This is a genomic window from Pseudomonas sp. I2 (genome assembly GCF_040984075.1).
In the GTDB taxonomy this organism is placed as follows: Bacteria; Pseudomonadota; Gammaproteobacteria; order Pseudomonadales; family Pseudomonadaceae; genus Aquipseudomonas; species Aquipseudomonas guariconensis_B.
The window spans coordinates 1-111,219 of the sequence record NZ_JBCGFQ010000009.1 but is presented as its reverse complement, the minus strand read 5'-3'; the positions used below and the strand labels follow the sequence as shown (position 1 = coordinate 111,219).

Below are 111,219 nucleotides of genomic sequence, written 5' to 3'. Positions count from 1 at the left end.
TTTTTTTAACGATTTATGACGGCTTGGTCCGATCATGACTGATTGTTCGGAGAAGGGCTAGCGGCGAATGGGGGAGGGGAAGGTTGCCGTTGGCCTTGCAGGAGCGGTCAGGCGCCCCGGCAAGGCCGCTCCTGCAAGTGCCTCCGTGCTTCAGGCCGCAATCAGCTGGCGCAGCACATAGTGCAGGATCCCTCCGGCCTTGAAGTACTCCACTTCATTGAGGGTATCGATCCGGCATAGCACCTCGATCTGTTGCTGCTGGCCATCCTCGCGGGTGATGCGCAGCGGCAGGCTCATGCCTGGGCGTAGCTGCGCGCCGGACAGCCCCAGCACATCGATGCGCTCCTTGCCGGTCAGGCCCAGGGTCTTGCGGCTTTCCCCGGCCTTGAACTGCAGCGCCAGCACGCCCATGCCCACCAGGTTGGAGCGGTGGATACGCTCGAAGCTCTCGGCCAGCACTGCCTTGACCCCCAGCAGGTTGGTACCTTTGGCCGCCCAGTCACGGCTGGAGCCGGTGCCGTACTCCTGGCCGGCGATCACCACCAGCGGTGTGCCTTCGTCCTGGTAGCGCATGGCCGCGTCGTAGATCGACAGCTTCTCGCCACTGGGCACGTGCAGGGTGTTGCCGCCTTCCTCGCCACCGAGCATCTCGTTGCGGATGCGGATGTTGGCGAAGGTGCCGCGCATCATCACTTGGTGGTTGCCGCGGCGCGAGCCGTAGGAGTTGAAGTCGCGTGGCTCCACGCCCTGGCTGCGCAGGTAGCGGCCGGCAGGGCTGTCGGCCTTGATGTTGCCAGCCGGGGAGATGTGGTCGGTGGTCACCGAATCGCCGAGCAGGGCGAGGATGCGGGCCCCCTGGATATCGTCGATCTGCGGCAAGGGGCCGGCGATGTCGTCGAAGAACGGCGGGTGCTGGATGTAGGTGGAATCGTCCTGCCACACATAGGTGGCCGCCTGCGGCACTTCGATGGCCTGCCATTGGGCATCGCCAGCGAAGACCTCGGCGTATTCCTTGTGGAACATGGCGGTATCGACCTTGGCCACGGCATCGGCGATTTCCTGCTGGCTGGGCCAGATGTCGCGCAGGTAGACCGGCTGGCCATCGGTACCGGTCCCCAAGGGATCGCAGGTCAGGTCCAGGCGCACGCTGCCGGCCAGGGCATAGGCCACCACCAAGGGCGGCGAGGCCAGCCAGTTGGTCTTGACCAACGGGTGCACGCGGCCTTCGAAGTTGCGGTTGCCCGAGAGCACCGAGGCGACGGTCAGGTCGGCGCTGCCGATGGCTTTCTCGATGGCTTCGTCCAGCGGGCCGGAGTTGCCGATGCAGGTGGTGCAGCCATAGCCGACCAGGTCGAAACCGAGCTGGTCGAGGTAGGGCGTGAGGCCGGCGGCCTTGAAGTAGTCGGTGACCACCTTGGAGCCTGGCGCCAGCGAGCTCTTCACCCAGGGCTTGCGCTTGAGGCCCTTTTCCAGGGCTTTCTTCGCCACCAGGCCGGCCGCCATCATCACGCTGGGGTTGGAGGTATTGGTACAGGAGGTGATGGCGGCGATCACCACGGCGCCGTCGCGCAGGGTGTGGGTCTGGCCGTCATGGGTGTAGTCGACCTCGCCGGCCTGGTCGGCATTGCCTACCGCCACGCCGCCGCCACCTTCGCTTTCCAGCCGGCTGACTTCCTTGGCCAAGGGCCTGGGTTGCAGTTCGATGAAGCCGTCGAAGGCCTGGCGCACCTGGGACAGGGCGACCCGGTCCTGCGGGCGCTTGGGCCCGGCCAGGCTGGCCTCGACGTCGTGCATGTCCAGCGCCAGGGTGTCGCTGAACAGCGGCTCCTGGCCTGGCAGGCGCCAGAGGCCCTGCGCCTTGCAGTAGGCCTCGACCAGTTGCACCGTCTCCTCGGCCCGGCCCGACAAGCGCAGGTAGTCGAGGGTCACCTGGTCGACCGGGAAGAAACCGCAGGTGGCACCGTATTCCGGTGCCATGTTGGCAATGGTGGCGCGGTCGGCCAGGGGCAGGTCGGCCAGGCCATCGCCGTAGAACTCGACGAACTTGCCCACCACGCCTTTCTTGCGCAGCATCTGCGTGACCGTCAGCACCAGGTCGGTGGCGGTGATGCCTTCGCGCAGCTTGCCGGTCAGCTTGAAGCCGATCACCTCGGGGATCAGCATCGATACCGGCTGGCCGAGCATGGCCGCCTCCGCCTCGATGCCGCCCACGCCCCAGCCGAGCACGCCGAGGCCATTGATCATGGTGGTGTGCGAGTCGGTGCCGACCAAGGTGTCGGGGAAGGCATAGGTGCGGCCGTCTTCCTCACCGGTCCACACCGTGCGGCCCAGGTATTCCAGGTTGACCTGGTGGCAGATGCCGGTGCCTGGCGGCACCACGCGGAAGTTGTCGAAGGCGCTCTGGCCCCAGCGCAGGAAGGCGTAGCGCTCGCCATTGCGCTGCATCTCGATGTCGACGTTCTGGGCGAAGGCCTGGGGGCTCGCGTAGCGATCGACCATCACCGAGTGGTCGATCACCAGGTCCACCGGCGACAATGGGTTGATCCGCTGCGGGTCGCCACCGGCCTTGGCCATGGCGGCGCGCATGGCGGCCAGGTCGACCACTGCGGGCACCCCGGTGAAGTCCTGCATCAGCACCCGCGCCGGGCGGTACTGGATCTCGCGATCAGAGCGACGCTCGCCGAGCCACTGGGCCAGGGCGCGCAGGTCGTCGCCGGTGACGGTCTTGCCGTCCTCCCAGCGCAGCAGGTTCTCCAGCAGCACCTTGAGCGACATGGGCAGGCGCTCGAGGTCGCCGAGTTGGCGGGCGGCTTCGGCGAGGCTGAAATAATGGTAGGTACGGCCGGCCGCCGTAAGGGTCTTGAGGGTCTTCAGGCTATCGAGCGAGGGCATTGCCAACTCCTTCTGCGCCGGTGCCCGGTACCTTCGGTGGTGCGTGCGGTTGATTCGCGTACTCAAGTCCTGGCGCTGAAATCGAATGCGCGAACCCGCCACACAGACCACGGGATACCGGTGTCACCGCTCTGTGGTGGTCCGCACGGCACGGACCTGGCTGAATGGTCAGGGTAGACCGAATTGCCGGACCTGACCTTGTTCTGGACCGGTGGGGCATGTCGCCGGTTCCGATCTTCCTTTATCATCGCCGCCCTGCCGGCGCCTGCCTTGCGCCGGATCAAGGCTGGCGGTGCACGCCAGCGACGTGGAGTGAGAGATGAATATCCTGTTCATGCATTGCCGGCCCGGCTTCGAGGGCGAGGTTTGCGCCGAGATCAGCGAACACGCCGCCCGCCTGGGTGTCGCGGGCTATGCCCGGGGCAAGCCGCAGAGCGCCTGTGCCGAGTTCGTCTGCACCGAGCCGGACGGCGCCGCGCGCCTGATGCGTGAACTGCGCTTCGAGCAGTTGATCTTTCCGCGCCAGTGGGCCCGGGGCGAGTTCGTCGAGTTGCCCGAGAGCGAGCGCATCGGCGTGCTGCTCGAGCACCTGGCCGAGCATCCGGTGTACGGCAGCCTGTGGCTGGAGGTGCTTGACAGCAACGAGGGCAAGGCGCTCTCGACCTTTTGCCGCAAGTTCGAGGTGCCGCTGCGCAAGGCCCTGGAAAAGGCTGGCCGCCTGGTCGAGGGCGCCGGGCGACCGCGCCTGCTGCTGACCTTCATCAGTGGCCGGCGGGTGTTCGTCGGCCTGGCCGAGGCGAACAATTCGGCGCTCTGGCCCATGGGCATTCCGCGCCTGAAGTTCCCCCGCGAGGCGCCCAGCCGCTCGACCCTCAAGCTGGAGGAGGCCTGGCACCAGTTCATCCCGCGCGAGCAATGGGAGCAGCGCCTGAACGACGACATGACCGGTGTCGACCTGGGGGCCTCGCCCGGTGGCTGGACCTACCAGTTGGTTCGGCGCGGCATGCTGGTAACGGCCATCGACAACGGCCCGATGGCCGAGAGCCTGATGGACACTGGCCTGGTCCAGCACCTGATGGCCGACGGTTTCACCTGGCAGCCGAAGCAGACGGTGGACTGGATGGTCTGCGACATCGTCGAGAAGCCTGCGCGCACCGCAGCGCTGATCGAGACCTGGCTGGGCGAGGGGTTGTGCCGCGAGGCGGTGGTCAACCTCAAGTTGCCGATGAAGCAGCGCTATGCCGAGGTACGCCGCCTGCTCGAACGTATCGAGGCCGGCTTCAAGGCACGCAAGGTCAAGGTGTCGATCGCCTGCAAGCAGCTGTACCACGACCGCGAGGAGGTCACCTGCCACCTGCGCCGGCTGGACCTCAAGCCACGCTGAGGCGGCTGGCTGGCGGCCGCTGCCCGGGCGAATGTGCCCGGGCGCTTGGAGCGCGCGGCCCGATGCGCGACAATGCCCCCATCATTTGTGGAGCACCCCATGACCGAATTCACCCCTGACGCCATCCTCGACGCCACCGGCCTGAACTGCCCGGAGCCGGTGATGATGCTGCACCAGCACGTCCGTGACCTGGCGGCCGGCGGCCTGCTCAAGGTCATCGCCACCGACCCCTCGACCCGCCGCGACATCCCCAAGTTCTGCAACTTCCTCGGCCATGAGCTGCTCGAGCAAGAGGAACAGGCCGGCACCTACCTGTACTGGATCCGCAAGAAGGCCGATTGAGCCCGCTGGATCGTGCCTGGCATAGCGCCTACACTGCGTGCCCCTGACAGGAGAGCGCCATGCTGATAGTTGCCGACGAGAATATCCCGCTGCTCGATGCCTTCTTTGCCGGTTTCGGCGAGATTCGCCGTTACCCCGGACGCAGCATCGACGCGGCCTGCGTCAAGGACGCCGATGTATTGCTGGTGCGCTCGGTAACCCAGGTCGACCGGCAACTGCTCGCGGGCAGCCAGGTGCGTTTCGTCGGCACTTGCACCATCGGCACCGACCACCTGGACCTGGACTACTTCGCCGAAGCCGGTATCCACTGGAGCAGCGCCCCGGGCTGCAACGCCCGGGGGGTGGTGGACTACGTGCTGGGCAGCCTGCTGACCCTGGCGGAGCTGGATGGCGTGGACCTGGCCAAGCGGGTCTACGGCGTGGTTGGTGCGGGGCAGGTCGGGGAGCGCCTGGTGCGGGTGCTGCACGGCCTGGGCTGGAAGGTGCTGGTCTGCGACCCGTTGCGCCAGGCCCGTGAGGGTGGCGATTTCGTCAGCCTCGAGACGATCCTCGAACAGTGCGATGCGATCAGCCTGCATACGCCGTTGCAGCGCGAGGGCGCACACCCCACCTGGCACCTGCTGGGCGCGGGGCAACTGGCGCGCCTGCGTGCGGGGGCCTGGTTGATCAATGCCAGCCGCGGTCCGGTGGTGGACAACCAGGCCCTGCGCGAGTTGCTGCTGGAGCGCGAAGACGTGCATGCGGTGCTGGATGTCTGGGAGGGCGAACCCCAGGTGGACCTGGTCCTGGCCGACCTGTGTACCCTGGCTACCCCGCATATCGCCGGTTACAGCCTGGATGGCAAGCAGCGTGGCACGGCGCAGATCTACCAGGCGTTCTGCCGCTGGCGGGGTGAGCCGGAGCAGGTGCAGTTGGCCGACCTGCTGCCGGCGCCGGCTCTGGCGCGGCTCGACCTGGATGCCGACGCGGATCCGGCCTGGGCCTTGGCGACCCTGTGCCGGGCGGTGTACGACCCTCGGCGCGACGACGCCGATTTTCGCCGCAGCCTCAGTGATGTTCCGGCCGAGCAGCGCGCGGCCTTCGACCTGCTGCGCAAGCATTACCCGCAGCGGCGCGAGATCGAGGGGCTGAAGGTGCACCTGAACGGCGATGCGCCACAGTTGGCGCAGGTGGTCAGTGCCTTGGGGGGCGTGCTGGTCTAGGGGGATGGGCTGCGACGCAGCCCCACGATGGTGCCCCTGAAAAGCAAAAACCCGGCGCAAGCGCCGGGTTGTAAGGGATTCGTTGCCTTCAGGCCTTGCGCACGGGTTCTTCCCGGCTCTTTTCCAGGTCCTTGCAGGCCTTCTGGATCATCTGCTCGGTGATCGGGATTTCACGGCCCTGGGCGTCGATGATCGAGCCGCAGACCTGGGATTGCGGTTGGTTCGTGGTCTTGGGCGTATCGCTGCTATGCTGCAAGCTCATTTCCTGTCTCCTCATCAGGTTCAAGCTCAGGGTAAACCACTTGCCGTGACTAGCCTGTGACAGCTCCCTGGGCGTCACGACAGGGACAGTCCAACAGAAAGCGCGGCAAAGCTCCAGAGGCACGTTAGAACGAAAGGGTATAGCAACCTTGGCCATCGCCTCGCCGCTGCGCTGTGGTCCTCATTGCGATACCGGGAGGCTGGCCACGGTTCCCCGTGAGCGGATGAGTGGTAGTCTGCTGCCCCCTAGCTGTGAATGGACACCTTCATGCCCGAGCCGGTTTCCTCCCGCCAGCGCCGCGCCCTGCGCCTGGGCTGGCGGTTCATCCGTCCGTACCGCAGGCAGGTAGCGCTGGCCTTGCTGGCACTGGTCGTGACCGCCGCCATCACCCTGTCGATGGGACAGGGCATCCGCCTGCTGGTGGACCAGGGGTTCATGACCCGCTCCCCACACCAGCTCAACCAGGCCATCGGCTTGTTCCTGCTGCTGGTGCTGGCCCTGGCGGTAGGGACCTTCAGCCGCTTCTACCTGGTGTCGTGGATCGGCGAACGCTGCGTGGCGGATATCCGCAAGGCGGTATTCGATCACCTGGTCGGCCTGCACCCGGGGTTCTTCGAGGACAACCGCAGCTCGGAGATCCAGTCGCGGCTGACCGCCGACACCACCTTGCTGCAATCGGTGATCGGCTCGTCACTGTCGATGTTCCTGCGCAACGCTTTGATGGTGGTCGGCGGGGTGGTGCTGTTGTTCGTCACCAACCCCAAGCTCACCAGCATCGTGGTGCTGGCGCTGCCCTTGGTGTTGGCGCCGATCCTGCTGTTCGGTCGGCGAGTGCGCAGCCTGTCGCGGCAGAGCCAGGACCGGGTTGCCGACGTGGGCAGCCACGTGGCCGAGGCCCTGGGGCAGATCAAGACGGTGCAGGCCTACAACCATCAGGCGCGGGACCGCGAGCTGTTCGCCGGCACCGTGGAAGCGGCGTTCGCCGTGGCGCGACGGCGCATTGCCCAGCGCGCATGGCTGATCACCCTGGTGATCGTGCTGGTGCTCGGTGCGGTGGGGGTGATGCTCTGGGTCGGCGGCATGGATGTCATCGCCGGGCGCATCTCCGGTGGCGAACTGGCGGCCTTCGTGTTCTACAGCCTGATCGTCGGCAGTGCCTTCGGCACCCTCAGCGAGGTGATCGGCGAGTTGCAACGAGCGGCCGGCGCCGCCGAGCGCATCGCCGAGCTGCTGGCGGCGCGCAGCGCCATCCTGGCCCCCGTCGAGCCTGCCGTGCTGCCGAGCGGGCGGGCCAAGGGGCGTATCGAGCTGCAGGATATCCATTTTGCCTATCCGTCGCGGCCGACGGTCGCGGCCATCGATGGCCTGAGCCTGACCATCGAGCCTGGGCAGACCGTGGCGCTGGTGGGGCCTTCCGGTGCGGGCAAGTCGACCCTGTTCGACCTGTTGCTGCGCTTCTACGACCCCCAGCAGGGGCGCATCCTGCTCGACGGCCAGGCGATCGCCGAGCTGGCCCCGGACGAGCTGCGTCGGCAGTTCGCCCTGGTGGCGCAGAACCCGGCGTTGCTGCGTGGCACGGTGGAGGCCAACATCCGTTATGGCCGGCCCGAGGCCAGCCTGGCGCAGGTCGAGGCAGCGGCGCGCAGCGCCCATGCCCATGAGTTCATCCAGCAATTGCCCCAGGGGTACCAGACCCTGCTGGGGGAGGGTGGCATCGGCTTGTCCGGCGGCCAGCGCCAGCGCCTGGCGATCGCCCGCGCGCTGCTGGTGGATGCGCCGATCCTGCTACTCGACGAGGCCACCAGCGCCCTCGATGCCCAGAGCGAGCACCTGGTCCAGCAGGCATTGCCCGGCCTTATGGCGGGCCGGACCACGCTGGTGATCGCCCACCGCCTGGCCACGGTGCAGCATGCCGACCGCATCGCGGTGATCGACAAGGGCCGCTTGGCGGCGATCGGCAACCATCGTCAATTGATCGAGGAAAGCCCGCTCTATGCAAGGTTGGCTGCCCTGCAGTTCAGTTCGGCGTGAAGAGTGGGGCAAGCTTCACGCCGCAAGCTGTAAGTAAGAGCGGGCGGCGCTCAGGCATGACACCCTGCGCCGATCAGCTTGAAGCTTGGAGCTTGAATGGGGGAAATCCGCCATTTGCTGGACAAACGCCCGCTGCAGGTGGCGGATTGTCGCCAGCAAAACTGCCAATCTTCGGGTGCGACCATGCGCCTCAGCTATTAGCCATTGGTCTTGGTGGAGCTGGCACGGCTTGTGCTTTGGCGCGGGCTGGGCTTAGTGCCCGAGGCGATCGTGCCCCGAACCATCGAAACCCCATTCGCCGACCCTGCGATCTTGCTGGCCAACTGCCGCAAGACGCCACTCGCCTCGAGTGCCGGTCGTGCGGGCGAGAACAACAACCGGGCGTGCACACCGGGGGCAACGAGATGCCAACCACTTCACTTCAATTGGATTGAGCTATGAAAAAAATCCTGCTGACGCTCCTGTGCCTGAGCGTCATCGGCTGTTCCAAGCCCGGCGAGCCGGAAAAGTCCGTCGATGTCCTGCTGATCGGCGGCGGTATCATGAGCGCGAGCCTGGGGACCTACCTCACCGAGCTGGAGCCGAACTGGACGGTCGACGTCTACGAACGCATGGACCAGGTCGCCGAGGAAAGCTCCAATGCCTGGAACAACGCCGGCACCGGTCACTCCGCCTTCTGCGAGCTGAACTACACCAGCGAAGGCAAGGACGGCAAGATCGACATCAGCAAGGCGGTCAACGTCAACGAGCAGTTCGAGGTCTCCAAGCAGTTCTGGGCCTACCAGGTCGAGCAGGGTGTGCTGAGCAACCCGAAGTCGTTCATCAACAATGTGCCGCACATGAGCTTCGTCTGGGGTGACGAGAACGTCGCGTTCCTGCACAAGCGTGTCGAGGCCCTGCGGCACAGTTCGCTGTTCCGTGGCATGGAGATCTCCGAGGACCACGAGCAGATTCGCAAGTGGGTGCCGATCGTGATGGAGGGCCGTTCGCCCGAGCAAAAGGTCGCCGCGACCCGCATGGCCATTGGTACCGACGTCAACTTCGGCGAGATCACCCGCCAGTTGTTCGCTTCCATGGCCCGCAACCCGAACGTCAAGCTGCACCTGCGTCACGAAGTGCGTGACATCGTGCGCAATGATGACGGCAGCTGGAACGTGGTGGTAGCGGACCTTGCCAAGGGTGGCAAGGAAGCCCGCGTCAAGGCCAAGTTCGTGTTCATCGGCGCCGGTGGCGGCGCGCTGAAGCTGCTGCAGAAGTCCGGTATCCCTGAAGCCGAGGGCTACGCCGGTTTCCCAGTCGGTGGCCAGTTCCTGATGACCGACAACCCCGACATTGTCGCCCGCCACAAGGCCAAGCTGTACGGCAAGGCTTCGGTCGGCGCACCGCCCATGTCGGTCCCGCACCTGGATACCCGTGTCATCGACGGCAAGGAAGTGCTGCTGTTCGGCCCATTCGCGACCTTCTCGACCAAGTACCTGAAGAACGGCTCGCTGCTGGACATGTTCGCCTCGCTGACCACCCATAACATCAGCCCGATGATCAATGCCGGCATCGACAACTTCGACCTGAGCACCTACCTGATGGGCCAACTGATGCTCAGCTTCGACGACCGCATGGATGCCCTGCGCGAGTATTTCCCCAACGCCCAGAACCAGGACTGGAAACTGCTGCAGGCCGGCCAGCGCGTGCAGGTGATCAAGAAGGACCCTGAGCACGGCGGCATCCTGCAGTTCGGCACCGAGGTGGTGGCCTCCCAGGACGGCACCATCGCCGCGCTGCTGGGCGCTTCGCCAGGCGCTTCGACGGCTGCGCCGATCATGCTGACGGTGCTGGAGAAGACCTTCAAGGACCGCATCAAGACCCCGGAATGGCAGGCCAGGCTGAAGGAGATCGTGCCGACGTATGGCCAGAAGCTGAACAACGACCTCGAGCTGACCAACAAGACGCGTGAGTGGAGCCATTCGCGCCTGCAACTGCTGCACGTTCCGGTGCTGCCGGAGGAAGTGGCTGCGGTGCAGTAAATTGAAGCATGCACCGCGGGGCAATGCTGTTGCTCACGCCATGGGGCTGCTTTGCAGCCCATCGTCGGCAAGCCGGCGATGGGGCGCGAAGCGGCCCCCAATGGCCGCAGTAAAAGAGCCTTTTTCCAGGCACAACAAAAAGCCCGCTCAAGGCGGGCTTCTTGCAGTTTCGAGGAATTTGGTCGGAGAGACAGGATTCGAACCTGCGGCCTTCTCGTCCCGAACGAGACGCGCTACCTGGCTGCGCTACACTCCGATGACCGAAATCCTACTGCATACCCTTTTCGAACGCAACCCCTTGTTGCAAAAAGGAGCTTTGCCAAAAAGGGGAGGCGAAATCACAGCTCTTTGACGGTCCGGATCTGGTCTTTGTTGACGCGGGTACGCTTGCCGTCGAGCTGTTCGAATTCGTAGAAGCCGGAGTCTTCGTCATAGGAAGGGGTGTCCACTGCCTGGATCTCGCGGCCGTCGTTCAGGGTAATGACGGTTGGCGATGCGCAGCCGGCGAGGGCGCCCAGGCCCAGGGCGAGCAGGAAAGCGGGAAGGGTCCGTTGGATCATCGTGTTTCTCCAGTGCAATGGTGCTTGATGCCAGTTAAGACGCAAGGTGTCTGCGCAAGTTCCTTGCAAAGTGCAGCATAGCGGCAAAGGTGGGGCATTGATGGAGAACAATAGCCTGTCGTCCTGGGGCGCGCTTGCCCCCCGAATCTCAAGAACGGCGCGGCCCCTGGGAGCTGGCTTGTCGGCGATGGGCTGACAAATCCCAGTTGCCCCCTGCATAGCCACGCAGCGCAGCCTGCGACGGCCCACCCTGTGATATAACAACCGCCATCACCCACCGCTGCGACGGATCTCCATGAAAGCCAAGGCAGATACCCCCTTCGTGCCGCTGAACATCGCCGTGCTGACGGTCAGCGACACCCGTACTTTCGAAACCGATACTTCCGGCCAGTTGTTCGTCGACCGGCTCACCGCCGCCGGCCACCGATTGGCCGCGCGGGTACTGCTCAAGGATGATCTGTACAAGATCCGCGCCCAGGTCGCCACCTGGATCGCCGATGACCAGGTGCAGGTAGTGCTGATCACCGGCGGTACCGGCTTCACCGGCCGCGACAGCACGCCGGAAGCCGTGGCCTGCCTGCTGGACAAGCAGGTCGAGGGCTTCGGCGAGCTGTTCCGGCAGATCTCCGTGGCCGACATCGGCACCTCCACCGTGCAGTCCCGTGCCCTGGCAGGCCTGGCCAACGGTACCCTGGTGTGCTGCCTGCCGGGCTCGACCAATGCCGTGCGTACCGGCTGGGATGGCATCCTCGCCGAACAGCTCGATGCCCGTCACCGGCCCTGCAACTTCGTCCCCCACCTGAAGCAGGCAGCGGCCTGTGACAGCCGTGGTTGAGGGTATGCAGGCCCGGCCGCTGATGCCGGTGGAAGAAGCCCTGGAGCGGCTGCTGGCGCTGGCCGAGGCCGCGCCGATCCGTGACACCGAGGACGTGGCCCTGGCTGACGCCGAGGGCCGGGTGCTGGCCCGTGACCTGGTGGCCAGCCTCGACCTGCCGCCATGGCCGAACAGTGCCATGGATGGCTATGCCCTGCGCCTGGCCGACTGGCAGGGCGAGCCTCTGGCGGTGAGCCAGCGTATCTTCGCCGGCCACGCACCCGCGCCGCTGCAGCCGGGCACCTGCGCCCGGATCTTCACCGGCGCGCCACTGCCCGAAGGCGCCGACTGCGTCGAGATGCAGGAAAACGTCGAGGTCCTCGAGGATGGCCGGGTACGCTTGCTCGAGCCGTTGCAGGTCGGCCAGAACGTTCGCCCGCAGGGCCAGGAAACCCGGGTGGGCGAGCAAGTGATGGCCACGGGTACGCGCCTGGGGCCGATCGAGCTGGGCCTGGCCGCGACCCTGGGTCATGCCAGGCTCGAGGTGGTACGCAGGGTGCGGGTGGCCGTGCTGTCCACCGGGGACGAGCTGGTCGAGCCCGGCCTGCCGTTGGGGCCGGGGCAGATCTACAACAGCAATCGCCGCCTGCTGGCCAGCTGGTTGCAGCGCCTGGGCTGCGAGGTGGTGGATGTGGGCATCCTCGCCGACGACCTGCAACGAACCCGCGAATGCCTGGCCGGGCTGGGCGATGTCGACCTGATCCTGTCCACGGGCGGCGTTTCGGTGGGCGAGGCCGACTACCTGGGAATGGCCTTGCGCGAAGCTGGTGAACTGGCCCTCTGGAAGCTGGCGATCAAGCCGGGCAAGCCGCTGACGTTCGGGCATTTTCGTGGCGTGCCGGTCATCGGCCTGCCGGGCAACCCGGCGTCGACCCTGGTGACCTTCGGCTTGTTGACCCGGCCCTACCTGTTGCGCCGCCAGGGCGTGACCCAGGTCGCGCCACTGCGTTTCGACATGCCGGCAGGATTCGACTGGCCCCGCCCAGGCACGCGCCGCGAATACCTGCGGGCGCGGATCGAGCAAGGCCAGGTGCGCATCTACAAGAACCAGAGCTCTGGCGTGCTGCGCAGCGCGGCCTGGGCCGAGGGGCTGGTGGAAGTGCGCGAAGGCACCACGCCGCGCCAGGGCGACAGCGTGTCGTTCATTCCCTTCAGCGAGCTACTTGGCTGAGCGGCCGAGCAACACGTCGCCCAGGGACGCGGCCTGCGCCGGTGCCAACTGGCGCAGGCGCATGTGCACGTTCTCCAGTTGCTGGGCCGCGACGCTCCAGTCGTGGCGTTGGCGGGCGAACTGGCGGCCGGCCTCGCCCAACTGGCACATGCGCCAGGGCTGGTTGAGCAGTTGGGTGATCAGCAGGGCGAGCTGACCACCCTCGTCACTGCCCAGGTAGTGCTCGCCGTTGTTGACCGCAAGGCCGGACGCGCCCTTGTGGGTGGTGATCACCGGCAGCCCGGCGGCCATCGCCTCGAGGATCTTCACCTTCGAGCCACCGGCGTAGCGCAGCGGCGCGAAGAACAGCGCCGAACGTCGTTGTAGCTCGCGCAGGTCGGGGCGATAGCCGATCCATTCGATGCGCGGATCGTTCCAGTGCAGTTTCCAGCTGGGCGGCAGGGCATGCCCGGCAATGGCCAGGCGTACTGCCGGGTTGCTCATCCATACCTGGGGCAGGATCTCCTCCAGCGCCCATTCGATGGCTTCCAGGTTGGCGCCATACTCGAAGTTACCGACGAACAGCAGGCGCTGGCTGTGAAAGGCCGGGCACACCGCCTGGTAGTAGTCGCAATCGACGCCATTGACCACCACGTTCACCCGGCGCCCGCTGATCTGGCTGATCAATTCGGCATCATGGGCGCTGACTGCCACTACCTCGCTGGGCTGGCGCAGTACCCGCTGTTCCCAGCGCCGATAGCGCCAGCGGTCGAAGGCATTGAGCGGCCGTAGCCACAGCGGCAATCGGTCGTGGCAGGCGACGCCCATCACCGATTCGAGGGTGTGCTCACTGAGCATGTAGGGCAGGCCACGGGCCTGCAGGGCTTTCTCGAAGGGCTGGAAGCTGTAGCTGTGTTCGATCTGGATCACGTCCCAGGGCTCGTCCAGCAGTTGCTCGAAGCGGTGTCGCAGGCACGGCGCCAGGCCATGGATGATGGCCCGCATGGGGTAGTCGATGATCGGCGAGGCCAGCAGGTTGAGCGGGCTGTGCAGTGGCCGCCTGGGGAGCACGACCAGGCGCTCGACCAGGGGCTCCAGGGCCTCGCGGGCGGCATCGCCGAGCGGTACCTTCGACTGCACCAGCAAGGTGATCCGGTGCCCGTGCCGCGCCAGTTCGCGCAGCAGGTGGTATTGCCGGGTCTTGCTGCCGCTGGTGGTGGGCCAGGGCAGGTAGGGCAGTGTCCAGAGTATGCGCATGGCCCCGTTCCTCGCTATGGGCCGCCTGGCGGCCCTGAAAGACAGAACGCGCCCTGGGGGCAGTCAACCGAGGGCGGCTGCCGGGGCGCGTCCATAGATATCAGTAAAGCGCACGATGTCGTCTTCGCCCAGGTACTCGCCGCTTTGCACCTCGATCATCACCAGGTCGATGACGCCGGGGTTGGTCAGGCGGTGGGTGCGGCCTGGCTTGATGAAGGTGGACTCGTTGGTGTCGAGCAGGAACTCTTCATCGCCGTTGGTCACGCAGGCCATGCCGCTGACCACGATCCAGTGCTCGCTGCGATGATGGTGCATCTGCAGGGACAGCGATTCGCCCGGGCGCACCATGATGCGCTTGATCTTGAAGCGTGGCCCTTCCTCGAGCACGGTGTAGGTGCCCCAGGGGCGGGTGACGGTGCGGTGCAGGCGATAGGCATCGTGGCCTTGGCGCTTGAGCTGCTGGGCGATCACCCTGACCTCCTGGCTGCGCGCGGCATCGGCGATCAGCAGGGCGTCGGGGGTGTCGATGACGATCAGGTTGTCCAGGCCGACGGCCCCGACCAGCCGGCGCGGCGCATCGATGTAGCAGTTGTGCACGTCGTGCAGCACGGCTTCGCCGTTGCAATGGTTGCCATGACGGTCGGTGGGCCTGAGTTCGCGTACCGCCTCCCAGCAGCCGATGTCGCTCCAGCCCAGCTCGCACGGCACCACGGCGACCTGGCGGGAATGCTCCATCAGGGCGAAGTCGATGGAGATGTCCGGGGCCTTGGCGAAGGTGGCCGGCTCCAGTTCCACCTGCAGGGTGCGGTCACCCTGCTTGGTCTCGCTCTGCTCCAGGCACTCGGTCACGCTGGCCAGTACCTGCGGCGCATGGGCCTGCAGCTCGTCCAGCAGGGTGTCCACGCGCAGGCAGAACATGCCGGCATTCCACAGGTGGCGGCCGCCGTCGAGGTAGGCCTGGGCAGTGGTGGCGTCGGGTTTCTCCACGAAGCGTGCGACCTGGTAGCCGAGCTCGCCCAGTGCCTGGCCTTGCTCGATGTAGCCAAAACCGGTCTCGGCTCGGGTCGGCAGCAGGCCGAAGGTGGACAGCCAACCGGCGTGGGCCAGTTGGGCGGCCTGGGCGACGGCCTGCTCGAAGGCATCCAGGTCCTGGATCAAATGGTCGGCTGGCATGACCAGCAGCAGGCAGTCGTCGCCATACAGACGGGCACAGTGCAGCGCGGCGGCGGCGATGGCAGGAGCTGTGTTGCGCCCGCAGGGTTCGAGGATGAAGTCCAGGGCTGCGTTGAACGGGTTGACCTGCTGGTACTCGTCCTGGGTGCGGAAGAAGACATCGCGGTTGGTCACCGTCACCACCCGCTCCACGCCTGGCAGGGCGCTGGCGCGGGCGAAGGTCTTCTGCAGCAGGCTCTGGCCATCGGGCAGGCGCATGAAGGGCTTGGGCATGGCCTCGCGGGACACTGGCCAGAGACGGGTGCCGGCGCCGCCAGCGATGATGCAGGGAATCAGAACGCTCATTTCACAGCCTCGAATCAGGGCGCTGCGGGCAGCGCGACCAAAGGAAATCTCGACCTGTCAGGCGTCTGGCGGGGAGAAAAGTCAATAAAATGACTTTTTCTGTCGGCATCATCCGTGAAGGCCAAATATTTGTCGAATGATGCACCCGCTGCTTTCAGCTTTCAATGTTATTTATGTGAAACCGGCTATCTTCTGACGCAATCGCCCTTGGCATGCAGCAATCTGCCTCGGGCGATGGTCGAGATCGGAGTGGACTTTCTTCAGGGAGTAGCGCGATGCACGAGCGCAAGGCGATGTTGATCCTGCATGGCAAGCAAGCCATGAACGAGGAGGTGCGCAGCGCCGTGGGCAGCTTGCGGGAACGGGGCTGGACACTGGACGTGCGCTTGACCTGGGAGGCGGGCGATGCCCAGCGCCTGGTCGATGAGGCCTTGGCGGCCGGTTATCCCCATATCGTGGCCGGTGGCGGCGATGGCACCTTGCGTGATGTGGCCGAGGCCATGGGCCTGGCCGGCGGTCAGGCCAGCCTGGCGCTGTTGCCGCTGGGCACGGCCAATGATTTCGCCAAGGCCGCGGCGGTACCGCTGGAGCCGGATGCCGCCCTGGCCCTGCTGGAGCAACCCGCCCGGGCCATCGACCTGGGCAAGGTCGGCGAGCAACTGTTCCTCAACATGGCCACGGGCGGTTTCGGCAGCCAGGTCACGGCCAATACCTCGGAGGACTTGAAGAAGGTGCTGGGTGCGGCCGCCTATCTGTTCACCGGCCTGTCGCGTTTCAGCGAGCTGCAGGCGGCCTCGGTGGAGCTGCAGGGACCGGACTTCCACTGGCAGGGCGACCTGCTGGCGCTGGGCATCGGCAATGGCCGCCAGGCCGGGGGCGGGCACGTGCTGTGCCCGCAGGCGGTGGTCGACGACGGCCTGCTGGATATCGGTATCCTGCCCGCACCGCAGGAGATGGTGGGGGCCTTGCGTGAGTTGCTCGCCGGGGAGGAATTGTTCGTCCGTGCCCGCTTGCCCTGGGTGGAAATCAAGAGCTCCCAGGGCCTGGACATCAACCTCGACGGTGAACCGCTGCAGGCCGACAGCCTGCGATTCGAGGCCTGCCCGGGGGCATTGCATCTGCACCTGCCGGCCGATTCGCCGCTGCTCAGTCGTCCAGGCTGATGATCTTCTCGCGCACGGCGAACAGCACCAGGCCCGCCACGTCGTAGATCTGCAGGCGCTTCATGATCTGCGAGCGGTGGGTTTCCACGGTCTTGATCGACAGGCCCAGGCCGTTGGCGATCTCCCGGGTCGATTTGCCGCGCACGATCAGCCGCAGGATCTCCAACTGGCGGGCGGTCAGGTTGTGCCGGTCGCTGGCAGGCTGTCTGCCCGTCTGGGCGCGTAGCAGGGCCTGGTTGATCACCGTGTGGGCGATGGCCGGGCTGAGGTAGCGCTCGCCGTTGCACAGGGCGAGCAAGGCCTGCTCCAGTTCGGTGGCCGTGGTGTCCTTGAGCAGGTAACCGTGGGCGCCGCTTTCCAGGGCGCGCATGATCAACTCCGGGTCGGTATGCATGGAGAGGATCAGCACCTTGCAGGTGCAACCGCTCGCCCGCAGTTGGGTGAGGGCGTCCAGGCCACCGGTCGAGCGCATGGAAATGTCCAGCAGGACGATATCCGGCGCCAGGCGTTGGACCATCTCCAGCAACTGGCTGCCATCATCGGCTTCGCCGACCACCGCGTAGCCGGGAATGTCGGCGACCAGGGCGCGGACCCCGGCGCGGATCAGCGAGTGGTCGTCCACCAGCAACAATCTACAGGTCATGGGCAGCGGAGGTCCTGGCACGTTCTCGGGTGCGTGGCGGCCATGGGAACAGGGCGTCGATACGGGTGCCCTGGCCAGGTCGACTGGTCACCTGCAGGCTGCCCTGCAGGGCCGTCGCTCGCTCAAGCATACCTGCCATGCCCCGTTGGCCGGCCTTGGCCGGATCGTCGGCGGGGACGAAGCCGCAGCCGTCGTCCTGGATCGACAGGGCGAGGCCCTCGGGTGTGCGTTGCAGGCGGATCGTCAGGTTGCGTGCATGGGCATGGCGCAGCATGTTGGTGACCGCTTCCTGGGTGATGCGAAAGGCGGCCATGGACACGGCTTCGCAGATACCGCCCAGGCGTTGCCGGCATTCCAGGCTCCAGTGCACGTCGGTGTTTTCCAGGGTGCGCAGCAGATGGGCGCGCAGGCTGGCTTCCAGGCCGAGGCTGGCCAGTTGCCGTGGATTGAGGATCGCCGAGACATCGCGCACGTTGGCCAAGGTGTTCTCCAGGGTCGTACGCAAGGTGGTGCACTGTGTCTGCAACTCGTCGGGCGCGCGGCGTTGCAACCAATCGACCTGGAGCTTGGCGGCGGTGAGCAACTGGCCTATGTCGTCATGCAGTTCCCGGCTCAGCCGCTGGCGCTCGCTTTCCTGGACCTTGAGCATGCGGTCGGCCAGTTCCGCCGGGCGCAGGTTGATCGACCGGGCCCCATGGCGCAGTTGCCAACCGACCCCGAACATGGCGGCCAGTTGCAACAGCAACAGGCCGAGCGGCAGCGGTTGCGCACGCAGGCACAGCACCAGGTTGGCAGCCAGCGATGCCACGCACAGGGCGGCGGTCGTCCAGTGCAACAGGGCAGTGCAGGAGCGGCAACGCTGGGGGATCTTCAAGCGTGGGAGCATAGATTGGGAAGCCACTGAATCATCGCTGTTGGAGGCCTTGCATGTGCCAGAGGCTTTGGCGTCCTGCTTTCAGTCAGTCATCGAGTGTGCGTCGAATCGAGCCATACCTGTGACGTGCGCACTTGTTGTGCGCATGGTATCACTTCAGGTTGATTTGGTCGCGACTGGCTAATTGACTGAAACCTCAGGGTTTTCGGGCCGATACGAGCGGTCGTGCGGCCAGTTGGATGGCAATGTGCTGTTACTGGGTGGGTCGGCTTTACTTCCAGGTACAACTCACCGAGCCACCCCGCTCGTTTCGTCTGCACCAAGCCAACGTTCCAAGCTGAAGTTGTGCATGTACCTAGTTGGCTTTCGTGAGGCTCGACGCATTCCCCTGGTTGGGGAGGGTGTGCGGTGGATGCGGGTGGATGCAGGCGTTGCCGCTCTCCTGGCAGGGCCCGCACAATTGCGGGAGTGGCTGGCCCAGGGCGCTGGCCAGTTCGCCAAGCAGCTCGGTCTGTTCCGCAGGGTCCAGGTTCAGGCGGCCGGTGCGTACATCGACCAGTTCCAGTTGCCAGGCCAGCAGGGTCAGGCAGCCCTGCAGGGCGGCCAGGGCGTTGCCTGGCAGGTGCTGCTGGCAGCAGGCGGGGGCGAGCAACTGCTGCAGGCCGGCGGTGTAATGAGACACCTCGAGCAGGCCCAGGGTGTCGGCGCGCCGGGCGAGGGTGGCTAGGGCATCGTTCAGGCAGTGGCAGGCATCAGGGTCGTTGTCGATCAATTCCAGGTGCTGCAGGCACTCCTGGGACTTGGTCAACAAGACTTGGGCGTCCAGCAGGAAATCCTGCAGGGCACTGCTGTTCAGGGGTGCGCTATCCATCATGAAACTCCAGCGTGCGGGGCTGGAGCAGGGGGTGGCGACACCAAAACGATCGCTAGCAAAAGCCTGACTCCGTTCATGCAATGAGAATGGCGTCACATTAATGGCTAACTGATGGCGGGAACATCAGGTTGCACCCGATTGCGCCTAGGGGATTCCCTGATGGGTGGCGACAGGGGCTGTAGGTGCGTGGCAGCAGTAAAACATGATGTTAAAGTGATATCAATTGCTCGGGCGGCATTTTCCGATAGGGGTCAAGCCGTATCGAAACCCGCCGATACAAGGCAGATGAATTCACTTTCCTGACTCAAGCCTGGAGGTTTTCCAATGGCTGGCATTCTCGACACGGTAGACCAACGAACGCAACTGGTGGGTGAGAACCGCCTGGAAATCCTCATGTTCCGGCTGGCGGGTCGCCAGTTGTTCGCAATCAACGTGTTCAAGGTCCAGGAAGTGCTGCAGTTGCCCAAGTTGACCTTGATGCCACAGCGCCATGCCTTCGTCTGCGGCGTGGTCAACCTGCGCGGGCAGACCTTGCCGGTGATCGACCTGTCCCAGGCGATCGGCATGCGCCCGCTGCAGCCAGGCCCCGACAGCACGATCATCGTCACCGAGTACAACCGCTCGGTGCAGGCTTTCCTGGTGGGCGGTGTCGAGCGCATCGTCAACATGAACTGGGAAGCTATCATGCCACCCCCGTCCAGCGCGGGGCGCCAGCATTACCTCACCGCGATCACCAAGGTCGATGAGCGGCTGGTCGAGGTGATCGACGTGGAGAAGGTGCTGGCCGAGATCGTGCCCTACAGCACCAAGGTTTCCCGCGACAAGCTCGAGGACCCGGTCCTGGCCCGTGCCCGGGGGCGCGAGGTGCTATTGGTGGACGATTCCAGCGTGGCCCTGGCGCAACTGCGTGACACCTTGTCCCAGCTCGGCATGAAGCTGCACGTGGCCAGCGATGGCCTGAAGGCCCTGCGCATGCTCAAGGGATGGGCCGATGCGGGGGAGGATGTCTGCGAAAAGCTGCTGATGGTCTTCACCGATGCGGAAATGCCGGAAATGGACGGTTACCGGCTGACCACCGAGATACGCGGGGATGCCCGCCTGCGTGGCCTGTACGTGGTCTTGCACACGTCGCTGTCGGGAAGCTTCAACGAGTCGATGGTGAAGAAGGTCGGCTGCGACGACTTCCTCTCCAAATTCCAGCCCGACCGGCTGGTGGAGGTGGTGCAGCAGCGCTTGATGCTGGACCATGTCATGGCCTAGCTGAGCTGCGCTCTACGGCTTGCGCAGGACCTTGTGGGAACGGCCTTGTGTCGCGAAGAGGGCGCGTAGCGGCCCCTGCATCGGGTATAAGCTTGATGTTTTCGACTGGGCAAGGCGGGCAGGATGTTCTTGAGTGCGTTGTATCGGTACCCGGTGAAGTCAGGGCAGGCCCAGGGCCTGCAAGATTCACCGGTTGACCTGTTGGGGTTGCAGGGCGACCGGCGCTGGATGGTAGTGGAGGCGGAGAATGGCCGCTTCCTCACCCAGCGTGCCTGGCCGCGGTTGGGCCAGCTCAAGGCGAGCCATGGCGAAGGCAGGCTACTGCTCGAGACAGCAGGGCAGGCGCCGCTGGAAGTGGCCGTGCCACCTGCCGACGAGGCCCTGCGGGGCGTGACCATCTGGCGCGATACCTTGCGTGTTCCGGATGCCGGCGATGCCGCCGCGGCCTGGCTGAGCGAGCTGCTCGGCAAGCCCGTGCGCCTGGTGCATTGCCCCGAGCAGCGGGCCCGTTATTTGCCCAATGGCTATGGCCTCAACAGTGACCGGGCGGCGTTTCCGGATGGCTTTCCCTTGTTGTTGATCGGCCAGGGTTCGCTGGATGAGCTGAATCGACGCATCGGACGGCCCATGGAGATGCTGCGGTTTCGGCCGAACCTGGTGGTCGAGGGGGCAGCACCGTTCGCCGAGGATGGCTGGAAGCGCATCCGCATCGGCGATATGACGTTTCGGCTGCTCAAGCCCAGCGTGCGCTGCATCCTGACCACGCTCGACCCGCATACCGGCGAGCGCAGTGCTGATCGCGAGCCGCTGGCCACGCTGAAGACCTTCCGCGAGCGGGAAGGGGATGTGCTGTTCGGGCAGAACCTGGCGGCAGATGGCAGTGGCCGGATCGAGGTGGGGATGAAGGTCGAGGTGATCGAGTAGGGCCGCGAAGCGGCCCTGTACCTCACATGTCGTCGAAATACCGTTCGTGCCAATCCACCAACGGTTGCGGCGAATTGAGCTTCTGCCCGTAGATGACCGAGTAGGACAGCACGTTCTGCACGTACTGGCGCGTCTCGTCGAACGGAATGGACTCGACCCACACATCGAAGCTCAGGTGCCTGGCCCCCTTGAGCCATTGCCGCACCCGGCCCGGCCCGGCGTTGTAGGCCGCCGAGGCCAGTACCCGGTTGCCGTTGAACTGCCCGTGCACCTGGCTCAGGTAGGCCGCACCGAGCTGGATGTTCTTGTCCGGATTGAACACCTGGCGCGGTGAGGCCAGCGGGATGTTGAACCGGCGTGCGGTCTCCTTGGCGGTGGCCGGCATCAGTTGCATCAGGCCGCTGGCTCCCACCGGGGAGCGGGCGTCTTCCATGAAGGCGCTTTCCTGGCGGGTGATGGCGAACACCCAGCTCGAATGCAGGCCGCGTACCTTGGCTTCGCGCACCAGGGTGTCGCGGTGGGCCATCGGGAAGCGGATGTCCAGGTCATCCCAGTACTGGGCCTGGCTGATGGTACGGATGGCCGGGAAATACCAGCGCAGCTCGTAGCCCAGCCGTGCCTGGGCGACCATCTCCTCGCGGGTGAAGTGGCGGCTGACGTGGTACCACTCGCGGCGCCCCTCGACGATCTGGCCACGGGCATGGAACTCCAGGGCGCGACGAATGCCTGGGGTATTGCGGACCTTGTTGATCACCTGCTGGCTCAGCACCAGGGGCCGGTTGTTCAACTGGTAGGGGGTCTGCGCCCGGTCGGCGGCGAGGAAGCCATAGAAATCGCGCTCGCGGGCCACGGTCTTGTACAGCAGCGGGATCTGCGGGTCGTTCGGCTGCGCCAGTTCCAGGCTGCGGGCCTGCCAGTAGCGCCAGCGGTTGCTGCTCGCCAGGTCCTGGGGCAGGCGCTTGGTCAACTCGTAGGCCTCTTCCCAGCGGCCCAGGCGCAGCAGTAGGCGCAAGCGCCATTCGCTGACCGTGTTGTCGCGCAGTTCGGGGTCGTAGCGGGTCATCAGGTCGAGCGCACGTGGGTCGTAGCGGCGAGCCAGGGTCAGGCCGATCTCGCGGGCGATGGCTACCTTCTCGTCACGGGAGAAGTGCATGCGCTGGGCATAGCCGTCGAGCAGCGCCATGGCTCGCTCCGGGTCCTGCCGCGCCAGACGACGCAGGCCGAGGCTGACCACGTCGGACATGGCCTCGTTGACTGGCGTGAAACGCGACGGTTGGTTGAGCAACTCGGGCTTTTGCGCCACCTCGACCAGCAGCTTGCCCTGGGGCGCGAGGGTGGTGAGGTTCCTGACCAGGCTGTTGGCCAGGCCGTAGTTGCGTGCCTGGGCCGCCAGCTTGGCGCGGTGCCAGCGCTTGGCCTCGGTCAACTGGCCCTGGGCGGCCCACAGGCTGAACAGAGGATCGCAGGCGGCCGGCTGCGACTTGCCGACGTTCCACAGCTTTTCGGCGGTGGCGAAGCCTTCGGCGCGCAGGCCATGGGTCAGTTGGTACTGGCCGTTGAGGCAGTCCAGCTCGGTGAAGTTGAGCTTGGGGTCGTAGTATTTGACGAAGGTGTTCCAGTCGCCGCGCTCGGCCAGCCAGCGCAGCCAGCGCAGTTTCATCCAGTTGGCCTGGGGCAGGTCGCCATGCTTGGCGAGGAAGCCCTCGATCTCCTGGTTGCTGGCGCTCTTGAGGCGGGCGGTCAGCTCGTCGTAGGCCAGGTAGGGCGTCAGCGGGTAGTCGCGCAGGGCCTGGGCATAGCGCAGGTAGGGGCCCTTGTCGCCCTTGGCCAGGGCGCGCTTGGCCTCGTCGTAGTACCGCCGTTGCTGGGTGATGTCGATGGCGTGTGCCGCGCTCGCGGTGGTGGCGGTGAGCAGCAGGCAGGAAACGAATTGGAACAGGCGGCTGCGCATGATACGTCCGGGCAGTTGAACCATGGGAAAGTGACGGCGAAGCCAGCACTGTTGGGGTTGATTGCCTTAGCTTAGCCGTTTGCCAGCCACGGGTGAAAGCACTGCGCTTGTATCCAATCATTATCTTCGACCGGATGTCGCAAAGCCCCCGGAAGATGGCCTGCCTGATGCCGGGAGAGGGTAAGTCGGGTAGAATGCGCGCCCGGTTTTTGGAGACGATCATGACCCTGCTCAAATTCAGCGATGTGTCCCTCGCGTTCGGCGCCATGCCGCTGCTGGACAAGGTGTCCTGGCAAATCGCCCGTGGCGAGCGGGTGTGCATCATCGGTCGCAACGGTACCGGCAAGTCGAGCATGCTGCGCCTGGTCAAGGGCGAGCAAAAGGCCGATGACGGCGAGATCTGGCGCGCGCCGGGGCTGAAGATCGGCGAGCTGCCGCAAGAGCTGCCGGTGGCCGACGAACGCAGCGTGTTCGACGTGGTCGCCGAGGGCCTGGACGGTGTCGGCGCACTGCTGGCCGAGTATCACCACCTGAGCCAGAACATCCAGGGCGACGCCGACCTGGACAAGCTGATGCGCGTCCAGCACGAGCTGGAGGCCCGCGATGGCTGGCGCCTGCAGCAGGTGGTGGAGAGCACCCTGAGCCGCCTTCAGCTGCCGGCCGACAAGACCCTGGCCGAGCTGTCCGGTGGCTGGCGCCGCCGCGTGCTGCTGGCCCAGGCGTTAGTGTCCGAGCCCGACCTGCTGTTGCTCGACGAACCGACCAACCACCTGGACATCGGTGCCATCGCCTGGCTCGAGGAGGCCTTGAGCGGCTTCAACGGCGCCGTGCTGTTCATCACCCACGACCGTTCCTTCCTGCAGAACCTGGCCACCCGCATCCTCGAACTGGACCGCGGCGGGCTGATCGACTGGAACGGTGACTACGCCAGCTTCCTGGTGCACAAGGAGGCCATGCTGGCCGCCGAGGAAACCGCCAATGCGCTGTTCGACAAGCGCCTGGCCCAGGAGGAGGTGTGGATCCGCCAGGGGATCAAGGCGCGCCGCACCCGCAACGAAGGCCGCGTGCGTGCTCTCAAGGCCCTGCGCGTCGAGCGCAGCCAACGCCGCGAGCGCCAGGGCAAGGCGAACATCCAGCTCGAAGTGGCGGACAAGTCCGGCAAGCAGGTGATGGTGCTGGAGAAGGTCAGCTTCGCCCACCCCGAAGGCCCCCTGCTGGTCAAGGACTTCTCCATGGTCCTGCAGCGCGAGGACCGCATCGGCCTGCTCGGCGCCAACGGTACCGGCAAGACCACCCTGCTCAAGCTGATGCTCGGTGACCTGGAGCCGACCTCGGGGACGATCGAGCGCGGCACCAAGCTGGAGGTCGCCTATTTCGACCAGATGCGCCATCAGCTGGACCTGGAGAAGACGGTGATCGACAACCTGGCCGAAGGGCGCGATTTCATCGAGATCGACGGCCAGAGCCGACATGTGCTGAGCTACCTGGGCGACTTCCTGTTCAGCCCCCAGCGTGCCCGCACGCCGGTCAAGGCGCTGTCGGGCGGCGAGCGGGCGCGGCTGCTGCTGGCCAAGCTGTTCAGCAAGCCGGCCAACCTGCTGGTACTGGACGAGCCGACCAACGATCTGGACGTGGAGACCCTCGAGCTGCTCGAGGAAGTGCTGTCCGGCTTCAAGGGCACCGTGCTGATGGTCAGCCACGACCGTGCCTTCCTCGACAACGTGGTCACCAGCACCCTGGTGTTCGAAGGCCAGGGCAAGGTGCGCGAGTATGTCGGTGGCTACGAGGACTGGATCCGCCAGGGTGGCTCGCCGAAGCTGCTGGGCGTGACCGAGAGCAAGGGCGGCAAGGCCGAACTGGGCAGTGCGGTGGTGGAAAAGCCGGTTGCCGAGGCCGCGCCCACGCCGGCCGTTGCCGCTGCGGCGGAGCCGGCGAAGAAGAAGCTCAGCTACAAACTGCAGCGCGAACTGGAGGCCCTGCCAGGGCAGATCGACGAGCTGGAGCAGCGCATGGCCACGGTGCAGGAAGAGGTCAACGCGCCAGGCTTCTACCAGCGGCCGATCGGCGAAACCTCGGCGGTGCTGGCGAAGCTGGAGCAGATGCAGGCCGAGCTGGACGCGCTGGTCGAGCGCTGGGCCGAACTGGAAGGCTGATGCGCACTGGCCCTTCGCGGGGGTACCCGCGAAGGGCCAGTCTGGCTGAGCGGTGTGCTATCAGCCTTCTTTTTTCTGGAGTCGCACCGCCAGTACGTCGCACGGCGCGCCATGCAGCACGTCGTTGGCTGTGGAGCCGAGCAGCAGGGCCAGGCCGTGGCGGCCATGGCTGCCGACCACGATCAGGTCGCAGTTCTGTTCCTTGGCCAGCTGATGGATCTCCTGGCGTGGCTGGCCGTAGGTCAGGTGCGAGTCGCCACGGTTGATGGTCGGGTATTTGTTGAACAGGCGGTCCATGCGCTCCTTGGCCTGGTCGAACTGTTGCTGCTGCAGTTGCGACAGGTCCATCGGCACGTCGCCACCGAAGGCCATGGCCATGGGTTCGACGATATGCACCAGGGATACCTTGGCACCGGTGGGTTCGGCGAGCTTCATGGCGCGTTTGATCACCGGGTCGCATTCTTCGGTCAGGTCGACGGCGACCAGAAGATGTTCGTAGGACATGAGCGGTACTCCTGACAATCGCGATAGTAGAAGTATGGTCGCTTTCGGGCCGGTCGCCGTGAAACATGGCTAACCGGCTCATTTGCAACGCTTTATGGGATCTACAGATATGACGGTATGGCTGGTGGTGTCAATCCTTGCGCTGATTCTCAGCCCTCTGGCCTGGTTGCGTCCATCGCGCAAGCAGAGCGAGCAGATGAACCTGCGCCTGGAAGGGCGGCGCATGGGGCTGGCCATGCAATTGGCGCCCCAGCAGTGGCCGCACTGGCTGGAGAAAGAGCCGCCCAGCCCGTGCCCACAGTACCACCGGGCGCGGCGCAAGGGGCACGACGACCGCTGGAGCTATTGGCAGGTCACCCCGGGCGTATGGTGGAACCAGTGGCGCGAACCCTGCGAGGAGCCGCGCCTGGCCGAGGCCTTTGCCCGTTTGCCGGCGAGCGTCTACAAGGTCGAGGCCGACAACCGCATGCTGGCCCTGTACTGGAGCGAGCGTGGCGACAAATCTGTATTGCAGGATATTGCCCAGGTCCTCGAGGACCTGGCCTGAAGCCAAAAAAAAAGACCGCGGGGCAATCCCGCGGTCCCAGGCAGACCCACCAGGGCGACCCTGGCGTGCCCTCAAGGCCAGGCAGGCCGGTTGAACATCGCCTCGCCAGTGTAGTCACTCATTTCCCGCCTGCTGACATTTTCTGCTGCGCAGGGGCTATCGCTGACATGAATGTCCGGCGATCACTGTCATCATGTTTCCTGCCCATGGGGTGCAAAATGACCGGAAAGTCGCGTTTTCAGGCTGCTTGCGAGCATTTGACAACGTCGATCTTTTCGGAGAATGTGTGCGTACCCAAATCAAACGGGCGTATGAATTGAGCGTTTGTATGTCAGACCGCTCGTACAGAATCCCGACTAGCGCGCTGACGGGTGTGCCTGGGAAAGGGGCGGGATAGCCGGCCCTTGCACCAGCGATCGGCGTGTACAGTTCAGCTTCCATATCGTGGAGATCAGTTGATGATTTACGAAGGTAAAGCCATCACGGTTAAGGCTCTTGAAAGCGGCATCGTCGAACTGAAGTTCGACCTCAAGGGTGAGTCCGTCAACAAGTTCAACCGCCTGACCCTGGACGAACTGCGCCAGGCCGTGGACGCCATCAAGGCCGACGCCGCCATCGAGGGCGTGATCGTCAGCAGCGGCAAGGACGTGTTCATCGTCGGCGCCGACATCACCGAATTCGTCGACAACTTCAAGCTGCCCGAGACCGAGCTGGTCGCCGGCAACCTGGAAGCCAACCGTATCTTCAGCGACTTCGAGGACCTCGAAGTGCCGACCGTCGTCGCGATCAATGGTATCGCCCTGGGCGGCGGCCTGGAGATGTGCCTGGCCGCCGACTATCGGGTCATGTCCAGCACCGCCAAGATCGGCCTGCCGGAAGTCAAGCTGGGGATCTACCCGGGCTTCGGCGGTACCGTGCGCCTGCCGCGCCTGATCGGTTCGGACAACGCCATCGAATGGATCGCCGCCGGCAAGGAAAACCGTGCCGAAGACGCCCTGAAGGTCGGCGCCGTGGATGCCGTGGTCGCCCCCGAGCTGCTGCCGGCGGCGGCCCTCGACCTGGTCAAGCGTGCCATCAGCGGCGAGCTGGACTACAAGGCCAAGCGCCAGCCGAAGCTGGAAAAGCTCAAGCTCAACGCCATCGAGCAGATGATGGCCTTCGAGACTGCCAAGGGCTTCGTCGCCGGCCAGGCCGGCCCGAACTATCCCGCACCGGTCGAGGCCATCAAGACCATCCAGAAAGCCGCCAACTTCGGCCGTGACAAGGCCCTGGAAGTCGAAGCCGCCGGTTTCGCCAAGCTGGCCAAGACCTCGGTCGCCGAAAGCCTGATCGGCCTGTTCCTCAACGATCAGGAGCTCAAGCGCAAGGCCAAGGCCCATGACCAGATCGCCCACGACGTCAAGCAGGCCGCCGTGCTCGGCGCCGGCATCATGGGGGGCGGCATCGCCTACCAGTCGGCGGTCAAGGGCACGCCGATCCTGATGAAGGACATCCGCGAGGAAGCCATCCAACTGGGCCTGAACGAAGCGTCCAAGCTGCTCGGCAAGCGCGTCGAGAAGGGCCGCCTGACCCCGGCGAAGATGGCCGAGGCGCTCAACGCCATCCGCCCGACCCTGTCCTACGGCGACTTCGCCAATGTCGACATCGTCGTCGAGGCCGTGGTCGAGAACCCGAAGGTCAAGCAGGCCGTGCTGGCTGAGGTGGAAGCCCAGGTCAAGGAGGACGCGATCCTCGCCTCCAATACCTCGACCATCTCCATCAGCCTGCTGGCCAAGGCCCTCAAGCGCCCGGAGAACTTCGTCGGCATGCACTTCTTCAACCCGGTGCACATGATGCCGCTGGTGGAAGTCATCCGTGGCGAGAAGTCCAGTGAAGTGGCCGTTGCCACCACCGTGGCCTATGCCAAGAAGATGGGCAAGAACCCGATCGTGGTCAACGACTGCCCGGGCTTCTTGGTCAACCGCGTGCTGTTCCCGTACTTTGGCGGCTTCGCCAAGCTGGTCAGCGCCGGCGTCGATTTCGTGCGCATCGACAAGGTCATGGAGAAGTTCGGCTGGCCGATGGGCCCGGCCTACCTGATGGACGTGGTCGGTATCGACACCGGCCACCACGGCCGCGACGTGATGGCCGAGGGCTTCCCGGACCGCATGAAGGACGATCGCCGCTCCGCCGTCGACGCCCTCTACGAGGCCAACCGCCTGGGCCAGAAGAACGGCAAGGGCTTCTACGCCTACGAGACCGACAAGCGCGGCAAACCGAAGAAAGTCGCCGACCCGTCGGTGCTGGACGTGCTCAAGCCGATCGTCTTCGAACAGCGTGAAGTGAGCGACGAGGACATCATCAACTGGATGATGATCCCGCTGTGCCTGGAGACCGTTCGCTGCCTGGAAGACGGCATCGTCGAGACTGCCGCCGAGGCTGACATGGGCCTGGTCTATGGCATCGGCTTCCCTCCCTTCCGTGGGGGCGCGCTGCGCTACATCGATTCGATCGGGGTCGCCGAGTTCGTCGCCCTGGCCGACCAGTACGCCGATCTGGGGCCGCTGTACCACCCGACTGCGAAGCTGCGCGAGATGGCCAAGAACGGCCAGCGCTTCTTCAACTGAGCGCCCAACGAGTTAGAGCGAGAATATTGATATGAGCCTGAATCCAAGAGACGTGGTGATTGTCGACTTCGGCCGCACGCCGATGGGCCGTTCCAAGGGTGGCATGCACCGCAACACCCGTGCCGAAGACATGTCCGCGCACCTGATCAGCAAACTGCTGGAACGCAACGACAAGGTCGACCCGAAGGAAGTCGAGGACGTGATCTGGGGCTGCGTCAACCAGACCCTGGAGCAGGGCTGGAACATCGCCCGCATGGCCTCGCTGATGACCCCGATCCCGCATACCTCCGCTGCGCAGACCGTCAGCCGCCTGTGCGGTTCGTCGATGAGTGCGCTGCACACCGCCGCCCAGGCGATCATGACCGGCAATGGCGATGTGTTCGTGGTCGGCGGTGTCGAGCACATGGGCCACGTCAGCATGATGCATGGCGTCGACCCCAACCCGCACCTGTCGCTGCACGCCGCCAAGGCCTCGGGCATGATGGGCCTGACTGCGGAAATGCTCGGCAAGATGCATGGCATCAGTCGTGAGCAGCAGGATCTGTTCGGCCTGCGTTCGCACCAGCTCGCCCACAAGGCGACGGTCGAAGGCAAGTTCAAGGACGAGATCATCCCGATGCAGGGCTATGACGAGAACGGCTTCCTCAAGGTCTTCGACTACGACGAGACCATCCGCCCGGAAACCACCCTCGAAGGCCTGGCTTCGCTCAAGCCTGCGTTTAACCCGAAAGGTGGTACCGTTACCGCCGGTACCTCGTCGCAGATCACCGACGGCGCATCGTGCATGATCGTCATGTCTGGCCAGCGTGCCATGGACCTGGGGATCCAGCCGCTGGCGGTGATCCGTTCCATGGCCGTGGCCGGTGTCGACCCGGCGATCATGGGCTACGGCCCGGTGCCGTCGACGCAGAAAGCGCTCAAGCGTGCCGGCCTGACCATGGCCGATATCGACTTCATCGAGCTCAACGAAGCCTTCGCTGCACAGGCCCTGCCAGTGCTCAAGGATCTGAAAGTGCTCGACAAGATGGATGAGAAGGTTAACCTGCACGGCGGCGCCATCGCGCTGGGGCATCCGTTCGGTTGCTCTGGGGCACGGATTTCCGGCACCCTGCTCAACGTCATGAAGCAAAATGGCGGGACCTTGGGTGTCGCCACCATGTGCGTCGGCCTGGGCCAAGGCATCACGACTGTCTTCGAACGCGTCTGAGTGCGTCGCTGACAGCAGCCGGGGCCTAGTGCCCCGGTTTTTGTTTTTTACAGGATTTGTTCAAGAGGGTGGGCGACATGCAGATACAGCCAGGCGTGTACCGGCATTACAAGGGGCCTGAGTACCGTGTCTTCGGCGTCGCACGGCACTCCGAAAGCGAGGAGTGGGTGGTCTTCTACCAGGCGCTGTATGGTGAATACGGGCTCTGGGTACGACCGCTGTCGATGTTCCTGGAGTCCGTCGAGGTTGACGGCGAGCAGGTGCCACGCTTTGCTTTGGTCAAGGCCGAGGATGGGCTGTTCGGGCGTCCTGCGGCAGCCGACGAGTAGCTGCCCGCGCTTGACCTCACCCTGTTGCCACTATATATAGCGGTGCCGCGTCCGGCACCTGACGCGTTTTTCATCTTCAGATTCAGGAATACTCCGATCCATGGGCAAATCGCTGGTCATTGTGGAATCCCCGGCCAAGGCCAAGACCATCAACAAGTACCTGGGCAGCCAGTACGTGGTGAAGTCGAGTATCGGCCATATCCGAGACCTTCCCACCAGCGGTTCGGCTAGCGCCAGCAAGGAACCGGCGGCCAAGCGTGGCAAGGCCGCGGGCGAGGCTCCGGCCCTGTCGCCGAAGGAAAAGGCCCGTCGCCAGCTGGTGGCGCGCATGGGCGTCGACCCGGAGGCGGGCTGGAAGGCCAAGTACGAGATCCTGCCGGGCAAGGAAAAGGTCATCGACGAATTGCGTCGCCTGGCCAAGGATGCCGACACCATCTATCTCGCAACCGACTTGGACCGCGAAGGGGAGGCCATCGCCTGGCACCTGCGTGAAGCCATCGGTGGCGATGACAGCCGCTACAAGCGCGTGGTGTTCAACGAAATCACCAAGAAGGCCATCCAGGAGGCCTTCTCCCAGCCGGGCGAACTGGACATCGACCGGGTCAATGCCCAGCAGGCGCGCCGCTTCCTCGACCGCGTGGTCGGCTACATGGTTTCGCCGCTGCTGTGGGCCAAGATCGCCCGTGGCTTGTCTGCCGGCCGCGTACAGTCGGTGGCGGTGAAGCTGGTGGTCGAGCGCGAACGTGAGATCCGCGCGTTCGTCCCGGAAGAATACTGGGAAGTCCATGCCGACCTGGGCACCGCCAAGAACGCCAAGGTGCGTTTCGAAGTGGCCCGGGAGAACGGCGAGGCCTTCAAGCCGCTGAACGAAGCCCAGGCCATGGCGGCCCTGGAGAAGCTCAAGGCTTCCAGCTACAGCGTGGCCAAGCGCGAGGACCGGCCGACCAGCAGCAAGCCGTCGGCGCCATTCATCACCTCGACCCTGCAGCAGGCTGCGAGCAACCGCCTGGGCTTTGGCGTGAAGAAGACCATGATGATGGCCCAGCGCTTGTACGAGGCAGGCTACATCACCTATATGCGTACCGACTCGACCAACCTGTCGACCGATGCCCTGGACATGGCGCGTGGCTACATCGAGCGTGAGTTCGGCAAGCAGTACCTGCCGGAAAAGCCGGTGGTGTATGGCAGCAAGGAGGGCGCCCAGGAAGCGCACGAGGCGATCCGCCCCTCCGACGTCAACACTCACCCGAGCAAGCTCAGCGGCATGGAGCGTGACGCTGAGCGCCTGTACGAGCTGATCTGGCGCCAGTTCCTGGCCTGCCAGATGCCGCCGGCGCAGTACCTTTCCACCAGCGTCACGGTGAATGCCGGTGACTTCGAGCTGCGTGCCAAGGGCCGTATCCTCAAGTTCGACGGTTACACCCGTGTGCTGCCGCAACAGAGCAAGCCGGGTGAGGATGACGTCCTGCCGGAAATGGCCCAGGGCGAATCGCTCAAGCTGATCCAGCTCGATCCCAGCCAGCATTTCACCAAACCCCCGGCGCGCTACACCGAAGCCAGCCTGGTCAAGGAAATGGAAAAGCGCGGCATCGGGCGCCCGTCGACCTATGCGGCGATCATTTCCACCATCCAGGACCGCGGCTACGTGACCCTGCACAACCGCCGCTTCTACTCCGAGAAGATGGGCGACATCGTCACCGAGCGCCTGTCGGAGAGCTTCTCCAACCTGATGGACTACGGCTTCACCGCCGGCATGGAGGAGAACCTCGACGACGTGGCCCAGGGCGAGCGTGACTGGAAGAACGTGCTCGACGAGTTCTACGGTGATTTCAGCAAGAAGCTGCTGACCGCCGAGTCCGCCGAGAATGGCATGCGGGCCAACCAGCCGACCCTGACCAACATCGCCTGCAAGGAATGCGGCCGGCCGATGATGATCCGTACCGCTTCCACGGGTGTGTTCCTGGGCTGCTCGGGCTACAGCCTGCCGCCGAAGGAGCGTTGCAAGGCCACGGTCAACCTGGTGCCGGGCGACGAGATCGCGGCGGACGACGAGGGCGAATCCGAGTCCCGCGTATTGCGTGGCAAGCACCGTTGCCCGATCTGCGCGACGGCGATGGACGCCTACCTGCTGGACGAAAAGCACAAGCTGCACATCTGCGGCAACAACCCGGACTGCCCGGGCTACGAGATCGAAGAGGGCAGCTACCGCATCAAGGGCTATGAAGGGCCGAGCCTGGAATGCGACAAGTGCGGTAGCGAGATGCAGCTCAAGACCGGCCGCTTCGGCAAGTTCTTCGGCTGCACCAACCCGGCGTGCAAGAACACCCGCAAGCTGCTCAAGAGCGGCGAGGCGGCGCCACCGAAGATGGACAAGGTGGACATGCCTGAACTCAGGTGCGAGAAGGTCGACGACACCTACGTGCTGCGCGATGGCGCCTCGGGGCTGTTCCTGGCTGCCAGCCAGTTCCCGAAGAACCGCGAGACCCGTGCGCCGCTGGTGCTGGAGATCATCCCGCACAAGCACCAGATCGATCCGAAGTACCATTTCCTCTGCGATGCACCGCAGAAGGACCCGGACGGCCGCCCGGCGGTGATCCGCTACAGCCGTAAGACCAAGGAGCAGTACGTGCAGTCCGAGGTGGACGGCAAGCCGACTGGCTGGAAGGCGTTCTACGACGGCAGTGCGTGGAAGGTCGAAGACAAGCGCTGATCGGTCGGCATTTGGGGGCGCTTCGCGCCCCTAAAGGCAGCCGCATGTCATGACTGACCGGCTTCGAAGCGGATGTGCTTGCGGCCGGGCCTGCCGATCCCCGACACTGCAGTATCGCCTTGCAGCCTTTAAGGGAGGGCACTGAAGATGGCCCAGGAACTCTACACCCGCACCAACCAGAAACTGTTCTTCGCCGGGCTCGCCCTGGAGTCCATGGCCAAGGCTGCCGACAGCCAGGCGATGAACGCCCAGGGGCTGATCCAGGCCGAGCGCGAGTCGGCGCTGTTCCATCTGTACGGGGCCTTGCTGGGGCTGTGCCACGAGATCGCGGGCTTCTATCGCTTGCCCCAGGCAACGGCGCCGCGTGTGGAACTGCTGCTCAGCGACGACGCGCTGGAACGTATCGCCATCCCCGAGGTGGCCGAGTTGCTGGAGCTGGCCCGTCAGCCGGAAACCTGGCTCGCGCAATTGCTGCGGGCTTATGCCGATTTGTTCCGACCGCCGGTCGCGAGAAAAGCCCCGAAAACAGACGTTACCCAGCCATTGATTCAGGCTGTCAACCTGGATGAGCCCGAGCAACCCGCACTGTCGCGGGACGAGCTGGAAAGCTGGCGGCAGAACCTCAAGCATCTGGTGCGTCGTTTCCGTGACGCGTTGAGTGAGTGCTGACAACGCCCGTGGCTGGTACAATACTGGCCTTTCGTGAAAAGCAGGCCCTATATGTCAACGTCCTTCCTAGAAATTGTCGAGTTGCCTGATGGCCGGATCGAGCTGCGCCGCGCCGAGGATGAAGGCTCCCTGGTAACCCTGGATTTCTCTGAGGACGCCAAGGTATTCCTGCAAGGACAGCATGTGGAAGTGGCCAAGGCCATGCTCAGCGTGGGCGTGCAGATGGCAGGTCGCCTGATTGAAGGCGACCTCGAACGTGACGAGGGGCCGCGCGTGCTGCATTGAGCGTCGCGCTTCCCAGATTCAGAGCAGCTACAGGCAAAGCCTGAACATCAGCCGAGGCGGATGTTCAGGCTTTGCGCGTTTCCGGTATTGGCTGCGCGGATCAGTTGCTGGCGTGTGCTGGCATTGACACTGCCGAGCCAGCTGACCACGGTGTGGCTGCGGCCCAGGCGCAGGGCCTCGCAGGCCAGTTGCAGGGTATTCTGGTTGCCGCGCGGTTGCAGTAGCAGGATGCGCTCGCGGTTGAGGCCGGCATCGCGCAGCCAGGCCTGGGTCAGGCTGGCGGGCGGGGCGATGAGCGTCAGCCAGCGGGTGTCGTCCTCCTCGCTCAGCTCGCGCAGGATGGGAGCCAGTAGGCTCTGGCAGTGACCCGCCGCGCCGCGCAGGGACAGCTCGCTGAACCGCTCGGGCTGGTTGCCCTTGAGGGGTTGCGACGGGGTGTGGGCCTTCAGCCCGGGCAGTACCGGTTGGGCGAGGAAGGCCTCGAACAGGGGCAGCTGGGCTTGCTGGGGTGCATGGATGAACTGCTGCATGACGCCTCCTGGATCAGCGGCGAATGACGCCGACGCTCAAGCCCTCGATCACCAGTTCCTGTTCTTTCAGGTCGACTTCGATAGGGGCGAATTCGGGATTCTCGGCGAGCAGCCAGACCTTGCTGCCTTCGCGCTTGAAGCGCTTGACGGTCACTTCGTCGCCGAGGCGGGCGACGACGACCTGGCCGTTGCGGGCCTCGCGGCAGGTGTGCACCGCCAGCAGGTCGCCGTCGAAGATGCCGATGTCCTTCATGCTCATGCCGTGCACGCGCAACAGGTAGTCGGCACGGGGATGGAAGAACGCCGGGTTGATGTTGCAGGATTCCTCGATGTGCTGCTCGGCGAGGATCGGCGCACCGGCGGCGACCCGGCCGATGATCGGCAGGCCGCTTTCCTCGGCCTTGGCTTCCAGGCCCGGGATACGGATGCCGCGGGAAGCGCCCGGGGTCATCTCGATCGCACCCTTGCGGGCGAGGGCCTTGAGGTGCTCCTCGGCGGCGTTGGGGGATTTGAAGCCCAGCTCCTGAGCGATCTCCGCGCGGGTCGGCGGGAAGCCGTTGTCTTCCAGGCAGCGTTTGATGAAGGCCAGGATCTCGGCTTGGCGTGGCGTCAGTTTCAGCATGGCGGGCGCTCTGTCTTTTTATACAGTGACTGGGATTATATACAGTAGAGGGCGAGCTGCAAGCCATCAGATGCAAGAAAAGCGCGATAAAGGCGCCCTGGGCCCTTCGCCGAGTCCCCGCAGGTGCGCATCTACAGGGCTGGCACCTCTTGCCGCTTGCAGCTTGACGCTTGTAGCTTTTAAATGGCGACCGCCTAGTCACGGAGCCTTGACAGGAACAGGCCTGAAACGTATGTTTCAAACAACTGTTTGTCAGGCGGAGTAGTCATGGCCCAATCGGAAACCGTTGAACGCATTCTCGATGCTGCCGAGCAGCTGTTCGCGGAAAGGGGGTTCGCGGAGACCTCGTTGCGGCTGATCACCAGCAAGGCCGGGGTCAACCTGGCTGCGGTGAACTACCATTTCGGCTCCAAGAAAGCCCTGATCCAGGCAGTTTTCTCGCGTTTCCTCGGCCCTTTCTGCGCCAGCCTCGAGCGTGAGCTGGAGCGGCGCCAGGCACGCCCCGAGCACAAGCCGAGCCTCGAGGAGCTGCTCGAGATGCTGGTGGAGCAGGCCCTGGCCGTGCAACCGCGCAGCAATAACGACCTGTCGATCTTCATGCGCTTGCTGGGCCTGGCCTTCAGCCAGAGCCAGGGGCACCTGCGTCGCTACCTGGAGGACATGTACGGCAAGGTGTTCCGCCGCTACATGCTGTTGGTCAACGAGGCCGCGCCGCGCATTCCGCCACTGGAACTGTTCTGGCGCGTGCACTTCATGCTCGGTGCCGCGGCGTTCAGTATGTCGGGCATCAAGGCCCTGCGCGCCATCGCCGAGAACGATTTCGGCATCAACACCTCGATCGAGCAGGTCATGCGCCTGATGGTGCCGTTCCTGGCCGCCGGCATGCGCGCCGACAGCGGCGTCACCGACGAAGCCATGGTCGTGGCGCAGTTGCGCCCGCGCAGCAAGTCCGGCACCGCCAGCGCCCCTGCCAAGGCCTGAGCACTGGGCGGGGCAGGGCGCTTCGGCTAAGCTAGGCGGCCTGCGTGGTAACCGTACAGGCCGCTAGCGCCCATGCCCGATCTCGATTTCCTGCACATTTCCCTGGCCGATCAATGCCTCTACGGTTTCGCCCGTGGGCAACTGTGCGTGCGCCTGCCGGTCTCGACCGCCCGCAACGGTGCCGGTGAGTTGAACGGTTCGGGGTGCACGCCCAGGGGGCTTCACCAGGTGCGGGCGCGGATCGGCGCAGGCCTGCCGCTCGGCGCGGTTCTGCGTGCCCGTCGCTGGACCGGCGAAGTCTGGTCGCCGGCGCTGCATGCGCAGTTCCCCGGGCGCGACTGGATCCTGAGCCGTATCCTCTGGCTCAGCGGCTGCGAGCCGGGCGTCAATCGCCTTGGCCGGGTCGACACCTTCCGTCGCTACATTTACCTGCATGGCACGCCCGACAGCGAACCTCTGGGCGTGCCGTTGTCCCATGGCTGCGTGCGCCTGCGCAACAGCGACCTGCTGGACTTGTTCGAACGCGTGCCGCTGCACTGCCCGGTACGGATCGACGAGGCCGCCTGCCCCCAGTGGGCTTCCCTGGATCTCCAATGAAGGATTCCCTATGACCGCCAGCCTGCAAGGCTCCCTGATGGTGGATATCGCCGGTGAATGGCTGACCGCCGAAGATCGCCATCTCCTGCGCCAGCCCGAGGTGGCCGGCCTGATCATCTTTGCCCGCAACATCGCCAGCCCGCGCCAGGTGCGCGAGCTGTGCGCTTCCATCCGCGCCATCCGTCCCGATCTGATCTTGGCCGTCGACCAGGAAGGCGGCCGGGTCCAACGCTTGCGCCGGGGCTTCGTGCGCCTGCCCGCGATGCGCGCGATCGCTGACAACGCCAATGCCGAATACCTGGCCGAGCAATGTGGTTGGCTGATGGCGACCGAAGTGCTGGCGGTCGGCCTGGACCTGAGCTTCGCCCCGGTGCTCGACCTTGACCACCAGCGCAGCGCGGTGGTCGGCAGCCGCGCCTTCGAAGGCGACCCGCAGCGTGCCACGCAACTGGCCGGTGCCTTCATCCGTGGCATGAACGCTGCCGGCATGGCGGCCTGCGGCAAGCACTTCCCCGGCCACGGCTGGGCCGAGGCCGACTCCCACGTGGCCATCCCCACCGATGAGCGCAGCCTGGAGCAGTTGCGCCAGGCGGACTTGGTGCCCTTCACCCGCCTGAGTGGCCAGCTGGCGGCGGTGATGCCGGCCCATGTCATCTATCCGCAGGTGGACAATCAGCCGGCCGGTTTCTCGCGCCGTTGGCTGCAGGACATCCTGCGCGGCGAACTGGGCTTCCAGGGCGTGATCTTCAGCGATGACCTGTCCATGGCAGGGGCTCATGTGGTGGGAGATGCAGCCAGCCGGATCGAGGCGGCCCTGAGCGCCGGCTGCGACATGGGCTTGGTGTGCAATGACCGGGCGGCGGCGGAGTTGGCGCTCTGTGCGGCCCAGCGCCTGAAGGTCAGGCCGTCGCCGCGGATCGCCGGGATGCGTGGGCGTGGGTTCGCCCGGACGGACTACCGTCAGCAGCCGCGCTGGCTGGAGGCGTTGGGGGCGCTGAAAGAGGCGCAACTGGTCGATTGATACGTCAGTAGCCAGTTAAGGCTTTGGGACGCGAAGCGGCCCCAGCATTTACCAAACCCGTACGCGGGGGCGTCAGCGCCCGCGTTTGCCCGGCAACGGTGCGAACAGCGCTTCGATCTCCTCGTCGCCCAGCCGCCACTGACCGGCCGCCTCGCCATCGAGCAGGCTGGCCGCCAGCGCAGCCTTCTCCTGCTGCAACTGCTGGATCTTCTCTTCCACCGTCCCGCGGGTGATCAGCTTGAACACGAACACCGGCTTGTCTTGGCCGATGCGGTAGGCACGATCGGTGGCCTGGTTCTCGCTGGCCGGGTTCCACCACGGGTCGTAGTGGATCACCGTGTCCGCTGCGGTCAGGTTCAAGCCGGTGCCGCCGGCCTTGAGGCTGATCAGGAACACCTCGCTGTCGCCGTTCTGGAACTGTCGCACCGGGGCGCGACGGTCGCGGGTGTCGCCGGTCAGCAGGCTGTAGCGGATGCCGCGCTTCTCCAGCTCGGCCTCGATCAGCGCCAGCATCGACGTGAACTGGGAAAACAGCAGCACCCGCCGCCCTTCGCTGAGCAGTTCCTCGAGCATCTCCAGCAGGCTGCCCAGCTTGCCCTTGTCGGCATGCGAGCCCTTGATCTCGGCGCCTTTGACCAGGCGCAGGTCGCAGCACACCTGGCGCAGCTTGAGCAGGGCGTCGAGGATGACGATCTGGCTGCGCGCCGCACCGTTGCGGGCGATCTCGTCGCGGACTTTCCTGTCCATGGCCACCCGCACGGTTTCGTAGGTATCGCGCTGGGCGTCGCTGAGCTCGACCCAGTGGATCATCTCGGTCTTGGCCGGCAACTCCTGGGCCACCTGTTCCTTGGTGCGGCGCAGGAGGAACGGGCGAATGCGACTGGCCAGGTGGGCCATGCGCTCGCTGTCGCCATGACGCTCGATGGGCACGCGATAGTCGCGGTTGAAGCGCTTGAGGTCGCCCAGCCAGCCAGGCATCAGGAAGTGGAAGAGCGACCACAGCTCGCCGAGGTTGTTCTCCATCGGCGTACCGGTCAGGCACAGGCGCTGGTTGGCCTGCAATTCGCAAACGGCGAGGGCGGCCTTGCTGGTGCTGCTCTTGATGTTCTGCGCCTCGTCGAGGACCAGCAGGTGCCAGGGCCGCTCATGCAGGTGCTGGAGGTCGCGGGGGACCAGGGCGTAGGTGGTCAGGACCAGGTCGTATTCGTGCAGCGAGGCGAAATGCTTGCTGCGACCGGGGCCTTGCAGGGCGAGCACGCGCAGCTCCGGGGCGAAGCGCTGGGCCTCGTCGAGCCAGTTGGGGACCAGGCTGGTGGGCATCACCGCCAGGGCTGGGTGCTCGAGGCGCCCGGCTTGCTTTTCCAGCAACAGGTGGGCGAGGGTCTGCAGGGTCTTGCCCAGGCCCATGTCGTCGCCGAGGATGCCGCCGGTGCCCATCTCGCGCAGGGCCTGCATCCAGTTCAGGCCTTGCTGCTGGTAGGGGCGCAAGGTGGCGTTCAGGCCTGCCGGGGGCTCGACCTGCACGTCGCGGGCGTCGCGCAGGCGCCGGCCCAGGTCGCGCACGTGGCTGCCGCCTTCCCAGTGCAGGGGCAGGTGTTCGAGGTCGTTCAGGCGCGCCGCGTCGGCGCGGTCCAGGCGTAGGGAGGGACCGATGCTGTCGTCATGCAGGTACAGCTCGCCCAGCGTGCCCATCACGGCCTTGATGCGGCCATAGGGCAGGGCGACGCGCAGCGCCGGCGCGTCGAGCCGGCCACGGTTCATGTCGATCAGCAGGTGTTCGTCGTCACTGCGTCGGGCCAGCTCGCTGGGGCGTAGCAATTCGGGGCTGCTGCGCAGCAGCTGGAGGACGATCGGCAGCAGGCTGTGGCGCTGGCCATCGACGACGATCCCCAGTTCCAGGTCGAACCATTCATGGCCTGGCGCCTCCACCACGGTGGCGTACCAGTCGTCCACCTCCTGCAGGTTGAAGGCGAAGTCGCGGTGGATGTCGATCACCCAGCCGGCCTTGCGCAGGCGTGGCAGGTGCTCGCGGGCGAAGTGCAGCCAGGCCTCGTCGTCGGGCAACTGGAACATCTCGCCGGCGCTGTCGGGCAGGGCCTTGCTCTGCCGCGTGGCGGGTTTGAAGCCCAGGTCGTGCAAGGCCTTGCGCAGCGCCTGTTCGGCGCGGGGCTGGCGCTGGATGCGCTGGCTGGTCGTTTCCACCAGTCGGGTCAATGGCTTGTCGCCGTTGCCGCTGGCGCGCAGGCCGTCGTAGTCGAACGACAGCGCGGCACGGTGTTGCATCTGGCGCTGCATGCGCCCGGTCTTGGGCATGTAGGCGCTGAATTCGAGGCTGCCGAGGGTCAGGTGGGGCCGTGGTTCGATGCCGTCGATGTCCTCGGTGCTGACGGTGGTCGGCGTGGGCACCTGGCGGTTCAGGGCATTGAGCCGGTGGCTCAGAGGCACGACCAAGTGTTCCGGGACCGTGGGTGCCCGCGACAGCTGGCTGGCGATGAATGGATCCAGGTCGTGGGTCAGCTTGCCGACCTGGCCGGTGGTAGTGTCCACGTAATGCAGTGGCTCCAGTGGCAGCACCTGGGCCAGGGCCTGCTCATCGGCATACCAGGCGCCCCGGTAGCTGCCGTTGTCCAGGCGGACCCAGCGGAACGCCGCGTGGCGTTCGGGGCCGGGCTGCAGGGGCAGGTCGTCACGCCCTCGGAACAACAGGTGACCGGTGGCCAGGGCATAGCCCAGCAGCTCGGCGCCAAGGGCGCCGCCGATGAAGAGGGTGTTCGGTAGGCCACCTTTCGCCCGCTCTGCTTCAATGAGCCGAAGCAGGCGGCCATCGGCTTCGGTCACGTAGCGGGGCGGGTAGTAGATCAGTTCTGGCAACGAGGTGATGCGGGTGAGTTCCAGGGCGCCGCCGTTCTGCCGCGTGCCCTTGAGCACCGTCAGGTAGCACTGCTCCTGGTCCATGCCGACGCGGTAGTAGAGCGCCCGGCCCTTGTGGTCCGCCTTGGGGGCGGGCTGCTCGACCGGGTTCGCCATGGCCTCGACCCAGGAGTGCAGCTCGGGCGAAAGACTGGCGTGGGTATCGGTCTGGGCGCTGACCGGGGCGGGTGCGTGGCGCAACAGGAACAGGGCTGCGGCGCAGTGCTTGCAGTTGTGGCCTACCGGGCAACTGCAGGTTCCCTCGAACTCGATCCCGTCTTTGGTCATTTGCACGCTGAGCCATTGCTGGTACACGCGCCCTGCGGAGCCCGTGCATTCGGCCTGGACCCTCGTCTCGTCGACCGCGACCAGCCGGACCCGGCCGTCCTCGGCATAGGCTTCGCCGCGTTGCAGCGTGCGCGGGTCGAACCAGTCGCGCCAGTCATCGAGCTCGCGGACGAAGAACTGCACAGCGCTCTCGTTCACCTTACTGCTCCATCATCTCCGGGCTCAGTACCGGCAGCTTGCGCTCACCGACCGGCGCGATCTTCAGCAGCAGCGCCAGGTGACCGCCGTCGAGGAAGGTCAGTTGGTTGGCCTTCATGGTGCTGTTGCTCTGCCTGAACTGCTCGCTCTGCAGCACGCTGCCATTGCCATCGAGCTGGTTGACCCAGAAGTTGGCCTCCACGGTGATGAAGCGCCCCTGGGCGATGCTCAGGTTGCCCTCGATGGGGAAGTGGCCGAACTGCTCCTGACCTGCGCCCAGGGCGATGCGGCTCGGCTCGCTGCCGACCTGCTGCTGCCAGGCCTTGTGCAGCAGCACGGTATAGCTGGGCGTGGCCTGCAGGCGGGTGACTTCGTCGTTCAGCGCGGTCGGGCGTTCGGCGTCCTTGTTCAGGCGTGGGGCGCCGGCGCTCCAGTCTTCGGGGGCGAACGGGCTGTTCACCGCGGGCACGGCGTTCTGCCGGACCAGGATCATTTCCACCTGATAGGGGCCTTCGGCGAAGGCAGCCGGCGCGATCAGCGTCAGCAGCAATGTCAGGCAACGGATGGCACGCATGGATGTTCCTTAAGGCTGTGGGCTCAGGCGCTCGAACAGCGCCTCCAGGGTGTTGAAACGTTCGTCCGGGCGCTCCATCGGCACGAAGAAGCGGAACTGGGTGGCGCCCTCGAACTTGTAGCGTTTGGGCTGGCCCTGGATCAGCTTGATCAGGGTCAGCGGGTCGACTGGCGTCTCGGCCTCGAACTCGAGCTTGCCGCCGTTGGGGCCGGCGTCGACCTTCTTGATGCCGAGCTTTTCCGCTTGCAGCTTGAGCTGGGTCAGGCGCATGAGGTTCTTGGTCGGCTCGGGCAGCAGGCCGAAGCGGTCGATCATCTCGACCTGCAGGTCCTTGAGGCCGTCCTCGTCGGCTGCCGAGGCGATGCGCTTGTAGAGGATCAGGCGAGCATGGACATCCGGCAGGTAGTCCTCCGGGATCAGCGCCGGCAGGCGCAGGTTGATCTCCGGGCCGCCGCCCAGGGGTTGCTCGAGGTTCGGCTGAGTGCCCTTGCGGATCGCCTTGACCGCACGCTCGAGCATTTCCATGTAGAGGGTGAAGCCCACTGCCTGGATCTGCCCGCTCTGGCCTTCGCCGAGCAGTTCACCAGCGCCACGGATCTCCAGGTCGTTGGTGGCCAGGACGAAGCCCGCGCCCAGGTCCTGGGTGTTGGCGATGGCCTCCAGGCGTTTCTCGGCGTCGGCGCTGATCTGCTGGCGTGGCGGCGTGAGCAGGTAGGCGTAGGCCTGGTGGTGACTGCGCCCGACCCGGCCGCGCAACTGGTGCAACTGGGCCAGGCCGAACTTGTCGGCGCGCTCGATGACGATGGTATTGGCGCTGGGCACGTCGATGCCGGTCTCGATGATGGTCGAGGCCACCAGCACGTTGAAGCGCTTGTGGTAGAAGTCGCTCATCACCTGTTCCAGCTCGCGCTCGCGCATCTGCCCGTGGCCGATGCCGATGCGCGCCTCCGGGACCAGCTCGGCCAGTTCGGCGGCACACTTCTCGATGCTCTTGACGTCGTTGTGCAGGTAGTACACCTGGCCGCCGCGCAGCAGTTCGCGCAGCAGCGCTTCCTTGACCGTGCTCTTGTTCTGCTCCATGACGAAGGTGCGCACCGACAGGCGTCGCGCCGGCGGGGTGGCGATGATCGACAGGTCGCGCATGCCCGACACCGCCATGTTCAAGGTCCGTGGGATCGGCGTGGCGGTCAGGGTGAGGATGTCCACCTCGCTGCGCAGGGCCTTGAGCTGCTCCTTCTGGCGCACGCCGAAGCGGTGTTCCTCGTCGATGACGACCAGGCCCAGGTCCTTGAAGCGCACGTCGTCCTGCAACAGCTTGTGGGTACCGATGAGGATGTCGATCTTGCCTTCGGCGAGGTCTGCCGCGGCGCTGGCGACTTCCTTGGCCGACTTGAAGCGGCTCATCACCTCGACCGTCACCGGCCAGTCGGCGAAGCGGTCGCGGAAGCTGTTGTAGTGCTGCTGGGCGAGCAGGGTGGTGGGCACCAGCACCGCCACCTGGCGGCCGCTGTGCACGGCGATGAAGGCCGCGCGCATGGCCACCTCGGTCTTGCCGAAGCCGACGTCGCCACAGACCAGGCGGTCCATGGGCTTGCCGGCGAGCATGTCGGCGCGCACCGCCTCGATGGCGCTTTGCTGGTCGGGGGTTTCCTCGAAGGGGAAGCCGGCGCTGAAGGTGGCGTAGTCGGCGGCCGGGTCGGCGAACGCATGGCCCTTGCGCGCGGCGCGGCGGGCATAGATGTCGAGCAGCTCGGCGGCGACGTCGCGGACCTGCTCGGCGGCTTTGCGCTTGGCCTTTTGCCAGGCTTCCGAGCCGAGCCGGTGCAGCGGCGCCAGGACATCGTCGCTGCCGGTGTAGCGGGCGATCAGGTGCAGGTTGGCCACCGGCACGTAGAGCTTGGCGCCCTCGGCGTATTCCAGGGTGAGGAATTCGGCGACTTGATTGTCCACCTCCAGCGTGGCCAGGCCCAGGTAGCGTCCCACGCCGTGGTCGATGTGCACCACCGGGGCGCCTTCGCGCAATTCGGTGAGGTTCTTGATCACCGCGTCGTTGGCCGCGTCGCCGCGCTTCTCGCGGCGCCGGCGCTGCATCACGCGCTGGCCGAACAGCGGGCTCTCGGCGACCAGGGCCAGGCCTGGGTCGTCCAGCAGCAGGCCGTCGTCGAGGGGGGCGATGGTGATCGCCAGGCGCTCGCTGCCAGTGACGAAATCGGCCCAGCCCTCGACCGTCTGCGGGCGCAGCTTGAGGCGCTCGAGCAGCTCCAGCAGGACCTCGCGGCGGCCCGCCGATTCGGCGGTGAACAGCACGCGGCCGGGGAACTGGTCGAGGAAGTTCGCCAGCTCCGCCAGCGGCTGGTTGGCCTTGGCCTCGATCGCCAGGTTCGGCAGGGGGCGTGCCGGGAAACGCTCGCGGCCGACGCCCGGCTCGACCTCGTCGCTGCTGACCACCACCCGTGGCCATTGTTTGAGGCGGGCGAAGCAGTCCTCTACCGGCAGGAACAGCTCAGCGGGCGGCAACAGCGGGCGGGTCAGGTCGCCACGGCGCTCGTCGTAGCGCCCGCGCACGTCGTTCCAGAAGTGCTCGGCGGCCTGTTCCACGCCTGGCAGGGAGAACACCTGGGTGTCTGCCGGCAGGTAGTCGAACAGGGTCGAGGTCTCTTCGAAGAACAGCGGCAGGTAGTATTCGATGCCGGCCGGGATGATGCCGCTGGCCAGGTCCTGGAAGATCGCGCTACGGCGGAAGTCGACGTCGAAACGTTCGCGAAAGCGTGCCTTGAAGCGCGTGACTTCCTCCTTCTGCATGGGGAATTCGCGGGCTGGCAGCAGGCGCACCGAGTCGACCTTGTCGATCGAGCGCTGGGTCTCCGGGTCGAAGGTGCGCAGGGTCTCGATCTCGTCGTCGAACAGGTCGATCCGGTAGGGCAGCTTGCTGCCCATGGGGAACAGGTCGATCAGCGCGCCGCGCACGGCGAACTCGCCATGCTCGTAGACCGTGTCGACGCAGCGGTAGCCGCTGGCCTCCAGGCGTGTACGCATCTGTTCCACGTCGATGGTCTGGCCCACGTCCAGCACCAGGCTGCTGCCCAGCAGGAAGCGCGTCGGCGCCAGGCGGTGCAGGGCGGTGGTGACCGGCACCACGAGGATGCCGTGGTCCAGCTCCGGCAGCCGGTAGAGGCTGGCGATGCGCTGGGAGATGATGTCCTGGTGCGGCGAGAACAGGTCGTAGGGCAGGGTTTCCCAGTCGGGGAAGGGCAGCACCGGCAGGTCTGGGGCGAAGAAGCGCAGCTCCTGCTCGAGACGGTCGGCGGCCTGGCTGTCGGCGGTCAGCAGCAGGGTGAAGCGGCCAGCGCTGCTGGCGGCTTCGGCGATGGCCAGGCTCAGGGCGGCACCGGGCAGGTTGCCCCAGGTTTGCTTGCCGGCCGTGGCCGATAATTGCGGTAGGCGCAGAACTGACACGGAAGATCCGACTCCAAGCGTTGCGGCAAAGACGACAATTGTACCGGTGCCGGTGCGCGCTGTCAGGCTCGGCAAGGGCGTGGCGGCGGGGTCCGCTGGCAGCGACAGGCGCTCATTGCCCGATACGCCATGGGGCGTCATAATGTAGCCCCTTTTTTCTCCCCCTACATGTGGAAGGTTCCCGTGACTCAGAAGCCCGACCAGTGTCTTGGTGAGTGGATCGATCGTGAAGCCCTGGCTGAAGCGATGATCCCGCTTATCGGTCAGCTCTACCGCAACAACAACGTGGTGAGCTCGATCTATGGCCGCAGCCTGATCAACCGTTCGGTTATCTCGATCCTCAAAGCCCACCGCTTTGCCCGTCACCGTCAGAGCGACGAGACCGAGCTGTCCGTCCACGAGACATTCCCCCTGCTCAAGGCCATGAGCGAGCTGAAACTGGGCGCCGCTTCGGTCGACCTGGGCAAGCTGGCCAACAAGTTCAAGCTCGAAGGCAACGGCCGCAGCGTCGAGCAGTTCGTGCGCGAAGAGCTGGCTGACGTCGTCGGCCAGCAGAACGCTGCCGCACGCAAGGGCACCGACGTCGTCCTGTACGGCTTCGGCCGCATCGGCCGCCTGCTGGCGCGCATCCTGATCGAGAAGACCGGCGGTGGCGACGGCCTGCGCCTGCGGGCCATCGTCGTGCGCAAGGGTGCCGAGAACGATCTGGTCAAGCGTGCCAGCCTGCTGCGTCGTGACTCGGTGCACGGCCCGTTCGATGGCACCATCGTCATCGACGAGGAGCACAACACCATCACCGCCAACGGCAACCTGATCCAGGTGATCTACTCCAACGACCCGGCGTCGATCGACTACACCCAGTACGGCATCGACAATGCCCTGCTGGTCGACAACACCGGCAAGTGGCGTGACGCCGAGGGCCTGGGCCAGCACCTGCAGTGCCCGGGCATCGAGCGTGTGATCCTCACCGCGCCGGGCAAGGGCGCGCTGAAGAACATCGTGCACGGCATCAACCACGGCGACATCACTGCCGACGACAAGATCATCTCCGCCGCCTCCTGCACCACCAACGCCATCGTGCCGGTGCTCAAGGCCGTGAATGACCAGTACGGCATCGTCAACGGCCACGTCGAGACCGTTCACTCGTTCACCAACGACCAGAACCTGATCGACAACTTCCACAAGGGCAGCCGTCGTGGCCGCGCCGCGCCGCTGAACATGGTCATCACCGAGACCGGTGCCGCCACCGCCGCCGCCAAGGCGCTGCCGGTGCTCAAGGGCAAGCTGACCGGCAACGCCATCCGCGTGCCGACGCCGAACGTCTCGATGGCCATCCTCAACCTGAACCTGGAAAAGGCCACCAGCCGCGACGAGATCAACGAGTTCCTGCGCCAGACCGCCATGCACTCGGAACTGCACAAGCAGATCGATTACGTCAGCTCCCAGGAAGTGGTGTCCACCGACTTCGTCGGCTCCCGCCACGCCGGTGTGGTCGACGCCGAGGCGACCATCTGCAACGACAACCGCGTTGTCCTGTACGTCTGGTACGACAACGAATTCGGTTACAGCTGCCAGGTGGTGCGCGTGATGGAAGAGATGGCCGGTGTGAACCCGCCAGCGTTTCCACGCTGATCCGCTTGTAATGCGTTGAAAAAACGGGAACCTTCGGGTTCCCGTTTTTTTTGGCATTTTTTGTGTTCACCCAGGTCTGGCGCGGTAGCTGCTGGGCGGCCTTGTGTCGCGAAAGGGCTGCGCTGGTCTGAGGGCAGTGGAGCTGGCTTGCCGGCGATAGGGCCGGTACAGACAACACAAGACAGACGCTCCAACAGGCGCCGCGCCAGCATGGCTGGCCAACCGAGAGATCCAATGTGCGCACGACCCTGCTGTTCATCCTGATGCTGCTCGCTGCCTGCAACCCTGCGCCCACCCTCGAACGCCTGGGCGGCCCGACCATGGGCAGCAGCTACAGCATCCAGTACGTGCGCGAACCCGGCGGCCCGTCGCCAGCGCAGGTACAGGACGCGGTCGAGGCGATCCTGCGCGACATCGACGGGCACTTCTCGACCTACCGGGGTGACTCCACCGTCAGCCGCTTCAACCAGCTGCCGGCCAACCAGTGCCAGGCTGTGGGCGCCGATATGCTGGCGCTGGTCGCCTTCGGCCAGCAACTGGCCGAACAGAGCCAGGGTGCCTTCGATCTCACCGTCGAGCCCTTGCTCGACCTCTGGGGCTTCGGCCCCCAGGCCCGCCGCGAGCAGGTGCCCGACCCGCAGGCGCGGGCCCTGGTACGCCAGCGCGTGGGCTATCGCCACCTGCGCATCGAGGGCGATGCGTTGTGCAAGGACGCGCCCGTGGAACTGGACTTCAACAGCATCGCCGCCGGCCATGCCGTCGACCTGATCGCCGGGCGGCTGCGCGCCATGGGTATCATCGATTTCCTCGCCGAAGCCACGGGGGAACTCAAGGCCGAGGGCCGCAAGCCCGACGGCAGCCCCTGGCGCATCGCCCTGGAATTGCCCCGCGAGGACCGTCAGATCGCGCGCCAGGTAATTGCCGTGGATGGCCTGGCAGTGTCGACCTCGGGTGACTATCGCCACTATTTCGAGGAGAATGGCCGGCGCTATTCGCACGCCTTCGATGCCCGCCTCGGGCGCCCGGTCGAACATGACCTGGCCGCGGTCACCGTGCTCGATGCCTCGGCGCTGCGGGCCGACGGCTATTCGACCCTGCTGTTGATCCTGGGGCCGCAACAGGGCTGGGACTTCGCCATCGCCCATGGCATCGCGGCCATGCTGGTGACCCGGACGCAGGATGGGTTCGTCTCCCGGGCTACGCCTGGCTTCGAACGAAAGCTCAAAGGCGAGTGAAAGGCGAGTGAAAGGCAAGGCACGGATGATCGCCGCCAGGGAATCGGTGAACGACATGTAGTGCAGGCAAGATTGGCCTACGACGCGACCAAGGGTTAATGTGCGCGGCGTTCAGGCTTGATTAGACTGCACCCGAATTTTCTCATGGCGCCCCGGCGACATGATCGCGCCCCGCGGCCAACCGGCCGGCGGGCCAGTTCTGAAGGAGTACGCATGGCTGTCTACAACTACGACGTAGTGGTGCTGGGTTCCGGCCCGGCCGGAGAAGGTGCGGCAATGAATGCCGCCAAAGCAGGACGCAAGGTGGCGATGGTCGACAGCCGTCGCCAGGTCGGCGGCAACTGCACCCACTTGGGCACCATCCCGTCCAAGGCCCTGCGTCACTCGGTGCGGCAGATCATGCAGTTCAACACCAACCCGATGTTCCGCGCCATCGGCGAGCCGCGCTGGTTCTCCTTCCCCGATGTGCTCAAGAGCGCCGAGAAGGTGATCTCCAAGCAGGTCGCCTCGCGCACCGGCTACTACGCGCGCAACCGTGTCGACCTGTTCTTCGGCACCGGCAGCTTCGCCGACGAGCAGACCGTCGATGTGGTCTGCCCCAATGGCGTGGTCGAGAAGCTGGTGGCCAAGCACATCATCATCGCCACCGGTTCGCGTCCGTACCGCCCGGCCGACATCGACTTCCACCACCCGCGCGTCTACGACAGCGACACCATCCTCAGCCTGAGCCACACCCCGCGCAAGCTGATCGTCTACGGTGCCGGGGTGATCGGTTGCGAATACGCCTCGATCTTCAGTGGCCTGGGTGTGCTGGTGGAGCTGGTGGACAACCGTGGCCAGCTGCTGAGCTTCCTGGACTCGGAAATTTCCCAGGCGCTGAGCTACCACTTCAGCAACAACAACATCACCGTGCGCCACAACGAGGAGTACGAGCGGGTCGAAGGCCTGGACAACGGTGTCATCCTGCACCTGAAGTCGGGCAAGAAGATCAAGGCCGACGCCCTGCTGTGGTGCAATGGCCGAACCGGCAACACCGACAAGCTGGGCCTTGAGAACATCGGCATCAAGATCAACAGCCGTGGCCAGATCGAGGTCGACCAGAGCTACCGCACCAGCGTGCCGAACATCTACGGCGCCGGTGACGTGATCGGCTGGCCGAGCCTGGCCAGCGCTGCCCACGACCAGGGCCGCTCGGCCGCAGGCAGCATCGTCGACAACGGCAGCTGGCGCTTCGTCGATGACGTGCCGACCGGTATCTACACCATTCCGGAGATCAGCTCGATCGGCAAGAACGAGCAGGAGCTGACCCAGGCCAAGGTGCCCTACGAAGTGGGCAAGGCTTTCTTCAAGAGCATGGCCCGCGCGCAGATCGCCGGCGAGCCGCAGGGCATGCTGAAGATCCTGTTCCACCGCGAGACCCTGGAAATCCTCGGCGTGCACTGCTTCGGCTACCAGGCCTCGGAGATCGTCCACATCGGCCAGGCGATCATGAACCAGCCGGGTGAGCTGAACAATCTCAAGTACTTCGTCAACACCACCTTCAACTACCCGACCATGGCCGAAGCCTATCGGGTAGCTGCCTACGACGGCCTGAACCGGCTTTTTTGAGCGGCTCCGGCCGGTGGCCTGAGCCGGCCGGGGAGACCGGGTTCAGTCCTTCCCAAGGGTGGTCTTGGCCAAACCGGGAAAGTCTGTGATCAGGCTGTCTACGCCAAAGTCGGCGAGCCGGCGCATCAGCGCCGGTTCGTTGACCGTCCACACCGACACATGCAACCCCTGGCGCTGGGCCTTGAGCAGGCGCTCGGGGGTGCACAGCGTCCAATTCAGTGCCAGCAGGGTACAGCCGTAGTTCTGCGCCACCTTCAGCGGATCGAGCCAGGCATATTCGGCGACCAGCCCGCGCGAGACGTCTGGCACCAGCTCCAGGGCGGCGCCCAGCACCTCCCGTGAACTGGAGGTGATGGTGACCTTGTCGAGCAGGCCGAAGCGCTGGGCCAGCTCGCGGATCGCCAGCACGGTGCTGGCGGCACGGGTGCGCGAGGCGCTCTTGACCTCCAGCTGCCAGTGCTCGAAGGCACACTTCTCGAACAGTTCCTCCAGGCGCGGGATAGGGCAGGGCTGCACCCAGCCTGGGCCACCCTTGCGCGCATCGTAGGTGGCCAGCTCGGCGGCGGTGTGCTCGACCACCTTGCCTCGGCGGCCGGTGGTGCGCTTGAGGGTCGGGTCATGGATCACCATCAGCTCGTTGTCGGCCGACAGGTGCAGGTCCAGTTCGCAGCGATCGACGCCGTGCGACAGGCACTGGCGAAAGCTGGTCAGGGTGTTTTCGGGCGCTTCGCCTTTGGCGCCGCGATGGCCATAGATCAGGGTCACGTTCGTTCCTTCAGGTCTGAAATGGGGAAAGGCTCAAGAGGCGGATTCGTCCTGCTCCCGCAGCTGGCGGCGTTGTTGTTGTTGGCGCTGCAGGATGTAGCGGGCCAGGAGCTGGCGCTGGGCGTCGGTCATGTCGACGAATTCGGTGCCGACCTCGTAGTCGCCCTGCGGGCGTGGGTCGCAGTGGGTGACCCGGCCGCGCAGCAGCAGGCCATGGGCCCGGGGCATCAGCACCATTTTCACCGCCACCCGGGTGCCGGGGGCGATCTGCGCGGCCTGGGCGAACTCGATACCCCCCTCGGAGAGGATCACCCGCTGCGCTTGGCCGATTTCGCCGAGCAGGGTCTGGGCGAGCACCGCGCCGAGCAGGTCGAGGCGTTTGTTCTGCACCCGCAGGAAGGCGGCCAGGGTGCGATCCTTCTCGCTCAACTGGCGCATCAGGTGTTGCGATTCGAAGTCGGCCAGGTGCAGTTCGCTGAGCAGGTTGAACAGCGGTGAAGCATCTTGCAACAGGTCTGTCTCCAGGGCCTCGGCCGCGCTCAAGGGGCTGATTTGAAGTGCGATCCTGTCTTCGATGCGGTAGTATTCGCGGCGATCTTCTTCGTCTAGTGTCGTCATGGCGAACCCATGGTTACGGCGGTGGTCCGAGTGTAAAGCCGCCATTGGCGCCCCGCCACAAGGACGTTCCCTTTCATCCGAACAAGCCCCGACATGTTCAGACCTCTTTTCGTATTCATCGGTACGCGCTACACCCGTGCCAAGCGCCGCAATCACTTCGTCTCGTTCATTTCGCTCACCTCGATGATCGGCCTCGCCCTCGGTGTGGTGGTGATGATCGTGGTGCTGTCGGTGATGAACGGTTTCGACCACGAGATGCGTACCCGCGTGCTGGGCATGATCCCGCATGCCACGCTGGAAAGCGGCCAGCCGGTCGACGATTGGCCGGCCCTCGCCCAACAAGTAAAGCAGAATCCGCGTGTGCTGGCGGTCGCTCCGTTCACCCAGATGCAGGGGCTGCTGACCCACGACGGCAAGGTGCAGAAGGTGTTGCTCAACGGCATCGATCCCGCCCGCGAGCGGCAGGTGTCGATCATCGACGACTTCATCCGCGAAGGCAGCCTCGACCGGCTGGCGCCAGGCGAGTGGGGCATCCTGATCGGCGACAAGGCCGCCGCCAAGCTGGGCGTGGGCATCGGCGACAAGCTGACCTTCGTCGCCCCGGAGGTCAGCGTGACGCCGGCCGGCATGTTCCCGCGCATGAAGCGCTTCACCGTGGTCGGCACCTTCCATGTCGGGGCCGGTGAGATCGACGGCTATCTGGGCCTGACCAACATCGCCGACCTGTCCCGCCTGCACCGCTGGAAAGCCGAGCAGGTCCAGGGCCTGCGCCTGAAGTTCGATGACCTGTTCCAGGCGCCGCGCGTGGCCTGGGACATCGCCCAGCACCTGGGCGAGGAATTCTACCCCCGCGACTGGACCCGCACCCACGGCAACCTGTACCAGGCGATCCGCATGGAGAAGGCCATGATCGGCCTGCTGCTGCTGCTGATCGTGGCGGTGGCGGCGTTCAACATCATTTCCACGCTGGTGATGGTGGTCAACGACAAGCGCGGCGATATCGCCATCCTGCGCACCCTCGGCGCCACGCCTGGGCAGATCATGGCCATCTTCATGGTCCAGGGTACGGTGATCGGCGTGGTCGGCACCTTGATCGGCGCGTTGGTCGGCATCTTCGCCGCGCTCAATGTCAGTGCGGTGATCGCTGGCATCGAGAAGCTGATCGGGCACAAGTTCCTCAATGCCGACGTGTACTTCATCGATTACCTGCCGTCGCAGATCATGGCCGAGGACGTGTGGATGGTCTGCGGTGCGGCGCTGGTCCTGAGTTTCTTCGCCACCCTGTATCCGGCCTGGCGTGCGGCGCGCACCCAGCCTGCAGAGGCGCTACGTTATGAGTGAATCGCGCATGAGTGATAAAGCCGTACTGAGTTGCCGCAACCTGGGCAAGGCCTACGAGGAAGGCCCGGAGTCGGTGCAGGTGCTGTCCGGGTTGAACCTGGAGCTGCACGCCGGTGAGCGGGTGGCCATCGTCGGTAGCTCCGGCTCCGGCAAGAGCACCTTGCTCAACCTGCTGGGTGGCCTGGACACGCCGAGCCAGGGCAGCGTCTGGCTGGCTGGCGAGGAGCTGTCGGCACTCGGCGAGCGGGCCCGTGGCCTGTTGCGCAACCGCGCCCTGGGCTTCGTCTACCAGTTTCACCACCTGCTGCCGGAGTTCACCGCCCTGGAGAACGTGTGCATGCCGCTGCTGATCGGCCGCACACCGATCCCCGAGGCCCGCGAGCGCGCCGAGGCGCTGCTCAAGCGTGTGGGCCTGGGCCATCGCCTGAGCCACAAGCCGGCCGAGCTGTCCGGCGGTGAGCGCCAGCGCGTGGCGATCGCCCGTGCCCTGGTCAACCGCCCGGGCCTGGTGATGCTCGACGAGCCCACCGGCAACCTCGACCATCACACTGCCCAGGGCATCCAGGAGTTGATGCAGGAGCTTTCCAGCCATTCGCAGACGGCCTTTTTGGTGGTGACCCACGACCTCAACCTGGCGCGCCAGATGGACCGGGTGCTGCGCCTGGACGATGGCCACCTGGTGCCGATCTGAGTCGCTTGCACGGGGTGGCACGGGCCGCCTCGTAACCAACCTTCATTGGGTGTTCTCGTACATGTTCAGACCCTTGCCCTTGTTCATCGGTGCTCGCTACACCCGTGCCAAGCGCCGTAACCACTTCATCTCGTTCATCTCCATGACCTCGATGATCGGCCTGTCCCTGGGCGTGCTGGCGATGATCGTGGTGCTCTCGGTGATGAACGGCTTCCAGCGCGAGATGAGTTCGCGCATCCTCGGCCTGGTGCCTCACGCCAGCATCCTCGGCGTGCAACCGCTGGACGACTGGCGCAAGGTGGCGGACGCAGCCCTGAAGAACCCCGCGGTGATGGCCGCTGCACCGCTGACGGAAATGGAAGGCATGCTCTCCTACAAGGGCGCGATGCAGCCGATCCAGGTCAGTGGCATCGACCCGGCCGAGGAGGGCAAGGTCTCCATCGTTGGCCAGCACATCGTCCAGGGCCGCCTGCAGGACCTGCTGCCGGGCGAGTATGGCGTGGTGATCGGCGAGCTGACCGCTCGGCGCTTTCGTCTCAACACCGGCGACAAGCTGACCCTGATCGTCCCGGAGATCAGCAAGGCACCGGGCGGCATCACCCCCCGTATGCAGCGCCTGACCGTGGTCGGCATCTTCAAGGTCGGTGCCGAGCTGGACGGTTCCCAGGCCTACATCAACGTGGCCGACGCCGGCGAGATGCAGCGCTGGGCACCGGGCAGCGTGCAGGGCGTGCGCCTGAAGCTGCACGACCTGTACGCTGCGCCGCAGGTGTCCAAGGCGATCGCCGCCGGGCTGGGCGATGCCTACCGTGCCGATGACTGGTCGCACACCCAGGGCAGCCTGTTCAGCGCCATGAAAATGGAAAAGACCATGATCGGCTTGTTGCTGTTGATGATCATCGCCGTGGCGGCGTTCAACATCATCGCTACGCTGGTCATGGTGGTGAACGACAAGGGTTCGGACATCGCCATCCTGCGCACCATCGGCGCCACGCCTGCGCAGATCATGGGCACGTTCATGGTCCAGGGGTCGCTGATCGGTATCGTCGGCACCCTGGTCGGTGGTGTGCTCGGGGTGATCGCCGCGCTCAACGTCAGCCAGATCGTCGGTTGGCTGGAGCGGGTCAGTGGGCAGCACATCTTCACGTCCGATGTGTATTTCATCAGCAGCCTGCCGTCGCAGTTGCAGTGGGGGGATGTGGCGATCATCTGCGCGGCGGGGTTGGTGATGAGCTTCCTGGCCACGATCTATCCGGCGTATCGTGCTTCCCAGGTGGAACCGGCGATGGCGTTGCGGTACGAGTGATCTACGGGCAGGGCCGCTGTGCGGCCCATCGCGGGCAAGCCCAGGCAGGGGCAGCGGCGCTCACGAATCATGTGCCATTGCAAGGGAATCCGTTGCGGGCGGATAGACAGCTCCTCTCACCGTGCTTCGGGTAACTCGATCAGGAACCGTGTCCAGCCTCCCGCGCATTCGGCCCGGATGTTCCCGCCATGGGCCTGCACGATCGAGCGGGTGATCGCCAGCCCCAGCCCCGCATGCTCGCTGCTGCCTTCCTGGCGTGCGGGGTCGGCCCGGTAGAAGCGGTCGAACAGCCGCGGCAGTATTTGCGCCGCGATGGCCGGGCCGGTATTGGCCACGCTGATGTGCAGCCCCGGCGCCAGTGTCACTCGGATCTCTCCGCCGCTGGGCGTGAAGCGCAGGGCATTGTCCAGCAGATTGGACAGGGCCCTGCGCAGCATGTGCCGATCACCCTCCAACTGCGCCTCACCCACACGCTGCAGGCGTACCTCGGCGTCCTCGGCCAGTGGCGCGTAGTACTCCAGCAAGGCATCCACCTCCGCGGCAAGGTCCAGCGGCTGGCGGTTGGGGGGCAGCAGGCCATGGTCGGCCTTGGCCAGGTAGAGCATGTCGTTGACCAGTTGCGCCATCCATTGCAGCTCCTCCAGGTTACCGTGCAGGGCTTCGCGATAGTCCTCCAGGCTGCGTGGCCGGGTGAGGGTGACCTGGGTGTGGGTCAGCAGGTTGGACAGTGGCGTACGCAGCTCGTGGGCGATGTCGGCGGAAAATGCCGAAAGGCGTTGGAAGGCATCCTCCAGGCGCTGCAGCATGGCGTTGACCGTGCTGGCGAGCTCGGCCAGTTCCTCGGGCATCTGCGCCACCGGCAGCCGGGTTGTCAGCGAGCGGGCGTTGACGCTGGCGGCGACATCGCCCATCTGCCGCAATGGTCGCAGCCCGCGCCGGGCGGCCCAGGCGCCGAGCAGCGCGGTGGCCAGGGCCGAAAGGCCGACGGTGAGCCAGATCAGGCGCTGCATGCCTTGCAGGAAATGCTGGTGATGGGTGATGTCGAGGAACAGGGTCAGTTGCGCCGAGCCCGGGGTGGCGGTGTCCAGGCGGGCGCCCAGGCTGCGGTAGTCGACGCCGTTGGCGTGCAGGGTGGCCAGGCCGGGCTGGCGTGGTGCGTCCGGTAGGTCAGGCCGGCTGTCGAACCATAGCGTGCCGTCGCCGCCGCGGATGCGCAGGGCCAGGTCGGCCTGGTGGCTGAGCTCGATGCGCAAGGCCAGCAGGTGTGGCGCCAGTTCGGCGGGGGAGCTCACGCCGTCGAGCAGGGCGTGCAGAACCGACAGCCGGCTGCCTAGCAGTTGTTCGTCCAGTTCGATGAAGTGCTGTTCGCTGGCCCGGCTGAACAGCACGCCGGCGGTCAGCGAGACGGCGGCGGTACAGGCGGCGAAGAGCAGGGCAAGGCGCCCACCGAGGGACAGGCGCGGCATCAGTCCTGGCGCTCCTCGAGCACGTAGCCCATGCCGCGTACGGTGTGGATCAGCTTGTTGTCGTGGGCGTCGTCGATCTTCAGGCGCAGGCGGCGGATCGCCACCTCGATGACGTTGGTGTCGCTGTCGAAGTTCATGTCCCAGACCTGCGAGGCGATCAGCGACTTGGGCAGCACCTCGCCCTGGCGACGCAGCAGCAGCTCGAGCAGGGCGAACTCCTTGGCGGTCAGGTCGATGCGCTGGCCGCCGCGCTCGGCCCGGCGGCGGATCAGGTCCAGGCGCAGATCGGCCAGGGTCAGGCTGGTATCCAGGCTGGGGCTGGCGCCTCGGCGCAGCAGGCTGCGTACCCGGGCCAGCAGTTCGGAAAAGGCGAAGGGCTTGACCAGATAGTCGTCGGCGCCCAGCTCCAGGCCGTGTACCCGATCTTGCACGGCGTCGCGGGCGGTGAGGAACAGCACCGGCGTGTCCAGGCCAGCCTGGCGCACGGCCTGGAGGATCTGCCAGCCGTTGCGGCCGGGGAGCATCACATCGAGGATCAACAGGTCGTGGTCGCCGCCCAGGGCCAGGTGCAGGCCGGTGTCGCCGTCGCCGGCAAGCTCGGTGGCGAAGCCCGCTTCGCTCAGGCCTTGGCACAGGTACTGGCCGGTCTTGGCCTGGTCCTCGACGATCAGCAGTTTCATGGGGGCCTTGCTCCAAAAGATTGGCGGGCTTCGGTGGGCGCCGGGTGCCAATGATACGTGACGATAGGCGTGCCCGGCGAAGCTGACAAAGTTGTAATCTCCCTGTCAGACAACTGCCAGTTGCCTCAGCCTAGAGTGGTTCCATCGTTGCTGTAGCCTTGGAGTAGACATGAAACACCCCCTTATCGCCGCCGCCCTCGTGCTGTTCAGCCTGCCCGTGCTCGCCGACAGTGGCCATGGCTTCGCCTTCGGCGAGCCAGCGCCGGCGGCCAAGGCCACCCGTACCGTCGAGGTGCTGCTCAAGGACATCGCCTTCGAGCCCCGCGGCCTGCAGGTCAAGGCCGGCGAGACCGTGCGCTTCGTGCTCATCAACGAAGGCCAGTTGCCCCACGAGTTCAACCTTGGCGACAAGGCCATGCACGCCGAGCACCAAAAGCAAATGCTGGCCATGCAAGGCAAGCTCTTCACCGCCGGCGCGGATCACGGGGGCATGGACCACGGTCATGGCGCGCACGGCCACGACGCCGGCAACACGGTGCTGGTCCCGCCCGGCCAGCGTGCCGAGCTGACGTGGACCTTCCGCGCCTCGGCGCCCATCGAGTTCGCTTGCAATGTGCCGGGGCACTACCAGGCGGGCATGGTCGGGCCGTTGACCATCGAGTGACATCGACCACAAGGCAGGGGGCAAAAACGGTAGAATAGGTGCATTCCGAATTGCCAGGTCAGACCCATGCATCCCGCCGCCGAACACTCCCCGCTGGGCAAATCCAGCGAATACATCGCCACCTACACACCTTCGCTGCTGTTCCCGATCCCGCGTACGGCCAAGTGGGCCGAACTCGGCGTCAGCGCCCAGACCCTGCCATGGCAGGGGGTGGACTACTGGAACTGCTTCGAGATGTCCTGGCTGCTGCCTTCGGGCAAGCCGGTGGTGGCCATCGGCGAATTCGCCATCCCGGCCGATTCGCCGAACATCATCGAGTCCAAGTCGTTCAAGCTGTACCTCAACTCGCTGAACCAGACGGTCTTCGCCAGCACCAGCGAGTTGCAGGCTTGCCTGGAGAAGGACCTCTCAGCCGCCGCCGGCAAGCCGGTGACGGTGCGGGTGCGCAGCCTGGGCGAAGTCGAGGCCCAGGGCGTGGTGGCCTTGCCAGGCCAGTGCATCGATGTGCTGGATGTGACCATCAACAACTACGAGCATCCACAGCCTGAACTGCTGCACTGCGACCCGCAGCGCGTGGTCGAGGAAACCCTGCACAGCCACCTGCTCAAGTCCAACTGCCCGGTCACTGGCCAGCCGGACTGGGGCAGTGTGGTGGTCGAGTACAAGGGCCTGGCCCTGGACCATGCCAGCCTGCTGAGCTACCTGGTGAGCTTCCGCCAGCATGCCGACTTCCATGAGCAGTGCGTCGAACGCATCTACCTGGACCTGCTGCGCCTGCTCGAGCCCGAGCACCTGACCGTGTATGCCCGTTACGTGCGCCGTGGCGGGCTGGATATCAACCCCTACCGCAGCACCCGGGCGATCGCGCCTGGCAACCAGCGGCTGGTTCGTCAGTAAGGATGTTTGTGAGTCTTGGGGCTGCTTTGCAGCCCATTTGCGGACCAGGCCCTTTCCCGCCGGGGCCGTGCAAGCCGCGTCGTCGGTGATCGCCTCGGACCCTGTGGGTGCCGGCTTGCCGGCGATGGGCCGCAAGGCGGCCCTCTGGCTCAGATACCCATGCTGTGCAGGTGATTGGCAATATTGCGCAGGATGGCGGTGAGATCCGGGTGTTCGGCCTCGAAGCGTTCGACGGCCGCGTTGACGCCATCGACCAGGTTGTTGTCCTGGGTGGCCTCTTCCAGTTTGAGCTGGGCTTCGATCTGCTGCATCAGTTCATGCAGATGTTCGCGCTCTTCCAAGGAGAGCGGCGGGTTGCGTTCCAGTTGCTCGCGCAGGCTTTCGAGTTGCTCTTGCAGTTCGCGGGCAGGCATCGGGTGTTCTCCCTCTATGGCTTGGCAAGGCATGGACCTCGGCGGTGAGGCAAAGGTTCTCGCTTGTCTTCAATCGTAATCCACCTGCCGGTGCTTTGCATGATCCGTGTCAACGGCGCTGTGTCAGGGTTTTTCACCCTTGCGCCGGCGCTGGGCGATGTCGGCAAGGCAGGTGTCGAGGGCTTCGAGGTGGTCGATCACCGAGTGCACACCGAGGCTGAACAGCTCGAGCGTAGCCTTGCCGCGTGCCCGTTCGCGCGCCTCCCGGCTCATCGCCTGCCATTGGCCGGAGGTGTGGTTGCAGGCAGGGCTGCAGGCGGCCAGGCCCACGGTCCACAGCCCGGCGTTGAGACCGGACTGCAGCAGGCGCGGATCGCCGCTGACCAGCACGCAGCCGTCCAGGCGTTGGCTCTGCAAGGACATGAGTGCGTGCCAGCAGGCATTCGGCGCCGGCCAGGGGCTCGCGTTGCCGGCCTGGCCCGGCAGCCAGTCGGGCAGCACGCTGGCCAGAGACTCGCCCTGGCTGGCGCTGAGCTCGTCGAGCCACATGCAAGGGACCTGCTGGCGCCGCAGGCCGGTGAGGGCATCCAGGGCGCCAGGGGTGGGCAGTGGGCTGCCGTTGGCGGCCTGGACCAGACAGCCGCGCAAACCGAAGAGCACGGCAGTGAAGGCAGGTGCGTCTTGCATGGTCAACTTCCCTGAAATAGCCCGCAGGCTATTCGGCAATTGTTACCGATAGATGACCACGTAACAGACGCTCACAAAATAGTGAGCAAAAATGTGTAAGGCTGTTTATCAGCCAGCGAGCCTTTATACTGGCGGCTTGTCCGGCAGCGCGCCCAGTCGTCTGCCACCGTGAATCCCGATGGAGAAACATCTATGCATAGGATCGGTGCCGGTGTGATCGAGCGAATCACCCAGGCCTGTGTCTGCGCCAGCCTGCTGCTGGCGCCCGTGGCCGCCAGCCAGGCGGCTACCGAGGAGGACCCCTGGGAGGCGGTGAACCGCCCGATCTTCAGGTTCAACGATACCCTCGATACCTATGCCCTCAAGCCGTTGGCCAAGGGATACCAGGCGGTCACCCCGCAATTTCTCGAAGACGGCATCCATAACATCTTCCGCAACCTGGGCGACGTCACCAACCTGGTCAACGACCTGCTGCAGCTCAAGCCGCACGCGGCGGGCGTGGATACCGCGCGGCTGATCGTCAACACCACGTTCGGCCTGGGCGGTTTCTTCGATGTCGGCACCAAGATGGGCCTGCAGCGCAACGACGAGGACTTCGGCCAGACCCTGGGCTACTGGGGCGTGGGCAGCGGTCCGTACGTGGTGATCCCGTTCCTCGGCCCAAGCACCGTGCGCGACGGCCTGGCCAAGTACCCGGACACCTACACCAAGCCTTACCGCTACATCGACCATGTGCCGACCCGCAATTCGATCTTCGCCCTGGATGTGGTCGACACCCGCGCCGACCTGCTGTCGGCGGAAAAGCTGATCAGCGGCGACAAGTACATCTTCATCCGCAACGCCTACCTACAGAACCGCGAGTTCAAGGTCAAGGATGGGGAAGTCGAGGACGATTTCTGATCCCGGCGGGGATGAAAAAGGCGACCTTCGGGTCGATGCTGGTCAGTTAAGGGTTACAGCGCCATTGGGGGTGCGAAGCGGCCCCCAGGCTTAACTGACAGGCATTGACCCTGGAAATCAGTGCATCGCCAGGATGCGCAAGCCGAATTTCTGCTGACCATCGGGCTGCTCGGCGATCCACACCACCTCGGTGCTGGCGTGCAGGCCCTTGAGGGCAGGGTGGTCGGAATCGATACGTACCTCGATCCGGTCGCCCACCTGGAAATGCTCCCGTGCCTGCACCTGCATGCCGCCACTGGAGAGGTCGAGGCAGACTGCCGCGATCACCTGGTCGGCATGCAGCAGGGTGACTTCGGTATCGATGCGCATACGAATGAAGTCGCGTTTCTCGCCGTGGTTCGAGGGTATCTGGGACATGCTGCATCCTTCCCATCAGGTTGCGCGGGTCGGCTTTCTTATAACTCCCGGTGATTTGCCCTGTAAAGTGCGCAGCACTCGACCCTTGCATGCTTGAAACGCCTGGCGGATGGGAGTACCGTCTGCGCCTTACAGGGCACCTCTGCCAGTTGCCGGGCCAGTCTTCTTGGCCTACAACTCAAGTAGAGAGTCGCCACAGAGTATTCCAGTAGCTGCCCGTCCGCCTTGCCGACGTCGCTGCTCCAACCTAATCCGGCGCCGTTCGCCCACATGCAGAAACCCAGTGCAACGCTGCTGATCATCGATGACGACGACGTGGTCCGTGCCAGCCTCGCCGCCTATCTGGAAGACAGTGGCTTCAGCGTCCTCCAGGCCGCCAACGGCCAGCAGGGCCTCCAGGTCTTCGAAGAACACCAGCCCGACCTCGTGATCTGCGATCTGCGCATGCCGCAGATGGGCGGCCTCGAGCTGATCCGCCGGGTCAGCGAGCGGGCGCCGCAGTTGCCGGTCATCGTGGTGTCCGGGGCAGGGGTCATGAGCGATGCGGTCGAGGCTCTGCGCCTGGGCGCCGCCGACTACCTGATCAAGCCCCTGGAAGACTTGGCCGTGCTCGAGCACTCGGTGCGCCGTGCCCTCGACCGCTCGCGGCTGGTGCTGGAGAACCAGCGCTACCGCGACAAGCTCGAGGCTGCCAACCGTGAGCTGGAAGCCAGCCTGCACCTGCTGCAGGAGGACCAGAACGCCGGCCGCCAGGTACAGATGAACATGCTGCCGGAAAGCCCATGGTTGGCCGGCGACCTGTCGTTCGAGCACCAGATCATCCCGTCGTTGTACCTGTCGGGCGATTTCGCCGATTACTTCCGGGTGGACGAGCGCCGTATCGCCTTCTACCTGGCGGACGTGTCCGGGCATGGCGCTTCGTCGGCGTTCGTCACCGTGCTGCTCAAGTTCATGACCACCCGGCTGCTGTTCGAATTCAAGCGCAGCGGCAGGATGCGCGACTTCAAGCCTTCGCAAGTGCTGAGCCACATCAACCGTGGGCTGATCAACTGCAAGCTGGGCAAGCACGTGACCATGGTCGGTGGGGTGATCGACGAGGAAGCCGGGCTGATGACCTACAGCGTCGGCGGCCATTTGCCGCTGCCGGTGCTCTATACCCCGGGCCAGGCCCGTTACCTGGAGGGGCGCGGCCTGCCGGTAGGGCTGTTCGACGAGGCCAGCTACCAGGACCATGTGCTGGAGCTGCCACGGCACTTCAGCCTGACCCTGATGTCCGATGGCATACTGGACCTTTTGCCTGGGGACACACTCAAAGATAAGGAAGCGACCTTGCCGGAAATCGTCAAGGAAGCCGGTGGCAGCCTGGACGGGCTGCGCCAACGATTCGGATTGGCTACGCTTGGGGAGATGCCGGATGATATCGCCCTATTGGTGTTGAGCAGGAACCTTGAATGAGTACCGGTAGAATCCAGTTCGCCGAGCAGAGCGGGACCTTCGTTCTGAAATTCGTCGGTGAAGTGCGCCTGACCCTGTGTTCGGCGCTGGATGCGACGATCGAGAAAATCTTCACCGCGCTGAACTTCTCGGCCATCGTCATCGACCTGACCGAGACCGAAAGCATCGACAGCACCACCCTGGGCCTGCTGGCCAAGCTGTCGATCCTGTCCCGGCAGAAGGTGGGCCTGCTGCCTACCGTGGTGACCACCAACCCGGACATTTCCCGTCTGCTGCAGTCCATGGGCTTCGACCAGGTGTTCAACATCGTCGATCGCCCGGTCCCCTGCCCGGAATGCCTTACCGACCTGCCATCCCAGGACCAGAACGAAGAGGTGGTGCGCTCCAAGGTGCTGGAGGCGCACAAGATCCTCATGGGTCTGAACGACTCCAATCGTGAGGCGTTCCACGACCTGGTGAGCGCCCTGGAGCGCTCCTGAGCGAGCCCGGGCTACCGATGCGTGGCGTCAGTCCCGCACGAACTCGGTAGCCGCGGCGCCGTCGGCATTGAGCTGGAACACCCGCGCCGGCCGGCCTTGCTCATCGAAGAATACCTGCCCCAAACCTGCACTGTTCCACAGCCGCTCTCCCGCCTGGCTGTGGCTGGGTGTGCGTGGCACTACCTCCATCTGCCGGCGCTTGGTGAACCAGTTGAGTGGCGAATGTGGTGCATACAGCCAACGGTTGAGGCGATCGAGCACGTCCAGCAGGCGCTTGGGGAACTGGTTCTTGATCCCGCTGCTGGTGACCTGCCACAGGTGCGGGCTGCGCTGGCGGTGGCGGATCAGCACTTCATAGACGAAGGAGTAGTGCACGTCACCGGAAAGGATCACGTAGTGCCCGGGCGTGCGCGAATGGCGGAAGATGTTGAGGATCACCTGGGCCGCGCCGCGATGGGCCATCCAGTTTTCCGCGTCGACCAGCAGCGGATAGCCGAGCCCGCTGAAGACCCGTTGCACCGTCTCGATCAGTTTGACGCCGAAGATCGGTGCCGGTGACACGACGATCGCCGAAGGATGGTCGAGCAGGGCCTGTTGCAGCTCGCACAGCGCCTCCCAGTCGAGCAGGCCGGACGGCTTCTTCAGGCTGCTTTCGCTGCGCCAGCGGCGGGTGCGGGTGTCCAGCACCAGCAATGGCGGATCGCTGGGCAGGTCGAACTGCCAGCCCTGGAAGCGCAGCAGTTGGTCGATCAATTGGTCCTGGGCAGCGTTGTCCAGGTGCGCTTGGGCCGTTCGCTCGCCCAGGGCCCTGCAGGCTTCGGCCAGCCCCGCGCAGCCGTCCGGATCGTTACCCCAGCCCTGGCAGAGCAGGTAGCCGAGCAGGGCGTTGCCGATGATCCGCCGCGAGAAGGGGTGGCCGTAGGCGGTCTGTTCCCACTGCGCCGAAAGGTTCCAGTCGTCGGTGATGTCGTGGTCGTCGAAGATCATCAGCGAGGGCAGGTGGGCCATCACCCGGGCCACTTGACCGAGGCCGGCGGCGAACGCTTGGATCAGCGGCAGTTCTGCGCGATACCGGGCCTGGCGCGGTTCGCTCAGGCCTGCGGGCATGTCCATGCGCACCAGGCGCCAGGGCACTGGCGACCAGACCAGCAGGTACATGGCCATGACTTCCGCGAAGGTCACCAGGTGATTGTCGGCGTTGCTGCTGGAGAAGATCGGTTTGCGCTTGCCGCCGAAGAAGCGTTCGCGCAGGCTCTCGTTGCTTTCCTGGGCCGGCAGCAGGTCGGCGCGGTGGTAATAGCTGGCCGGGTGGCGGTACAGCGCGGTGCTGTCGTCGACCAGGGTGCCCTCGAGGTATTCGCCGAACAGCCCCAGGTGCTCGATGAGCTCATGGATGGCGCGCAGCATGGGGCCTGCTACGTCGTCGGCGTAGACCTGGTCGCCCGTCATCAGCAGCAGGGCGGGGCGCTCTTGCGGACGCTGGCAGGCTTGCAGCAGGCGGTCGGCGCAGAGCAGGCCATCGGCGGCGGGGTGATGGGGCTTGCGGCATGAGCCGTGAAGCAGTTGGTCGAGGCGCTCGCGCAGCACGAAGCTTGGCCGGCGGGTGCCGGGGTAGAGCAGGTGCGGGGCCCAGTCGGCGATGCCTTGGCTGTTGTCCAGCAGCAGATCGTAGCCGATGGCCTGGTTGCGAGGCAGCGGCTGGTCGAAGCGGATGTCCAGCAGGTGCACGAAGGCGTGCCGGCCCACTGGGATCACCTCGCAGGCAAGATTGGCCTCGATGCTTGGGCAATCGAGCACGAACCCGGGGCGAAGCGGTTGCGTGCCGACCAGCCAGATGGCCAGGCGCTGGGGTTCCAGGCGGCGCAGCACGGGGCCGGCGAGAATGAGGGGTAGGGTGGTCATCGACAGTTCAGGTTGCAAGCCGACGCATTCGCAGGCAAGTCCACAGAGGCTGCGTCGACCACACATAATGGGTTTGCAAGGCCATGTGGGGGCGGGCTTGCCCGCGAAAGCGTCAGTACGTTCAACGGGCAGTGCCTGCGCAAACGCAGCACCCAGACGAAAAGCGGGCGGAAATGCTCGGCATTTGCCGCCCGCGGGGCAAACCAGATTTGTATCAGGCTTTTTCAGCCATCAACGCTTCCAGCTTCTCCTGGTCCCGGGCGAACTGGCGGATACCCTCGGCCAGCTTCTCCGTGGCCATGGCGTCTTCGTTCATCGCCCAGCGGAACTGGCTTTCGTTCAACTGCTGCTTGGCCTCACCGGCATTGCCGGGTTGGAGCACGCGCGGCAGTTGGCCCTGGTCGTCGCTCAATTGCTGCAGCAGCTCGGGGCTGATGGTCAGGCGGTCGCAACCGGCCAGTTGCTCGATCTGGCCGATATTGCGGAAGCTCGCGCCCATGACCACGGTGTCGTAGCCGTTGGCCTTGTAGTAGTTGTAGATGCGCGTCACCGATTGCACGCCCGGGTCTTCGGCGCCGACGTATTCCTTGCCGGTGCTCTTCTTGTACCAGTCGTAGATACGGCCCACGAACGGCGAGATCAGGAACACCCCGGCATCGGCGCAGGCCTGGGCTTGGGCGAAGGAGAACAGCAGGGTCAGGTTGGTCTGGATCTGCTCGCGTTCGAGCTGCTCGGCGGCGCGGATGCCTTCCCAAGTGGATGCCAGCTTGATCAGCACGCGATCACGCGGGATGCCGGCCTGTTCGTACAGCGCGATCAGTTGGCGGGCCTTGGCCAGCAATGCCGGTTCGTCGAACGACAGGCGTGCGTCCACTTCGGTGGAAATGCGCCCTGGAATGACCTTGAGAATGCCTGAGCCGACGGCCACGGCGAACTTGTCGCAGGCCAGGTCCACATTGCCCTTGGCGTCGGCCCTGACTTGCCTGAGCAGGTCGGCGTAGCCGGGAATGGCGGCGGCCTTGAGCAGCAGCGAGGGGTTGGTGGTGGCATCGACCGGCTTGAGGCGGGTGATGGCGTCCAGGTCCCCGGTGTCGGCGACCACGGTGGTGAACTGCTTGAGTTGTTCCAGCTTGGAGGTCATGGGCGTGCTCTGTCCTGTGCAATGACTCGACATTACCCGAGCCCCGGCGACCGCTCAAGGGCCGGGGGGCAGGATGGGCGAGGGAATGAAGGTTCGAGTCGAAAGCGCACCCGGGGTTCCGTCAGCGGCCCTGCAGCAGCTCGGCGGCCTGGTCGAGCACGGCCAGCGGCTCGGCGGCCTTGTGGATGTCTGCCGACAGCAACTGGCGGAAGCGCCGGGCACCGGGGAAGCCCTGGCCCAGGCCGAGGATGTGGCGGGTGATGTGATGGATGGCGCCGCCGCTTTCCATGTGCGCGACGATATACGGACGCAGCCGTGCCAGCACCTCGCTGCGGCTGATGACCGGCGCCGTGCTGCCGAACAACTGCTGGTCTACTTCGGCCAGCAGGTAGGGGTTGTGGTACGCCTCGCGGCCTAGCATCACGCCGTCGAAGGTCTGCAAGTGCACGTGGCACTCTTCCAGTGTCTTGATACCGCCATTGAGCACCAGCTCCAGGTCCGGGAAGTCGGCCTTCAACTGCGCGGCCACGTCATAGCGCAGCGGCGGGACCTCACGGTTCTCCTTGGGCGACAGGCCTTCGAGGATGGCGATGCGCGCATGCACGGTGAAGCTGCGACAGCCCGCCTCGCGCACCTGGCCGACGAAGTCGCACAGCTCGGCATAGCTGTCACGGCCATTGATGCCGATGCGGTGCTTGACCGTGACTGGGATGTGCACCGCATCGCGCATGGCCTTGACGCAATCGGCCACCAGCGCCGGGTGGCCCATCAGGCAGGCGCCGATCATGTTGTTCTGCACCCGGTCGCTGGGGCAGCCGACGTTGAGGTTGACCTCATCGTAGCCGGCGTCCTCGGCCAGTCGGGCGCAGGCTGCCAACTCCGCCGGCACACTGCCGCCCAGTTGCAGGGCCAGCGGGTGCTCGGTGTCGTCGTGGCGCAAGAAGCGATGGGCGTCGTTGTGCAGCAGGGCGCCGGTGGTGACCATCTCCGTGTAGAGCAGGGTGTGCCTGGACAGCAGGCGCAGGAAGAACCGGCAATGGCGGTCTGTCCAGTCCATCATCGGTGCAACGCTGAAGCGGCGAGAGGGCTCAGGGCGCATGGTTTCTGGCGTAGAGCCTGATTTTACAGTCATTTCGTTCAACGTGTTTTGTACCGATTTTCGGGTGTTTGGGGGCGTTTTTACCAAGCGCTTGGTACAATGTACCAATCGAATTAGGACGTGTACCAATTCTCATGGCAACGATCAGACCCCGCAAGAAGGCCGACGGCACCATCAGCTACACAGCTCAGATCCGCATCAACCGCGACAAAGTGACAGTTTACCAAGAGAGTCAGACGTTCGCCCGCAAACAGGCAGCGGTGGCCTGGGCGAAGCGACGGGAAACCGAGTTGGCAGAGCCTGGTGCAATCGAGAGAGCGAGTCGGGTAGGGCACACGATCAAGCAGATGATCGACCGCTACCTGGTCGAGGCCGAGAAAGCCCGGCCGCTGGGCGAGACGAAGCGGCGCACGTTGAATGCCATCAAGAACAGCTACCTGGGTGAGAAGCTGGATTCTGATATCAGTCAGCAGCTGCTGGTGGACTATGCCCTTTGGCGGATGAGTCCCGAAGGGGGAGGAATCAAGCCCCAGACGGCGGGCAATGACCTAGCGCACCTAGGCTCTGTGTTGTCATTGGCCAGAGCGGCATGGGGGTATGAGATTAATCCGCAGGCGATGCCTGATGCTCGGCTTGTATTAAAGAAATTCGGCTACAACATGAGGAGCCGTGAGCGGGATCGGCGACCGATGTTGGAAGAGATCGATAAGGTGCTCGAGCATTTTTTCGATATGCTGCGGCGGCGTCCCAGTGTGATCCATATGCCCAAGGTAATGGCGTTTGCAATTTTCTCTACGCGCCGTATGGATGAAATAGCACGCATTTTATGGGAGGACCTAGACGAGCACCGTCAGGCGGTGAAAGTGCGGGACATGAAGAATCCTGGGCAGAAGATTGGCAACGATGTGTGGTGCCATTTGCCAGATGAGGCGTGGAGGATTGTGCAAAGCATGCCGCGTCAGTGCGCTGAGATCTTTCCTTACAACACTGATTCAATCGGTACGGCCTGGTCGAGGGCATGCAAGATGGTCGGTGTGGAAGACCTACACTTTCATGATTTACGCCATGAAGGTGTAAGCCGCTTGTTCGAAATGGATTGGGACATACCGCGGGTATCGAGCGTCTCAGGTCATAGGGATTGGAACTCGCTGCGGCGATATACCCATCTTCGTGGAAGGGGAGATCGATACAAAGATTGGAAGTGGTTGGAGCGGATCGTCCACTCTCCAGTGACCCTAGGCGCCCGGGTTGACTAGCAGGCTGGGTAGCGAGAGCTCCTGCTAGTCATGCTTTGGGTTGCTTGCTGCCAGCTGAGACGACCGCAGTAAAACTTCCGGCGAAGTGGTGGCGCAACTCTTTTGGCATGTCGTATGAAAAATGAATGAGCCAAGAACCATCGCCCAGCCGCAATGCTTCCTGACGGTATCGCTCCACTTGAGCTTCCTCTACTCCTATTGCATCTGCGACCTCTCTGTTTGTTGGCTCGCTATCCATCGATACTCATCTCCTTGGGCTAAATGACAAATAAATAGCCTAGCTGACCACATTTTCCAATCTATTGACCCCCTTTCGGAGGGTGTTCGAAAGCGTCAATCATTTTTCAGCTGGATTTGGAGGATTTCATCTCCGAATTGATCTTTTTCTCCTGTCGGGCTCCATCCTAGATACCGATAGAAGCTATAGGAGCGAACATTGGGATCGCTGGAACAAGCCAAGAACAGACGATGAAATCCCTGTTTTTTGAGTTTTTCAACCATCATCCCAAGCAGTGTTTTGCCGACTCCCTGCCCTTCGTATTCAGGTAGGACGGCCAAGACAACGATTTCCCCAGTATCTCGATCCCCAAAGCAATAGCCAATCATGTCGCCACTCGCACAGGCGATGAAGCCAGGGCAGCTACCATCTGCGATACCAGTTCTCCAAGATTCGGCAGTGACGCCCAACTCTCTCAGCTCTTCTTCAGAAAATGCGTTTTCCCGCGTCATACCTCGGATCTTGATGCACAGTGCAGCGTCGTCGGGCTTGGCAGGGTGATAGGTTAAGTTGGACATAGGTGTTATCACTATATTATTGGGATGCCGCGGTTATGGTTAAGGGGACGGGGATAATAGCCGGTATTCACGTTAATGATTACATTCGTAAAATCATTTGTTAATGTCAAGTAGGTCGGTGTTTTAAAGTGTAATGACATTCGCTTTCGATAGCCGCTGTTGGGCGGTACTGGAGGTGCAGAGGCAAAGGTTGAGGCTGCAGGATATTTCAGAGTCCTAACAATATCGTCCGCGCTCAATGGCCGGCGATACTGCGCGGCCATTGGCGGTAGTTGATCGAAGAAGGCTAAACTGGCGGGTCGGGGCGGGTGCAAACAGATGGTTTGGCGGGAGATTCTGTTTAAGTGAGGTGAAATTAATTGTCAGCCTGCCCGTAACGTTTTATTCAATTGTGCGCACTCTTTATGGGCGGCATCCCGTTGCTCATCCAAGTACAAAGCTAGATCAGCGATGTGGACGCCTCGAGCAGTTTTCTGGCTCGCTTCGAGCCTAGTGATAGGAAGCTTGATCTGTCCGGCGAGCACTTTGCGTTGGAACATATCAGGGGTAAGGTGCGTAAAGTAGTCGCTACATACCTGCTCGAGCGAGATGATTGCTTTACCGTTGTACTGCGCCATGAGAACGAAAGCGGTGTTCATGCGTGTGCTTCCCCATTGCTCTTTTGTCTTTCTGTTTCATCTAGCAGGGGGCGTGCTGAATCCACTGCTGCCAATGCTTTATCGGTATTCGCTTCAGAGTAAGAGTTCGCTGCCTTGTCCTCGACATAACGAAGGGCCAGTCGATTAATTAGGTCGGGCTTCCAGCCCTCGGCGATCTCCGTGTATATGTAACGGTGTGCGTACTCGAACAGCTGATCGATGGAGAGAGGCTGCAGGCGCTGCTCGCCGTTCTGTACGGCGACCAGGCGATTGCGATATAGCCCGGCCGGGCCGAGCCAGGCGACGGCAGTGTGTTCTGCGTCAGACATGGGACAGTCGTTGGCTTCGGGGCGCTCGCCTTGAGCCCAGCGGTCGCACTTCTGGCAGTAGTGCAGGCCACCATCGTATGGATCGGCAGTGCGCCAGTGATGTTTGTGCGTGCTCATGCTGACTTCTCCGTGCGAGCAGAAATGGGGGCGGTGCTGCGCAGCTGGGCATGGATCCGCTTGGCGATCGCCTGGAGGCCAGCGGCTTGCTCCGCAGCCTGGTTTGCCAACTGAGACTTCAGCGCTTTCATGGTCTGTTCGGCAACCCGCAGCGTTCTGGAGGTTTCCATGAGGAGGGCGTAGTCAGACTTGGTCACCGCCAGGCCGGTGTATGACATGATCCGCTCCTCGAGCTCGGTGATGGTGCGCTTGAGGTTGGCGACGGTGTGGTGGTGTTTGCGCTGTTCTGCCTCGCGGTCGACCAGCGATTCGTCCAGGCGGGCGCGGACGACCTGCCAGGACTCGTCGGTTGGGCTCAGGAACCCGGCTTGCTGTAGGGCGGCTTCAATCGCCTGTGCCATCTGTTCCGAGGTGACGTAGGTCCCGGCCTGATCTGCCAGTGTCGCGTCCATCGCGGCGACGATGCAGCTGATGGCGGAAGGGTGCGTATACCCCTCGGCAGGCTGCGCGTGCGGGCGATTTTTAGCGATTAGCGTTGCATCAAAGGGCGCTGCCTCGCGCAGCATGTCGTGGGGTATCAGCGCCTCGGCGGGGCTGCTGAGGGGATGAATAATGCCTGCTGCTTCGCAGCAGAGACTCTTTGTTTTCTGCGCGTCGATGCTGGAAACCTCGCGGAACGAAGCGGGAATGGAATCGCGGATCGCCTGCGTCATATCGTGCCCGCTTCCCTCCGATGCAGAGATCTGCAGCGATACCGAAGTGGGGCGGCTATGTCCTGCGCGCGGCGGGGAATCGAAAAGCAAGCCGGTTGGGTGGTTGGCACGACTTGCTTTTTTGCCCAGGAAATAGGCGTAGGCAAACAGCCCGATGATGAACAGGCAGATGACGAAGAGGGCGACGACCTGTTGAGTTGTCATGGTTCTTACTCCTTGTGGTGTGCGGGCCGGTGGTGGCGGCTCTTGCTGGTGGTGGTCCTACTTGTCTTGCTCGGTTGGGCGGGACTGCTTCTCGTCCGCCAGGTAGGCCCTGCTGTCGATCAGGGCGGCAACATGGCGGATATGGGCGAACTTCAAGGCTTTCTGGCTGTTGTCCAGCGTGGTGACGGGCAAGCAGATCCGGCCGACCTTCAATTGCTCAGCAAAAGTGTCTTCGTTGAGGTTGCGGAAGTACTGCACGCGCACCTTTTCGAGTGGGATGAGCACATCGCCAAAGGTGCGGTACAGCAGCTCCACGGTGGTTGCATCAGGTGCGTGCGGAAGGCGCAGCGCGAGTTGGTCGGTAGTGCTCATCAGGCTTCGGGCTCTCCCTGAGCTTGTGGCGTGACGGATGGTTCCAGGTGATTTCGCAGTGCTTGCGTACCAGATCGCGCCATTCCTCTGGGACCTGCAGGAGCGCTTCGTTGCGCTCCGCACGGGTTTTGAGCTGGAGGATCTGGGCCGCGTACTGCCTAGGCCGCATAACGCTTGTCTTCCGGTGGTGTTTGAAGTTGGAGCGCGAGACGTTCCGCCAGCCAGGGGATCCCGGCCTGCTTCACGCGAGTCGATTCGCTGTACTGCATACCCGAGGTCGGGTGATACCACTTGCCCTCCTTGATACGCAGGTACTCGCGGTCACGGGTGGGGTAGCGGGGCAGATTGCGCTCGTTCAGCAGTTCTTTCTCACGCATTCGACGGATCAGCTCGTTGCGGCTGATCCCCAATTGCTTGGCAGTCTGTGCAAGGGTGCGTTCCACGGTCACCTCCTACGCCGCGTCGGCGAGCACAGGCTCGGCCGGAGGCATGTCAGCGGTATCCAGCTTCCCGTTGGCAATGGCCTCGAGGTGCGCCGCGATCTTTCTCGCGCTGCCAAGGTTGTTCGCGGGCACGGTCAGGCTGTTCACCGTGGAACCCATGCGGATCGTCACGGTGAGCTGGTCGAGATAGACCTCGGTCTGCAGGGTGGCCTTGATGCGGGCACCATTCGCTTCGTCGCGGAGGGTGTGGGTGAACTGCCCGGACAGATTGGTCTGCGCCGTCAGGCAGGCAAAGGAGTTTTGACTAAGTGCATAGCTCATGCTGCGTGCCCTCCATCGTCCGGCGTGGAGGGGCGGAACGGGGATGGAAGCTTTGGTCGTTTGGTGGTGGAAAACGCGCAGCCGTGCTGCCTAGCGAGGCGGCGAATTTTGAAGATCAAGTCGACTGATGCAGCGGCCGGATGGACGTGCAAGGAAGCTGTGGTGTGCATGGTATTGCCTCACTCTGTGGTGGAAGAGTGGAGCGAATATCAACCAGCGGTTGCTAAATGTCAACCATCATTCTCCGCGCAAACCAGCAGGTCAGTGGTAGAGTAAGGCCTAACGCCACTACGAAGGCTCTCTACTTATGAGACTCAAAACTCTTCCTGTTAAGGTAGATCCAGATTCAATTTATGAAAATGATAGGTTACGTAGAAAGGAATACGTAGATAACTTAACCGTGCTGCTCTCTAATGTTGAGGCCCCTTTAGTTCTATCGATCAATGCTCCGTGGGGCGCTGGCAAAACCACTTTTCTTAAAATGCTCCACGCGAATTTGGCATCTCAGAAAACTAATGCTGTTTATTTTAGTGCTTGGGAAACAGATTTCGCCTCTGATCCGTTGCTTGCATTTCTGGGAGAGATGAATGCTTTTCTCTCCAGCCAGCTTCAGGACAGTTTCGGTAAAAGAGCCTGGGAAAAAGCCAAAAGCGCTGGGGGCCAGATCCTTAAGCGTGTGGTGCCCGTCGCTGTCAAAGTTGGAACCGCTGGTGTTATAGATTTAGAACAAGCGCTTGAAGGTGAAGCTTCAGCTTTAGCAGGGGCGCTTTCAAACGACCTCATTGAGAGCTATATAAAAAATAAGGAGTTAATCGACGTTTTTAAAGAAAATATAATAAAGATGCTGGTTGGGACGGAGGAGAACGAGGGGCTGGGGCGTCTGTGCATATTTGTAGACGAGTTGGATCGTTGCAGGCCTACTTATGCTATTGAGCTGCTTGAGCGTATCAAGCATTTATTGGATATACCAGGCTTGATATTCGTGCTAGCGTTGGACAAGACTCAGCTAGCACACAGTGTGAAGGCCGTGTACGGGGCTGACTTCGATGCGGCAGGTTATCTTAAGCGTTTTATTGATATCGAATATGGCTTGCCAGAGCCGGACTTAGATGTCTTTGTCGATTATTTATTTGATCACAATGATTTTGAAGCTTACTTTAGATCAACGGGCATGCAAGATCTCCAGCGTGATGGACAAAGCTTGCGTAGCAGCATGCAGCTTCTCGCAAAGTCACAAAAGCTATCGCTGCGATCAATCGAGCAGCTCTTCACTCGATTGAAACTCTTGATTATCAGCACTCCCGTCAGCCAACCATTTCATCCTGATATAACGCTTTATCTGATCTATCTAAAGGAATTTGACCGTTTGGCTTATGAAGGGTTCGTCGTGGGTGGCAGCGAAGCTCAGAGGTCTATCGATCTTATACCCAAAGTATTTTCTTCTGGATATGAGTCCTCTGAAATGGTTCATCAATTCGTCCATGCTGAAATTTTGTCAGCGCAATCAAGCAAAGACCCGGAATGGGTTAAGCTTCAAATTGAGGGGCTAAAAAGACTGCAGTCTGAAGGTACTGAGCTTAGCCAGTATTATGCAGGTCGGGTTATTCAGTTGTACGAATACCATCAGGGCATCAGATCAAGAGTCAGGATTCAGCCGCTGATTCGGAGAGTAGAGATGCTTGAGAATTTCCAAATGTAGAAATCTAGATTGTTATTCTGGTGTAAATGAGCCAATGACTTTCCCGCAGATAACTGTCTCCTCTGTTATTTGGATTATCGGATACTGCGGGTTAATTGGCTTGAGGTAATACTTTCCGGCATCTTCGACTAGCACTTTGAAGGTCGCTTCGTTAGTCCTCGAGAGCCTTGCAACTACACGATCGCCCGTGATTGCCTCAACATCAGGATCAACAAATATGATACAACCTTCCGGATAACTTCTACCCTGTGCAGGGTTTGTCATCGAGTCGCCGCGAACTCGAAGTGCATAACCATTGCGGCTGATTGGGACTGGACAAGATAACCAGCGTTCGGCAGCGTACGCGTCAATATTGCTTGTAACATCGCACCAAGCACCTGCTTGAACCCAGGATATAAGAGGCACTTTTCCCATTGTCTCAGAAACTGGTGAGATATTTCCCGGCTGGGAGCCGTCGCTCGCCTCATCCTTTTCACCGGTTCCGTACTCGAGCCACTCTCGTCTCACCCTAAGCCAATCGCTAAGAGCAACCATGCTGTCCGGCTCTGCGATCGACTCAGCGTTGAGCCATTTGCTAATCGCTTGGGTGGTTTTGTGCACTCCTCGCTTCTGCAGAGCCTTATGAACATCGACGCCTCGCCCGCGCTGGCGCACCCCTGCTTGGTCAAGGGCTTGGTGCAGGCGAGAGGTGAATTGCGTGCGTAAGAAATTTTTATCAACCATGAGTTGATGGTTGCACAAGACTTGCGCAATAGTCAGTTGATGTTTAATATCAACCGGAAGTTGACAAAAAGGAGGCCGCATGGCGATTTCTCAGATGGCTGATAACCCGGTGGCGATGGCATTCGATGCTGTAGGTGGCATAGGTGCTGCTTCCCGCCTATGTGGGAGGTCAGTCCAAGCTCTAAATAAATGGCGCCAATCCGCTGTCCTGCCACGTACTGAGTATACGGGTGAAACGAACTACTCAGCTCTGCTAGCTGCTGCGGCTGCCAAAAAGGGTCGCCCCTTCGACGCTGCGTGGCTACTCGACGCTGCTGCACCCCGAAAGCCCTGCAGCTAAGAAAAAAGGCGACCCAAAGGCCGCCTCGTTTCCCCCAGTAGTACCACCACAGTGCTACCGGGCCGCGTTCAAGGATGTGGCGCACACCACGAAACAACTGTCCTTGACCACGTAGATCCTGACACGCGTGCCAGGAGCCGCTTTCTCCACCACAGATGGGCGGCGTTATCGGTGTAGTCCTTGGAATGCACCGGCAGTGACTCTCTCAAGCCACGCGGCGAGTGTAACACCACCGCTCGTCGCTGGCACTGGCAGCCTTCATGGCGTAATGCCACGTGCCAGAACGGAGGCAAGTGATCGCCTCCAGAGCTCAGCAGTAGCACCACGATGCTGCCGGGCCGCGTGATGGGTATGCGGACACACCACATAGGTCTGTTTGCCTTGATCGCACCGCCTAGGCAGGGAGCCTGGGTGCCACCTCCTTCACCACGGGAGGTGGTTGTTTCGCCTGGGGCAGTAGATGGATAGACGCCCCGGCCCGAGGCCTTATAGGCCTCCGCTAACCGGCTATTTACTCTCTCAACCGCTATGCGGTGCATGCACCACCACTGCACGCCGCAGGCACTGGCTACCGACAAGGACAATGCCATGAGCCGAACCGCAATGAGCTGCCTCGAGCGCGCTAAGCGCGAAGTTCTGCCGCTCGAACTCGCGCTGTACCATGCTGTACGTGACTACCCAGGCGGTGCTGCTGCCATCGCGGCCACCACTGGCCGCAACGCCACCACACTCCAGCACAAGCTGTCCCCCACCCATCCCACCCATATTGTCAATGTCCAGGAATTCGGCGAGATCCTCGAGCTGACCAAAGATCCGCGGATCCTCGACTCGGTGCATGCTCTGGTCGGCGACACCATCTGGCAAGAGCTCTCCGGCGCCTACAGCCATGACGTTCCCGAAACCTTGACCATGGGCCTTGCGGCGTTCTTCCGCCAGGTCGCCAACCTGTCCGAAACCTGGGCGCGCAGCATCGGCGACGGCAAAGTCGACGATCAGGAACTCGCGGAGATTCAACAGCAAGTCTTCCGGGGCATCCAGGGCTTGCTCGGCATGTACCGCCGTGCCGAGTACGTCAACCAGACCACTCGAGGGGCGCGTCGTGGCTGATATTGCTGATTTGGCGAATGATCGCGCCCAGTGGCACTTGGACTTGGCGCTGGCAGCCCGCAAGCCTCCCCCCGTGCGCGTCTCTCTTGAGGAGTGCGTGGATTGTGATGAGCCAATCTCTCAGGCACGCCGGGTAGCAGCCCCAGGCTGCATGCGCTGCACGGATTGCCAGGTCTTAAACGAGAAGCAAGGGGCTCGTCATGCTCGATAAAGTTCTCGACCAGTTGCACGACTATGGCCTTCAGCCTGACCAGCCTCTGATCTTCGGCAAACTGACTCGCTGCCGCACCAAAGATGACAAGGGCAAGGAAAAGAACGGTTGGTATGTCCTGCATGAGCATTTGACCGAGAAAGGTCAAACCCTGATCTTCGGCAGCTTTGGTGATTGGCGCCTGGGCGAAACACAAAAGGTGAAAACCGACGGTCGTGGCCTGACCCCGGAAGAGCGTGAGGTGATGCGCGCCCGTCAGGCCGACGCCAAGCGGCGGGCAGCGGAGATCGCTGCCAATGCGGCCCGTCGTGCGGCCTCACGTGCGGAGGCGTTATTCAAGCGCATGCCTGTGAAGGGGCGTAGCGCCTACCTGGATCGCAAGCAGGTGGTTGGCTTCGGCGTTCGCTATGCACCGAAGTCGGGCGCGGTGCTCGTCCCGATGCAGAATGCCCAGAATGCCATCGTCGGCCTGCAGGTGATTTACCCGGAGGCCCAGGCGGATACCGGGCGCGACAAGTCCTACTGGCCGGCTGGCATGGCGAAGGAGGGTGCGTTCCACATGATCGGTAGCCACCCTGAGCCGGGCGAGCCGGTGCTGGTGTGTGAGGGCTACGCCACCGGCGCTAGCCTGCACATGGCGACTTCCCGGGCGGTGGCCATCGCCTTCGACGCGGGCAACCTGATGGCGGTCGCCAAGCACATGCGCGAGCGCTTCCCGGGCCGGTCCATCATCATCTGCCGCGATGACGACTGGAAGACTAAGCGGCCCACGGGCGAGCCCTGGAATCCCGGCGAGGAAAAGGCCAACAACGCGGCGGTGGTGGTCGGCGGCCAAGTTGTCGGTCCGATCTTCTCCGGCGACCGCGAGGTCAAGTGGACCGACTTCAACGACCTGCACTGCGCCGAAGGCCTCGAGGCGGTGCGTCGGCAGGTCACGGCGGTGATCAAGCCCCCGGCCACGGGGGGGTGGAAAGACATGCTGGCCCGGACCGAAAATGGCGCCCTCATCGCGCACATGCAGAACGTCGAGCTGATACTGGCCAACGATGAGCGGTGGAGCGGGGTGATCGGTTACAACGCCTTCAGCTCGAAGATCATGCGTCTGCGGGCTGCACCCTATGGTGGTGAACCTGGTGAGTGGAGCGATATCGATGACATGCGCGTGATGAAGTGGCTGGCCCAGCAGAAGAACCTGCGCGTGAAGGCCTCCCACGTCGTCGAAGCGGTGAGCATTGTCGCTCATGACAACGCTTACCATCCTGTGCGCAGTTACCTGGCCAAGCTCGAGTGGGATCGTGTGCCGCGTCTGGAGCGCTGGCTGCATGAGATCTTCGGCGTCCCTCGGAACGAATACAGCGCCAAGGTTGGCAAGCGCTGGATGATCTCGGCGGTGGCCCGTGTGATGAAGCCCGGCTGCAAGGCGGATGCGGTGATGATCCTCGAAGGCGCGCAGGGCGAGGGTAAGTCCACGGCCCTGGGCATTCTTGGGGGCGAATGGTTCATGGACACGCCGTTTACTTTGGGCGACAAGGACGCGTTCCAGGCGATCCGGGGCAAATGGATCGTCGAGCTGGGCGAGCTGGACAGCTTCAACAAGGCCGAGAGCACCAAGGCCAAGCAATTCTTCTCGGCCTCCATCGACACCTACCGCGAAAGCTATGGGCGAAGAACGAGCGACGTGCCACGCCAGTGTGTTTTCGCGGGCACCACCAACCAGGATGAATACCTCAAGGACGCCACCGGTAACCGGCGTTATTGGCCGGTCGCTTGCGTCAAGGTCGATCTGGAGGCATTGCGCCGGGTCCGTGACCAGCTGTGGGCCGAGGCCATGTTCTGCTACCAGGCCGGTGACATCTGGTGGGCCACTCGGGAGGAGGAGGAGCTGTTCACTACCGAGCAGGAAGAGCGCTTCGTGGTGGATGAATGGGAAGGACCGATCCTCAAATGGCTGGAGGAATCGCAGGTCGGAGAGACGGTCACTGGGAGCGAGGTGTTGGGCCAGGCGCTCAACCTGGACCCTGGCCACTGGGGCAAGCCCGAGCAGATGCGCGTGGGGTCGATCATGCACCGCCTGGGGTGGCGGCGTCGGCGGCTCGCCGCGCTACCGAAGAGTGGCAAGCGGCCCTGGGCGTACCAGAAGCCCGAGGGCTGGGGGCGCACCAGCGCCTTGGAGCAGCAGCCACCAGCGCCGAAGGAGGAATGCTTTTGATCAAGCATATCGATGAGATGCTGAAGCTGTGGGCGCAAGAGCTGCACACGCCATGCGAGCGCTTCGGCGGTTCAGGTGGTGGTAGCATGCTTGGGCTCCTCATGGACTGTCAGGGCGACCTGATCCGAGGCACCAGAGGAAGCCGGGTGCTGCTTGATGTGTCTGCCGACATCGAGATCATCGTGAACAAGCACCTGGAGCCCCAGTTGTACGTCATTGTCCGTGAACACTACTGCAACCATGACAGCCTGCTCGAGCAGAAAATGGCGTATTGCAGGTGCAGCAGAAAGACGTACTATGAGCGCCTGCACCAGGCCCATGTGGCTATTCAAGGGCTATTGAAGGGGAAGAAGGCTGCATGATCCGCCACCTTTGGTCCTACCGTCCCGCTGTGGTCCTGCCGCATTTTTTGCAGGTCAGCCCAGCTCCAGCCCGCGCAAATCGCGGGCTGTCCCACCGTCCCGCCGCCCCCCATGGGCGCACACGTAAGGCGCGTGCATCGCATTACGCGCGCATTTGCGCGCAGCGTGTTTTTAATCTCTCTCTTTACACGGGAAAGGGGTTAGAACAGTTAGACGGTGGGACAGCCCTTGATTTTAAAGGGTTTTATTAGGCCCACCGTCACCGCTCCCTTTGGGCCCTATGGGTCAGCGCCAAAGTGAAGCTAAGCCGTGGTGGTGTATTCCCCCGACATTTGCCAGACATTCCCCAGGCGTTTACCCCTTATTGCGGGGTGGCATTAAAACTTGCTTGCTGCCAGGAAACTGGACCTGTAAAAAGTACCCATCTTCGAGACGTGCGGGCGCACAAAGCAGCCCGCCAAACACTGAAAACCCCGGCCCTGGCGCCGGGGTTTTTGCATTTGGGGGATTCGATGAACAGCGAACAACAAGCGTTGGCCGAAGCACCGATCTGGATGGTGATCGTGCTGTCCCTGGTCGGCGGGGTGGCCGGCGAGATGTGGCGTGCCGACAAGGCCGGTGTGCGGGGCTGGCCTTTGCTGCGCCGAATCGTATTGCGGTCGGGGGCCTGCGTGGTGTGTGGCTTGTCCACGATCATGTTGTTCTACTCGGCGGGCATGTCGATCTGGACGGCGGGCGGGATTGGTTGCCTGACCGCGATGGCGGGTGCCGATGTCGCCATCGGCTTGTACGAACGCTGGGCCGCCAAGCGCCTGGGCGTCTGCGAGATGCCGCCGCGCAGTGGCGAGCCGGGTCAGTGAACTGGCCGAAACCCTGGCCGGGGCAGGGGACCCTGGCGACTTGGCCGGGGTACGGGACGGGAAACCCGCGGTTCTGCGTTAGTGGGAGGTTCACCAGCTTAGTGAACTGCGGTGAACTGGTTAACCCCCTGAATTCATTGGGTGAACTGGACATTCCAGCATGAGCTACCTGACCAAATCGGAGTTCGCTGCCCGGCACGGATGGTCGAAATCCTACGTTTCCAAACTGGCCAAGCAGGACCGCCTGGTGCTCACCGACGACGGCAAGGTCGATGTCGAAGCAACCGAGGCGCTACTGGCCGAATCCGCTGACCCCAGCAAGGCCGCTGTCGCGGCCCGTCATGAAGAAAATCGTGTGGAGCGGGATGTCCGCAGCCAGCTCCAATTGGCCGGCGATATACCTGCGGTGCAGCTGGCGGTTGAGCCGGTGGTTCAGCAGCCCGGCAAGGGCCTGGATTTCCAGAAGGCGAGGGCGCATCGCGAGTTCTATCTCGCCCAACTTGCCGAAGCTGAGTTCCACAAGGTCCAGGGCAACTTGGTCGAGCGCAAGCCGGTCGAGGAAGCGGCCTTTGCTGCTGGGCGAATGCTTCGAGACCAGTTCTTCGGCCTCGCCCCGCAGCTTGCCGCCGAAGTCGCAGGCATGACCGACTCCTGGGACATCGAGAAACACCTTACCGACACCTTCCGCCGCGTCTTCACGGACGCCGCGAAGATGAACGACACCGACCTCGAAAGAGCCATGACACCGAGCTGAGCCTATGCCTACCGGATACGCTGACGGTGCCAAGGCGTACCGCGAGGCGTATTGCAGAGGGCTGATGCCCGACCCGGAACTGTGGGTCGATGAATGGGCGGACGAGTTCATGCGGATCCCGCGTGACACTGGCGCCGCCGAGCCCGGCAAGTACCGCACCGACCGTACGCCGTATGCCCGTGAACCCATGCGCTGCCTGTCACCTGCTCACCCCTGCAAGCGGGTAATCACCAAGGTTGCCTCGCAGCTGATGAAAACGCAGATTGCCCTGAACTGGATCGGGGCTTTGATCCACATGTCGCCATCTAACATCCTGACGCTTTTGCCCAGCCTTGCGCTGGCCAAGCGCGTGTCATCACGGATCGGCAAGACCATCGCTGTCACCCCTGAGCTGAAGGCACGAGTCGCCGCCAACCGCTCGCGTGATTCGCGCAACACCATGGACACCAAGGAGTTTGAGGGCGGCACGCTCTACGCCACGACGGCTGGCTCTGCCTCCAACTTGGCAGAGTTGGCTGCGCGTTTCGTCTACGGTGATGAGGTCGACCGCTGGGACGTGGACGTTGATGAAGAGGGCGACCCTATCGAGCTGGCGGAAACTCGTGGCAGTACCTTCGGGCGTAATGCCAAGTTCTATTTCTCCAGCTCGCCTACCATCAAGGGCGCGTCGCGGATCGACGACCTGTTCCAGCAGAGCGATCAGCGGTACTACTACGTGCCGTGTCCGACTTGCGGCCACATGCAGGTGCTCCAGTGGGAGCGCCTGCTGTACTCGCCGGACTTCGCCACCGTGCATTACCAGTGTGCCGGGCCTGAGTGCGATGTGCTGATCGAAGAACATCACAAGGGTGACATGCTGGCCAAGGGCGAGTGGCGCGCTCATGCCAAGGGCGACGGAGAGACGGTGGGCTTCCACCTGAACGCGCTCTACTCGCCGTTGGGGTGGGTGTCCTGGTCTGACTTGGCCAAGCAGTACGAAAAGGCCAAGAAAGCGCAGGATCGCGGCGACCTTGAGCCCATGCAGGTGTTTTACAACACCCGCTTGGCGGAAGTCTGGGACAGCGCGGTCGAGCAGACCAAGGCGGAAGTGCTCCAGGCTCGAGCCCTGCAGGAAGACTACGTGCTCGGCACCTTGCCCGTGGGCGTCCTGGCGCTTACCTCTGCCGTCGACGTCCAGGCCAACCGCCTGGAGCTGATGACCATGGGTTATGGCGCCGGTATGGAGCGCTGGGTGGTCGATCACCAGGTAATCCCTGGCGATCCAGCCGATGAGCGCACCTGGGCACTGCTGGACGAGCGCTTGAAGGTTCGATACCGCCACCCTTGCGGCGTTTCCCTGGGCATCCTGGCCACCGGCATCGACTCCGGTGGTCACCACACCCATGAGGTGTACCAGTTCACCAGGGTGCGTCGCTGGCGCAACGTGTTCGCGCTCAAGGGGGCGAGCAAACCGGGTCGTCCCGTCATCGCCCAGCGCCCGTCCCAAGTCGATGTCACCTGGAAGGGCCAGACCGAACGCAATGGTGCCGAGCTGTGGATGATCGGTACCGACACGGCTAAGGACTGGATCTACAACCGCTACAGCTTCGAGTCGGGGCCTGGCGCGCTGCACTTCGCCAAGGATCTGCCTGACGAGTTCTTCCAGCAATGTGTGGTTGAACGCAAGATCGCCCGCTACGTGAAGGGCTACAAGCGCATCGAGTGGGTCAAGGGCAAGGCCGAGCGCAACGAAGCGCTGGACCTCATGGTGTACAACCTGGCCATGGCGCACTACCTCGGGCTGCACCGCTACGGCGAGCATGACTGGGACAAGCTTCGCCAGGCCCTGGCCCAGGCCAGTCTGTTCGATGAGCACGCGCCTGCGAAGCCATCTGTCACCGAGCAGGCTGACGTTGATGATCTCGAGCCGGGCACTGAGCAAGAGCCAGCACCGCAGCCCCCAGCCCGGCCGGCTCCTTCGGCCCCATCGCCGAAACCTCGTCCGGCACCTCAACCAATGCAACGCCGCAGCTCAAGCAGCGGCTATCTGAAGAGACGCTGACATGGCATACACCCAGGCACACCTCGCGGCTGTCGAGCGTGCGATTGCGCGTGGCGAACGGATCGTCCGCTACAGCGATCGTACCGTTGAGTATCGCTCGGTAGACGAACTCATCCGGGCCCGTGACCTGATCCGCACGGAGCTTGCCCAGTCCGCTGGGCCGCGCTCCCGAGTGGTTCGGCTCTACCACGGAGGTAAAGGGCTGTGAGCGGCCGCTACCTCACTCTCACCCGCTCCGGCCTGCTGGTGCCGGAGCGAATCAAGGCCAGCTATGAAGGCGCCGCCGAGGGGCGACGTTCCTCTGGCTGGGATGCCCCGGACACAGGGCCCAACAGCCTGCTCATGCCGGCCCTGCGCAACCTGCGTTCGCGTTCACGGGCGGCGGTGCGCAACGACCCGTATGCGGCGAATGTGATCGACAAGCGGGTCAGCAACCTGATTGGTACCGGCATCACCCCTCAACCTCGGCTGCTGGACAAGGCCCTGCGCAACGCCATGCAGGTGCTGTGGGAGGATTGGGTAGACGAGTCGGACGCCGACGAACTCACCGACTTCTACGGCCAGCAGGCCCTGGTGGCGCGCACGGTCGAGCAGTCGGGCGAATGCTTCGTGCGGTTGCGGCCCCGGCGTCTGGAAGACGGTTTGGCGGTACCGCTGCAACTACAGTGCCTCGCGCCGGAGTTCGTGCCGCACGACAAGTTCGAGGTCACCCGGTCCGGCAATGTGATCCGCGCTGGTATCGAGTTCAACAGCATCGGGCGCCGGGTGGCTTACTACTGCTATCGCAACCACCCCAGCGACAAGGCCTCGCTCAACGCCGGTCACAACCTTCTGGTGCGCGTTCCGGCCGAAGAGATGTTGCACATCTTCGAGCCGCTGGAGCCCGGCCAGTTGCGCGGGGTGCCCCGGTTGGCGCCGATACTGAAGCGCTTGCGCAGCCTGGACAACTACGACGACGCGGTGCTGTTCCGTCAGGAGGTGGCCAACCTGTTCGCCGGCTTCGTTCGCAAGCCGGCGCCGGAAGGGGTAGGGCCTCCACCATTGGATATGGTCACAGGTGCTCCGGTCACGCACGACCGTGACGGCTTCACGCCGATGGTGGCCCTGGAGCCGGGCACGATGCAGGAGTTGCTCCCGGGCGAGCAGGTTGAGTTCTCCGATCCACCTGACGGCGGCAACAACTACCCCGACTTCATGCGGCAGCAACTCATGGCTGCAGCAGCAGGGGCAGGCCTGCCTTACGAGCTGATGACCGGCGACATGCGCGACGTGAACGACCGGGCGATCCGTGTGGTGCTCACCGAGTTTCGGCGTCGCCTGGAGCAGTTGCAGTTCCAGGTGTACGTCCATCAGCTGTGTCGCCCGGTGCGGGCGGCTTGGATGGACATGGCGGTGCTGGCCGGGGCCTTGGACCTGGCGGACTACACCCAGAGGCGTCGCGAGTACCTGCGTACGCGGTGGGTGCCACAAGGCTGGGCCTACATCCACCCGGTTCAAGACGTTCAGTCGCGCATGCTCGAGGTCGGCGCGGGCTTTGCCTCGCGCAGCGAGATGTGCCTGCGGTCTGGTACCGACGCGGAAATCGTGGACGAAGAAAACGCCGCCGATATCGCTCGGGCAAAGGGCCTGGGCCTCAAATACAGCAGCTTGTCGGCCATCGAGGATGAGCCAGATGAGCCCGACGAGAAGGGGAAAACATGAAACCGCTGATGCCGTTTCGCATCTTCAACAAGGCCAAGTCCACGCAGCAGGTCGAGGATGAACACTGGTACAGGATCACCGCAGCAACTGAAGGTGAGTCTGGAGCCAAGGTCATCGAGGTCTATGTCTACGGCGAAATTGGTGCTTGGGGCATCACCGCCAACCAGTTCATCCAGGACCTCAAGGCAGTGGATGATGGCGTTTCGGAAGTCGTGGTGGCCTTTAACACCAATGGCGGCGACTTGTTCGAGGGCCTCGCCATCCACAATGCGCTGAGCCGGCTGGGTGAGCGTTGTACTGGCCGGGTCGATGCCTTGGCCGCCAGTGCCGGCAGCGTCGCAGTGTGTGGCGCTCACCGTGTGATCATGGCGTCGAACGCCATGCTGATGATCCACAACCCTTACACCTGGGTTGGTGGTGATGCGGAAGATCTCCGTCGGGTGGCCGATGTGCTCGACCAGGCGTTCGAGGCAATGATCGCCGCCTACAAGGCCAAAGCGCCGGATATCGATGATGCCGAGCTGCGACGCCTGATCAACGACGAAACCTGGCTCACGGCCCAAGAGGCGCTGGAGCTGGGGTTGGCTGACGAGATCGGCAATGGCGTCAAGGTTCAGGCGTGTTTGGGGCAGGGCACCGCCCTGGCGCGCTACCGGAACACCCCGCAAGCGTTGTTGGATCAGTTGCGTGCCAGCCAGGCCGAGTCGGACACCCCGAGCGAACCCGCTCCGAAGGGTGAGCCGGTAGCGCCGCCAGCGGCCGATTCGACGGCGTTGGCTTTGATGATCACCCAGGCGTGTGCCAAGGCCGGCATCAGCAACCTGGTGGCGCCACTGATTGCCTCCACCAAGCTGGCCGACGAAGCCACGGTACAGGCCGCCTTGACCCGTGCCAAAGCCGTGCGCGATCTCTGTGTTGCGGCGCGCTTGCCAGAGATGACTGCCGACTTCGTGAGCGCTGGTCTGGACGCGACAGCTGTTCGGGCGCGGTTGTTCGACAAGCTGGTCGGCTCGGGCAAAGGCTTCGAGATCGACAATAGCCTGCCGCCAGCCGACGACGAGCCGGAGAAGGTCAAGGCGAAGCTGCCCAACCCCAGCAATATCTGGTCTGCCCGCCGGCAGGCCGCTCAACAACGCACCGGCAAAGGAGCCTGAGCATGAGCAAAAACTATGTGGAACCGGTGCATGCCGGTGAATTCCTGCTGTCCGAGGGTGCTGGGAAGATCTCCCGTGAAGTCATCGAACTGGCACCTGGTGCCGCCCTGGTCGCTGGCCAGCTTCTGGGCCAGCTCAGTGCCACCGGCCAGTTCGCTCCGTATAACCCGGAGGCCGAGGACGGTAGCGAGACGGCCAAGTGCATCCTGTTCGCTGCCGTTGGTGCTTCGGACGTGGCTCGCCGGGGGCGAGCGGTTGTACGTCTCGCCGAGGTCAGCGAAGCGCTGCTGACGGGCCTCGACCTCGACGCTGAGAAGTCCCTGGCGGCGCAGTTCATCATCGTTCGCTGATAGCGAGCCAACCCTGTTTCAGCCCCGCCAAGTGCGGGGTTTTGCATTTCTGGAGGGCCTTCATGGCTGATATCGAGATTTTTGAAGACAACGCATTCACCGTCCCCGCACTCACGGCTGCGATCAACGAACAGCCCTTCGTGCCGGGCCGACTGGCAGAGCTGGGGCTGTTCGAGGAGGAGGGCGTTACCACGGTGACCGTCCAAGTCGAAAAGGACGGCGACACCCTGGCCCTGGTGCCAGCGGGTGAGCGTGGTACTTCGGGGCTGGTGGTCAACGGCAGCAAGCGGATCCTGCTGCCGTTCAACACCGTTCACTTGCCTGAAACCTTTGCCATCAAGGCAGATGAAGTCCAGGGGATTCGTGCTTTCGGTGAGCAGACCGAGCTGCAAGCTGTCCAGGACGTTGTCAATAAGCGTCTGGCGAAGGCTCGCCGCAACCTTGACGCCACCCACGAGTTCCATCGTATGGGTGCCCTGAACGGCTACGTGCTGGATGCCGACGGCAGTACGGTGCTGCTCGACATCTATGCTCAGCACGCCGGAGCTGCTCGAGCATCCGGTCTATGCCGCGATGTCGGCAGGCTGGTACTGGCACAAGAACGGCCTCAACAGCCTGGCCGATAAGGCCGACTTCCTGGCCATCACGAAGCGCATCAACGGCGGTACCAACGGTCTGGAGGATCGCAAGGCGCTCTACAAGCGTGCGCTCGAGGTGCTGCAGTGAAGGCGCTGGATTGGCGTCTGGCCTGCCTGGTGCTGCTGCTGGGCTTGGCCCTGGGTGGGCGTGGCGCCTGGTTGTGGCAGGCCAACGCCTACGGCAAGCAGCTCGCCGACCAGGCGGCGGACTATGGCAGCCAGTTGGCGGCAAAGGACCGCGATCACAGCCGTGAGCGTGAGGAGGCCGCTGCGGCGGCGCTCGATCAGCTGGCAGAACAGCAGGGCGCCCGTCGCGCCCTGGAAGCCCGCCTGCAGGAACAGAACCAGGCACACTGGAAGGAGATGAATGATGCTCAACAAACTCAGGCTCGCCTGCGTGACAGGCTTGCTACTACTGACCTGCGGCTGTCAGTCCTTCTCGACGCCGGATCCCTTGCCGCCCAGGGTTGTGACGGTGGGCTGCGAGAAGCCGCCGGCGCCGGAAGCCTGGTTCATGGAGCCGTACGCGCCGAACTTGACCGAGCGCATGCTCAACGAATTGTCGCCATCACCGACGAAGGCGACCGGGGGCTGATCGCACTGCAGGCCTGCCAGGCCTACGTGCGCGAAGTCACCAAGTAGTAAAGAGGCGAGCCGGGTGGATGCGCCAACATCCAGCCCGGCCCGCCGAACCCGCAGACCCTTCCTGCAAGTCCAGCCGTGGCCTCTGCCTTGTGCACAAAGCGCGGCGAGCCTAACACCTGTTTATCCATACAGTAAAGACTTGCAACCTTATGACCTCTCCAATCATCCCCTGGATGGGTGGCAAACGCCGCCTGGCCGACCGCTTGATCCCTCTCTTTCCCCCTCATGAATGCTATGTCGAAGTCTTCGCCGGCGGCGCCGCGTTGTACTTCATGCGACCTCAACCTGCACCGGTAGAGGTGCTCAACGACCTCAACGGTGACCTGGTGACGCTTTACCGGGTGGTGCAGAACCACCTCGAGGAATTCGTCCGCCAGTTCAAGTGGGCGCTCAGCTCCCGCCAGATCTTCGAGTGGCAGAAGATGACCCGTCCGGAGACGCTGACTGACATCCAGCGCGCTGCCCGGTTCTTCTACCTGCAGCAGCACGCCTTCGGTGGCAAGGTCACAGGGCAGACGTTCGGTACCGCCACCACCGGGCCGGCCATCAACCTGTTGCGCATCGAGGAGAACCTCTCGGCCGCGTGGCAGCGCCTCGCCGGCACGTACGTGGAAAATCTCTCCTGGCTCGACTGCGCCGAGCGCTACGACCGGGCGCACACGTTCTTCTACATGGACCCGCCCTACTGGCAGACCGCCGGCTATGGGCTCGACTTCCCGTTCGAGGAGTACGAGCGCATGGCCGACTTCATGCGGCGCTGCAAGGGCCGGGTAATGGTCAGCATCAACGACCACCCGGACATTCGGCGAGCATTCGACGGCTTCCACTTCGAGTACCTGGATATCCGCTACAGCAACACTAACCAGCGGCAGGGCAAGGCCGAGGTCAGCGGCGAACTGGTGATCCTGAATTGGGACCCTGATCGCCTGGGGCAGCTGTTCTAGGGCCGCCTTGGTTGTTTGAGGTTGCATCTTGTAGGATGCAGCCTCTCGGGCATGAGGCCTAAGATCCATGGATAAGTACAGGTGGCGAAGTAAGGAATATGAAGAAAGTTAGAGAGTGCGTTGTTGCTGGATTGTGTGAACCGCCCCGGGTTTCGTGGAGGCCTCAACTCTTGAGAAGATGAGGCCATGAAAAAGACTACGACCTACTCCCCTGAAGTCCGTGAACGTGCCGTGCGCATGGTTCTGGAGCATTTGAACGACTATCCCTCCGAGTGGGCCACCATTGAAGCCATCGCGCCGAAGATTGGCTGTGCAGCGCAGACGTTGCATGGCTGGATTCGCCGTCATCAGACCGACGCAGGTCAGCGTCCAGGCCCGACAACCGAAGAGCGCGAACGCATCAAGGCGTTGGAGCGGGAGAACCGCGAACTGCGCAAAGCCAATGAAATTCTGCGTCTGGCCAGTGCGTATTTTGCCCAGGCGGAGCTCGACCGCCGCACCAAGTCCTGAGGGCTTTTGTCGATCAGTACCGTGACCGTCTTGGGGTCGAGTCGATCTGCCGCGTCTTACAGATCGTCCCGTCCGGTTACCGTAGGCATGCGGCCCAGCAGCGCAACCCCGAATTACGTTGCTGCCGCGCTCGACGCGATGACGCATTGATCATGGAAATCCAGCGCGTATGGGACACCAACATGCAGTGCTATGGCGCAGTGAAGGTCTGGAAGCAGTTACGGCGAGAAGGCATCGCAGCTGCCAGGTGCACGGTAGAGCGATTGATGCGTCGTGCTGGATTACAGGGCATAAGGCGTGGCCAGGTCGTGCGCACAACGGTGGCTGGCGACAAGGCTCTTTGCTCGCTGGATCGCGTCCAACGCCAGTTCCATGCCGACCGCCCGAACCAGTTGTGGGTGTCGGACTTCACCTATGTATCGACCTGGCAGGGCTGGCTGTACGTGGCGTTCGTGATCGACGTCTTTGCACGCCGGATCGTCGGCTGGCGAGTCAGTAGTAGCATGAACACAGACTTCGTACTGGATGCCTTGGAGCAAGCCCTGTATGCCCGTCAGCCGCATTGCACAGGTGGGCTGATCCATCACAGCGACCGTGGCAGTCAGTACGTCTCCATTCGCTACACTGAGCGATTGGCAGAGGCCGGTATAGAGCCCTCGGTGGGTAGCAAGGGAGACAGCTACGATAACGCCCTGGCCGAAACCATCAACGGGCTGTACAAGGCCGAGCTGATTTACCGTCAGTCATGGAAGAGCCGCGAAGCCGTCGAAATGGCGACCTTGAAATGGGTGCACTGGTACAACCACCAACGCCTGCTGAGCTCAATCGGCTATATCCCGCCTGCGGAGGCTGAGGCAAACTTCCACCAGCAGCAAACAGATCAGGCCGTGGCGGCCTGACTTAAACGAAACGGCCTCCACGAAACCCGGGGCGGTTCACAGTAGCTTCTGACTGAGCAGTCCGTCAGCGCTTGTCCGGTTTTATGTAAAGAGACAGAATCTGGCGCTGGGCTACCATGTGAGGACATTCAATGGTCACCACCGATCTGATCGCCATTCTCCGTGCGCAAGTCGCTGCTGCTCGGCAGAACGGCCTATCTGAGGTTTCGCTAGAGAGCCTTTCGAAGCTGATTGACCTCATTGAGAGGGATAACCAGAACTCCCCGGATGGGGTTGAGCGGTCGCAGGAGGCGTTTGAGAGATTCAGGTCAGCCCTGGGGGATTGGCAGAACAGTAATCAGCGCGATCACGAAACCCGGCTAGAAATGTTGCGCGCCACAATCGGCGCCTCTCACCTAGCTATCAAGAGTGCTTTGCTCATTAACGGTGGCGCTGCCGTCGCGTTCTTGGCGTTCCTCGGTACAGCCTGGTCGAGATTCCCGAGTGCGGCGGTTAAGGCGCTTTTAGCCGGCTCGCTTGGGCACTTCATCTGGGGGGTAATGTTAACTGGCATAGGCGCTGGCGTGGCCTACATCTGCCAGGCTGCGTTCGGAGGGGAGCTAGGGAAATATAGCGACAAGATCGCCGAGCCGCTCCGGTGGGTGGCTGCGCTGTTGGTCATGGGCTCATTCGTCTTGTTCTATCTTGGATGTAGCACAGCGATTAAGGCGTTTGTGATGGCGGGTTGATAGAGAAGTGGGCTGGCGTCACTCCGAAACAGAGTATGTATTCTCCTGTTCCCGGCAAGCCTTGGTGAGCCCGGTACCAATAATCTGCACACAAGGGACGTGGCCTGGGAGGAATACCAGGCCTTCCACTTCTAAGGCACATGCATAGTTTGCATCGAAGCGGGGCTCCGCCCCGCTTTCGACCCAGGTTGACCAACTGTGTTGGTAAGGTTGAACGCGTCTGTCATTCGATCAGGTGATAATCATCTCTCTCTTTCGGATCGGGGGTTGCCCCCCGGCAGTTCGCTCCTCGAGATGGCGGGTAGCCAGGGAAGAACATCAAGCCCTCGGCTTCTAGGGCATAAGCAAGTGCTTGCATCGTTACGCGGCGCAGCTCGGCCCCGGCCTCGATCTTTCTGATTGCGGCGGGAGATACGCCTGACCGGAACGCCAGGGCTTCTACGCTCCAGCCAAGCAGTGAACGTGCTGGTTCGCAGTGGGCGCTTCGGAAACCGAGCGGGAAGCTCTCTAGCAACCTTGTGATGTCATCCCAGGTGATATCGCTACGCGGTCTACGTGGGAAGTCAATGATGTCTGCAGACATTGCGGTGCACTCCTATATCGCTGTGTCCTGAATCAGCCCTGGTCCGATGACGCTTCGCGCCGCTTGACCTGCTCGATGGGATCAAGGTCGTAGCCATCGCGAGTGAGGTCTATGCCGTATTTGCAGCGAGCCATGTTCATCAGGTGGATGTACTCGACGTGCGCCTCGTTTGCCCGGCGGTACTCGACTGTGACCTGGGCTTGTAGGTTCTGGTTGATGTCGACCAGCTTCTGGATGTTGCGTCTGGCCTTGGCCAAGTCTCGCCGGAGCTGGTCGTTCTCGTTGCTGAGCCTGTGGCATTGGTGCTTGAGCAGTTCGACGTGTGTCGGCATGCCAAGCTCGAAGCCGGTTGTGTCGATGTCGGCGATGTCCACGGGGCACCTGCGGATATACTGTTTTTATATACAGTAATCTAGGGCGATGGAATCGGCTAGCCCCAACTGACGATGTGCTGCTTTTCCAGGGAGAGAGGTTCCGTAGGAGGCTAGGGGGCGGATTGGTGTTGGGGATGGCTGCGTCGGTAGCTGATCGGGCATGAGAAGCAGCTAAGGCCGCGGTGAGCGCATGCCGCTGCCTATACTGCCCAGACCGTCTGGACGGAGCAGTCACCCGTGAAGCGCACCTTGGAAGGAATGATTCTCGCCGGCGAGCCGCTAATGCAGCAGGCGATCGATGCGTTGCGTCGGTATCACGAAGCCGAGGACTCTGGCGTGGCGTCGGAGGAAGTCGAGCGCCTACGGTTGCTGGCAGAGTCGCTATATCAGGCCGTGACGGACTATCAGTTGTACGCGCTAGGGCATCAGGACTTGGTTCGCCACTAGATTGCGGCTAGATATTGCTTTCGGGGGAGGGATTGAAGGTTGTCAGAGTGTCGGGCGAGGCTGTCTAAAACGGCGCTGATGGCCCTTGCCATTACTGGGCGAAAACGGACGAAACTTGAGAAAAAGTATTAGACGCGGGAATAGCGTAGGCCGCATGTCTGGCGGCCTGCACTCGAATTTTAATGCTACTGTTGCATCATCGGGAGTGTGTTACGGAACGCCAATATCGTTCAGAAGTTCACTTGAATCTTGGTGCTGTAGCCAGATGAGGAAGCCTTTGTCTACTACATGGAGATTCTTGCTAGATTGGTCGTAGTCAATAATGATGGGCATGATATTCTTCTTGACTTGTAAGGATGCGCTTGATTGCAATGCTTGGATGATGTTGCCAGCGTTAAGATCGGATTTGCGAGGATGTTTCTCAGATAGAATTCCTCTAATATCTCTATAGCGCAGGCCGCTTTCGATCTCTTCTATGGGAGTAGATAAAATTGTATAGAGGAGCCATCTATACATTTGAAGGTCGGTATCTTGGAAGCCGTCGGCGAAATTGGTTAAGAAGCTGTCGTAGCGTGCGGACTGCTGGTCTACGATACTTTTAACTATTTCATCTACATCCAGACCTGCGCCGATGGTGACTGGGCGTTGTTGGGTCTCGGTGATATTCGCTGCTAGGCAGGCTATACGGCAGCCCTCTTGAACGACGTAGACACTTTCTCGCGCCAATCCTATTAGTTGGTTTGCGAAGGTTTCCTCGAAGTTAACACCTAGCAGGTCTCCACCTTGGGTTATGACGCTGTGAAGTTCACTGTTGCTCCAGTGGTCCGCGTTTACTGAGATGACTCGGCCGGTTAGGTCACCGTTGTACACTATTAATCGGTTATCTTCGAGCCAGACTCCAACAACGATAAACGTGATTGCTGAGAACTCATGGAAAGCCTTGAGTTCTATTGAAAAGTCCTTTTGTGTTTCATAAGGAAGGTAATGGAAGTCTTCAAGAACGATTAGTTTGTCGAAAGCAATCGATTTGAGTGCTGCAATTACATCGTTTACATCATCAATATCTAGTTCGAGAGGTGATGTTGTGATTTCTTCCGTAGTCCCTGTCTCACCTTCGGCTCCGCCGCTCGCTTCGGCAGATCCGCCAAAACCAAGAAGCGTACCTTTGACTCCCGTCTTGACGCTAGCAATAATCTTGTTCTTGCCAGATGAGCTCTTTTTTGACGATTGAGTGATCTCGAAGCCAGCTCGCTTTAATATGTTTGCATGCAAGTCTGCCATGTCGCTTTTATTCGAGCACTGAACTAGGATGTAACTTTCATCGGGAAGACAATGCTTTCTGACAGATGTCTTTCCCTGCTTGGAGCTTCCATAAATTACTATGTGGTGCTTGGCGCGTAACTCTTTCTGCAGTTTTTTGTCTACAGCCTCGCGCTCGACGTAGTTGAGAGGGAGGTGTCTAGTGATGCCAAACACTTCATCGATGGTATACGTAGTCACTGTACCTTCCTAGTGCTGTAGGTTGAGTGGAGGCGTTAGGTGGTGGCTGTAATAGTCGCCGTATGCGTCTGGCTTGACAATGGGGCGAGGCTTAATTTGGGGAATGAGGCCGGCTAGTGGAAGCTTCTTGGGAGGGGCGGCAGGCTGATGGTACAAAAATGGTACGCGGTAGGAGTTGTTGTCTTGAAGGCCTTGCAGGATAAGACTCTCAGAGAGAGTGTGCCCAATCCATCATCGGTGCCACGGAAAAGCGGCGGGATGGCTCAGGGCGCGTGGTGGTGGTTGGGATCACGGTTTCTGCTGGCATGGTTCACGGCGGGTAACGAAAGCGGTCGGGAATGTCTGCGGCGCACGCATGTCGGGGTGGACACATCGGGAAAGATTGCGAAAGCGGCGGCTACATTGCTGGGCGCCGCTGCGCAGACAACAGGGCCATAGTCTACCAAGAGTGTTCGCGGTTTACCTCCCGAAGGGTTGGGCAACCGTCGGTCGCTCAGGTTCAGCACATGGGTGGACGTCCTCATGAATTTGTACGATGATTTTCGTATCGACAGGGAAGACTATGGAGAATGGCTTCAGGAAGGCCAGGCGCGACCTGATCGCGGCCCTTGAGAGGGGTGACTACCTGCATGTGTCGCGTGGCGACATCGAGGTGAAGAACCTGCTGGCGACAGGGGCGGTTTCGGCTCAGGAGGTGATCGGCATCGTTCGCGCGTGCAGCGGCATGCACCACGCCTGCAGCCCCCATCACGCCGTCGCGCAAATCGATGTCCATGTGCTCAGGCGGCACGGCTGGTACATCAAGTTCTATTTCATCGAGCCAGGAGCCTGGTTCATCAGCGTACATCGGTGAGACCCCAGATCATGAAGATCCTTTTCGAAGGCGATAGCGGCAAGGCGCTCTGCGAGCATTGCCAGGCCGTGGTGCAGACCCGCTACGTGCGTCGCGACGTGCCATTCAGCGATGGCCAGGGCCAGGCGCGGGACATCCTGGTCGGCGTGTGCACGCACTGCGATACGGTAGTCGCCATTCCGCCGCAGTCCACGCCGGCCATCCGCGAGGCGCGCAAGCAACAACTCAAGTCCATCGAGGCGCGGTTGCCGGCGGTCTACCTCGATGCCCTCGACGCGGCCATGCACGCGGTCAGCTGCGAAGCCGGGGCCAACCTGCGCAAGCTGTTCCTCGGCCATTACTTCCAGTTGCTGGTGCAGGCCAGCCAGGGCGAGCAACTGCTGCCGGCCCACGAGGCGTTCGCCCGCTCGCTGGACGAGCAACGGCGTCAGCGCGGCCTGCCGCCTTCGGGGGCGACCCGGCGCCTGTCGATGAAGGTCAACCCCCACGTGGCCGAGGATTTCCTGGCGCTGCAGCAGCAAACCCGGATGACCCAGACCGAGCTGCTCAAGTCGGTGATCGCGCGGATCCAGGCGGATGTCCTCGAGGCGCGCGATCCGGGGGTGATCCTCGCCCTGCAACGCTTGGCGCGGCTGGCCGTGTAGGCGATCGAGGCGTGCGCGGGCCTGGGGCGACTGACAGCCCTGGGCTTGCAGGCGGCCCAGGGTCAGCTAGCTTTTCGTGCAATCATCCCCCATGCAAGGAGAACGCAATGGCGGCTCGAACCCCCAGGAAGAAAACCGACAACCACCCGGCACAGGCGTCCGTCGACCCGTTCCGCCTCAAGCCGAGCGGCGGGCCAGAGGAAGGCCTGGATCCGAAAGTGCACGTGTATGGACATAAGCAGAACATCATCTGTGCCACCGAATCCCGCGGCCATGTGCGCAACGTTGCCGAACTGCAGCTGGACGCCACCCAGGGCTTCATTCCGCTCTGGCGCGAAGACACCATCCTCAGGTGGCGCTTCCAGGAGCAATCGCTGGCGCGCTTCGCTGCGCCCGACGCCGCCAAGGCCAGGATCGAGCAGCTTTTCTGCCAGGCCCTACGGGCTTGGGGCGACGCCGTGCCGATCGCCTTCGCCAGGGATGACGACGCCTGGGATTTCCAGATCGTCGTCCAGCAGGTCGAACGCTGCGACGGGGCAGGAGCCTGCGTGTTGGCGAGTGCCTTCTTTCCCGACCCCGGGCGGCACGACCTGGTGATCTACCCGACGCTGTTCAAGCAGGACGAGGCCGAGCAGGTCGAGACCATCGCCCACGAGCTGGGCCATGTGTTCGGCCTCCGGCACTGGTTCGCGCCCCAGCAGGAGGCGGATTTCCCCAGCATTCCATTCGGCTCGCAGAAACCGGTCTCGATCATGAACTACGGCCCTGACAGCCAACTGACCGAGGACGACAGGAACGACCTGAAAGCCCTGTACTCGGCCGCCCATAGCGGGGCGCTCACCCACATCAACGGCACCCCCATCCGCCTGGTGGCGCCGTTCCATACCCTGCGGGAACAGTTCCAGGCCCTGCCGTTGAAGTGAGTACGGCGGCCGCCACGGCATCCTGGGCGGACCCCTGGTCGGTTTCAGGATGCGCCTGGTCGTTTGGGTGCAACCTGCCGGCGCCAGGAGTGCCATGCTTGCAGGATGCCCAGGGGAACCAGTGCGCGCAGACGCACGGCCATGGGCAAGGAGGGCGCCCGTATACCACGTGACCGTGACGTGACCGGTGCGCCACAGCAGAACACGCCGGACGCCTGCCCGCCGCGGCAGCCTTGTCCGTGATGCCGAGGTCCGCTGTATGCCTGATGAGACGCTTCACCTGCCATTGATCCAGGACGCACTGGAACGCCACAAGGCCATGCCCGGCGCCCTGTTGCCAATCCTCCACGCCATCCAGGACGGCGCAGGCTTCGTGCCGGATGCCGCCGTCCCCGAGATCGCCCATGCCCTCAACCTCAGCCAGGCCGAGGTGCGCGGGGTGATCAGTTTCTACCACGATTTCCGTACCACACCGCCGGCGCGCCACACCCTGCGCCTGTGCCGGGCCGAATCCTGCCAGAGCCGGGGCGCCGAGGCCCTGGCTGCACAGTTGCGCGAGCAGTTGGCGCTGGATGACCACGGCTCCAGCGCCGATGGCGCCATCAGCCTGCGACCGGTGTACTGCCTGGGCGCCTGCGCCTGCTCGCCAGCCCTGGAACTAGACGGCCGGCTGCATGCCCGCCTCACCCCCGAGCGCCTGCGTGCCCTGGTCAACGGCTGCCTGGAGGACGAAGAATGCTGAAGCTCTTCATCCCCTGTGACTCGGTGGCCCGCGCCGTGGGCGCCGACCAGGTCGCCGAGGCGCTGGCCGACGAGGCCGGGCGCCGGCAAGTGGCGTTGGATATCCAGCGCACCAGTTCCCGAGGGCTGTACTGGCTGGAACCTTTGCTGGAGCTCGAGGGCGCCACTGGGCGCATGGGCTTCGGGCCGGTCACGCCTGAAGACGTGCCCAGCCTGCTGGATGCCCTGATGGGCGAAGCAGGTGGCCATTCCCTGGCCCTGGGGCCGGTGGAGGACATCCCCTACCTCAAGTCCCAGCAGCGTCTGCTGTTCGCCCGTGCCGGTATCACCCGGCCGTTGTCGCTGGAGGACTACCGTGCCCATGACGGGTTCGAAGGGCTGGCCCGTGCCGTGGCGCTCGAGGGGGCGGACGTGGTTGCCGCCGTGCTCGACTCCGGCCTGCGTGGCCGTGGCGGCGCGGCATTCCCCGCCGGCATCAAGTGGCGTACCGTGCGCGAGGCTGGGGCAGGGCAGAAGTACGTGGTGTGCAACGCCGACGAGGGTGACTCGGGCACCTTCGCCGACCGCATGCTGATGGAGGGCGACCCCTTCCTGCTGATCGAGGGCATGGCCATCGCCGGCCTCGCCGTGGGGGCCGACAAGGGCTACATCTACGTGCGCTCGGAGTACCCGGACGCGATTCGTGTGCTGGACGCGGCCTGCGCCATCGCCCGTGAGGCAGGCTACCTGGGCGAGGACGTCGCCGGCAGTGGCCGGGCCTTCGACCTGGAGGTGCGGGTCGGTGCCGGCGCCTACATCTGTGGCGAGGAAACCGCGCTGCTCGAATCCCTCGAAGGCAAGCGCGGCATCGTCCGCGCCAAGCCACCGCTCCCGGCCCTGGAGGGGCTGTTCGGCCGACCGACCCTGGTGCACAACGTGCTCACCCTGGCCTCGGTGCCGGTGATCCTGGCCAGGGGCGCGGCGTTCTATCGCGACTTCGGCATGGGCCGCTCGCTGGGCACCATGCCGTTCCAGCTGGCCGGCAACATTCGCCGGGGTGGCCTGGTGGAGCGTGCCTTCGGCCTGAGCCTGCGCGAGCTGGTCGAGGACTATGGCGGCGGCACCGCCAGCGGTCGGCCGTTGAAGGCGGCGCAGGTTGGCGGCCCCTTGGGCGCCTGGGTGCCCCCCAGCCATTTCGACACCCCGCTGGACTACGAGGCCTTCGCTGCCATGGGCGCGATGCTGGGCCACGGTGGCGTGGTGGTGGCCGACGATACCCTGAACATGGCCAGCATGGCGCGCTTCGCCCTGCAGTTCTGTGCCGAAGAATCCTGCGGCAAGTGCACGCCGTGCCGGATCGGCTCGACCCGTGGCATGGAGGTGGTGGACCGGCTGATCGCCAGCAGCGACCTCGGCGAACGCCACGACCAGGCCCTGCTGCTGCGCGACCTGTGCGACACCATGCAGTACGGCTCGCTCTGCGCCATGGGCGGCATGACCGCCTATCCCGTGGCCAGTGCCCTCAAGTATTTCCCCGCCGACTTCGGTCTGACCACCACGGAGGCCGCGCAGTGATCAATTTCTTCGACCCCGCCAACGACATCGACCTGGGCACGCCGGCCCGCGACAGCGACGTGCAGGTCAGCCTGGTCATCGATGGCCGCTCCATCAGCGTGCCTGCCGGCACCTCGGTGATGCGTGCCGCGGCACTGCTCGGCACCAGCATTCCCAAGTTGTGCGCCACCGACAGTCTGGAGGCCTTTGGCTCCTGCCGCCTGTGCATGGTGGAGATCGAGGGCATGCGCGGCTATCCAGCCTCGTGCACCACACCGGTCAGCGAAGGCATGGTGGTGCGTACCCAGACGTCGCGCCTGGCCGACCTGCGGCGCAACGTCATGGAGCTGTACATCTCCGACCACCCGCTGGACTGCCTGACCTGCTCGGCCAACGGCAACTGCGAGCTGCAGACCGTGGCCGGCCAGGTCGGCCTGCGCGAGGTGCGCTACGGCTACGACGGTGCCAACCACCTGGCCGAGCAGAAGGACGTCTCCAACCCGTACTTCGACTACGAGCCGAGCAAGTGCATCGTCTGCAGCCGCTGCGTGCGTGCCTGCGAAGACATCCAGGGCACCTTCGCCCTGACCATCACCGGGCGCGGTTTCGAGTCGCGGGTGGCCGCCGCCGGCGGGGACAACTTCCTCACCTCCGAATGCGTCTCCTGCGGCGCCTGCGTGCAAGCCTGCCCGACCGCCACCCTGAGCGAGAAAAGCCTGGTCCAGCTCGGCCAGCCCGAGCGTGCCGTCATCACCACCTGCGCCTATTGCGGCGTGGGCTGTTCGTTCCGCGCCGAGATGAAGGGCGACCAGCTGGTACGCATGGTCCCGGACAAGAGCGGTGGCGCCAACCACGGCCACGCCTGTGTCAAGGGCCGTTTCGCCTGGGGCTATGCCACCCATCCGGACCGCATCACCAAGCCGATGATCCGCAAGCACATCGACGATCCGTGGCAGGAAGTCAGCTGGGACGAGGCGCTCACCTACGCCGCCAGCGAGTTTCGCCGTATCCAGCTCAAGCATGGGCGCGACTCCATCGGCGGCATCACCTCCAGCCGTTGCACCAACGAGGAGGCCTACCTGGTGCAGAAGCTGGTGCGCGCCGCTTTCGGCAACAACAACGTCGACACCTGTGCGCGGGTCTGCCATTCGCCGACCGGCTACGGCCTCAAGCAGACCCTGGGCGAGTCGGCCGGCACCCAGAGCTTCGACTCGGTGATGCAGGCCGACGTCATCCTGGTGATCGGCGCCAACCCCACCGACGCCCACCCGGTGTTCGGCTCGCAACTCAAGCGCCGCCTGCGCGAGGGCGCGCGGCTGATCGTCATCGACCCACGGCGCATCGACCTGGTGGACTCGCCCCATGCCCGCGCCGAACTGCACCTGCAACTGCGCCCTGGCACCAACGTGGCCATGCTCAATGCCCTGGCCCATGTGATCGTCACCGAGGGACTGCTCGACCAGGCCTTCGTCGACGCCCGCTGCGAGGCGGAGGATTTTGCCCGCTGGCGCGATTTCGTCAGCCTCGCGGAAAACGCCCCCGAGGTGCTGGGGCCGGTGTGCGGCGTGCCCGCCGAGCAGATCCGCGCCGCTGCCCGGCTGTATGCCACCGGCGGCAACGCGGCGATCTACTACGGCCTGGGCGTCACCGAGCACAGCCAGGGCAGCACCGCGGTGATGGGCATCGCCAACCTGGCCATGGCCACCGGCAACATCGGTCGCGAAGGGGTAGGGGTGAACCCCCTGCGTGGGCAGAACAATGTCCAGGGCTCTTGCGACATGGGCTCGTTCCCCCATGAGCTGCCAGGCTACCGGCACATCTCCAACGAGGGGGTGCGCAGCGAGTTCGAGCAGGCCTGGGGCGTCACCTTGCAGCCTGACCCGGGCCTGCGCATCCCCAACATGTTCGAGGCGGCCCTGGATGGCAGCTTCAAGGCCCTCTACTGCCAGGGCGAGGATATCGCCCAGAGCGACCCCAACACCCAGCACGTCACCGCGGCCCTGATGGCCATGGAGTGCGTGGTGGTGCAGGACATCTTCCTCAACGAGACGGCCAAGTTCGCCCATGTGTTCCTGCCGGGCAGTTCGTTCCTGGAGAAGGACGGCACCTTCACCAACGCCGAGCGGCGCATCTCGCGGGTGCGCAAGGTCATGGAGCCGCTGGCCGGCAAGGCCGACTGGGAAGCCACCGTGGCCCTGTCCAATGCCCTGGGCTACCGCATGGACTACCGCCATCCCTCCGAGATCATGGACGAGATCGCCCGCCTGACCCCGACCTTCCAGCGGGTCAGCTACGCGCAGCTCGACCGCCACGGCAGCCTGCAATGGCCGTGCAACGATGCCGCGCCGCAGGGTACCCCGACCATGCACATCGACCAGTTCGTGCGCGGCAAGGGGCGCTTCATGCTGACCGGCTACGTGCCGACCGACGAGAAGGCCAACAGCCGCTATCCGTTGCTGCTGACCACCGGGCGTATCCTCAGCCAGTACAACGTCGGCGCCCAGACCCGACGCACCGGCAATGTCGCCTGGCACGCCCAGGACCGTCTGGAAATCCACCCGACCGACGCCGAGAGCCGCGGCATCAAGGACGGAGACTGGGTCGGCGTGGGCAGCCGCGCCGGGCAGACGGTGTTGCGCGCCAAGGTCAGCGGTCGGGTAGCGCCGGGGGTGGTGTACACCACCTTCCACTTCCCTGAGTCGGGCGCCAACGTGATCACCACCGACAACTCCGACTGGGCCACCAACTGCCCCGAGTACAAGGTCACGGCCGTAGAGGTGGTGCGGGTGTTCCAGCCATCGGAGTGGCAGAAGCGCTACCAGGCGTTCAGCGATGAACAACGGCGCTTGCTCAAGGAGCGTCGCCAGGCCGAGAAGTCCGAGAAAGCCGAGGTGCGCCGATGAGCAGCGAGAACCTGGTCAAGATGGCCAACCAGATCGCCCACTACTTCGCCAGCGAGCCCGACCGGGCGCTGGCGGTGCAGGGGGTGAGGCAGCACCTGCAGAACTTCTGGACGCCAGCCATGCGTCGGCAACTGGAGGCGTGGTTGCAGGCCAACCCGGGGGAGGGGTTGGACCCGCTGGTTCGGGAGGCGATCGAGGTAGCGAAGGCGCCGGCGTAGCGGTTCTGGACTCGCACTTCGAAGGTGTTTGCCCAAGAATCCCGGCGACACCCGGGGTGTCGCCAAGGACAGGGATGTCACCTTCCCTGCAATACCTCTCGAAACACATCCGGCCGTGCGGCCGCCATGTGGAGCAGGGTGCGAACGGCGCCGGATGGCGTGCGTCGCCCCTGTTCCCATTCTTGAAGCCCACATCGTCGATGTGGGGGCTGGGGGCCAACCCAGCGCACGGCAGTGCCAAATCCGATGCGTGCTCACAAACGACTGGCATGAAAGTTCCCCCCGCAATCTGTAAATTTCGTAAATAAGATACAAACCCATTTGAGAATCATTATATTCGCCATCCCTGAGGGCCCCACGCAACGTTCGTGAGGCCAGTGGCTCTGTGTGCGCTGTCTTCCAGGCGGTCGCGCCTTTTCGCTCATGAACTGCAGGAGATGTGTCGATGCAATCCAGAACCTCCCCCAACAGCCTGGCCCTGGCCTTCGTCGCATTGGCGTCGCCGGCCATGCTGGCCACGGCGGCACAGGCCGAGGAGAACCCGTCCGGCGAGGTGCTGGAGGTGCCGGTCGACAGCAACGCGCTGGTGATCCAGAACACCCTGGTCACGGCCGAGCGTGAGGCACGCCAGGCACTGGGCTCGTCGATCATCACCGAAGAGGACATCAAGCGCCGCCCCCCGGCCAACGACCTGTCCGACATCATCCGTCGCGAACCAGGGGTCAACCTGACCGGCAACAGCGCCAGCGGCGCGCGTGGCAACAACCGCCAGATCGACCTGCGCGGCATGGGCCCGGAGAACACCCTGATCCTCATCGACGGCAAGCCGTCCAACGCCCGCAATGCCGTGCGCTACGGTTGGAACGGCGACCGCGACACCCGCGGCGAGACCAACTGGGTGCCGGCCGAGGCGGTCGAGCGCATCGAGATCCTCCGTGGCCCAGCCGCGGCGCGTTATGGTTCCGGTGCCATGGGCGGGGTGGTGAACATCATCACCAAGCGCCCGACCGACGAGCTCAAGGGCAACCTCAACCTGTACACCCAGTTGCCCGAAGACAGTGCCGAAGGCGCCAGCCAGCGCGCCAACTTCAACGTCAGCGGCGGGCTGACCGACGACCTGGGCTTTCGCCTCTACGGTGGCCTGGCCAAGACCGACGCCGACGACCTGGACATCAACGCCAAGCACGCCAACAGTGCCCTGGTGGCCGGGCGCGAGGGCGTGCGCAACAAGGACATCAATGGCCTGCTGAGCTGGAGGCTCAACGACGAGCATCGCCTCGAGCTCAGCGCCGGCTATAGCCGCCAGGGCAATATCTACGCCGGCGACACCATGAACAGCAACGGCGGTGGCAACATCGACCTGATCTCCAGCCTGTATGGCCACGAGACCAACGTCATGCAGCGCAACACCTACGACCTGACCCACCTGGGCGACTTCACCTGGGGTACCAGCAAGACCGTGCTGGCCTACGAGTACGTGCGCAACTGGCGCCTCAACGAAGGCCTGGCAGGGGGGCCGGAAGGGTCGATCAACGATTCTGGCGCGGCGATGTCGCGGCTGCGCAACACCCGCCTGACCAGCGAAGCGAGCCTGCCGTTCGCGATGGGCAGCACCGAGCACGTGCTGACCCTGGGTGGCGAGTACCTCTATGAAACCCTCAACGACCAGGGGTCGTTCCGCCCGCAGAGCTTCGACCCGAGCGGCTCCGGCAGCGACGTGATCGCCGGTTTCGATCGCAGCGACTCGAAGATGTCGGCCAAGAGCTATGCGCTGTTCGTCGAGGACAACATCGTCATCGGCGACACCACCGTCACCCCTGGCTTGCGCCTGGATCATCACGAGGAATTCGGCGACAACCTCAGCCCGAGCCTGAACCTGTCGCACAAGCTCACCGACGATCTGACCGTCAAGGGCGGCATCGCCCGGGCCTACAAGACGCCGAACCTGTACCAGTACAACCCCAACTACCTACTCTACAGCCGTGGCAACGGCTGCAGCGTGCAACAGACCAACTCCGGGGGCTGTTACTTGCAGGGTAATGCCGACCTCGATCCGGAAATCAGCGTCAACAAGGAAATCGGCCTGCTGTATGACCGTGGCACCTGGCGTACCAGCGCGACCTACTTCCGCAATGACTACAAGAACAAGATCATCGGCGGTACCGACGTGGTCTACACCATCAACAGCGGCCGCCGCGTGACCCAGTGGGAGAACGCCGGCAAGGCACGGGTGGAAGGCATCGAGGGCAACTTCTTCATCGAGCTGAGCCCGACCCTGGACTGGAACACCAACCTGACCTGGATGCTCGACAACGACAACCGCGAGACTGGCGAGCCGCTGTCGGTGATCCCCGAGTACACGGTCAACACCACCCTCGACTGGCGTGCCACCGACAAGCTGTCGTTCCAGCTGGCGGGCACCTACTTTGGCAAGCAGAAGTCGCCGACCTACAACTACCGCACCCAGCAGGACTATGACCAAGAGGCCCAGCAGGACGTGGAGGCCTATGGCCTGGTGGATGTCAGCGCCGGGTACAGGTTCAACGCCAACTATGACGTGCGGGTAGGGGTGAACAACGTCTTCGACAAGCAGATCTACCGTGGCGGCAATGCCAGCAGCTCGGGCGCCAATACCTACAACCAGCCGGGGCGTGCGGTGTTCGCTTCGTTGAACATCTCGTTCTGATCGTTGGAACCGCTTCGCGCCCCGACAAGCCCGCGCCCACATGGACCGCGCCGATCTTGAGATCGGCGCCGAATCTGTGGGCGCGGGCTTGTCGGTGTGCCGAGCCGACGCGAAGCGGCCCCGAATGCCCCTCAAGGAGCAACCGATGAGCACTCTCCCCACCTGGCTGGCCATCCTCTCCCGCAGCGCCGCCGCACTGCTTGGCGGCTACGCCTTCAGCTACGCCGCTACCGCCTGCCTGGCCCGCGTGCTGCCACTGGCACCTGGCGACGCGGTGATCGTCGCCACGCTGCCGACGTTCGTTTTCTACACCGCCGCGATCCTCTGGGCGTTCGCCAGCCGTGACGCCCTGCATGCCTGGATGCCCTTGGCCATTTCCGTACCGCTGGCGCTGCTGGGCTTCTGGCCGCAGGCGATGGGGTGGTTGCCATGAAGAACACCTTCACCCAATCGATGGCCTGGCTGCATACCTGGGCCGGGCTGATCTTCGGCTGGCTGCTGTTCGCCATCTTCGTCACCGGCACCCTGGCGGTGTTCGACAAGGAGCTCAACCACTGGATGCAGCCGGAGATCCCGGCCACCGACGTCTCCCAGGCCGATGCCGCGCGGCGTGCCATCGCCTACCTGCAAGCCCACGAAGCGGATGCCAACAACTGGGGCATCAGCCTGCCCAGCGAACGCGCCCCAGGGCTGCGCGTGTCCACCGGCGAACGCCGCCATGGCGGTGGCGTGCAACTCGATCCGCAGACCGGCGAGCCGTTGGCGGTGCGCGACAGCGTTGGCGGTAATTTCTTCTTCCGCTTCCATTTCACCCTCGACCTGCCGCGCAACTGGGGCATCTTCGTGGTCGGAGCGCTGGCCCTGGTGATGCTGGCGGCGCTGGTGACCGGTATCGTGATCCACAAGAAGATCTTCAAGGAGTTCTTCACCTTCCGCCCGGACAAGGGGCAGCGCTCCTGGCTGGATTTCCACAATGCCAGTGCCGTGCTGTTGCTGCCGTTCCACCTGATGATCACCTACACGGGGTTGGTGATCTTCATGCTGATCTACATTCCCGCAGGCGTGGATGCCCTGTTCGACGGTGATACCCGGGCGTACTTCCAGGCCCAGGGCAATACCCGCCTGGAACAGCCACGGCGCCTGGCCAAGGTGCCGGGCGAACTGGTCGACATCGCGCCGCTGCTGGCCCAGGCCGAGGCACGGCTGGGGCCGATCGGTGGCCTGAATATCCGCAACCCCAATACGGCTGGGGCACGCATCGAGATCCGGCCGCAGCTGGGCAACCGTATCGCCTTGACCAAGGGCCAGGCGATGGTCTTCGACGGCGTCAGCGGCAAGCTGCTCAGCGATGTGCCCGAGCTGCGCCCGGCGCCATTGACCCAACGGGTGATGGTCGGCCTGCACTTCGCCCAGTTCGGTGGCTACCCCATGCGTTGGCTGTACTTCGTCTGTGGCCTGGTCAGTTGCGCGATGATCGCCAGTGGTTTGGTGCTGTTCTGCGTCAAACGCGGGCGCAAGTACGCCACGGTCACGGCCGAGGCATCGGCGCGACGCTGGTATCGCCTGGCCGAGGTGTGCAACGTCGGTTTCATCGCCGGCTTGCTGCTGGCCTGTGTCGCGCTGCTGTGGGCCAGCCGCCTGCTGCCTGCGGAGCTGGCCGGGCGTGAAGCGTGGGAGGTGCGGGTGTTCTTCGGGGCCTGGTTGCTGGCCTTGTTGCATGCTGGGTCGCGGCCGGCCAAGCGCGCCTGGGTCGAGCAATTGGGGCTCGTGGCGCTGCTGAGTGGTGGCCTGGGGGCGCTGGGCATGGTTACCGGCACGGCAGACAGCCTGCGCCTGGGTGTGGAGGTTACCGGGTTGGTGCTGGGCGTGGGTCTGGCCCTGGCGGCCTGGCGGGTGGCCCGTTCGGTGCCGGTGACGGCCCGGACGCCCGCTCGGCGGATGGAGGTGGCAGGATGATGACGATGGTCATGGGGGGATTGCTGTTCGCCTATGCCGGCATGCTGGGGCTGTGCCAGGGGTTGGAGCGGCACTACAAGCAGGTTTGGCACAGGCCATGCCCGCGTGGGCTGCGCCTGGCCCTGCGCGGGTTGGGCTGGTCGTCGCTGCTGGGCAGCCTGTTGCTGTGCGCCGGGGCCTGGGGCTGGGCCATGGGACCGGTGGCCTGGTTCGGGGCGATGTCGCTGGCGGGGATGGTGCTGGTGATGGTGCTGCCGTACTGGCCGCGGGTGGCGGTGGGGCTGGTGATGCTGGTGCCGGTGTGGGGGCTGGTATTCTCCTGTGTTTCGTTGCGGTAAAAAAATCGCTGGCATGCTAAACCGGATGCCTGAACATCGCCCACGAAGAGCCCCCGTGAAAGCTGTCCACCTTGCCTTGATCTGCCACGCTCCGACCCATGCCCTCAAGACCGGGTATTTACACGGTATCGACGATGCCCTGTCGCCAGGCTCGGAGCGGCCTTCGCCGGCTGCGCCAGGTACCCAGCTGCTGAGCGCACCGGAGCGTCGGGCACTGGAGACGGCGGCCTGCCTGGGAACGTGCGTGGGTATCGAGCCAGCCCTGGCCGATTGCGACCTGGGGCGCTGGCAAGGCCAGGCGCTCAAGCACCTGCAGGCCGAGCAGCCGCAGGCCCTGGCCCAATGGCTGGACGACCCGCACAGTGCGCCCCACGGCGGCGAATCGATCGCCGCCTTGTGCCAACGGGTCGGCGCCTGGCTGGAGGGGTTCGACCCACCGGGCGACTGGCTGGCAGTGACCCACCCCTTCGTCATCCGTGCGGCGATGGTCCATGTGCTCGGCTGCCCGCTGGAGGCTTTCCAGCGCATCGATGTATTGCCGCTGTCGCGCCTGCCACTCAGCCGCGTGGGGCGTTGGCGGTTGCGCCTGGCCTGACGCGCGTCACAACGTGCAGAAAAAACCCGCCGCCACGTTTGAACTTGTGCGGCCCTTTGCAATCATCTTTGCGTCTCCGGCTGGAGGCTCTTTCACAGGCAATACAGGAAAGCAGCATGATGCTCACGACAAGACGGAACTGGCTGGCCCTGGCACTGGGCCTTTTCATCACCACGCCGTTGCTGGCCGCCGAGCCCGAGCGCCCACCGGTGGCCGACAAGGTGGTCGCCTACAGCGGCGAGCAGGGGATCAAGGTCTGGACCCTGCGCATCGGTGAGCGCTCGGCGAACCAGGCGCTGGTACAGGTCGATGGCATCGACCATGACTGGCAGATGCGCATCCAGAAGATGAACGTCGAGAAGTCCGAGCGGGATACGCGTTACTCCACCGAGGTCGACGGCAAGAAGTACGTTGCCCTGATCGTTCGTGGCGACTGGGCCAACCTCTACCTGCCGGGCGAGGCGCAAGAGACATCCCTGCGCTACGACCCTTCTCTCTCCGAGCAGGGCAATGCCCAGTACTTCCTGACCGACTACCTGCAACAGGCGGCCAGGTAAGGGCAGCGGGCGCGTTAGAACGCCAGCTTGTAGCCGATCATCAACAGCATCCCGGCCAGGCAAGGCCGCAGCAGGTGGTCGGAGATACGCCCGGTGAGGTGGCTGCCCAGGTAGATGCCGGGCAGCGAACCGAGCAGCAGGTAGCCGAGCAACGCCCAGTCCATGTTGCCCATCCCGGCGTGGCCGAGGCCGGCCACCAGGGTCAGGGGCACGGCGTGGGCGATCTCGGTGCCCACCAGGCGGCGGGTGACCAGGAACGGGTAGAGCAGGAACAGCGCCACCGTGCCCAGAGCGCCGGCACCGATGGAGGTCAGGGTGACCATGACGCCCAGCACCACCCCGGTGAGCACGGTGAGGATGTTCAGGGTGCGGTCGCTGAGGTGGTAGTGGTCGCCGGCGTGGCGATTGGCGAAGGCCTGCAGGCGCGACTTGAACAGGATCGCCAGCGCGGTGAGGATCAGCACCACGGCCAGGCCCTGCTTGATCACCGCATTGAGCGCCGAGGTATCGGTGTGCAGGGTGCTGAGGAACCACAGCGTCAGCGCTGCCGCCGGCACGCTGCCCAGGCTCAGCAGGCCGGTGATCTTCCAGTCGATGTTCTTGTTGCGCCCATGCACCCAGACGCCACTGGCCTTGGTGATGGCGGCGTAGAGCAGGTCGGTACCCACGGCGGTGGCCGGGTTGACCCCGAACCAGAGCAGGATCGGCGTCATCAGCGAACCGCCACCGACGCCGGTCATGCCGACGATGAAACCCACGACCAGCCCCGCAATGGTGAAACCGAAAGAACCTACATCCATACGCTACTCGACTGTCCCGCTGTGCCCGTGATCGGATGGCTGCCAGCATAAAGGTTTTTTTATAGCGAAATAGACTTGTTCGTTATTAGGTTATAACCAGATATCGACTGCGGGCCTCCAAGATCAGCGGTCGGTCATCACCACCATGACATGGGCATCGCCGCCATCCTCGCTCTCAGACAGGTAGATATGCCCCACCTGGCTGTCGAAGTAAGCCGTCTCCTGGGGCCCGATGCTCACCGCCTCGCCCGTTTCGAACAGGATGCGTACCCGCCCGCTCAGGACGAGGGCGAACTCCTGGCCGGGATGGCGGATGAAGTCATCGAACTGGCCGCGCTCCCGGGCGATGATGCGGGCGTAGGCGGGGGTCATGCGCCGTTCGGGGAAGGCCCCTGCAATCGGGTGGTAGTCGTAGGTGCCGGTGGAGTAACCGGCTGCCGCGGGCAGCGAATCGACCACCACGGTCGCCGGGGCTGGCGCGCTGGCCGGGCCGCTGGCGCGGAACAACTGGGCGATGTCCAGGTTCAGGGCACGCGCCGCTGCGGCCAGCTTCTCGTAGCTGACCGAGACCTGCGCCAGCTCCATCTTCGACAGGGTCGAGACCGGCACGCCACTGAGCGCGGACAACTGCTTGAGGGTCATCTGCCGCGCCTTGCGCACCTGGCGCAGGCGCGCGCCAACCTCGGCGCGGTCGAGCAGGGGGAGGGCACCGGGGCGGTTTGGCGGGCGGGTACGGTCGTCGGGCATCGGGGCTCTCATGTACGGCTTTGGTCGGGCATCTTACCTTGGACCCTTGCGCGATCCGAAATTCTCATATATTAGAATTCTCATAAATGATAATTAGCGCGACAGGAGCGTGCATGGCACAGATCTACGACACCCTGATCATCGGCGCCGGCATCGCCGGTGCTTCCCTGGGCTACCGCCTAGCCGGCCAGCGCCGGGTGCTGCTGCTCGAGCGCGAGATGCAGCCGGGCTACCACTCCACCGGGCGCTCGGCCGCCATGTTCATGGAGGCCTACGGTACGCCGCAGATCCAGGCCCTCACCCGCGCCAGCCGTGCCTTCTACGAGCAGCCGCCGGAGGGCTTTTGCGAGCATCCCCTGCTCGAGCCCCGTGGCTGCCTGTACGTCGCTACCACCGAGCAACGCGAGCTTCTCGAAACCACCTACGCGCAGAACCTGGCCAACGGCACCGAGGTCAGCCTGCTCGACCGCGAGGCCGCCCTGGCCCTGGTACCCAGCCTGCGTGGCGAGGTCCTCGGCGGTGCGCTGCTCGAGCCGGGGGCCATGGACCTGGACGTGCATGGCCTGCACCAGGGCTTCCTGCGTGGCTACCGCGCGGCCGGTGGCGAGCTGCGCTGCAACGCCGAGCTGGTCCAGGCCCGCTACCTCGATGAGCTGTGGCAAGTGGAACTGGCCGATGGCAGCCAGTTGCAGGCTCGCCAACTGGTCAACGCCGCCGGAGCCTGGGCCGACCAGGTGGCCGGGCAGTGCGGGGTGGTCAAGGTTGGCCTGCAGCCCTGTCGGCGGAGCGCCTTCACCTTCCCGGGCCCATCGGCGCACGACTTCAGTCGCTGGCCGGCGGTGATCGGCGTGGACGAAAGCTTCTACTTCAAGCCGGACGCCGGCCAGTTGCTCGGCTCGCCGGCCAACGCTGACCCGGTCGAGCCCCAGGACGCCGCGCCAGAAGAGCTGGACGTGGCCCTGGGCATCTACAACATCGAGGCCATGACCACCCTGCAGATCCGCCGTCCCAGCCACAGTTGGGCCGGGCTGCGCTCGTTCGTCGCCGACGGCGACCTGGTGATCGGCTTCGACCCGCGTATGCCGGCGTTCTTCTGGCTGGCGGCGCAGGGCGGCTACGGCATCCAGTCCGCCGCCGGTGCCTCCCGCCTGGCCGCCGACCTGCTGCTCGGCCAGCCCCTCTGTCCGAGCTTGCTGGCCCAGGGCGTGTCGCCAGAGCAGCTGTCGCCGGCCCGTTTCCCACAACCCTGAAAGGAGCTTTCCATGAGCGATGATATCCAGCGTTTTCCCAGCAGCCTGCCGTTTCCGTTCTCCCGTGCGGTGAAGGCCGGTGGCTTTCTGTTCCTGTCCGGCCAGGTGCCGATGAGCGCGACGGGCGAAGTGGTGCGTGGCGACATCCAGGCCCAGACCCGTGCGGCCTGCGAGCGTATCGGCGAGAGCCTGGCGGCGTGCGGGGCGCGTTTCGACCAGGTGGTCAAGGTCACCGTGTGGTTGTCGGACATGGCTCATTTCGCGGGTTTCAACGAGGTCTACACGACGTTCTTCGGCGAGGCCCTGCCGGTGCGCTCCACCGTGGCGTCGGCGCTGGCGCTCGGCGTCGACGTGGAGATCGAAGTGCAGGCGTTCGTCGGGCAGGCGTGAATCGAATGCCGGGCCGTCGTGGCCTTCCCTGAAACACAACAACAATAGAGCCAGAGGTTCACATGCAAGAGCAGCTGAAGATCGCCGGTGCCTTCATCGGCGTGATCGTGGGGGCGGGCTTCGCGTCCGGGCGGGAACTGTTGCTGTTCTTCGTCGACTTTGGTGTCTGGGGGTTGGTCGGTGCGCTGGTCAGCGCCGCGTTGTTCACCTTCCTGGGCATGGCCCTGGCGGGGTTGGGCAATCGCCAGCAAGCCACCTCGCACAAGGACGTCATCCAGGCCATCTGCGGCCGTCACCTGGGCTGGTTCGTCGACTGGCTCATCACCTTCTTCATGTTCGCCGTCACCGTGGTCATGCTGGCGGGTGGTGGCGCCTTGCTGGAGCAGCAGTTCGGCGTGCCGGCTCTGGCTGGCAGCGTGCTGGTGACCCTGCTGGTGGTGGGCATCGTGTGCCTGGATGTACAGAAGGTGATCGTCGCCATCGGCGCCATCACGCCGTTGCTGATCCTGATCGCCTCGGCGATCGCCCTGTACGCGATGTTTTCCCGTGGGCAGAGCTTCGCCGAGCTCGACCGGCTGGCCAGCCAGCAGCAGGCGGGCGCCCGTCACTGGCTGCTGGGGGCGTTCCTCTATGTGTCCTACAACATCGTCGCGGGTGCGCCGATCCTGGCCATCCTCGGTGGTTCGGCCAAGGGCGAGAGGACGGCGATATGGGGCGGCTTGCTCGGTGGCGCGGCGTTGGGCGGGCTGATGCTGGTGATGAGTGCGGGGTTGCTGTCGCGCCTGGACAGCGTCGCCGAGCTGCCCATGCCGATGCTGTCGATCGCCAGCGAGGTTTCGCCGCTGCTGGGGCTGGTGATGTGCCTGATCATCTTCGGGATGATCGTCAACACGGCGGTGGGGACGTTGTTTTCCTTCCTGTCACGGTTGCTGCCGGCGGGGACGACGCAGTTTCGCTGGGGCTCGGTGGTGACCGGGGTGGTGGCGTTCGCTTGCAGCCTGGTGGGGTTCATCAGCCTGGTCGGGGAGGTGTATCCGTTCTTCGGCTACCTGGGCTTCGTGCTGATGGCAGCGGTGTTGCTGGGGTGGTTGCGGCGGGGCAAGGGCAGGAAGGTGGCGGTGGCCTGAAGGTGGGGCAAGGGATCCTCTGGGCGATCATAAAATGATGTGAGTCTCCAATCGGGGGCGCTTTGCGCCCCACTGCGGCCTTCCCCTCAGATCCTGAAGCTCCCCACCAACTGCTTCAACCGCCCGGCCTGCTGGCTCAGGGCATCGCAGTGACGCAGGGTCTCGTTGAGGTTCTCCACCCCTTGCTGGTTGAGGGTGTTGATCTGGGTGATGTCCAGGTTCAGGC

At 63.9% G+C, this 111,219-nt stretch carries 105 protein-coding genes, 1 tRNA gene, 3 pseudogenes and 1 other annotated feature; of the genes and pseudogenes, 68 read left to right on the top strand and 41 right to left on the bottom strand.

Translation table 11 applies throughout. The features are described 5' to 3' along the window. Positions 1 to 150 precede the first annotated feature (150 nt). Entirely contained in the window at positions 151 to 2,892 is a 2,742-nt protein-coding gene (gene acnA / locus WCE05_RS06895) for an aconitate hydratase AcnA (protein ID WP_225786945.1), read from the bottom strand. Between the two features lie 319 nt (positions 2,893 to 3,211). Here acnA and rlmM point away from each other — a divergent pair, with 319 nt between their 5' ends. From rlmM to pdxB, 3 genes are all read left to right on the top strand, one after another. Beyond that, positions 3,212 to 4,276: a 23S rRNA (cytidine(2498)-2'-O)-methyltransferase RlmM gene (rlmM, locus tag WCE05_RS06890; RefSeq protein ID WP_225786944.1), complete on the top strand. Its 1,065-nt coding sequence runs from the start codon at positions 3,212 to 3,214 to the stop codon at positions 4,274 to 4,276. Between the two features lie 99 nt (positions 4,277 to 4,375). Then, on the top strand, positions 4,376 to 4,618 hold the full coding sequence (gene tusA, locus WCE05_RS06885; RefSeq protein ID WP_225786943.1) for a sulfurtransferase TusA: 243 nt from the start codon (positions 4,376 to 4,378) through the stop codon (positions 4,616 to 4,618). Positions 4,619 to 4,677: 59 nt separating this feature from the next. After that, positions 4,678 to 5,820: a 4-phosphoerythronate dehydrogenase PdxB gene (pdxB, locus tag WCE05_RS06880; protein WP_253080500.1), complete on the top strand. Its 1,143-nt coding sequence runs from the start codon at positions 4,678 to 4,680 to the stop codon at positions 5,818 to 5,820. An 88-nt stretch (positions 5,821 to 5,908) separates the two neighbouring features. On the opposite strand, the gene WCE05_RS06875 is transcribed toward pdxB, so the two are convergent. Continuing rightward, positions 5,909 to 6,082 (bottom strand): PA1571 family protein, encoded by a 174-nt coding sequence (locus tag WCE05_RS06875; RefSeq protein WP_225786941.1) that lies wholly within the window; start codon positions 6,080 to 6,082, stop codon positions 5,909 to 5,911. Between the two features lie 267 nt (positions 6,083 to 6,349). On the opposite strand from WCE05_RS06875, the gene WCE05_RS06870 reads away from it, so the two are divergent. Further along, a complete protein-coding gene (locus WCE05_RS06870) occupies positions 6,350 to 8,113 on the top strand; it encodes an ABC transporter transmembrane domain-containing protein (RefSeq protein ID WP_225786940.1) in 1,764 nt (587 codons plus the stop codon). Positions 8,114 to 8,550: 437 nt separating this feature from the next. Further along, complete coding sequence (mqo, locus tag WCE05_RS06865; protein WP_225786939.1) at positions 8,551 to 10,134, top strand: malate dehydrogenase (quinone); 1,584 nt, start codon at positions 8,551 to 8,553, stop codon at positions 10,132 to 10,134. Between the two features lie 179 nt (positions 10,135 to 10,313). Here the strand turns inward: mqo and WCE05_RS06860 are convergent. Continuing rightward, a tRNA-Pro gene (locus WCE05_RS06860) sits at positions 10,314 to 10,390 on the bottom strand. Positions 10,391 to 10,472: 82 nt separating this feature from the next. Then, positions 10,473 to 10,694 (bottom strand): YgdI/YgdR family lipoprotein, encoded by a 222-nt coding sequence (locus tag WCE05_RS06855; protein WP_110971301.1) that lies wholly within the window; start codon positions 10,692 to 10,694, stop codon positions 10,473 to 10,475. Positions 10,695 to 10,989: 295 nt separating this feature from the next. Here WCE05_RS06855 and moaB point away from each other — a divergent pair, with 295 nt between their 5' ends. Together moaB and glp are read left to right on the top strand one after the other, a co-directional pair. Next, positions 10,990 to 11,529 carry a molybdenum cofactor biosynthesis protein B gene (gene moaB / locus WCE05_RS06850; RefSeq protein WP_225786938.1) on the top strand — a complete coding sequence of 180 codons (540 nt, stop codon included), beginning with the start codon at positions 10,990 to 10,992 and terminating at the stop codon, positions 11,527 to 11,529. Between the two features lie 4 nt (positions 11,530 to 11,533). Continuing rightward, positions 11,534 to 12,739 carry a gephyrin-like molybdotransferase Glp gene (glp, locus tag WCE05_RS06845; protein ID WP_253080518.1) on the top strand — a complete coding sequence of 402 codons (1,206 nt, stop codon included), beginning with the start codon at positions 11,534 to 11,536 and terminating at the stop codon, positions 12,737 to 12,739. Here glp and WCE05_RS06840 read toward each other — a convergent pair. Both WCE05_RS06840 and WCE05_RS06835 read right to left on the bottom strand, forming a co-directional pair. Next, positions 12,728 to 13,975 carry a glycosyltransferase family 4 protein gene (locus tag WCE05_RS06840; protein ID WP_225786937.1) on the bottom strand — a complete coding sequence of 416 codons (1,248 nt, stop codon included), beginning with the start codon at positions 13,973 to 13,975 and terminating at the stop codon, positions 12,728 to 12,730. The genes glp and WCE05_RS06840 overlap by 12 nt on opposite strands. A 63-nt stretch (positions 13,976 to 14,038) precedes the next feature. Further along, positions 14,039 to 15,493 (bottom strand): mannose-1-phosphate guanylyltransferase/mannose-6-phosphate isomerase, encoded by a 1,455-nt coding sequence (locus tag WCE05_RS06835; protein ID WP_253100475.1) that lies wholly within the window; start codon positions 15,491 to 15,493, stop codon positions 14,039 to 14,041. A 275-nt stretch (positions 15,494 to 15,768) separates the two neighbouring features. Here WCE05_RS06835 and yegS point away from each other — a divergent pair, with 275 nt between their 5' ends. Beyond that, on the top strand, positions 15,769 to 16,656 hold the full coding sequence (yegS, locus tag WCE05_RS06830; RefSeq protein ID WP_368815649.1) for a lipid kinase YegS: 888 nt from the start codon (positions 15,769 to 15,771) through the stop codon (positions 16,654 to 16,656). On the opposite strand, the gene WCE05_RS06825 is transcribed toward yegS, so the two are convergent. From WCE05_RS06825 to WCE05_RS06815, 3 genes are all read right to left on the bottom strand, one after another. Next, the gene (locus WCE05_RS06825; RefSeq protein ID WP_368815648.1) at positions 16,640 to 17,299 is read right to left on the bottom strand and encodes a response regulator; all 660 of its coding nucleotides are present in this window, start codon (positions 17,297 to 17,299) and stop codon (positions 16,640 to 16,642) included. The two genes, yegS and WCE05_RS06825, sit on opposite strands and share 17 nt — an antisense overlap. After that, positions 17,289 to 18,185, bottom strand: a complete 897-nt coding sequence (locus WCE05_RS06820; RefSeq protein WP_253100469.1) for a sensor histidine kinase — start codon at positions 18,183 to 18,185, stop codon at positions 17,289 to 17,291. The genes WCE05_RS06825 and WCE05_RS06820 overlap by 11 nt, the downstream gene beginning before the upstream one ends. A gap of 343 nt (positions 18,186 to 18,528) precedes the next feature. Next, positions 18,529 to 19,047 carry a histidine kinase gene (locus WCE05_RS06815; protein WP_225786932.1) on the bottom strand — a complete coding sequence of 173 codons (519 nt, stop codon included), beginning with the start codon at positions 19,045 to 19,047 and terminating at the stop codon, positions 18,529 to 18,531. 324 nt (positions 19,048 to 19,371) lie between these two features. Between WCE05_RS06815 and WCE05_RS06810 the strand changes: the two genes are divergently transcribed. After that, entirely contained in the window at positions 19,372 to 20,307 is a 936-nt protein-coding gene (locus WCE05_RS06810) for a chemotaxis protein CheV (protein WP_225786931.1), read from the top strand. Between the two features lie 123 nt (positions 20,308 to 20,430). After that, positions 20,431 to 21,231 (top strand): MOSC domain-containing protein, encoded by an 801-nt coding sequence (locus tag WCE05_RS06805; protein ID WP_368815647.1) that lies wholly within the window; start codon positions 20,431 to 20,433, stop codon positions 21,229 to 21,231. Between the two features lie 22 nt (positions 21,232 to 21,253). Here WCE05_RS06805 and WCE05_RS06800 read toward each other — a convergent pair whose 3' ends face one another. Next, positions 21,254 to 23,182, bottom strand: a complete 1,929-nt coding sequence (locus WCE05_RS06800; RefSeq protein ID WP_225786929.1) for a transglycosylase SLT domain-containing protein — start codon at positions 23,180 to 23,182, stop codon at positions 21,254 to 21,256. Positions 23,183 to 23,403: 221 nt separating this feature from the next. On the opposite strand from WCE05_RS06800, the gene WCE05_RS06795 reads away from it, so the two are divergent. Further along, on the top strand, positions 23,404 to 25,335 hold the full coding sequence (locus WCE05_RS06795) for an ATP-binding cassette domain-containing protein (RefSeq protein WP_225786928.1): 1,932 nt from the start codon (positions 23,404 to 23,406) through the stop codon (positions 25,333 to 25,335). A 60-nt stretch (positions 25,336 to 25,395) separates the two neighbouring features. On the opposite strand, the gene WCE05_RS06790 is transcribed toward WCE05_RS06795, so the two are convergent. Then, the gene (locus WCE05_RS06790) at positions 25,396 to 25,839 is read right to left on the bottom strand and encodes a universal stress protein (protein WP_225786927.1); all 444 of its coding nucleotides are present in this window, start codon (positions 25,837 to 25,839) and stop codon (positions 25,396 to 25,398) included. A gap of 109 nt (positions 25,840 to 25,948) precedes the next feature. Here WCE05_RS06790 and WCE05_RS06785 point away from each other — a divergent pair, with 109 nt between their 5' ends. From WCE05_RS06785 to WCE05_RS06755, 7 genes are all read left to right on the top strand, one after another. Next, the gene (locus tag WCE05_RS06785) at positions 25,949 to 26,386 is read left to right on the top strand and encodes a hypothetical protein (RefSeq protein ID WP_225786926.1); all 438 of its coding nucleotides are present in this window, start codon (positions 25,949 to 25,951) and stop codon (positions 26,384 to 26,386) included. 458 nt (positions 26,387 to 26,844) lie between these two features. Next, positions 26,845 to 28,992 carry a fatty acid oxidation complex subunit alpha FadB gene (fadB, locus tag WCE05_RS06780; RefSeq protein ID WP_253090892.1) on the top strand — a complete coding sequence of 716 codons (2,148 nt, stop codon included), beginning with the start codon at positions 26,845 to 26,847 and terminating at the stop codon, positions 28,990 to 28,992. A 31-nt stretch (positions 28,993 to 29,023) separates the two neighbouring features. Beyond that, positions 29,024 to 30,199, top strand: a complete 1,176-nt coding sequence (fadA, locus tag WCE05_RS06775; RefSeq protein ID WP_225786924.1) for an acetyl-CoA C-acyltransferase FadA — start codon at positions 29,024 to 29,026, stop codon at positions 30,197 to 30,199. A 77-nt stretch (positions 30,200 to 30,276) separates the two neighbouring features. After that, the gene (locus WCE05_RS06770) at positions 30,277 to 30,528 is read left to right on the top strand and encodes a DUF1653 domain-containing protein (protein WP_225786923.1); all 252 of its coding nucleotides are present in this window, start codon (positions 30,277 to 30,279) and stop codon (positions 30,526 to 30,528) included. 100 nt (positions 30,529 to 30,628) lie between these two features. Then, complete coding sequence (gene topA / locus WCE05_RS06765) at positions 30,629 to 33,238, top strand: type I DNA topoisomerase (protein WP_225786922.1); 2,610 nt, start codon at positions 30,629 to 30,631, stop codon at positions 33,236 to 33,238. 147 nt (positions 33,239 to 33,385) lie between these two features. Next, entirely contained in the window at positions 33,386 to 33,907 is a 522-nt protein-coding gene (locus WCE05_RS06760; RefSeq protein ID WP_225786921.1) for a DUF6586 family protein, read from the top strand. Between the two features lie 51 nt (positions 33,908 to 33,958). Continuing rightward, positions 33,959 to 34,192 (top strand): hypothetical protein, encoded by a 234-nt coding sequence (locus tag WCE05_RS06755; RefSeq protein ID WP_225786920.1) that lies wholly within the window; start codon positions 33,959 to 33,961, stop codon positions 34,190 to 34,192. 47 nt (positions 34,193 to 34,239) lie between these two features. Here WCE05_RS06755 and sulA read toward each other — a convergent pair whose 3' ends face one another. Then, positions 34,240 to 34,722, bottom strand: coding sequence for an SOS-induced cell division inhibitor SulA (gene sulA, locus WCE05_RS06750; protein ID WP_225786919.1), 483 nt, complete (start codon positions 34,720 to 34,722; stop codon positions 34,240 to 34,242). A 13-nt stretch (positions 34,723 to 34,735) separates the two neighbouring features. Continuing rightward, positions 34,736 to 35,344 carry a transcriptional repressor LexA gene (lexA, locus tag WCE05_RS06745; RefSeq protein ID WP_253080497.1) on the bottom strand — a complete coding sequence of 203 codons (609 nt, stop codon included), beginning with the start codon at positions 35,342 to 35,344 and terminating at the stop codon, positions 34,736 to 34,738. 267 nt (positions 35,345 to 35,611) lie between these two features. On the opposite strand from lexA, the gene WCE05_RS06740 reads away from it, so the two are divergent. The 3 genes from WCE05_RS06740 to nagZ all read left to right on the top strand — a co-directional run bounded on the left by WCE05_RS06740 (position 35,612) and on the right by nagZ (position 37,943). Then, positions 35,612 to 36,325, top strand: a complete 714-nt coding sequence (locus WCE05_RS06740; protein WP_225786917.1) for a TetR/AcrR family transcriptional regulator — start codon at positions 35,612 to 35,614, stop codon at positions 36,323 to 36,325. A gap of 72 nt (positions 36,326 to 36,397) precedes the next feature. After that, a complete protein-coding gene (locus WCE05_RS06735; RefSeq protein ID WP_225786916.1) occupies positions 36,398 to 36,922 on the top strand; it encodes a L,D-transpeptidase in 525 nt (174 codons plus the stop codon). A gap of 22 nt (positions 36,923 to 36,944) precedes the next feature. Further along, positions 36,945 to 37,943 (top strand): beta-N-acetylhexosaminidase, encoded by a 999-nt coding sequence (gene nagZ, locus WCE05_RS06730; protein WP_253080516.1) that lies wholly within the window; start codon positions 36,945 to 36,947, stop codon positions 37,941 to 37,943. Positions 37,944 to 38,015: 72 nt separating this feature from the next. Here the strand turns inward: nagZ and WCE05_RS06725 are convergent, their stop codons facing one another. From WCE05_RS06725 to mfd, 3 genes are read right to left on the bottom strand one after another with little or no spacing between them, the layout of a single operon-like run. After that, positions 38,016 to 41,339, bottom strand: coding sequence for a DEAD/DEAH box helicase (locus WCE05_RS06725; protein ID WP_225786915.1), 3,324 nt, complete (start codon positions 41,337 to 41,339; stop codon positions 38,016 to 38,018). Position 41,340: 1 nt separating this feature from the next. Further along, positions 41,341 to 41,913 carry a peptidoglycan binding protein CsiV gene (locus WCE05_RS06720; protein WP_225786914.1) on the bottom strand — a complete coding sequence of 191 codons (573 nt, stop codon included), beginning with the start codon at positions 41,911 to 41,913 and terminating at the stop codon, positions 41,341 to 41,343. Positions 41,914 to 41,922: 9 nt separating this feature from the next. Continuing rightward, positions 41,923 to 45,369 (bottom strand): transcription-repair coupling factor, encoded by a 3,447-nt coding sequence (gene mfd / locus WCE05_RS06715; protein WP_368815646.1) that lies wholly within the window; start codon positions 45,367 to 45,369, stop codon positions 41,923 to 41,925. Positions 45,370 to 45,537: 168 nt separating this feature from the next. Between mfd and WCE05_RS06710 the strand changes: the two genes are divergently transcribed. The 3 genes from WCE05_RS06710 (at position 45,538) to sthA (ending at position 49,844) form a co-directional block, all read left to right on the top strand. Beyond that, positions 45,538 to 47,001 carry a glyceraldehyde-3-phosphate dehydrogenase gene (locus WCE05_RS06710; RefSeq protein ID WP_225787150.1) on the top strand — a complete coding sequence of 488 codons (1,464 nt, stop codon included), beginning with the start codon at positions 45,538 to 45,540 and terminating at the stop codon, positions 46,999 to 47,001. Positions 47,002 to 47,237: 236 nt separating this feature from the next. Further along, positions 47,238 to 48,236 carry an FAD:protein FMN transferase gene (locus WCE05_RS06705; RefSeq protein ID WP_253080495.1) on the top strand — a complete coding sequence of 333 codons (999 nt, stop codon included), beginning with the start codon at positions 47,238 to 47,240 and terminating at the stop codon, positions 48,234 to 48,236. A gap of 213 nt (positions 48,237 to 48,449) precedes the next feature. Next, entirely contained in the window at positions 48,450 to 49,844 is a 1,395-nt protein-coding gene (gene sthA, locus WCE05_RS06700) for a Si-specific NAD(P)(+) transhydrogenase (protein WP_225786911.1), read from the top strand. A 42-nt stretch (positions 49,845 to 49,886) separates the two neighbouring features. On the opposite strand, the gene WCE05_RS06695 is transcribed toward sthA, so the two are convergent. Continuing rightward, positions 49,887 to 50,609 carry a glycerophosphodiester phosphodiesterase gene (locus WCE05_RS06695; RefSeq protein WP_225786910.1) on the bottom strand — a complete coding sequence of 241 codons (723 nt, stop codon included), beginning with the start codon at positions 50,607 to 50,609 and terminating at the stop codon, positions 49,887 to 49,889. Positions 50,610 to 50,642: 33 nt separating this feature from the next. Beyond that, positions 50,643 to 51,227 carry a PilZ domain-containing protein gene (locus WCE05_RS06690; protein WP_225786909.1) on the bottom strand — a complete coding sequence of 195 codons (585 nt, stop codon included), beginning with the start codon at positions 51,225 to 51,227 and terminating at the stop codon, positions 50,643 to 50,645. Positions 51,228 to 51,320: 93 nt separating this feature from the next. Between WCE05_RS06690 and WCE05_RS06685 the strand changes: the two genes are divergently transcribed. The 3 genes from WCE05_RS06685 (at position 51,321) to WCE05_RS06675 (ending at position 54,565) form a co-directional block, all read left to right on the top strand. Next, positions 51,321 to 52,568, top strand: a complete 1,248-nt coding sequence (locus tag WCE05_RS06685) for a lipoprotein-releasing ABC transporter permease subunit (protein ID WP_253100460.1) — start codon at positions 51,321 to 51,323, stop codon at positions 52,566 to 52,568. Between the two features lie 7 nt (positions 52,569 to 52,575). Next, entirely contained in the window at positions 52,576 to 53,259 is a 684-nt protein-coding gene (gene lolD / locus WCE05_RS06680) for a lipoprotein-releasing ABC transporter ATP-binding protein LolD (RefSeq protein WP_225786907.1), read from the top strand. Positions 53,260 to 53,320: 61 nt separating this feature from the next. Beyond that, the gene (locus WCE05_RS06675; RefSeq protein ID WP_368815645.1) at positions 53,321 to 54,565 is read left to right on the top strand and encodes a lipoprotein-releasing ABC transporter permease subunit; all 1,245 of its coding nucleotides are present in this window, start codon (positions 53,321 to 53,323) and stop codon (positions 54,563 to 54,565) included. 116 nt (positions 54,566 to 54,681) lie between these two features. Here WCE05_RS06675 and WCE05_RS06670 read toward each other — a convergent pair whose 3' ends face one another. Beyond that, positions 54,682 to 56,034, bottom strand: a complete 1,353-nt coding sequence (locus WCE05_RS06670) for a heavy metal sensor histidine kinase (protein WP_253090945.1) — start codon at positions 56,032 to 56,034, stop codon at positions 54,682 to 54,684. Then, entirely contained in the window at positions 56,031 to 56,711 is a 681-nt protein-coding gene (locus tag WCE05_RS06665) for a heavy metal response regulator transcription factor (protein WP_253080493.1), read from the bottom strand. The genes WCE05_RS06670 and WCE05_RS06665 overlap by 4 nt, the downstream gene beginning before the upstream one ends. Positions 56,712 to 56,880: 169 nt before the next feature. Here WCE05_RS06665 and WCE05_RS06660 point away from each other — a divergent pair, with 169 nt between their 5' ends. Together WCE05_RS06660 and queF are read left to right on the top strand one after the other, a co-directional pair. Continuing rightward, on the top strand, positions 56,881 to 57,375 hold the full coding sequence (locus tag WCE05_RS06660; protein WP_368815644.1) for a plastocyanin/azurin family copper-binding protein: 495 nt from the start codon (positions 56,881 to 56,883) through the stop codon (positions 57,373 to 57,375). Positions 57,376 to 57,441: 66 nt separating this feature from the next. Beyond that, complete coding sequence (gene queF / locus WCE05_RS06655) at positions 57,442 to 58,272, top strand: NADPH-dependent 7-cyano-7-deazaguanine reductase QueF (protein ID WP_368815643.1); 831 nt, start codon at positions 57,442 to 57,444, stop codon at positions 58,270 to 58,272. 149 nt (positions 58,273 to 58,421) lie between these two features. Here queF and WCE05_RS06650 read toward each other — a convergent pair whose 3' ends face one another. Next, positions 58,422 to 58,685: a DUF4404 family protein gene (locus WCE05_RS06650; protein ID WP_225786902.1), complete on the bottom strand. Its 264-nt coding sequence runs from the start codon at positions 58,683 to 58,685 to the stop codon at positions 58,422 to 58,424. A gap of 123 nt (positions 58,686 to 58,808) precedes the next feature. Then, positions 58,809 to 59,372: a phosphonoacetaldehyde phosphonohydrolase-related protein gene (locus WCE05_RS06645; protein ID WP_368815642.1), complete on the bottom strand. Its 564-nt coding sequence runs from the start codon at positions 59,370 to 59,372 to the stop codon at positions 58,809 to 58,811. A gap of 192 nt (positions 59,373 to 59,564) precedes the next feature. Between WCE05_RS06645 and WCE05_RS06640 the strand changes: the two genes are divergently transcribed. After that, positions 59,565 to 60,272, top strand: a complete 708-nt coding sequence (locus WCE05_RS06640) for a VacJ family lipoprotein (protein WP_225786900.1) — start codon at positions 59,565 to 59,567, stop codon at positions 60,270 to 60,272. A 117-nt stretch (positions 60,273 to 60,389) separates the two neighbouring features. Here the strand turns inward: WCE05_RS06640 and WCE05_RS06635 are convergent, their stop codons facing one another. Further along, positions 60,390 to 60,689 (bottom strand): PilZ domain-containing protein, encoded by a 300-nt coding sequence (locus WCE05_RS06635; RefSeq protein WP_225786899.1) that lies wholly within the window; start codon positions 60,687 to 60,689, stop codon positions 60,390 to 60,392. A 270-nt stretch (positions 60,690 to 60,959) separates the two neighbouring features. Between WCE05_RS06635 and rssB the strand changes: the two genes are divergently transcribed. Both rssB and rssC read left to right on the top strand, forming a co-directional pair. Then, entirely contained in the window at positions 60,960 to 62,144 is a 1,185-nt protein-coding gene (gene rssB / locus WCE05_RS06630) for a two-component system response regulator RssB (protein ID WP_225786898.1), read from the top strand. Beyond that, positions 62,141 to 62,623 (top strand): anti-sigma factor antagonist RssC, encoded by a 483-nt coding sequence (gene rssC / locus WCE05_RS06625; RefSeq protein ID WP_194787571.1) that lies wholly within the window; start codon positions 62,141 to 62,143, stop codon positions 62,621 to 62,623. Before rssB ends, rssC begins: the two co-directional genes overlap by 4 nt. Positions 62,624 to 62,650: 27 nt before the next feature. Here the strand turns inward: rssC and WCE05_RS06620 are convergent, their stop codons facing one another. From WCE05_RS06620 to dusA, 3 genes are all read right to left on the bottom strand, one after another. After that, positions 62,651 to 64,525: an alkaline phosphatase D family protein gene (locus tag WCE05_RS06620; RefSeq protein WP_368815641.1), complete on the bottom strand. Its 1,875-nt coding sequence runs from the start codon at positions 64,523 to 64,525 to the stop codon at positions 62,651 to 62,653. A gap of 214 nt (positions 64,526 to 64,739) precedes the next feature. Then, on the bottom strand, positions 64,740 to 65,666 hold the full coding sequence (gene tal / locus WCE05_RS06615; protein WP_253080492.1) for a transaldolase: 927 nt from the start codon (positions 65,664 to 65,666) through the stop codon (positions 64,740 to 64,742). Between the two features lie 121 nt (positions 65,667 to 65,787). Further along, positions 65,788 to 66,765, bottom strand: coding sequence for a tRNA dihydrouridine(20/20a) synthase DusA (gene dusA, locus WCE05_RS06610; RefSeq protein ID WP_253080491.1), 978 nt, complete (start codon positions 66,763 to 66,765; stop codon positions 65,788 to 65,790). Positions 66,766 to 66,899: 134 nt separating this feature from the next. Between dusA and WCE05_RS06605 the strand changes: the two genes are divergently transcribed. Then, entirely contained in the window at positions 66,900 to 68,021 is a 1,122-nt protein-coding gene (locus tag WCE05_RS06605; protein WP_368815640.1) for a tyrosine-type recombinase/integrase, read from the top strand. Positions 68,022 to 68,049: 28 nt separating this feature from the next. On the opposite strand, the gene WCE05_RS06600 is transcribed toward WCE05_RS06605, so the two are convergent. The 8 genes from WCE05_RS06600 to WCE05_RS06565 all read right to left on the bottom strand — a co-directional run bounded on the left by WCE05_RS06600 (position 68,050) and on the right by WCE05_RS06565 (position 71,953). After that, a complete protein-coding gene (locus WCE05_RS06600; protein ID WP_368815639.1) occupies positions 68,050 to 68,259 on the bottom strand; it encodes a hypothetical protein in 210 nt (69 codons plus the stop codon). Between the two features lie 95 nt (positions 68,260 to 68,354). After that, entirely contained in the window at positions 68,355 to 68,816 is a 462-nt protein-coding gene (locus WCE05_RS06595; RefSeq protein WP_368815638.1) for an N-acetyltransferase family protein, read from the bottom strand. Positions 68,817 to 69,178: 362 nt separating this feature from the next. Continuing rightward, positions 69,179 to 69,454 (bottom strand): pyocin activator PrtN family protein, encoded by a 276-nt coding sequence (locus tag WCE05_RS06590; RefSeq protein WP_368815637.1) that lies wholly within the window; start codon positions 69,452 to 69,454, stop codon positions 69,179 to 69,181. Further along, positions 69,451 to 69,900 carry a hypothetical protein gene (locus WCE05_RS06585; protein ID WP_368815636.1) on the bottom strand — a complete coding sequence of 150 codons (450 nt, stop codon included), beginning with the start codon at positions 69,898 to 69,900 and terminating at the stop codon, positions 69,451 to 69,453. The genes WCE05_RS06590 and WCE05_RS06585 overlap by 4 nt, the downstream gene beginning before the upstream one ends. Continuing rightward, positions 69,897 to 70,817, bottom strand: coding sequence for a hypothetical protein (locus tag WCE05_RS06580; protein ID WP_368815635.1), 921 nt, complete (start codon positions 70,815 to 70,817; stop codon positions 69,897 to 69,899). Before WCE05_RS06580 ends, WCE05_RS06585 begins: the two co-directional genes overlap by 4 nt. Before the next feature lie 57 nt (positions 70,818 to 70,874). Further along, on the bottom strand, positions 70,875 to 71,189 hold the full coding sequence (locus WCE05_RS06575; RefSeq protein WP_090343911.1) for a pyocin activator PrtN family protein: 315 nt from the start codon (positions 71,187 to 71,189) through the stop codon (positions 70,875 to 70,877). A 158-nt stretch (positions 71,190 to 71,347) separates the two neighbouring features. Continuing rightward, entirely contained in the window at positions 71,348 to 71,632 is a 285-nt protein-coding gene (locus WCE05_RS06570) for a phage antirepressor KilAC domain-containing protein (RefSeq protein ID WP_368815634.1), read from the bottom strand. A 9-nt stretch (positions 71,633 to 71,641) separates the two neighbouring features. Beyond that, positions 71,642 to 71,953: a hypothetical protein gene (locus WCE05_RS06565; RefSeq protein WP_368815633.1), complete on the bottom strand. Its 312-nt coding sequence runs from the start codon at positions 71,951 to 71,953 to the stop codon at positions 71,642 to 71,644. A 307-nt stretch (positions 71,954 to 72,260) separates the two neighbouring features. On the opposite strand from WCE05_RS06565, the gene WCE05_RS06560 reads away from it, so the two are divergent. Further along, positions 72,261 to 73,652 carry a P-loop NTPase fold protein gene (locus WCE05_RS06560; protein ID WP_368815632.1) on the top strand — a complete coding sequence of 464 codons (1,392 nt, stop codon included), beginning with the start codon at positions 72,261 to 72,263 and terminating at the stop codon, positions 73,650 to 73,652. A 12-nt stretch (positions 73,653 to 73,664) separates the two neighbouring features. Here WCE05_RS06560 and WCE05_RS06555 read toward each other — a convergent pair whose 3' ends face one another. Further along, complete coding sequence (locus WCE05_RS06555) at positions 73,665 to 74,456, bottom strand: LexA family protein (protein ID WP_368815631.1); 792 nt, start codon at positions 74,454 to 74,456, stop codon at positions 73,665 to 73,667. A gap of 847 nt (positions 74,457 to 75,303) precedes the next feature. Here WCE05_RS06555 and WCE05_RS06550 point away from each other — a divergent pair. From WCE05_RS06550 to WCE05_RS06470, 17 genes and pseudogenes are all read left to right on the top strand, one after another. Next, positions 75,304 to 75,822, top strand: coding sequence for a phage regulatory CII family protein (locus WCE05_RS06550; RefSeq protein WP_368815630.1), 519 nt, complete (start codon positions 75,304 to 75,306; stop codon positions 75,820 to 75,822). Beyond that, positions 75,815 to 76,033, top strand: coding sequence for a TraR/DksA C4-type zinc finger protein (locus WCE05_RS06545; RefSeq protein WP_368815629.1), 219 nt, complete (start codon positions 75,815 to 75,817; stop codon positions 76,031 to 76,033). Before WCE05_RS06550 ends, WCE05_RS06545 begins: the two co-directional genes overlap by 8 nt. Beyond that, the gene (locus tag WCE05_RS06540) at positions 76,023 to 78,242 is read left to right on the top strand and encodes a VapE domain-containing protein (protein WP_368815628.1); all 2,220 of its coding nucleotides are present in this window, start codon (positions 76,023 to 76,025) and stop codon (positions 78,240 to 78,242) included. The genes WCE05_RS06545 and WCE05_RS06540 overlap by 11 nt, the downstream gene beginning before the upstream one ends. Beyond that, complete coding sequence (locus WCE05_RS06535) at positions 78,239 to 78,604, top strand: hypothetical protein (protein ID WP_368815627.1); 366 nt, start codon at positions 78,239 to 78,241, stop codon at positions 78,602 to 78,604. The genes WCE05_RS06540 and WCE05_RS06535 overlap by 4 nt, the downstream gene beginning before the upstream one ends. A 512-nt stretch (positions 78,605 to 79,116) precedes the next feature. Further along, on the top strand, positions 79,117 to 79,464 hold the full coding sequence (locus WCE05_RS06530) for a phage holin family protein (RefSeq protein ID WP_368815626.1): 348 nt from the start codon (positions 79,117 to 79,119) through the stop codon (positions 79,462 to 79,464). A gap of 160 nt (positions 79,465 to 79,624) precedes the next feature. Further along, a complete protein-coding gene (locus WCE05_RS06525; protein ID WP_368815625.1) occupies positions 79,625 to 80,218 on the top strand; it encodes a terminase small subunit in 594 nt (197 codons plus the stop codon). A 4-nt stretch (positions 80,219 to 80,222) separates the two neighbouring features. Next, entirely contained in the window at positions 80,223 to 82,259 is a 2,037-nt protein-coding gene (locus WCE05_RS06520) for a phage terminase large subunit family protein (RefSeq protein WP_368815624.1), read from the top strand. A gap of 1 nt (position 82,260) precedes the next feature. Continuing rightward, a complete protein-coding gene (locus tag WCE05_RS06515) occupies positions 82,261 to 82,467 on the top strand; it encodes a phage head-tail joining protein (RefSeq protein ID WP_253081159.1) in 207 nt (68 codons plus the stop codon). After that, entirely contained in the window at positions 82,464 to 83,960 is a 1,497-nt protein-coding gene (locus WCE05_RS06510) for a phage portal protein (RefSeq protein ID WP_368815623.1), read from the top strand. Before WCE05_RS06515 ends, WCE05_RS06510 begins: the two co-directional genes overlap by 4 nt. Further along, on the top strand, positions 83,957 to 85,114 hold the full coding sequence (locus tag WCE05_RS06505) for a head maturation protease, ClpP-related (protein WP_368815622.1): 1,158 nt from the start codon (positions 83,957 to 83,959) through the stop codon (positions 85,112 to 85,114). The genes WCE05_RS06510 and WCE05_RS06505 overlap by 4 nt, the downstream gene beginning before the upstream one ends. Before the next feature lie 2 nt (positions 85,115 to 85,116). Then, entirely contained in the window at positions 85,117 to 85,464 is a 348-nt protein-coding gene (locus tag WCE05_RS06500) for a head decoration protein (protein WP_253081156.1), read from the top strand. A 62-nt stretch (positions 85,465 to 85,526) separates the two neighbouring features. After that, positions 85,527 to 85,994: pseudogene (locus WCE05_RS06495) on the top strand (major capsid protein); the annotation flags it as partial. Further along, positions 85,993 to 86,190: pseudogene (locus WCE05_RS06490) on the top strand (glycoside hydrolase family 19 protein); the annotation flags it as partial. The pseudogenes WCE05_RS06495 and WCE05_RS06490, both read left to right, overlap by 2 nt. Beyond that, a complete protein-coding gene (locus WCE05_RS06485; protein WP_368815621.1) occupies positions 86,187 to 86,744 on the top strand; it encodes a lysis system i-spanin subunit Rz in 558 nt (185 codons plus the stop codon). The pseudogene WCE05_RS06490 and the gene WCE05_RS06485, both read left to right, overlap by 4 nt. Before the next feature lie 152 nt (positions 86,745 to 86,896). After that, complete coding sequence (locus tag WCE05_RS06480; protein WP_368815620.1) at positions 86,897 to 87,691, top strand: DNA adenine methylase; 795 nt, start codon at positions 86,897 to 86,899, stop codon at positions 87,689 to 87,691. Positions 87,692 to 87,877: 186 nt separating this feature from the next. Further along, positions 87,878 to 89,100 (top strand): IS3 family transposase gene (locus WCE05_RS06475; RefSeq protein WP_368815619.1). Its coding sequence is split into 2 segments (ribosomal slippage): positions 87,878 to 88,163 and positions 88,163 to 89,100, totalling 1,224 coding nucleotides; the frame shifts between segments, so codons are not numbered across the junction. Beyond that, positions 88,156 to 88,272 (top strand) — a sequence feature (AL1L pseudoknot). It overlaps the preceding gene by 117 nt. Positions 89,101 to 89,231: 131 nt before the next feature. Continuing rightward, the gene (locus tag WCE05_RS06470) at positions 89,232 to 89,828 is read left to right on the top strand and encodes a hypothetical protein (RefSeq protein ID WP_368815618.1); all 597 of its coding nucleotides are present in this window, start codon (positions 89,232 to 89,234) and stop codon (positions 89,826 to 89,828) included. Positions 89,829 to 90,051: 223 nt separating this feature from the next. Here WCE05_RS06470 and WCE05_RS06465 read toward each other — a convergent pair whose 3' ends face one another. Continuing rightward, entirely contained in the window at positions 90,052 to 90,411 is a 360-nt protein-coding gene (locus WCE05_RS06465; RefSeq protein WP_368815617.1) for a multiprotein-bridging factor 1 family protein, read from the bottom strand. Between the two features lie 32 nt (positions 90,412 to 90,443). Beyond that, positions 90,444 to 90,785 (bottom strand): hypothetical protein, encoded by a 342-nt coding sequence (locus tag WCE05_RS06460; RefSeq protein ID WP_368815616.1) that lies wholly within the window; start codon positions 90,783 to 90,785, stop codon positions 90,444 to 90,446. Positions 90,786 to 91,043: 258 nt separating this feature from the next. Here WCE05_RS06460 and WCE05_RS06455 point away from each other — a divergent pair, with 258 nt between their 5' ends. Then, the gene (locus tag WCE05_RS06455; protein ID WP_368815652.1) at positions 91,044 to 91,232 is read left to right on the top strand and encodes a hypothetical protein; all 189 of its coding nucleotides are present in this window, start codon (positions 91,044 to 91,046) and stop codon (positions 91,230 to 91,232) included. A 210-nt stretch (positions 91,233 to 91,442) separates the two neighbouring features. Here WCE05_RS06455 and WCE05_RS06450 read toward each other — a convergent pair whose 3' ends face one another. Then, on the bottom strand, positions 91,443 to 92,732 hold the full coding sequence (locus WCE05_RS06450; protein WP_368815615.1) for a hypothetical protein: 1,290 nt from the start codon (positions 92,730 to 92,732) through the stop codon (positions 91,443 to 91,445). Positions 92,733 to 93,267: 535 nt separating this feature from the next. On the opposite strand from WCE05_RS06450, the gene WCE05_RS06445 reads away from it, so the two are divergent. From WCE05_RS06445 to WCE05_RS06415, 7 genes are all read left to right on the top strand, one after another. Continuing rightward, a complete protein-coding gene (locus WCE05_RS06445; RefSeq protein WP_225786887.1) occupies positions 93,268 to 93,585 on the top strand; it encodes a hypothetical protein in 318 nt (105 codons plus the stop codon). Between the two features lie 11 nt (positions 93,586 to 93,596). After that, positions 93,597 to 94,229: a hypothetical protein gene (locus WCE05_RS06440; protein WP_225786886.1), complete on the top strand. Its 633-nt coding sequence runs from the start codon at positions 93,597 to 93,599 to the stop codon at positions 94,227 to 94,229. A gap of 107 nt (positions 94,230 to 94,336) precedes the next feature. Beyond that, entirely contained in the window at positions 94,337 to 95,152 is an 816-nt protein-coding gene (locus WCE05_RS06435; protein WP_225786885.1) for a matrixin family metalloprotease, read from the top strand. A gap of 259 nt (positions 95,153 to 95,411) precedes the next feature. After that, on the top strand, positions 95,412 to 95,894 hold the full coding sequence (locus WCE05_RS06430; RefSeq protein ID WP_368815614.1) for a formate dehydrogenase subunit gamma: 483 nt from the start codon (positions 95,412 to 95,414) through the stop codon (positions 95,892 to 95,894). Then, positions 95,888 to 97,447 (top strand): NADH-quinone oxidoreductase subunit NuoF, encoded by a 1,560-nt coding sequence (locus WCE05_RS06425; protein ID WP_253081127.1) that lies wholly within the window; start codon positions 95,888 to 95,890, stop codon positions 97,445 to 97,447. The genes WCE05_RS06430 and WCE05_RS06425 overlap by 7 nt, the downstream gene beginning before the upstream one ends. Beyond that, positions 97,444 to 100,329, top strand: a complete 2,886-nt coding sequence (gene fdhF / locus WCE05_RS06420; RefSeq protein WP_253081126.1) for a formate dehydrogenase subunit alpha — start codon at positions 97,444 to 97,446, stop codon at positions 100,327 to 100,329. The genes WCE05_RS06425 and fdhF overlap by 4 nt, the downstream gene beginning before the upstream one ends. Next, the gene (locus tag WCE05_RS06415) at positions 100,326 to 100,547 is read left to right on the top strand and encodes a formate dehydrogenase subunit delta (protein WP_225786881.1); all 222 of its coding nucleotides are present in this window, start codon (positions 100,326 to 100,328) and stop codon (positions 100,545 to 100,547) included. Before fdhF ends, WCE05_RS06415 begins: the two co-directional genes overlap by 4 nt. Before the next feature lie 77 nt (positions 100,548 to 100,624). Here WCE05_RS06415 and WCE05_RS06410 read toward each other — a convergent pair. Beyond that, positions 100,625 to 100,735: pseudogene (locus WCE05_RS06410) on the bottom strand (helix-turn-helix domain-containing protein); the annotation flags it as partial. A gap of 257 nt (positions 100,736 to 100,992) precedes the next feature. On the opposite strand from WCE05_RS06410, the gene WCE05_RS06405 reads away from it, so the two are divergent. The 6 genes from WCE05_RS06405 to WCE05_RS06380 all read left to right on the top strand — a co-directional run bounded on the left by WCE05_RS06405 (position 100,993) and on the right by WCE05_RS06380 (position 106,679). Next, positions 100,993 to 103,233: a TonB-dependent siderophore receptor gene (locus WCE05_RS06405; RefSeq protein ID WP_225786880.1), complete on the top strand. Its 2,241-nt coding sequence runs from the start codon at positions 100,993 to 100,995 to the stop codon at positions 103,231 to 103,233. Between the two features lie 145 nt (positions 103,234 to 103,378). After that, positions 103,379 to 103,666, top strand: coding sequence for an iron transporter (locus tag WCE05_RS06400; RefSeq protein WP_368815613.1), 288 nt, complete (start codon positions 103,379 to 103,381; stop codon positions 103,664 to 103,666). Continuing rightward, entirely contained in the window at positions 103,663 to 105,189 is a 1,527-nt protein-coding gene (locus WCE05_RS06395; protein ID WP_253100313.1) for a PepSY domain-containing protein, read from the top strand. Before WCE05_RS06400 ends, WCE05_RS06395 begins: the two co-directional genes overlap by 4 nt. Next, on the top strand, positions 105,186 to 105,527 hold the full coding sequence (locus WCE05_RS06390) for a DUF3325 domain-containing protein (protein ID WP_225786877.1): 342 nt from the start codon (positions 105,186 to 105,188) through the stop codon (positions 105,525 to 105,527). Before WCE05_RS06395 ends, WCE05_RS06390 begins: the two co-directional genes overlap by 4 nt. 55 nt (positions 105,528 to 105,582) lie before the next feature. Next, complete coding sequence (locus tag WCE05_RS06385) at positions 105,583 to 106,122, top strand: histidine phosphatase family protein (RefSeq protein WP_368815612.1); 540 nt, start codon at positions 105,583 to 105,585, stop codon at positions 106,120 to 106,122. Between the two features lie 116 nt (positions 106,123 to 106,238). Next, the gene (locus WCE05_RS06380; RefSeq protein ID WP_225786875.1) at positions 106,239 to 106,679 is read left to right on the top strand and encodes a hypothetical protein; all 441 of its coding nucleotides are present in this window, start codon (positions 106,239 to 106,241) and stop codon (positions 106,677 to 106,679) included. Positions 106,680 to 106,693: 14 nt separating this feature from the next. Here WCE05_RS06380 and WCE05_RS06375 read toward each other — a convergent pair whose 3' ends face one another. Together WCE05_RS06375 and WCE05_RS06370 are read right to left on the bottom strand one after the other, a co-directional pair. Then, complete coding sequence (locus WCE05_RS06375; protein WP_225786874.1) at positions 106,694 to 107,479, bottom strand: sulfite exporter TauE/SafE family protein; 786 nt, start codon at positions 107,477 to 107,479, stop codon at positions 106,694 to 106,696. A 123-nt stretch (positions 107,480 to 107,602) separates the two neighbouring features. Continuing rightward, positions 107,603 to 108,226 (bottom strand): helix-turn-helix domain-containing protein, encoded by a 624-nt coding sequence (locus WCE05_RS06370; protein WP_225786873.1) that lies wholly within the window; start codon positions 108,224 to 108,226, stop codon positions 107,603 to 107,605. A 113-nt stretch (positions 108,227 to 108,339) separates the two neighbouring features. Here WCE05_RS06370 and WCE05_RS06365 point away from each other — a divergent pair, with 113 nt between their 5' ends. From WCE05_RS06365 to WCE05_RS06355, 3 genes are all read left to right on the top strand, one after another. Next, on the top strand, positions 108,340 to 109,476 hold the full coding sequence (locus WCE05_RS06365) for an NAD(P)/FAD-dependent oxidoreductase (RefSeq protein ID WP_368815611.1): 1,137 nt from the start codon (positions 108,340 to 108,342) through the stop codon (positions 109,474 to 109,476). 12 nt (positions 109,477 to 109,488) lie between these two features. Further along, positions 109,489 to 109,866, top strand: coding sequence for a RidA family protein (locus WCE05_RS06360; RefSeq protein ID WP_225786871.1), 378 nt, complete (start codon positions 109,489 to 109,491; stop codon positions 109,864 to 109,866). Between the two features lie 62 nt (positions 109,867 to 109,928). Further along, on the top strand, positions 109,929 to 110,993 hold the full coding sequence (locus tag WCE05_RS06355) for a hypothetical protein (RefSeq protein WP_225786870.1): 1,065 nt from the start codon (positions 109,929 to 109,931) through the stop codon (positions 110,991 to 110,993). The last annotated feature ends 226 nt before the right edge of the window (positions 110,994 to 111,219 follow it).

Excerpts from the sequence above, each read along its gene's own strand:
- WCE05_RS06825 (WP_368815648.1), bottom strand. The coding sequence starts at position 17,299 with ATGACCTGTAGATTGTTGCTGGTGGACGACCACTCGCTGATCCGCGCC.
- WCE05_RS06480 (WP_368815620.1), top strand. The coding sequence starts at position 86,897 with ATGACCTCTCCAATCATCCCCTGGATGGGTGGCAAACGCCGCCTGGCC.
- WCE05_RS06800 (WP_225786929.1), bottom strand. The coding sequence starts at position 23,182 with ATGCGCAGCCGCCTGTTCCAATTCGTTTCCTGCCTGCTGCTCACCGCC.
- WCE05_RS06415 (WP_225786881.1), top strand. The coding sequence starts at position 100,326 with ATGAGCAGCGAGAACCTGGTCAAGATGGCCAACCAGATCGCCCACTAC.
- WCE05_RS06590 (WP_368815637.1), bottom strand. The coding sequence starts at position 69,454 with ATGAACACCGCTTTCGTTCTCATGGCGCAGTACAACGGTAAAGCAATC.
- pdxB (WP_253080500.1), top strand. The coding sequence starts at position 4,678 with ATGCTGATAGTTGCCGACGAGAATATCCCGCTGCTCGATGCCTTCTTT.
- WCE05_RS06875 (WP_225786941.1), bottom strand. The coding sequence starts at position 6,082 with ATGAGCTTGCAGCATAGCAGCGATACGCCCAAGACCACGAACCAACCG.
- WCE05_RS06600 (WP_368815639.1), bottom strand. The coding sequence starts at position 68,259 with ATGGATAGCGAGCCAACAAACAGAGAGGTCGCAGATGCAATAGGAGTA.
- fadB (WP_253090892.1), top strand. The coding sequence starts at position 26,845 with ATGATTTACGAAGGTAAAGCCATCACGGTTAAGGCTCTTGAAAGCGGC.
- WCE05_RS06560 (WP_368815632.1), top strand. The coding sequence starts at position 72,261 with ATGAGACTCAAAACTCTTCCTGTTAAGGTAGATCCAGATTCAATTTAT.
- WCE05_RS06470 (WP_368815618.1), top strand. The coding sequence starts at position 89,232 with ATGGTCACCACCGATCTGATCGCCATTCTCCGTGCGCAAGTCGCTGCT.
- WCE05_RS06435 (WP_225786885.1), top strand. The coding sequence starts at position 94,337 with ATGGCGGCTCGAACCCCCAGGAAGAAAACCGACAACCACCCGGCACAG.
- dusA (WP_253080491.1), bottom strand. The coding sequence starts at position 66,765 with ATGCGCCCTGAGCCCTCTCGCCGCTTCAGCGTTGCACCGATGATGGAC.
- WCE05_RS06440 (WP_225786886.1), top strand. The coding sequence starts at position 93,597 with ATGAAGATCCTTTTCGAAGGCGATAGCGGCAAGGCGCTCTGCGAGCAT.
- WCE05_RS06500 (WP_253081156.1), top strand. The coding sequence starts at position 85,117 with ATGAGCAAAAACTATGTGGAACCGGTGCATGCCGGTGAATTCCTGCTG.
- WCE05_RS06770 (WP_225786923.1), top strand. The coding sequence starts at position 30,277 with ATGCAGATACAGCCAGGCGTGTACCGGCATTACAAGGGGCCTGAGTAC.
- WCE05_RS06400 (WP_368815613.1), top strand. The coding sequence starts at position 103,379 with ATGAGCACTCTCCCCACCTGGCTGGCCATCCTCTCCCGCAGCGCCGCC.
- WCE05_RS06755 (WP_225786920.1), top strand. The coding sequence starts at position 33,959 with ATGTCAACGTCCTTCCTAGAAATTGTCGAGTTGCCTGATGGCCGGATC.
- WCE05_RS06585 (WP_368815636.1), bottom strand. The coding sequence starts at position 69,900 with ATGAGCACGCACAAACATCACTGGCGCACTGCCGATCCATACGATGGT.
- WCE05_RS06455 (WP_368815652.1), top strand. The coding sequence starts at position 91,044 with ATGATTCTCGCCGGCGAGCCGCTAATGCAGCAGGCGATCGATGCGTTG.
- WCE05_RS06505 (WP_368815622.1), top strand. The coding sequence starts at position 83,957 with ATGAAACCGCTGATGCCGTTTCGCATCTTCAACAAGGCCAAGTCCACG.
- lolD (WP_225786907.1), top strand. The coding sequence starts at position 52,576 with ATGAGTGATAAAGCCGTACTGAGTTGCCGCAACCTGGGCAAGGCCTAC.
- WCE05_RS06855 (WP_110971301.1), bottom strand. The coding sequence starts at position 10,694 with ATGATCCAACGGACCCTTCCCGCTTTCCTGCTCGCCCTGGGCCTGGGC.
- queF (WP_368815643.1), top strand. The coding sequence starts at position 57,442 with ATGCATCCCGCCGCCGAACACTCCCCGCTGGGCAAATCCAGCGAATAC.
- WCE05_RS06565 (WP_368815633.1), bottom strand. The coding sequence starts at position 71,953 with ATGAGCTATGCACTTAGTCAAAACTCCTTTGCCTGCCTGACGGCGCAG.
- WCE05_RS06390 (WP_225786877.1), top strand. The coding sequence starts at position 105,186 with ATGATGACGATGGTCATGGGGGGATTGCTGTTCGCCTATGCCGGCATG.
- WCE05_RS06710 (WP_225787150.1), top strand. The coding sequence starts at position 45,538 with ATGTGGAAGGTTCCCGTGACTCAGAAGCCCGACCAGTGTCTTGGTGAG.
- WCE05_RS06530 (WP_368815626.1), top strand. The coding sequence starts at position 79,117 with ATGAACAGCGAACAACAAGCGTTGGCCGAAGCACCGATCTGGATGGTG.
- sulA (WP_225786919.1), bottom strand. The coding sequence starts at position 34,722 with ATGCAGCAGTTCATCCATGCACCCCAGCAAGCCCAGCTGCCCCTGTTC.
- lexA (WP_253080497.1), bottom strand. The coding sequence starts at position 35,344 with ATGCTGAAACTGACGCCACGCCAAGCCGAGATCCTGGCCTTCATCAAA.
- WCE05_RS06365 (WP_368815611.1), top strand. The coding sequence starts at position 108,340 with ATGGCACAGATCTACGACACCCTGATCATCGGCGCCGGCATCGCCGGT.
- WCE05_RS06870 (WP_225786940.1), top strand. The coding sequence starts at position 6,350 with ATGCCCGAGCCGGTTTCCTCCCGCCAGCGCCGCGCCCTGCGCCTGGGC.
- fadA (WP_225786924.1), top strand. The coding sequence starts at position 29,024 with ATGAGCCTGAATCCAAGAGACGTGGTGATTGTCGACTTCGGCCGCACG.
- WCE05_RS06685 (WP_253100460.1), top strand. The coding sequence starts at position 51,321 with ATGTTCAGACCTCTTTTCGTATTCATCGGTACGCGCTACACCCGTGCC.
- WCE05_RS06360 (WP_225786871.1), top strand. The coding sequence starts at position 109,489 with ATGAGCGATGATATCCAGCGTTTTCCCAGCAGCCTGCCGTTTCCGTTC.
- WCE05_RS06675 (WP_368815645.1), top strand. The coding sequence starts at position 53,321 with ATGTTCAGACCCTTGCCCTTGTTCATCGGTGCTCGCTACACCCGTGCC.
- WCE05_RS06820 (WP_253100469.1), bottom strand. The coding sequence starts at position 18,185 with ATGCTCCCACGCTTGAAGATCCCCCAGCGTTGCCGCTCCTGCACTGCC.
- moaB (WP_225786938.1), top strand. The coding sequence starts at position 10,990 with ATGAAAGCCAAGGCAGATACCCCCTTCGTGCCGCTGAACATCGCCGTG.
- yegS (WP_368815649.1), top strand. The coding sequence starts at position 15,769 with ATGCACGAGCGCAAGGCGATGTTGATCCTGCATGGCAAGCAAGCCATG.
- WCE05_RS06840 (WP_225786937.1), bottom strand. The coding sequence starts at position 13,975 with ATGCGCATACTCTGGACACTGCCCTACCTGCCCTGGCCCACCACCAGC.
- tusA (WP_225786943.1), top strand. The coding sequence starts at position 4,376 with ATGACCGAATTCACCCCTGACGCCATCCTCGACGCCACCGGCCTGAAC.
- WCE05_RS06580 (WP_368815635.1), bottom strand. The coding sequence starts at position 70,817 with ATGACAACTCAACAGGTCGTCGCCCTCTTCGTCATCTGCCTGTTCATC.
- WCE05_RS06835 (WP_253100475.1), bottom strand. The coding sequence starts at position 15,493 with ATGAGCGTTCTGATTCCCTGCATCATCGCTGGCGGCGCCGGCACCCGT.
- WCE05_RS06375 (WP_225786874.1), bottom strand. The coding sequence starts at position 107,479 with ATGGATGTAGGTTCTTTCGGTTTCACCATTGCGGGGCTGGTCGTGGGT.
- WCE05_RS06425 (WP_253081127.1), top strand. The coding sequence starts at position 95,888 with ATGCTGAAGCTCTTCATCCCCTGTGACTCGGTGGCCCGCGCCGTGGGC.
- WCE05_RS06660 (WP_368815644.1), top strand. The coding sequence starts at position 56,881 with ATGAAACACCCCCTTATCGCCGCCGCCCTCGTGCTGTTCAGCCTGCCC.
- rssC (WP_194787571.1), top strand. The coding sequence starts at position 62,141 with ATGAGTACCGGTAGAATCCAGTTCGCCGAGCAGAGCGGGACCTTCGTT.
- WCE05_RS06640 (WP_225786900.1), top strand. The coding sequence starts at position 59,565 with ATGCATAGGATCGGTGCCGGTGTGATCGAGCGAATCACCCAGGCCTGT.
- rlmM (WP_225786944.1), top strand. The coding sequence starts at position 3,212 with ATGAATATCCTGTTCATGCATTGCCGGCCCGGCTTCGAGGGCGAGGTT.
- WCE05_RS06740 (WP_225786917.1), top strand. The coding sequence starts at position 35,612 with ATGGCCCAATCGGAAACCGTTGAACGCATTCTCGATGCTGCCGAGCAG.
- glp (WP_253080518.1), top strand. The coding sequence starts at position 11,534 with ATGCAGGCCCGGCCGCTGATGCCGGTGGAAGAAGCCCTGGAGCGGCTG.
- WCE05_RS06810 (WP_225786931.1), top strand. The coding sequence starts at position 19,372 with ATGGCTGGCATTCTCGACACGGTAGACCAACGAACGCAACTGGTGGGT.
- WCE05_RS06760 (WP_225786921.1), top strand. The coding sequence starts at position 33,386 with ATGGCCCAGGAACTCTACACCCGCACCAACCAGAAACTGTTCTTCGCC.
- WCE05_RS06790 (WP_225786927.1), bottom strand. The coding sequence starts at position 25,839 with ATGTCCTACGAACATCTTCTGGTCGCCGTCGACCTGACCGAAGAATGC.
- WCE05_RS06555 (WP_368815631.1), bottom strand. The coding sequence starts at position 74,456 with ATGCGGCCTCCTTTTTGTCAACTTCCGGTTGATATTAAACATCAACTG.
- WCE05_RS06405 (WP_225786880.1), top strand. The coding sequence starts at position 100,993 with ATGCAATCCAGAACCTCCCCCAACAGCCTGGCCCTGGCCTTCGTCGCA.
- WCE05_RS06645 (WP_368815642.1), bottom strand. The coding sequence starts at position 59,372 with ATGCAAGACGCACCTGCCTTCACTGCCGTGCTCTTCGGTTTGCGCGGC.
- WCE05_RS06465 (WP_368815617.1), bottom strand. The coding sequence starts at position 90,411 with ATGTCTGCAGACATCATTGACTTCCCACGTAGACCGCGTAGCGATATC.
- WCE05_RS06795 (WP_225786928.1), top strand. The coding sequence starts at position 23,404 with ATGACCCTGCTCAAATTCAGCGATGTGTCCCTCGCGTTCGGCGCCATG.
- WCE05_RS06525 (WP_368815625.1), top strand. The coding sequence starts at position 79,625 with ATGAGCTACCTGACCAAATCGGAGTTCGCTGCCCGGCACGGATGGTCG.
- WCE05_RS06515 (WP_253081159.1), top strand. The coding sequence starts at position 82,261 with ATGGCATACACCCAGGCACACCTCGCGGCTGTCGAGCGTGCGATTGCG.
- WCE05_RS06815 (WP_225786932.1), bottom strand. The coding sequence starts at position 19,047 with ATGATGGATAGCGCACCCCTGAACAGCAGTGCCCTGCAGGATTTCCTG.
- WCE05_RS06520 (WP_368815624.1), top strand. The coding sequence starts at position 80,223 with ATGCCTACCGGATACGCTGACGGTGCCAAGGCGTACCGCGAGGCGTAT.
- WCE05_RS06395 (WP_253100313.1), top strand. The coding sequence starts at position 103,663 with ATGAAGAACACCTTCACCCAATCGATGGCCTGGCTGCATACCTGGGCC.
- WCE05_RS06665 (WP_253080493.1), bottom strand. The coding sequence starts at position 56,711 with ATGAAACTGCTGATCGTCGAGGACCAGGCCAAGACCGGCCAGTACCTG.
- WCE05_RS06575 (WP_090343911.1), bottom strand. The coding sequence starts at position 71,189 with ATGAGCACTACCGACCAACTCGCGCTGCGCCTTCCGCACGCACCTGAT.
- WCE05_RS06650 (WP_225786902.1), bottom strand. The coding sequence starts at position 58,685 with ATGCCTGCCCGCGAACTGCAAGAGCAACTCGAAAGCCTGCGCGAGCAA.
- WCE05_RS06605 (WP_368815640.1), top strand. The coding sequence starts at position 66,900 with ATGGCAACGATCAGACCCCGCAAGAAGGCCGACGGCACCATCAGCTAC.
- WCE05_RS06635 (WP_225786899.1), bottom strand. The coding sequence starts at position 60,689 with ATGTCCCAGATACCCTCGAACCACGGCGAGAAACGCGACTTCATTCGT.
- WCE05_RS06550 (WP_368815630.1), top strand. The coding sequence starts at position 75,304 with ATGAGCCGAACCGCAATGAGCTGCCTCGAGCGCGCTAAGCGCGAAGTT.
- WCE05_RS06370 (WP_225786873.1), bottom strand. The coding sequence starts at position 108,226 with ATGCCCGACGACCGTACCCGCCCGCCAAACCGCCCCGGTGCCCTCCCC.
- rssB (WP_225786898.1), top strand. The coding sequence starts at position 60,960 with ATGCAGAAACCCAGTGCAACGCTGCTGATCATCGATGACGACGACGTG.
- WCE05_RS06380 (WP_225786875.1), top strand. The coding sequence starts at position 106,239 with ATGATGCTCACGACAAGACGGAACTGGCTGGCCCTGGCACTGGGCCTT.
- WCE05_RS06430 (WP_368815614.1), top strand. The coding sequence starts at position 95,412 with ATGCCTGATGAGACGCTTCACCTGCCATTGATCCAGGACGCACTGGAA.
- WCE05_RS06785 (WP_225786926.1), top strand. The coding sequence starts at position 25,949 with ATGACGGTATGGCTGGTGGTGTCAATCCTTGCGCTGATTCTCAGCCCT.
- tal (WP_253080492.1), bottom strand. The coding sequence starts at position 65,666 with ATGACCTCCAAGCTGGAACAACTCAAGCAGTTCACCACCGTGGTCGCC.
- WCE05_RS06445 (WP_225786887.1), top strand. The coding sequence starts at position 93,268 with ATGATTTTCGTATCGACAGGGAAGACTATGGAGAATGGCTTCAGGAAG.
- WCE05_RS06720 (WP_225786914.1), bottom strand. The coding sequence starts at position 41,913 with ATGCGTGCCATCCGTTGCCTGACATTGCTGCTGACGCTGATCGCGCCG.
- WCE05_RS06540 (WP_368815628.1), top strand. The coding sequence starts at position 76,023 with ATGCTCGATAAAGTTCTCGACCAGTTGCACGACTATGGCCTTCAGCCT.
- mqo (WP_225786939.1), top strand. The coding sequence starts at position 8,551 with ATGAAAAAAATCCTGCTGACGCTCCTGTGCCTGAGCGTCATCGGCTGT.
- WCE05_RS06595 (WP_368815638.1), bottom strand. The coding sequence starts at position 68,816 with ATGTCCAACTTAACCTATCACCCTGCCAAGCCCGACGACGCTGCACTG.
- acnA (WP_225786945.1), bottom strand. The coding sequence starts at position 2,892 with ATGCCCTCGCTCGATAGCCTGAAGACCCTCAAGACCCTTACGGCGGCC.
- topA (WP_225786922.1), top strand. The coding sequence starts at position 30,629 with ATGGGCAAATCGCTGGTCATTGTGGAATCCCCGGCCAAGGCCAAGACC.
- WCE05_RS06690 (WP_225786909.1), bottom strand. The coding sequence starts at position 51,227 with ATGACGACACTAGACGAAGAAGATCGCCGCGAATACTACCGCATCGAA.
- sthA (WP_225786911.1), top strand. The coding sequence starts at position 48,450 with ATGGCTGTCTACAACTACGACGTAGTGGTGCTGGGTTCCGGCCCGGCC.
- WCE05_RS06355 (WP_225786870.1), top strand. The coding sequence starts at position 109,929 with ATGCAAGAGCAGCTGAAGATCGCCGGTGCCTTCATCGGCGTGATCGTG.
- WCE05_RS06735 (WP_225786916.1), top strand. The coding sequence starts at position 36,398 with ATGCCCGATCTCGATTTCCTGCACATTTCCCTGGCCGATCAATGCCTC.
- WCE05_RS06805 (WP_368815647.1), top strand. The coding sequence starts at position 20,431 with ATGTTCTTGAGTGCGTTGTATCGGTACCCGGTGAAGTCAGGGCAGGCC.
- WCE05_RS06620 (WP_368815641.1), bottom strand. The coding sequence starts at position 64,525 with ATGACCACCCTACCCCTCATTCTCGCCGGCCCCGTGCTGCGCCGCCTG.